Raw genomic sequence first — 115343 nt, forward strand, 5'->3', positions numbered from 1 at the left:
GTCCGCTTGGGCGACCGCGGGAAACGCCGAGGGTTTCCCAGGTCGCCGTCGGCCGCATCCAGCGGCCGATCGACTCATCCTGAGCGTGTTCGTTCCGCTGCGGACAAAGCCATCCATGGCCCTCGCCGGCCGCGGGACGGCCGGCTCAGCAAGTCCGCTTGGGCGACCGCGGGAAACGCCGAGGGTTTCCCAGGTCGCCGTCGGCCGCATCCAGCGGCCGATCGACTCATCCTGAGCGTGTTCGTTCCGCTGCGGACAAAGCCATCCATGGCCCTCGCCGGCCGCGGGACGGCCGGCTCAGCAAGTCCGCTTGGGCGACCGCGGCCCGCCTGCCGCTTCACGCCTGTTCGCGGAGCAGCGGTGGCGGATCCTCGATGTCGTCGAGCTCCGGGGGCAGCTTGATCTGGCGCATCGTCTCGTCGGTGCGCCGCATCCCCTCGGCGACCTCGTCGACCCGCTTCGCGAGGTCGCCGACGTCGCGTGGCGTGACCGACGACTCGGCGAGCGCGGCGATCTTCGACTCCAGCCGCTCGACCTCGGCGACGATCACGGCGAGCTTGCGCTGCGCCTCCTCGACGTTGCCGAGTCGCGCCTTGTTGGTCCGCAGGTCGTCCTCGAGGACGGCGCGGAGGTCGGTGGACGAGGCAGTGCCCGAGGGGAGCGCCGCCAGGCGCTGCTCGAGGCTCGCGATCCGGCGGCGCAGCGACAGCTCATCGGTGTGGCCGAGGAAGTCGGAGATCGACTGGGCCCCCCGGATCATCCGCAGGTGGCCCCACAGCAGACGGTCGAGTGCTTCCAGCGATGCCGAGTCGATGCCGCCACGGACGCTGCCGGCGAGGTCGACGAGGCGTTCGCAGTGGGTCTTGAGGTGGTCGAATCGCTCGCGCAGTTCCGGCGACAGCGACTTGCGGATCCGCTCGAACGACTGCTGCGACTCCGCTGATCGTTCCTGCCGCCGTGCCTTGGCATCGCGGGCATCGATCGCCGAACGGAAGCGGTCGCTGCCGATCATGCTGGCGATGTAGTAGATCTCTCCCGCGGCCAGCAGCGGAAGGACGACGCCGGGAAAACCACTGATGTACGCGGCCGCGATCCCCCCGCCGAGGAACAGCAGGTTCCACTTCGTGGAGAAGGCCGCGTTGAGATAGCTGCCGATGCGCCCGAACACGTCCGCTCGTCCCCCGTCGGCCAGACCGTGTCAGAAGGGTCTCGTCGCTTCGGCCTCGATCCGCCCGAGGCGATCCTGGAGATGGTGAACCTTCTCGTGGAACCAGGGCTGTGACTGCGTTTCCCGCGCCGGCGCCGACGCCGCCGGCATGTGGATCTCCTCGACGATCCGCCCCGGCGTCGTCGCCATCACGAACACCCGGTCTCCAAGATACACCGCCTCCTCGACCGAATGGGTCACGAACAGGATCGTCGCCTCGACCTCGCGCCACAGCCGCACCAGCAGGTCCTGCATGTCCAAGCGCGTCGCCGGATCGAGGGCCCCGAACGGCTCGTCCATGAGGATCACCCGCGGCCTGAGGATCAGCGTCCGGGCGATCGCCACCCGCTGCCGCATTCCCCCCGACAACTCGTGCGGGTACTTGCCGGCGTCGCGCGTCGGGTCGAGCCCGACCCGGGCGATCCACTCGAGCGCCTCCGCTTCCCGCGCCCGTCGGCCGACGCCCCTGCACTCCAGCCCGAAGGCGACGTTGGCCAGCACGGTCCGGTTGTCGAAGCTCGTGTAGTCCTGGAACACCATCCCCCGGTCCGCGCCGGGGCCGACGACCGGCCGGCCGAGCACGCGCACGCTGCCGCTGGTCGGCGGATGCTGGGGAGCGAGGCCGGCGACAAGCCTCAGCACGGTGCTCTTCCCGCAGCCGCTCGGGCCGAGAAACGACGAGATCTCTCCATGGTCGACGACGTCGGGAATCGTGAACGTTACCCCCTCGATCGCCACGACAGCCCGGCCATCGGCGCCGGCGTAGGTCTTGCCGACGGAGAGAAACTCGACCGCGGCGGGGCGTTCGGCGGCCGCGGGGCCCGGCGGCGGGGCCGCGGCTGGTTCTCCCCCCGTCTCCGCGCTCATGGCCCGGCCTCCCCTGACCTCGCGCCCCACCACGCCCCGACGACGTCGTGGACGAACCAGGTCCAGGCCCGTGGCAGCAGTCCCTGGCCACCGTACCGGTAGGGGAACAGGTCGCACTGCAGCCACCACAGACCACGGTCGATGAGGTACGCGACCAGCGGGATCGTGAACAGGACGATCAGGATCGGCTCGCGCTGGCCGCGCCGCTGCGAGACGTTGATCAGGTCGCCGAGGCCCCCCGCGTCGCCCCCGAGCTTCACCACCTCGGCGAGCATCACGTAGCCGAACGCGATCCCGAACAGCAGCCGGAGCGAATTGAAGATCGCCGGCGCCGCGAGGGGAAGCAGCACCTTGAGGATGATCTGGAGCCGCGACGCCCCGAGCGTCAGCGCGGTGTCGACGTAGCGCTGCGGGACCTCGCGGACCGCGGCGGTCGTGTCGCTGACGACGAACGCGACGCAGGCGATGAACAGGAACATCACCTTCTGCAGCTCGCCGATGCCGAAGAAGAAGAACGTCAGCGGGATCAGGGCCGCGACCGGGATGTTGCGGCCGAAGATCGTCAGCGGCGCGAGAAACGCCCGCAACTCCGCGAAGCAGGCCGCCAACACCCCGAGCGGCACGCCGACTGCGGCCGCCAGTCCGAAACCGAGCACCACGCGCTTGAGCGTCACGGCGGTGTTGGTGGGGAGCCGCCCCTCGCCAAACACGCGCGGCGCGGCGCTGACCGTCTCGGTCGGGCTGGGGAGCGTGGCCGGCCCGATGAACCGGCTCTCCGCCTCGCCGGCGGTGGCGAGGAACCACAGCGCGGCGACCAGCGCGAGGCTGGTCATCCCCCACAACGCCGCCATCGCCACCGTCGTCTCGCCGCGCATCGGCGCCGCGGGGGGCCGGGGCATGGCGTCACGGGCGACGGTGTCGCTCATTCCTTCTCCGCGGAGTACACCTTGATCTCCACGCGACGGTTGAGGGCATGGTCGTCGGGATGGTCGTCGTCGGCGGGCCGATCCCAGCCGAGGCCATCGACGGCGAAGCGGTTGTCGTCGAGGTCGAACTTCTCGACGATCGCCTCCTTCACCGCCCGGGCGCGCTGCAACGACAATTCCTTGACCATCGTCGCCGGTACGGCCCCCTTCATCGAACTGTCGGTGTGCCCCTCGATCACGATCCGGGCGTTGCCGAATTGCTTCGCCAGGGCTGCCACCTCGTCGAGCACGAGGTCGACGCGCGGATCGTAGGGCTGTTCGACGTCCTTCCCGTCGATCTTCTTGATCACCGTCTTCCGCAGTTCGGAGCTGTTCGGGAAGAACTTGATGACGATCGTGTTGGTGAGGATCTCGTCGTTCTCGGCACGGATCTGGCCGACCGACCGCGGCTGGACCACGGCGGTGTACTCGTCCTTGGTCTCGGCGTATTTCGGCTCGGTACCGAGTTTCTGCAGGACCGAGAAATCCATCACCTGATCGAACGGCACGGGATTGTTGGAGATCGCCCCGACCTTCCGATACAGGTAATAAGCCTGCTTCCAGATCCGCTCGAAGTTGGCGGGATTGTTGCGGTTGAGGAAGAACTGGTAATTCTCCGCCCAGTTGGTCGAGTGGGCATCGCCGAGCATCGACAGCGCGTCGGCGGCCGGGATCGTGTACCCGTCGGCCATCAGCTGGGCGACGCGGGCCCGGACGTCTTCGCGATTCAGCTCGCTCATCGCGTCGAAGATGCCGCGCACGAGGGCCTCGACCTTGTCGGGGTGATCCTTGGCGAAGTCCGCCCGGGCGAACCAGACGTCGGCGATCAGCCGGTTGGCGGTCTTGGTCGTGACCAGCATCCGGTTGCCCTTGGCTTCGGCGAGGTTGTAGATGTCCGGGGCCCACGACACACAACCCGCGATGCTCTTGTCGCGGTTGAACGCGGCGGCCGCCTCGAACGCCGTCGTGACGTAGATCATCTCCACGTCGGCCGGCTGCAGCCCGCCGGCGACGAGCATGTTGAGGGCGAAGAACTGGCTCGGTGAGTTCTGCGCCATCACGAGCTTCTTGCCGGCGAGATCCTTGACCGTCTTGATCGTGTCGCGGACGACGATCCCATCGCCACCATTGGAGAAGTCGACCTGCTGGTAGACGCGCGGCATGATCCGCGAATCCTTGGCGAAGCTGTCGACGAACAACGGCAGCATGTCGAGCGTCGCCCAGCCGATGTGCACCTCACCGGCCGCATAGGCATCCCGCATCTGGACGGGGTCGTCGATCAGCACCAGCTCGACCTTGAACGGACGCCCCCCCGGCGCCTGCCAGACCTTGCCCGGCTTGAAGCCGTCGTTGGCGAGGATGATCGGGCTCCAGCCGGCCCAGACGTTGAGGGCGAAGCGGACGGTGTCGTTTTCCAGCGGCTTGTAGGCGCTGACCCCCTTCACCGGCGGCAGGCGCTCGGCGGGCTTGAAGGTGTATTCCTTCACGGTCGTGGGCACGGCGACGTCGGGGGCCTCGGACATGGGACCCCCGGCACTGCTCCCGCCGCCCCCCCCCGGCGCCGGTCCGCCGCCGCCCGGGCCGGGCCCTCCGGCCATCGGGGCGGCGCGCGGCGCCGCCACGGGGCGGTCGCCGAACATCCCCGCCCGCCACGCGGCCAAGGCGACCAGTCCGAGGATCACCGCCCACACCGCCAGCCAGAACGGAGCCTTGGGTTCGTTCGCCATCGTGTCCCTCGTGAAAAACGGCCGACCGGATCGTGACCGCCGTCAGATCAACCCTGAAACCGGGTCCGCGGCCGCGCCCGGCCCGCCATGTGAAGCATGTTCATCAGATCGTAGGCCGTGACCTCGCACAGCAGCTTGGTCACCTTCTCGTGGGCCTCGGGGGAGAGGAGTGGCTCGACTTCCTTCATCAAGGCAACGAGACGCTTCTCCTGGTCCTCGACTTCCTTCGAATCGACACGCCCGTCGGCAACCGCATCGACGAACGAGTCGAGCTTCCGCGCGTACTCCTGCAGCAGCGGCGCCTCGGTGGTGGCGTCGAACCAGGGGGTGCTGGGGCTGGAACCACGGGCCATGGTGAACTCCTCGGAGGTTTCTGATCAGCCTATCGGGAAAACGGTCTGCGGTCGTGGACGCCGCCGCTCGGCGGCCGCGGCTCAGGTGCCGGCCATGTCGCGTAATTCGGCCATCCGCTCCTGCAGGTCGGCGCGCCCGCCGGGGCGGCTGACGGCCTCGCGCCAGCGCTCGGGCAGGAAGCGTTTCTCGGTGCATTCGAGGACGGCGGCGATCTCCTGGGCTTCCTTCTCCAACCCCTGCGCCGAGGGAAGGAAGTCGGTGAGTGCCTCCTGGAAATCGGCATCGCCGATCTCGTCGCCGCCGGGAGCCGGTCGCCCTTCCTCCGCGGCGGCGGCGGCGCGCTCGAGCCCCTTGCGCCGCGCCGCCAGGACGATGCTCTCGATGTCGGCCCCGGACAGGCCGAGCTCGAGATCCACCTGCCCTGGCAGGCCCGGCGCCAGCTTCACGCGGCATTTCCGCGCCATCGCCTGGAACATCGCCTCCATCTCGGCCTGATCGTGTGGGTAGAAGAGGGGAATGTGGACTTCCGCCCGCCCCTGTCGCTTGAGGTCGATGGGGAGGCGATCGGGGCGGCTGGTGAGGAGCATCCAGACGATCTTGCCGCGGTAGCGGGTGTCTCCCATCTGCCGGGCGATCATCGAGAACACCCTGGCGCTGGTTCCCGAGTCACCACCGGACTCACGGTTGCCGAGGGCCGCATCGGCCTCGTCGATGATCACCACCACCGGGCCGAGGCTGCGGAGGACGCCGAGGGCGTGCTCGAGATTGCCCTCGGTCTCGCCGACGTACTTGCTGCGGAAGTTCTTCAGCTCCACGCACGGGATCCCGACGCTGCCGGCATAGCACTCGGCGATGAAGCTCTTGCCGGTACCCACCGGCCCGCAGATCAGGTAGCCCATCGGCGCGGCATCGAGCTGGCCACGACGGATCGCCTTGGCATCGGCTTCGAGGCGTGCCTTCGCGGCCTCGTGACCGGCGACGTTGTCGAGCGTCAGGCGTGGCTGGATGAACTCGATCAGCCCCCGGCACGACCGCTCGATGAGATCTTTCTTCTTCGCGCCGAACTCAGCCCCGTCGGGCGCCGTGCCCTCCCGCGCCGACAGCGTGACGATCGCCCGGATACTCTCGAGCGTGAGGCCGGCCGAGAGCTTCGACATGCGCTCGACCGCGTCCATCTGTCCGACCGGCACGCCCACGGCGCGGGCGGTGGCCAGGGCGAAGCGGCGCCGCTCGTCGGCGTCTGGGAGCGGCACCTCGATCGCGGTCACCGCCGGATTGGTGACGAGACGCGGATGGACCTCGGCCATCGTCTCGGCGAGCAGCACGATCGCGACGTTGACACGGCGGAGCAGTGGATTGGTCGCCCAGCCGACGACCCGGACGAGCCGGCCGGCGGTACCACGCGAGGCGCTCGCGGCATCGCCGTCAGGCACGAGGTACTGGGCATGGTCGAGGAAGACGGCGATCTTCTTGCGCTGCTCGGGAGGATCGGTGAGATTCCGCTCGAGGATCGCGTCGATCGCGGCCAGGGCGGCATCGGGCTCGCGCGGCCAGGCCGAGGCGTTGCCGAGCCGCTCGGAAAGCCATTGCACCATCGTGCGCAACCGCGACGGATCGGAGCCGGCCAACGGCCGCAGCCCCTTGCCCACGTCGTAGGCCAGGACCACGTCCCAGCTGCCGAAGACCTCGCGGGCGAGAAAGTCACCGACGGTTCCGAAAGCCGCCGCCGGATCAGCCGCAGGTGTCGTCGTCGCCGACTCGGGGCCGAGCGGCACCAGATCGCGGACGTTGCCATGCGCCAGGAAGACGCAACTGGTGCCCGACAGGTAGGCGTCGCCGAGCCGCTCCGCCCACGACGGACACCAATCAGGCAGGGCACCGCCGGGACGGGTCCCGGTGCCCAGCCCGGTCCGCGGGCCATTGGCAGCCGGCGTGGCGCCCGTCTCGGCAGGGAGCCTGTCCCGGTGGGCCGGAGGGCCTCCGATCGCCGACGCCCTCGATGAATCGTCGTTCACGGCACCTTCCGTGCGCCCGGGCGCACGCCTCGTCTGGCCATGGGTCCCACTGACGCCGGACCGTCGGTCGCGGGGGGTACGGGACACGCCGCCCGTGGGACGGGGCGCGGCCACGGATGGGCTGCACGATCCGTCGCCAGGCTGGCCGCAACGGTCCCCACGGAAAAGTCGGGGGCGTCGCCGTTGTGAACGGAGCGCCTCAGCCTGAGATCTGTCGGAGCCGTTCTGACCCGAGCAGCTTCTCGTCGTCCGTGACCTTCGACGTCTCGGGAGTCACCATCCCCAACTCGCGCTCGAACTCACGGAGGGCCGCGTCGGCCATCTGCGACTCGACTCGCTGCTCGTCCTTGATCTTGTCGAGCCCGTCGCCGGACAGGTCGGCGGCGACGCGCACCTTCGCGCGGTTGAGCCCGATCTTGTCCTGGATCACGTCCTCGATCTGGCCGAAGTCGGTGGTGACGTCGAACTTGAAGGTCGAGGCGAGCTTCGCCAACTCGGCTTCGGCCCGCGACATCTTCAGGTCGGCGTCGTACTTCTGGATCTTGTGCTTGAGGTCGGCGAGCTTCTTGGTGGCATGCTTCACTTTGGTGACGTTGTTGCCGTACGCCGTCTCGTGGAGCTTGAGCTGGGCCTCGTTCTCCTCGAGGTCCTTGCGAGCACGCTGCAGTTCGAGCGCGAACTTCGCCGCCGTCTCGCGCTCGCCCGCCTGGAGGTAGGCCTTGACCTGCGCCTCGAGTTTGGCGACGTGCTGGCGGTCTCCCTCGGCCTGACGAGCGACCCGCTCGACGAGCGCCCGGTACTGCTCCAGCCCCTCGCGCCCCTCCTTCATCTGGTCGACGGCCTTGTCGTATTCGTACTGCAGCTGCGCGATCGGATCGGCGGTCCAGAAAAAGTTGGCGATCTTGTTGACCTGGGCGGCCATCGCCTTCCACAGCTTGCCGAGGATCATCGGATCATCTCCAGGGTGCGGGTCGGGATCGGGAGCGGATCCCCGGGACCGTCGGCGAATCGCCCGAGAACCAGCGGCCTCCGCGGGCGGTGCCGGGGCCGGGCCCGCTGGAACGGGCGGACAGGACCCTCCGTCCGCCTTTTCAGCGAGATTCCCCAGGGGTCATCGTCTTACCCCCCCGCGCCACGACCGTCAAACGTCCTGCAATACCGCTGCCCTTGGCAGGGTCGGCAGGCCCGGCACCAGCGTGGCCGGACGGAACACGTCACTTCGTGACGACGATCTCGGGACGGGCCGAGCGGAGAGCCGCGAGGGCGTCGTCGGCGACCGGTGCGAAGCTGAGGTCGAGGGCCCGCAGCGCCGGCAGCCGCCCGACGGCCGCCAGGCCCGGCCCGGAGACCTTGGTGCCGGCCAGGTCGAGCGCGGCGAGCTTCGTCGAACCGGTCAGCCGCCCGAGCCCCGCGTCGGTGACCCGGGTGTTCCGCAGCACCAGCTTGGTGAGGGCCGGCAGCCGACCGATCGTGGTCAGCCCCTCGTCGCCGACCTTCGTGTCCCACAGGTCGAGGTCGGCGAGCTTCTCGAGCCGGCCGAGGTGGGCGACACCGGCATCGCCGATCCCCGTCTCCGCCAGGTCGAGGAGGACGAGATTGGTGAGGCCGGCGACGTGGACGAGCGCGGCATCGTCGATCAGCGTGCCGCGCAGTTCGAGGCGCTTGAGCTTGCCGAGACCCTTGAGATGGGCGAGCCCGTCGCCGCCGATGAACGTCCGCATCACGTTGATCTCGTCGATGTCCCCCTTGGTGGCGAACGGCGCCAGTCCGGCGTCGGTGATCTGGCCGTCCTCGGCGGCGAACCCGCGGAGCTTCGGCAGCCGGGCGATCGCCGCCAGACCGCGGTCGGTGACCCCGGGGCAGCGGAGTTTGACCCGCTCCAGGCTCGCCATCCCGGCGACGTGCTCAAGGCCGGCGTCGCCGATCAGCGAGCAACCGCGCAGATCGAGCACGCGGAGCTTGGTCAGGGGCAGGAGGTGGGCCAGACCGGCGTCGGTGAAATTGTTGTAGAGCAGGACGAGTTGCTCGAGGCCCGTGAGCTTCCCCACGGTCTCGAGCGCCGCATCGGAAAGGTTCGAGCTGCGGCGAAGGTTGAGGATCTTGAGGTTCCGCAGTTTCGCCAACTCGCCGATGCCGGCATCGGTGACGTCGGTATTCTCGAGGACCAACTGCTGCAGCGATCCGATCGCCGCCAGCGCGGGCATGCCGGCGTCGCCGATCTCGGCGCCCCAGACCTCGAGCGATTGCAGCCCCGGGAGCGTGCCGAGGACACGGAGGTCGGCATCGGTGGCGGGCCGGTTGGCGAGGTTCACCTTCGTCACCCGGCCGTCGGTCCCGTGCTCGACGCTCCCGCCGCGCGACTTGACCAGCGCGACGGCGGCGGCCTCCGCAGGGATCGGCTCGAGGGCCAGGGCCGGGGCGCCGCCGGCCGCGAGGGCCAGCGCCACGATCAGCGTTGCCCCACGCCGCGTCACGAGCGCGGACCGCCGGCCAGTTGCACCGTCGCCTGTCACAGCCCCTCCTTCACTGATCGATCCCTGCGTCCGCCGGCGGGTCGGCTCAGGCCGACCAGCCATCGCGGGCGGTCGGCCGGATGATCGCCTCCACCTCGGGGGCGTTCTTGGCGACCAACTTCACCGGATCCCACTCGATCTTCTTCCCCTTGGTTTCGGCCGCGTCGGCGGCCCAGACCGCGAGGTTCCCCAGCAGGATCGTCTCGGTGAGCGGTCCGGCGTAGTCGGGGAAGTTCGACATCGGCTGCGGGCCGCCCTTGATCGCATTGACCCACTCGATGAAATGGCCCGGCGACGGCGTGAACTCGGCGTCGGCGGGTGCCTTGCCGCTCTTGAGCTTGAAGCCCTTCTCACAGTAGTCGCCGGGGGCGTAGAGCGTGTCCTTGTCGCCGATGCAGAGGATGCCACTCGAGGCGGTCTTGAACGGCAGCGTCTCCTCCTTTCCGTCGGCGTCCTTCTTGGTCTCACCGGGGAAGCCGGCGAACAACCCCTCCTCGGGGAGCTTGCCGCCGTCGTACCACACCACCTTCAACCCCGCCCGGGCTCCGATCGTCGGGAAATCGAAGTCGATGATCGACCACTTCGGATAGGTCTCCTTGTTGTGGCCGCTGGTCAGCGCCTGGACGCTCGACGGGTCGCGGAGGTTGAGCGCCATGAACGGCATGTTGAACGTGTGGCAGGCCATGTCGCCGAGCGCACCGGTGCCGAAATCCCAGAAGCCACGCCAGCTGAAGGGGTGGTAGCCGGTGCCGTAGGGCCGGACCGGCGCCGGGCCGAGCCACAGATTCCAGTCGAGGTTGGCGGGAACCGGCGCCTCCGCCGGGCGCCCCCCGCCCTGCGGCCAGACCGGCCGGTTGGTCCAGACGTGCAGTTCCTTGACCGTGCCCAACCCTCCCGACTTGATGAACGCGGCGGCCTTCCGCAGCGAGCTCTCGGCGGTGCCCTGGTTGCCCATCTGCGTGGCGAGCTTCTTGGCGCGGGCCAGTTCACCCATCAGCCGCGCCTCGGAGATCGCCCGGGTCAGCGGCTTCTGGCAGAAGCAGTGCTTCCCCATCCCCATCGCCATCATCGCCGCGGCGAAGTGGGTGTGGTCGGGCGTGCTGACGGTGACGGCATCGATCTCCTTGCCGACCTCGGCGAGCATCTTCCGGTAGTCCTGGAACGTCTTCGCTCCCTCGAAGGCCTTCTCGCCGCGCTTCAGTTGGTTGCTGTCGACGTCGGCGACCGCGACCACCTTTCCGTTGCGGGCTGCGTCGGCCGAATCGCTCTGCCCCTTGCCACCGATGCCGATGCAGGCGAAGCGGATCTCGGAGTTGGCGCTCGTCGCCGGCTTGTCGTCGGCGCGGACCTCGGGAGCGATCCACACGCCACCGGCGATGCCGGCCAGCGCTCCGGCACCGGTGGCACCGGTGGCGATGAAGTCACGACGGGAGGCGCTGGAACGGGAACGTCGCGTGGCCATCGGAACATCTCCTGTGAACGGGACCGCAGGCCCCGCCGGGATCGGGATCTGATTCAACACCGTGAATGGCTGATCGAACCGTGGAGCCGCGAAGACCGATCGGCGTGACACCGACGACAGCACGCATGGCGTCCGGAGGTGATGGCCCGCCCACCGGGCCGACGCGTCGCCTCAAGCAAGAGAATAGCCTCCGCGAAAGGGCCGTCGCAACGGTCGTCGGCCCTACGGAACGGACGACGACGCGAGATGCCACGCCGCGGCACGCCTCGCGGGGCGCCGCCGCCCCGAGGCACCGCGCCGGTCGCGGCAGGAAGGGTGGCTGACGGGATTCGAACCCGCGACCCCCAGAACCACAATCTGGTGCTCTAACCAACTGAGCTACAGCCACCATCGGCAATCGCGGGGAGAGTGTATCACGTCCGCGGCTCTCCGCCCGCCGCCCCCGGCCGACGGTGCCGGGACCGTCACTCCCGCCGCCGGGAGTCGAGTGGAATCGTGACCGGCCCGTCGTTGACCAGACGGACCGCCATCGCCGCCCCGAACCGGCCGCACTGCACCGGGCGACCGAGCTGCACGGCGAGCGTGTCGAGGAACGAGTCGTAGAGCGGGATCGCCTCCTCGGGGCGGGCCGCGGCCAGGAAACTCGGACGGTTCCCGCGGGCGGTGCTGGCGTGGAGGGTGAACTGGCTGACCACCAGCACCTCCCCCCCGACGTCGATGACGCTCCGGTCGAACAGCCCCGCCGCGTCCGGGAAGATGCGCAACCGGACGATTTTGCCCGCCAGCCAACCGGCGTCTGCGGCGGTGTCGCCGACCTCGACACCGACCAGCACCACCAGCCCGCGCCCGATCGAGCCCACGGCGGCGCCGTCGATCGTGACCTCGGCCTCGCTCACCCGCTGGACCACCGCGCGCATCCCCTTCCCCGGTGTCGCCGCCGGGCTCCTCACGGTGCTGCCGCGCCGCCGCCATCCCCGCCGGGGGGTTCGTCGCCCGCCGCTCCGAGCCGCCGACGGATCTCGGCCAAGCGCACCGCGATCCGCTGCTCCTCGCCGCGGTCGGTCGGCTCGTAGTAGCAGCGCGGCACCCCGAGGTAGTCCTGCGCGGCGATCGCGTCCGGGGCGTCGTGCGCGTAGCGGTAGCCGTCGCCGCGGCCGAGGGCCCGAGCCGATGCCGAGTGGCCGTCGCGGAGGTGTCGTGGCACCGGGATCACCGCCTGCTCGCGGACGTCACGCCGCGCGGCGGCGATGGCGCTTGTGCAGGCGTTGCTCTTGGGGGCGACGGCCAGGTAGGTGACCGCCTGGGCGAGCGTCAACTGGCACTCGGGCAGACCGACGAACTCGGTCGCCTGCATCGCCGCCACGGCGACGAGCAAGGCCCGCGGGTCGGCGTTGCCGACGTCCTCGCTGGCGAGGATCACCAGCCGCCGGGCCAGGAAGCGCACGTCCTCCCCCCCCTCGAGCATCCGCGCCAGCCAGTACAGGCCGGCGTCGGGGTCGCTGCCGCGGATGCTCTTGATCAGGGCGCTGGCGCAGTCGTAGTGGGTGTCGCCGTCGTCGTACACGACCCCCTTGCGCTGCACGCTCTCACGCGCCAGTTCGAGCGTGAGCTCCAGCGGCCGCGTGCCGCTCGACAGCACGCCGACCTCGAGGGCGCCCAGGGCGCGCCGCGCGTCGCCGTCGGCCGAGGCGGCGAGGAACTCGCGGGCCGCGGCCGTGAGCACCACCTGCTCGCGCCCCAGGCCGTGTTCGGCATCGGCCAGGGCGCGGTCGAGGATCGTGGCGATCTCGGCGGCGGTGAGCGGTTCGAGGGCGAACAGCCGGCTGCGGCTCACCAGCGCGCTGGTGAGCGAGAAATAGGGATTCTGCGTCGTCGCGCCGATCAGCGCGATCACGCCGGCCTCGACGTCGGGCAGAAGCACGTCCTGCTGCGCCTTGTTGAAGCGGTGGATCTCATCGACGAACAAGCAGGTGTGGCCGCCGTCGTCCTCGAGCCGGCGCCGCGCCGCGTCGAGAACCTCGCGAACCTCCTTCACTCCCGCCGCCGTCGCCGACAGCTCGACGAACCGGCGCTTCGTCTCGCGCGCGATGATCTCGGCGAGCGTCGTCTTCCCCACTCCCGGCGGACCATGGAGGATCACCGACCCCAGCCGGTCCGACTCGATCAGTCGACGGAGCAGCCGCCCGGGACCGACGACGTGGTCCTGCCCGACGTAGTCGGCGAGCCGGCGCGGCCGCATCCGCGCCGCCAGGGGCGCGGCACGGGCGACGTGGGCGGCCCGCGCGGCGGCGAACAGATCGGCCATCACGAGGTTCCGGGGCGGGGGCAGATCGGCAGCGTCTGCGATTGTCCCTCGCCCGCAGCCTGCGGCCACCCCCGCTTGCCAGGCCGCGGTGCCGGGCCCTCCCGCGGGCGACCGGAGCCGATCGAACGGCCGCGACGGCCGAGGCGCTGTGCGACGCGGCGGTCCGTCACCGCCGCGCGATGCTCGACCTCAACACCGCCGTCGGCCTGCGGATCCTCCCCTGAAGTCCGACCGTCAGCCCGGCGGCTGTCCCCTCCGCTCACGGAGCGACAGCCGGCCGAGCTGCAGGTCGGTGATCGCCGCGATCACGAATATCAGCAGGGCGACGATCGCCGCGAGGTGCCATTCCACGGCGGCCGGGCGGGCGAGGAGCACGGCGACGTAGCCGACGAGCGACACCGCGGCAGCGAGGCGGACCAGGCCCCCCTCGAGCCAGACCCCCGCCGCGGCGACGAGCACCGGATAGACAGCGACGAGCGGGCCGTTGGCGCCGTCCACCAGCCACAAGAGGAAGCTGACGAAGACGCCGTCGGTCAGCGTGAACAACCGCGCCACCGCGCCCACCGGCAGCGCGCGTACTCCGGCCCACTCCCAGGCCGCGGCCAGCGCTCCCCAGGCGCCCAGGCCGACGAGCACTGGCGCGTAGAAGCCGATCGTGTCGGGCGCGAGCAGGCACCGGACCACCACCACCGCCGCGGTGCCGACGATCCCGACGAGCCGAAACCCCACCGCCGGATGACGGCGCACGGCGCGGACGATCCGGTGGCCCAGGTTCCCGCCCACGGCCGGCCCGCGCTCGCCGCGGAGGAAGGCCTCGAGCTCGTCGGCCAATGCCGCGGCGGACGCCGGCCGGCGGTCGGGGGCCTTCTCCAGCGCCCGCAGGCAAATCGCCGCCAGCGCCCGCGGCACGCCCGGATTCCAGCGCCGCGGCGACACCGGCTCGCGCTCGAGGACCTGCAGCAGCGTCGCCAGGCGCGTCGGCGCCGAGAAGGCGGGGCGGCCGGCGAGGATCTCGTAGAGGATCGCGCCGAGCGAATAGACGTCGCCGCGCGCGTCGGCAGCGCGGCTCCCCGTGACCTGTTCCGGCGGCATGTAGGCCGGGGTGCCGAGGATCGTGCCGGTGGCGGTGGGATCGCCGTCGCCGGCCTCGTCGCGGGCGAGGCCGAAGTCGGTGACGATCGGCGCCCCGTCGCCGGCGAGGAGGATGTTGCGCGGTTTGAGATCGCGGTGGAGCACGCCCGCAGCGTGGAGGTGGGCGACCGAACGGGCGACGTCGGCCACGAGCCGGACCGCGGCGGCCAACGGCAGCGGGCCGCGGGCGAGCCGGGCCGCGAGATCCTCGCCGTCGATCAGGTCCATCGCGTAATACAACTGGCCATGGTCCGCGCCGGCGTCATGGATCACGACGATCCCCGGATGACGGATCCGGGCGGCGAGCCGGGCCTCGGCGAGGAACCGGCGGCGCTGCTCGTCGGAGGCCTGCATCCCGGCGGCGAGGACCTTGAGGGCCACGTCGCGGTCGAGGCCCGCCTGCCGCGCCCGGTACACGACCCCCATCCCGCCGCGGCCGATCTCGGCGACGATCCGGTACGCCCCGTAGCGCGTGCCGGCCGGGACCGCGGCCGATTCGGCTCCCGGTTCGAGGCCGGAGGCGAGAAGGTCGAGATCCTCGAGGCACTCGTCCCAGTCGGCGAGCCGGGGCTCGTCGCGGAGGAGGGCCCGCCGCGCCTCGTCGTCGCCGGCCTGCAGCGCGGCCAGGTAGCGGTCGAGGAGGTCGGCGGACACCGCAGCGCCGCCACCCGAGCCGGGGGCCCCGCTCACGGCCCCACCCCCGCGTCGGCAAGCTGCGCGCGGAGCTGCTCGAGGGCCCGCATCCACAGCATCCGGCAGGCCCCGGCGGAGCGGTCCATCCGCCGGGCCACTTCGTCGAACGGCAGGCGCTCGAGATGGCGCAGCTCGATCACCCGACGGTGGTCGTCGGCGAGCCGATCGACGGCGGCCGCGAGCTGCCACTCGCGCTCCCAGCGCAGCGCGCGCTGGCTGGGGGACGATCCCGGATCGGCCGCCGGCTCGAACCCCGCCACGCCGTCGAGGGAGCGCTCCCGACCGGCATCGCGGCGCGCGGCGACGCGATGGCCGCGCGCGGCATCGAGGGCGTTGTGGGTGGCGATCCCGCGCAGCCAGGCCAGCCACTGGCCAGGTGAATCCCCCGCGAACCGGTCGAATCCGCGGTGGGCCTCGAGCAGCGACTGCTGGACGACGTCCGAAGGATCGACCCGTGCCGCCAGCCCGCGTTGCAAGTGGCAGCGGGCCACGGTGGCCACGTAGCTGCGGCAGGCGGCAAACAGCTCGTCGCGGGCCGCGGCGTCGCCGCGCCGCGCGCGGTCGAGCCAGTCGGCGATCCGCCGCCCCTGCGACGATTCACCCTCTGCCATGGCAATCGCTTCCTCGCCGGCGGCGTCAGCCGCGCCACACGAACTCCACCGGCGACTCGATGCCCCCGCCGAGGCTCTCGTGGACCGGGCAGCCGAGCGCCGCGCGCTCGAGCAACTCGCGCTGCGGATGGTCGGCCGGCAGCGGGACGGTGATCCGCGTCCGCAGCGTGGCGATCCGCCGTGGCGGGCTGGTCGACATTTCCTTGGTCGTCTCGGCCGTCGTTCCGGCCAGATCGATCCCATGACGGTCCGCCACGATCCCCATGATCGTCATCATGCACGTCCCCAGCGCCGTCGCCACCAGGTCGGTCGGCGAGAAGCTCTCGCCGCGACCGTGGTTGTCGACGGGGGCATCGGTCAGCAGGGTCGCCCCCGACGGTCCGTGGACGGCCCGGCAGCGCAGCCCCCCCTGGTACGTGCTGGTGATCGTGACCATCGCCATCGTTCTCCCCGGAGCCGCACCACTCCGGCGGTCCGGAGCGGCGGCACGACTATAAATCCCCACCGGAGTGTACCGGCCCGTGGCGGTCGGCGCGACCACGTCACGGACCGCACCGATGGGATTCCGCTCGCTCCAGGATTGCGTCCGGTCGCTGGCGGCGGCGGGCGAAGTGGTGCGGATCGACCATCCGGTCGATCCCCGGCTCGAGATCGCGGAGATCCAGCGGCGGCTGTTCCGGGCGGGGGGCCCGGCGCTGCTGTTTTCCAGCCCGTGCGGCTCGTCGTTTCCGATCGTCGTCAATCTGTTCGGCACGCGGCGGCGCGTGGAGCGGATCTTCGCCGACACCCTCGAGCGCGTGCGGAGGCTCGTCGAACTGAAGATCGAGCCCCAGCGGGCCCTCGAGCGGCCGTGGCGCTACTGGCGGGCGCCGCTCGACGCCCTCTCGATGCTCCCGCGCCGGGTCCGCTCCGGCCCGATCATGGCCCACGCGATCGCGCTCGACCGGCTGCCGCACCTGGTCTCGTGGCCGGGCGACGGCGGGCCGTTCGTGACGCTGCCGTGCGTCTACTCCGAGGATCCCGCCGCACCGGGCACGCGGGCCTCGAACCTGGGCATGTACCGGGTCCAGCTGGCGGGCAACGACTACGATCCGCTCCACGAAGTCGGCCTGCACTACCAGATCCACCGCGGCATCGGTGTCCATCACGCGCGGGCGCTGGAGCGCGGCGTGCCGCTGCGCGTGGTGATCACCGTCGGCGGCGCGCCGGCGATGACCGTGGCGGCGATGATGCCGCTCCCCGAGGGGCTGTCGGAGCTGACCTTCGCCGGGGCGCTGGCCGGTCATCGGATCCCGATGGTGCGGCGCCCCGGCGGGCCGGCCGTCTACGCCGACGCCGACTTCGCCATTGAAGGGACGATTCTCCCCGGCACGAAGCCCGAGGGGCCGTTCGGCGACCACCTCGGCTACTACGCCCGGCAGCACGAGTTCCCGGTCCTCCGCGTCGACCAGGTCCGCCACCGTCCCGGGGCGATCTGGCCGGCGACGGTCGTCGGTCGCCCGCCGCAGGAGGACACGCTGTTCGGCTGGCTCGTCCACGAGCTCACCGGGCCGGTGATCCCGACCGTCCTGCCCGGGGTGTCGAGCGTTCACGCCGTCGATGCCGCCGGTGTCCATCCGCTGCTCCTGGCGGTCGGGAGCGAGCGCTATCTCCCGTGGCGGCGCAGCGACCGCCCCGCCGAGCTGCTCACCCAGGCCTCCGCGATCCTCGGCCAGGGGCAGCTGTCGCTGGCGAAATACCTGCTGATCGTCGACGGCCTGGGTGCGCCTGGCCTCGACGCCCACGACGTGCCGGCGTTCCTCGCGCATCTCCTCCAGCGCGTCGACTGGCAGCGCGACTGTCACTTCCACACCGAGACGACGATCGACACCCTCGACTACTCCGGCAGCGGTTTCAACGCCGGGAGCAAGCTGGTCGTGGCGGCCCGTGGCCCGGCCCGGCGGGTGCTGGGCACCGACATGCCCACGGACGTGCCCCTCCCATCGGGCTTCCATTCCCCGCGCGTCTGCCTGCCGGGGATCGTCGCGGTCGGCGGGCCGGCGATCGCGCCGCGGCCGGCGCTGGCGGCCCCCGACGAGCGGGCGATCTGGAGCCGCTGCGCCACCGCCGACTGGACCGCCGACACCGACCGGCTCACCGCCGCCATCGGGCCCGATCACGCGCTCGGCGCCTGGCCGCTGGTGGTGGTGGTCGACGATCCCGGCTTCGCCGCGGCCCGTCTCGAGAACTTCCTCTGGCTGACATTCACCCGCTCCAATCCCGCCACCGACGTCCACGGCGTCGGCGCCGGCATCCGCCACAAGCACTGGGGCTGCCGCGGTCCGCTGGTGATCGACGCCCGGCTCAAGCCGCACCATGCCCCGCCGGTCGAAGAGGATCCGCAGGTCTCGGCGCGCGTCGACGCCCTGTGTGCGCGCGGCGGACCGCTGCACGGCATCGTCGAGTGAGGAGGGGGCGTGGCTCGGCAGCGGCCCTTGCGCGGCCGGGGGATCACGCCACCACGATCAGGCCGAGATCGACGCGATCTTCACCCGCGTGACCAGGGCACGGTGTCCGGTGCGCCGGCGGTAGTTCTTCCGGCGGGCGAACTTCTGCACGAACAGCTTCTTGCCCTGTTCGGAGCCGAGCACCTCGGCCTTGACGGTCGCCCCCTTCACCAGCGGCGCACCGATCGTGAGCTTCCCGGCGTGGCTCACCGCCAGGACTTCGTCGAACACCAGTTCGCTGCCCGCCGGAAGGTGACGGAAGTCGATCGCCACCTCCTGCCCCTCCATGACGCGGTACTGGCGCCCGCCGTCGACGACGATCGCGTAATGATGGCCGGTGCCGGCCATGCCGGCGGCGGAGGAGTCGGTGGGGTTCTGCTTGGCCATGGCGGGTCGGAGGGTCGGAGGAACCGGCGTGGCATACTGCCGCCGGGAGAAATCCAGAGACTATCGCACCGCCGCCGGCGGGTCGAGTCCGGGTGGAAGACTCCGGAAAAACCCGCTCTCACCTCCCCCGCGACGTCTCAGGGAGGCGGTCCGGCGGCCGCGTCAGTCGTCGTCATCGTCGACGGTCGCCGCCGTGGCCCATTCAGGGTAGGGGGCGGCACTCCCTTTCACGGCATGCCAGAGGATCCGGTTGAGCAGGTCCTCGGGGGCCCGGTCGACCGCCGAGAAGTCGATCGCGGCGCTGGCGATCGCGTGGGCCTCGAGGAGCGGATCGCCGAGCGACTGCGGGGCCCCATTCATCAGGTCGAGGGGAACGGCGGCCGGCAGGGCGGCGAACGGCGTCAGGTCGGGCTGGTCGGTGAAGCAGTCGAACATCGGCGTCGCCGCCGCGTCGAACTGGTTGAGCGGCTGCATCCCGAGAATCTGGCCGATCGTGCGGAGGACGCTCGTGGTGTTGTAGTGGGTGCTGACCGTGACGCCGCGGCGCGCGAACGGGCTGGCGACGTAGGCGGTCGTGCGGAAGCCGCTGACGTGGTCCCAACCGGCCTGGGGATCGTCCTCGATCGCGAACAGCGCCATCCGCGGCCAAAACCGGCTCCGCGACAGCCCTTCGAGAATCCGCCCAAGGGCAAGGTCATTGTCGGCCACGCAGGCCTCGGGAGTCGGGCAGTCCTTCGTCGTGCCGCTGGTATGGTCCTGCGGCAGGCAGATGATCACGAGGTTGGGGTAGCTGCCGGCGGCCTCGCAGGCGGCGAGGTGGGCGAGCACGCGATCGGCGCGGAACTGATCAGGCACGCTCATGTTCCACCCCACGGTGTCGGTCGCCGACACGGCGCGGAGCGACTCGATCGCCGGCTCGCTGGCAAACGTGACGTCGCCGCCGCCGGCCTTCCAGGCGGCGTAACAGGCGCGGAAGTCGGGCTGCCCCTTCCGCCCCGGATCCTTCCACGCCACGCGCGGCATCATGAACTCGCCGAAGTTGCGCACGCTCCGGCCGTGCCGCAGGCAGGCGTCCCAGATGAACCCCGCCGACGACCAGGCCAGCGCGTCGGCGTCGGCATCCTCCATGCCGTCGGGGTAGCTGCGTGGGAAACCGGCGAAGCTCCGCTCGAGGTAGTCGTTGGCCAGCGCCGAGGTACTCCAGTTGTGGCCGTCGGCGGAGAGGATGCCGCAACAGTACGTGTTGTCGAGGAGCACGAAGCGCCTGGCGATGGCGTGCTGGTTGGGGGTGATCCGCTCGGGGAAGATGCACAGCTCCGGATCGCCGTTGCCCTGGGGCATGTCGCCGAGCACCTGGTCGAACGTCCGGTTTTCCTTGATGACGTAGACGACGTGCTCGATCAGGCTCGGCTCGCCGATCCGCGCGGGGATGGCACGCGGGGCGACGCCCTGGCGCGGCGGCAGCCGCGAGGCGGCGATCCGCCCGGCGCGGAGGTTTCGGGCGACGCGCTCCGAGCAGGCGGCGAGCAGGTCGCCGTCGGGAAGCGGCACCAGCCCGATGCTCCCGGCGTGCTGGTGCGAGTTGAACCCCTCCCCGCCCCCGTTCTGCTTCCGCCGCTCGGTCGGTAGCCCCTTCATGTTGGAGACGAGCAACTGCCCGCGGGCGGCGTCGACCACGACCCCCGACGGATGCCAGCCGACCGGGATCAGGCCGAGGAGCCGGGTAACGCCCCGTTCGGCGGGCTCCCAGTCGAAGACCGCGATCGCATTCTGGGCGGAGTTGGCGCAGTACAGCCGCTCGCCGTCCGGCGCGAACGCCAGTGCGGCCGGCATCGCCCCGTACAGCTCGGCCGGCGTCCGCTTCGTCCATACCGTCTCGATCACCCGCCCGGCGGCGACGTCGATCAGCGACAGCGTGTCCGATCCGGCGTTGGCGCAGACGACAATCGCTCCGCCAGGGGCGACGGCCAGCCCCGAGGGATGGAGCCCGACCGCGATCTCGTCGACCGTGCCGGTTTCGAGGTCGATCCGGCTGACGGTGCCCTCCGTGGCGACGTGCCGGACCGGGTCGACGCGGACGCGCGTCCCCTTCCCCGCCGGACCGGTGAGGTCGCCGGGGCGGGGGCGGCGCCCGCCGAGGTTCGTGACCAGCGCCCGGCCGCCGACGAGGACGACGTCGAACGGGGCCACGCCGACGTCGAACGTGCGGAGCACGGTGCCGGTGGCGGCCTCGAGTTCGAGGAGCCGGTTGGAGAGGTTGCCGCAGACGTACAGCCGCGTGCCGTCGGCCGACAGGGCGAGGCCGCAAGGCACCTCCGCGGCGCGCTCGGGAGCGCGGGCGGGGGGCAGCGGCAGGGGCCCGAGGGCGGTCAGTCGCCCATCGGAGACCGCGAACACCTGCACCGCTCCCTGCACGTCGCTCATGAACAGCCGCGTGCCGTCCGGCGAGAACACCAGGCCTGTCAGGCTCGCCAGCGCCTTCTTGTCGGGGGCGAGGTTCCGCTCGGCCGTCCGGTTGGCGGTGCCGGCGGCCGGCGCCGCGACCGGCGCGACTCGTTGCCGCACCGCACCGCCGTCGGGATCGACGACGACCACCTCCGGTGTCTTCCCCGCCGTGACGAGCAACCGGCCGTCGGGCGACAGGGCGACGGCCTGCGGGCGCAGGCCGGGGAGCGACACGAGCGTGCCCAGCGGCGTGAGCACCTGGTCGACCGGCGTGACCAGGGAATCGTCGGCCTGCCGGCCGACGGCCGCTTCGGCCGGTTCGGGGGGCTGCGCGCGTGCCGGCTGGGCCGCCAGTGCCGCCAGGACCGTCACCGCCGCCAAACCGCCGAGCCGCTGCCGCATCGGTCGTCCTCCCTGGGAGTTACCGTCGCCCCGACCATGCCTCCGGTCAGGGAAACCGCAGCGTGCGGCCCGACGAGTCCCAGGCCTCGAACACCAGATGCTCCGGCGACACGCTCTCCTTGCCGACGACGTGGAGCTGGACGTGGACCGAGTCCTCGAACTGCGCCACCTCGCGCCGCTTCCGGTTGTTGATCCAGGTCGCCACCTCCTCGTGCACCGTGACGTTGAGGCGGGTGATGTCGGTCCGCGTGGCCGCCAGCTGTAGCGTCCGCATCACCTCGATCGCCATGCTCTCGGCCGTCTTCACCATTCCGGTGCCGGTGCAGGTCGGGCAGTCGCGGAAGATGCTCTTCCGCAGCGACGGCCGGATCCGCTGCCGCGTCATCTCCACCAGGCCGAAGGGGCTGGTGCGGAGGATCTTGGTGCGCGCCCGGTCGCGCTTCATGGCGTCGTGGAGCGCCTTCTCGACGCCACGCCGGTACTTCTCCTTGCGCATGTCGATGAAGTCGTTGACGATCACGCCACCGAGGTCGCGGAGGCGGAGCTGCCTGGCGATCTCCTTGGCGGCGATCAGGTTCATCTGGTAGGCGTTCTCCTCGGCACTCTTCTCGGTGCGGAACGAGCCGGAGTTGACATCGATCGCCACCAGCGCCTCGGTCTGGTCGATGACGATCGACCCGCCTCCCTTGAGCGGCACCTTGCGCTGGTGGATCCGGGCGATCTCGTCCTCGAGGCCGTAGCGGTGGAACAGCGGTTCCTTGCCGTCGTAGAACTGCAGCCGTGGGGCGTATTTCGGCATCACCAGCTCGAGGAACTCGCGGGCCCGCTCGTAGGCGGCCGGCTCGTCGATCAGGATCCGCCCGACGTCCTCCGTGAACATGTCACGGATCGTGCGGATGATCATGTCGCTTTCCTGGTAGATGTCGATCGGCGCGGAATACTTCCGCATCCGCCGCACGATGCTCTTCCAGAGGCGGAGGAGGTAGGCCATGTCGCGGGCCATCTCCGACTTGGTCCGTTCCGTCCCGGCCGTGCGGACCACGAACCCGACCCCCTTCGGCGGCTTGAGGTCGAGCATGATGTCGCGCAGCTCGCGCCGGTCGCGTTCGTCGTCGATCTTCTTCGAGATCCCGACGCGTCCCAGCGGCGGCATGAGCACGAGGTACCGGCCGGGGATCGAAATGTAGGTCGACAGCGTCGGCCCCTTGGTGCCGAAACCCTCCTTGATGACCTGGACGAGGACTTCGTCGCCACGCCGGAGGATGTCCTGGATCGGCGGCTTGACCCGCGGACGGTCGCCGAGCCGCGGACGCCGCCGCGTGGCCGTCCGGGATCGCCCATCTCCCTCCTCGGCGCCCCCCTCGGCGGGGCGCGGTGCTTCGCTCCCCGCGCGCGCCGCGTCACCGAGGTCGAACGCCTTGTCGGGGTCGAGCCCTCCCTGGCGGTAGTACTGCGGTTCGACGTCGGAGATGTGGAGGAAGCCGTTGCGGCCCACGCCGAAGTCGACGAACGCCGCCTGGATCGAGGGCTCGATGTTGACGATCCGCCCCTTGTAGATGTTGCCGACGTGGTTGTCCTGGCTGGTGCGCTCGACGTACAGCTCCTCGAGGACGCCGTCCTCGAGGATCGCGATCCGGCACTCCTCCGGCTGCGAGACGTTGATCAGCATTTCCTGTTTCATGACGTTTCCGATTCTTTCCTTCCTCGGTTGCCGGGCGGCGCACCGCCCGGGGGCAGGCGCACGCTAGCGTGCGCCCGCGGCCGCCCCCCGACGACGCATCTGGTCGGTCAAGTAGGCCTTCACCTCGCGCGCCCCCTCCATCTGCAGGGCCCGCTCGGCGATCACGCGGCATTCGGCGACCGAAACACTTCGGCACGCCTGCTTCACCTCGGGGATGGCGCTGGCCGGCACGCTGAGCTGCCGCAGACCCAATCCCAGCAGAAGCTGCGTGTACATCACGCTGCCGCTCATCTGTCCACAGACATTGGCCGGCACGCCGGCCTCGCGGGCGATGTCGAACGACCGCTGCAGGAGGCGCAGCACGGCCGGGTCGCACGCGTTGTACAGTTCCGCAACCTCCTTGTTGCTCCGATCGACCGCCAGCGTGTACTGGATCAGGTCGTTCGTCCCGAGCGAGACGAAATCCACCTCCTTGATGAACACGTCGAGCATCATCACCGCCGCCGGCGTCTCGACCATGATCCCGACCGGCAGATCGCGGTTGAAGGGGATGCCGTGCTCGGCGAGATCCTCCATCACGTCGGCGAGTACCATCCGCGCCTGGCGCAGCTCGACGATCGTCGAGACCAGCGGGAACAGGACGCGCACGTCGCCGAGGGCACTGGCGCGGAGGATGGCGCGAAGCTGCGTGCGGAACATCGGCAGCTGCCGCAGCGAGAGGCGGATGCTCCGCAGGCCGAGGCAGGGATTGCGCTCCTCCTCCGGCGTCGACTCGGTGAGCATCTTGTCGGCGCCGAGATCGAGCGTGCGGATCACCACCGGCCGTCCGGCCATCACCCGGGCGACCTCGGCATAAGCCGCGTAGTGGTCCTCCTCGGTCGGCTCGCGGCGGGCGGTGAGGTAGAGGAACTCGGTGCGGTACAGCCCGATCCCGTCGCACCCACGTGCCAGGCAGTGCTCGGCCTCGTTGGGAAACTCGATGTTGCCCGTGATCTGCACGCGCACGCCGTCGAGGGTCTCGGCGGGAAGGTCGCGGAGACCGTGGAGCCGCGCCGCCACCGTCCGCGCCGCCTCGACTTCGAGACGGTAGCGGGCGATCGTCTCCTCGTCGGGCTGGAGGATCACCACGCCCTGGTTGCCGTCGAGGATCACCGGCTCGCCGCCGGAGACGTCGGCGAGAAACGGCCCGAGCCCGACGACCGCGGAGATCTCCAGCCCTTCGGCGACGATCGCGGTGTGGCTGCCGGGGCCACCGAGCTCGGTGGCGAACCCCTGGACGAAACGCCGGTCGAGGTTGGCGGTCTCGCTCGGGGTGAGGTTGTGGGCGAGGATGATCACCGGCTGGGAGATTGCCGCGAGCGTCTCGCGCTCCTGCCCGAGGAGGTGACGGAGCAGGCTCTTCTCGATGTCGTAGATGTCGTGGGCGCGCTGGGCGACATGGTCGTCGAGGCTCTGGAAAACCTTGGCGTAGCGGCGCAGGGTCCGGCTGACCGCGTACTCCGGCCAGAAGTTGCGGTCGCGGACGGCGCTGACGAGCTCCTCCTGCAGCCGCGGGTCGTGGAGCATCGCCTGGTGGGCGGAAAAGATCGCGGCGTACTGATCCCCCAACTCGCTGCGGATCGCGTCGCGGTTGCGCTCGATCTCGGCCGACGTCTCGGCGACGGCCCGCGAAAGTCGTTCGAGCTCGGTATCGACGGCGCTGCGTGCCACGAAGCGGCGCGGGATCCGGAAGCCCTCGGTATCGAGGACCAGCGCTTCACCGATCGTGACGCCGGGGGATACGGCGATACCCTGGAGTTTCAGCATGGGCGCATCGCGTCCGCCGGCTGCGTCATCGGCCGGGCCACCGGGAGCGGATCGGGGGAGACCAAGGCTCCCGCCGGCTCGCGCGGTTCGGCACCGGGCGACTCGCGCCAGGCGTTCGTTGCGGCTCCTCGTCTTGGTCGTGTGTGTATCGTGCCGATCGAATCGCTATGGGGCGTCGGGAGCCGACGGTTCACCGTCGGCCTCGTCGCCGCCCCCCGTCTCGTCGAAGTTTCTCGCGAACAACCCCCCGATCGCGTCGAGCGCCTCGCTGGCGTCGGGGCCGGTGACCTCGATCGCCACCCGACTGCCCGACTCGACCGCAAGGGTCATCACGTCGAGGATGCTCTTGCCGTCCACGCGCTGGCGGTTGGCGATCACCTCGACGCGGGATCGCCAGCGCCGCGCCTCGCGGGCGAGCATGTCGGCCGGGCGAAGGTGCAGTCCCTTCGCCAAACCGACGACGAATTCCCGGGTCACCGTCTGCTCGACCATCGCTCCCTTTCCGTCGCCCCTGCCGTCAGCCATCGTCCACCGTTGGTCCGCTGCTCCCGCCGTCCCACACCGAAACGCTGCTTCGTCCCGTGCCCCTGCTCCGCCGCGCGGTTCCGCCCCCGGGAGCCCCCATTGTCGTGCCCCGGCAAGCCACGGCGGCGGGGCCGCGACCCCGAAGCCCCCACCCCGTGCCGTGCGGTGGATTCGGGAGCCACCCACCGCCCGGCTCCGTCGGCGGCCGGGCGATTCGCCGCCGCCGGTGGCCCGGTGTCGCCCCGTGCCGTTCTCCCGCAACCCGCGTTCGCTCATGGCACGAGGCCATGGCTGTCGGCGGCCTCGAGCAACTGCTGGATCTCGCCCGGGGCCCGGGCCGCCTTCAACTCCCGACAGAACGCGTCGTCGCGCAGTTGGCGGGAGATGTTCTCGAGTGCCCGGAGGTGATCCCCGGGCCGGTCGGGAGGCGAAACCAGGAGGAAGAAGAGTTGCACGGGATCGCCGTCGAGGCTGTCGAAGTCGATCCCGTCGTGGCTGACGGCGACGGTGCCCACCAGCTTGCCGACCCCGGGGTGCTTGGTGTGGGGCACGGCGACTCCCCGACCGATCCCGGTGCTCCCCAGATCCTCGCGCTTCATGATCGCGCGGACGATCCCGTCGAGGTCGGCCGCCTTGATCCGTCCGGCGTCGACCAGAGCCGATGCCATCTCCCGGATCACGGCTTCCTTCGTGGTCGCCTCGACGTCGGAGCGGATGGCGTCGACGACGACGAAATCAGAGAACTTCATGCAAAACGCTTCCGGTCTTGTGGCTGCCGTCGCTCGTCTCCGGTGGCGAACCGCCGGCGATCGGGCCGGCGCCGCGGGCCCGCCTCCCTGGGGCGCCCCACGGCTCAGGGGTGCCGCGAGGACTGCACGTGCTTGTGATCGCGAACCTTTTCCTTGTGCTTGCGGAGCTGCTGCTCCATTTTCTGCGTCGCGCCGTCGATGCTGCGCCACAACTGGCCCGAGACCTCGTGGCTCACCAGATCGTGAAAATGCTCGGCCGAAGCCACGATCTCCACCGAGGGTTGGGCCGAGTGCTCGAGGTCGACGGTGACGTTGAGGGCGGTGAGGCGGTCAAAATACCGCTTCAATCGCGAGACCTTGGCCTCGATTTTCGACTGTGTGGCCGGGCTCAGGTGTCCATGACGGGCCGACACGTTGATCTGCATGAGTCCCTTCCTGTCGCCGACGGTCACCAAAGCATATCACCCCCCGCGCGGCGACGACAAACCGTCCCCGCCGACCGGCCGCGACGTGGCAAACGACGGCGGGAATCGCTGCCGGCAGGCTGCCGCCGTCACTCGCACGGTGCCGCACCGGCAGGCCGACGATCGACCTGGCGGCGCCACCACGCGGCGCCGTCGCGCCGCCGCTCGGGGGGTGAATCGGGCTGGTACCGGGCGCGGTCCGCGGCCGTCGGAACCGCCAGACGACACAGCTGAACGTACGCCGCGCGACGGACCACCAGCGTCTCGTCGTCGAGGAGATCGACGAGCGCCGCCAGCGCGGTCGCGCGGTCGGCCCCCGGGTCGGGCCCCGTGAACAGCCCCCAGAGCAGGTCGCCGCGGCCCGGGGGAGCGCGTGACTCCACGGCCTGGCGCAACGCCGCCGCCGCGTTGGCCCCCCGGGCCAGCGCCAACGGCACGGCGGCGGCGAACACCTCCTCCCATTGCCCGTCGCGGAGCCCACGGGGAGGCCCGTCGGCGACCAGCAGGTCGACCAGGTCGTCGTATCGTCCGAGCAGCGCGCCGGTGGTGGCGGCAAGCGCGCGCTGCTCGACACGCCGTGACCCGGCCAACGCCGTCAGCGCCGCGTCGAGATCGTCTCCGGCCGCCAGCCGCGTTGCCAACGCCGCCGCGGCGGAGCGCTCGAGGCGCTCCCGGGCCGCATCCTCCCGGACGATCGGCCGGGCGACCGTGACCACGGTGGCAGCCCCGGGATCGGCCCCGTCCCAGGCCAGCGTGCGGCCCGCCTCGAGCTGGATCCCCTCGCCTGCGGCCGCGACCGACAGCCGGATGCCGGCGCCCAGCGCGGTGAGTCGACCGCCAACCGTGGCTACGGTGGTCGCCGGATCGGCACCGGTCGGGAGGAGCCGTGATGCTTCCACGTCGACCCCGGCGGCGAGAGAACCGCCGACCGTGGCTTCCAGACCGGCCGCCGCGATGCGGAGCGTGGCATCGGGGCGATCAGCGGTGACGACGCATCCGCCGAACAAGACCTCCAAACGCGGACTGGCCGCGGCGTCGACGGTGATCACGCAGCGGCTCCCCGGCCGCGGCCGCACGGTGATCCCCAGGGCCGTCACGGCCGGTTCCGCACCGGGTGGCACGACCAGGTCCGCGGCGGCACCGATCTCGGCACCCGGCAGCACCGCAGTCCACTCGCCCCCTCGCCCTGCCGGTCGCCACACCAGCGCCCCCGTGCCGGTCACGCTGGCCAGCGCCGTTGCGGCTTCAGCCTGATCGCTCCCCGGCGGACGTTCGCCCGCGGCCGCCGCGCCGGCGGCCGCGGCCACCGGCACGCTCACCGCGACGGCCGTCGCCGCACCCTCCGCAGGAACGGGGGCGGTTTCGGGGATCGCGGGCGGCGGAGGCTCGGAGGCAGGCGGCACGGCCGTGCCCAGGGGCGGTGCCGCCGCGACCGGTGCGGCCGGTTCGGCGACGGCCCGACCGCCGGCGGCAGCCAGGGCGTCGGGCTGCCCGGGGCGCTGCCCGTCCCCGGCGCCCGGGCGGGCGCTGAGCGCGGTCACCAAGACGCCGACCAGCACCGCCACGGTCGCAAGTGCGAGCGCCGCGATTCCCCACGCCAACCAGGGCACACGGCCACGCATCGCCGGCGTGCGCGGCGTCGCCGTAGCGCCACGTTCCGCGCTCGCCACGACCACCGGGCCGCCGTCGACGGGCCGTGCCGCCGACGCCTGGGCCAGGGCCGCCAGGAGGCGGGCCCGGGTGATGGCGTCGAGCGGGGGAAGGGCCGCCGGGTCCCGCTCGAGGCCGGCGAGGATCCGATGGCACGAGGCGACTTCCGCGAGGTGCATGTCGGACTCGAGGCAGATCCGCTCGAACGGCTCGAGCTGTTCGTCCGGCAGCGTGTTGTCGAGGTACCGTGCGACCGACAGGGGATCGCCCCCCAGTCCGCGGGCATCGGTCCGCGCCGCGCCCACCTGCGGGCGGGCGACGACCTCGTCGATGCGCTCGAGGAGCGGAGCGGCCACCGGACTGGCGGTGACTTTTTCGCCCAGCGCACGCAGTTCTGCCTCCGGCAGCACGCCGTCCTTCCAGGCCAGCAGCGTTCGCAGCGTCAAGCGCATCGTCCCCCCCGTCGTTCCCATCCGCCACGGTGGCGGGCCCGCCCGACGCGGCCGCCTGGAAAGGAGTGGCGTCGACGGCGCGTTTTCGTGAAGGCGGCGGAAAAAACAGGCTGCGGCTCGACCCACGATCCCCGTGCCGGCGGGCTGCGTATAACTTTTTCGGGGCCCCCAGGCCCGTCGCGCCCCGCGTCCAAGGTGCCGCCATGGAAGACCTGCACACCCTCCGCGACGCCTTCTCGCTCAAGGAGGCAGCCGGGGCGATCGAACTGGCCGAGGGTCTTCTCCAGGGTGACACGCCCCCCGCGCCGGCGGTCCGCCGGCTCCTCGCCTCGGTGCTCGACCGCCTCGATCGGCTCGGCAGCGACACCCGCGACTCGGTGTTCGCCGCCCTGCTGCGCGGCGAGGCGCTCCGCGCCCTGGGGAGGCTGGAGGAGGCGATCGTGGCGTTCGACACGGTCGTCCACCGCGATCACGACGCGGTCGCCGCCTGGGTCGGTCTCGGCTGGTGCCACAAGCGGCTCGGGCGGCTCGACACGGCGATCGGGGCCCTCCGTCAGGCGCTCGAGGCATCACCCGACGAGCCCCTCCTCCACTACAATCTCGCCTGCTACCTGTCGCTGTCGGGGGATGCGAAGGGGGCGGTCGAGCACCTCGCCAGCGCGATCTCCCGCGAGAGCCATTACCGCACGCTCACCGCCCGGGAGCGTGATTTCGACCCGATCCGCGCCGATCCGCTGTTTCTCGAGGCGACCAAACAGGTCGTCTGAGGGCCTTTCGGGCCCGGCCGGCGGCGGTGCCCGTGGCGGTCCCCTTTCCGTCGCTGCGACGGCATGCTTTCATGGGGGGATCCGGAATCCTTGCCATGACCACCGCCGCCAGCACAGCCCTGCAGGATGTCGTCTCGCTGCTCGGCTGCCCGGCCGCCGGCAACCCCGCGCAGTATCTGTTCGAGCGCGCGTTCGCCGCGGCCGGTCTCGATTGGCGCTTCCTGTCGCTCGACGTCGCCCCCGAGCGCCTCGCCGAGGCCCTGGCCGGCGTCTCCGCACTCGGCTTCCGGGGCTGCATCCTCGACGGCCCGCTCCGCCACGCCGCGGTGCCGCTGGTCGGGCACCTGTCGCCGGCGGCGACGTTCGCCGGCGCGGTCAGTCTCGTCGCTGCTGAACCCGCCGGCGCACTCGTCGGCCACATGACCGACGGCCGCGCCATCCTGTCGGCGCTGCGAATGCACGCCGACGTCGGTGACGCGCACGTGCTCGTGGTCGGCGCCGGGGCGGTCGCCCGGGCCACGGCATTGGAATTGGCGCTCGCCGGAGCCCGCGAGATCCTCGTCACCAACCGCACCGCCGCGCGGGCCGAGGCGCTCGTCGGCGACGTCGCCGGGCTCGGCCGGGCCGCGGCCGACGTCGTGCCGTGGGGGCAGGTCCTCGAGATCCCGGACCGCACGAGGATCGTGGTCGCGGCGCTGCCCGAGAGCGGCGTGCGCAAGGGGCTCGACCTGCGGGCACTGCGTGGCGATCTGGTGGTCGTCGACACGGCGCTCGGTGCGACGCCGTCGGCGTTCGCCCAGGGTGCTGCCCGTGCCGGAGCGTGCCTGATCGACGGCCTCGAGGTCCACTGCCATCGGACGGCGATCGACTTCCAGGCCTGGACAGGCCGGGCGACCGACACCGACCTGCTCCGCGAGGCCCTCGACGAATTCCTCGACGCCTGAGCCGGCCGGTCAGCCGCGTCCGGAGGAGGGCGCCGTCCCGACCCGTCGCAGTTTTTGCACCACGGCCGCCGCAGCCGTGCGGACGTCGGCGATCGGATCGGACACCAGGGCGTCGACGAGCCGGATCACCTCGGCTGGCGGTTCTTCGGCCCCGGCATCGACGAGCAGGGCGGTGGCCCGCAGCGCGTTGACCACCACCAGCGCCCGCTTGTAGCGGGCCGACAGCGCCTCGGTGTTGCCGGCGGCAGCGGCGACGTCCGGGAGGGCGAGGAGCTCGGCGAGCGTCGGGTAGGCCTCGCTGCGCCCCAGACGGGCGAGCCCGACGGCCGCGTTGGCGCGGACGTCGTCGTCGGCATCCGTAACCAGGTCGAGGAGCCGCTCGGTGGCTCCCGAACCGCCGACGACGCCGAGCGTGAACGCGGCCGCCGACGTCAGGGCGCGGTCGGAGGATCGCGACGCGGCGATCACGGCCTCGGCCACGCGGCCCTCGTCCCACCGGGTGCCGGCGGCAGCGAGGTTGGCGGTGAGCACCGACAGCGCCTCGACAGCAGCGCGGGCCCGCTTCGGCGCGGCGATGTCGCGGGCCTGCGCGACGAGGGGATCGACGGCCTCGGGAATCGCGAACTCGCCGAGTGCCCGGCAGAGGTACAGCTCGAGCATCTCGGTCTGCTCGCCGGTCCGCCCGCTGGCGACCTCGTCTTCGAGGATCCGCCCCAGTTCGGTCGCCAGGGCCGCATCGCGCTTGAGGACGTCGCCGCGCGGCCCGCGGATGTCGTTGGCGAGGTTCAGCGCCGCCTGCCAGCGCCCCTCGTTGGGCCGGCGGAGCGTGCGGACGTACGCCTGGGGATCGTTGCCGAGGTGTGCCAACCAGTGGAACGCGAGCCAGACACAGACGATGATGGCGACGATCAAACCCGGCACGAGGAACAGCTGCACGAGGAACGCGGCGCTGGGAGGCTCGACGGGCGGAAGCAGGTCGTCGGCGGCCAGCGGGCGGGAGGGTTTGTCGCTCATACCCGCTAGTGTAGGCGGCGCGGCGCAAAAGTCCGCCCCAAACCGGTTTTTCCCCGTGCCCAGCCGGCAAGCCACCATGGCCGCGCCCTTTCCCTCCGCCGATCACGTCGCCGACTGGCTCCCCGGAGGCCCGGCGGAGGTCTCCGGCCAGCTGGCCCTTGACGACGCGCTGCTGGCCGAAGCCAACGACGGGCTCCTGCCGCGGCCGGTCGTGCGCTGCTGGGCGGCCGACCGGCCGACAGTGGTGGTCGGATCGTCGAGCCGGATCGACGACGAGGTCGATCGCCAGGCCTGCGCCACGGCAGGTGTCGCCATCCTCCGCCGCCCCAGCGGCGGGCTCACCGTCCTCCTCGGCCCAGGTTGTTTGGCCTGGAGCGTGGTGATGCCCTGCCCGGCCGGTGTGCCGCCGGTCGAAGCGCTGCACCGCGGCATCCTCACCCCGCTGGCGGCGATGCTGTCGGCGCTCGGACCCGATCGCCGGTCGGTCGAGTTGTCCGGGAGCTGTGATCTGTCGATCGCCGGGCCCGTCGGGCGCCGCAAGGTCGGCGGCAACGCCCTGCGGATCCGCAGGCAGGCGGTGCTCTACCACGGCACGCTGCTCCACGGGCTCGACCTCGATCTCCTCGCCCGCCTCCTGCGCCACCCGCCGCGCGAGCCGGGCTACCGTGCCGGGCGACCGCATGGCGAATTCGTCGCCTCCCTGCGCCAACCGCGCGAGGCGCTCGAGGACGCCGTCCGCGCCGCGTTCCACGCCCGGTCGCAACGCACGGACTGGCCGGTGGCTGCCGTCGACCGCCTCGTCGCCGAGCGGTACGAGACGGTCGCCTGGACGGAGCGGCAGTGAGTGCCGGTCGGGGCGGGTGGGCAAACGGGGCAGACCTGGCGTCTGGCGCCGGCTGCCCAGTCTCCGAAAAGACAACATCATCCGCTCGGGGTCGCGATGACGATTCTCTCCATGGCCGGAGGGCGGGCGGAACGGCCACCGGAAATCCACCTTCTGCCGAGGGCGGATTCCCGGTACGGTCCCCGCCCCCGATCGACAGGACGTCGTTCGAGAGACCGCGACAGGAGGTTGCGTCCATGCGCCTGCACATGCATGCCGCCGACGTGCGTCAGCTCGTCGTCAGGTACTTCCTCGACATGGGCATCGACGCCGTCGAAGCCGCCGAGGTCGAGGAAAACATCCGCATCGACCGCGGCCGCTGCGTGGCCCGCTGCTACCGGGCTTCGGAAATGTTCGCGATGTGGCTGATCGACGTCGGCGTCCTGCAGTTCTACGACGCGGGAGGAGAGATGCTGCAGACGGTGAACCTGTTCACCGAATTGCAGCCGCAGCGCGCCGCCGCCTGACGTGGCGTGGGCCGGGCGTCTGGCCCGGCGGAGGGGCTCGGGGGGGTTCCGGGATCGGGGGGCCTGGATGATGCCGCGCGCCTGCACGGGGCGCAGGCTGTCGATCGTCGTTCCGGTGACCGGCGACACCGCCGCACTGGAGGAGACGCTCGTCAGCGTGCTGGAAAACCGTCCTGCCGACACCGAGGTGATCGTCGGCCTGGGCTGCGACTATGCCGATCCCTGGCACATCGCGGAAGAGGTGACGTTCGTCGCCGCACCGCGGCGCGGGGGGCTCGTCGGCTGCGTGAACGGCGCCCTCGCCGCGGCGACCGGGACGGTGGTCCACGTCCTTGCCGCCGGGTGGCGTGCCACCCCGGGATGGACCGACGCCGCGGTGGAGCGGATCGTCGCCGGCGAGGCCGACGCGGTGATCCCGGTGACGGTGGCGGAGCAGGACCGCGCCCGGATCGTCGGTGCCGGCCTGCGTGTCACGGCGGGCGGCCGCCGCGTGGCGGTCGTGGCGCGGCGCGGCGCGGTCGAGGTGCCGGCGGTGCCGGTCCGGTCGCCGGTCGGTCCGGTCCTCGAGGCCGGTTTCTGGTCGCGGGACGTGCTGTCGCGCGGCGGCCCGGGCTTCGCGGCGACCTGCGCGACGCTGGCCGACGCCGATCTGGCCGTCGCGCTGTCACGCGCCGGCGCGACGACGGTCATCGAGCCTGCCAGCCAGGTCCTCGCGCCCGTCCTGCCGGCGGCCCGGGTGCCGGCGTTCGTCCAAGGCCTCCACGCCGAGCGGCTCTTTTGGCGCTCGCGGGTCGGGGGCGGGGGCATCACCGCCCACGCCGCCCATGCCTGGGAGGTCCTCCGGCACACGGTGACGACGGCTCCGCTGGGAACGGTGCCGATGCTCCTCGGCCGGCTGGTCGCGGCGGGCACGCCGTGGGGCTACCGTTCGCGCCACAGGCACCTGGAGTCCCTGGTCGCCGAAGCCCAGGCGACCGCCCTGGCGACGATCCCGATCGGGGGTCGGGCCGATGAAGCGCCTGTGACCGCGCAGCCGCTTCGCCGCTCGGCCTGACGGTCGCCGGCGGTGGGCCGCCGTCGCGGGGAGGTGGTGGGCCGATTTGCGGGCTGGTAGACTTTGCTGCCGCGTCCCCGTAGCTCAATTGGATAGAGCGTCAGCCTCCGGAGCTGAAGGTTGCAGGTTCGATCCCTGCCGGGGATACTGAAATCCCGCGTTTCCCGCTGTTTTCCGAGGAAAACGCGACTCTGTCTCCCGCCGTGACGGCTCCAGCAGGCCGCCGGCGGACGCCGACTGTGCCGGGGAGTGTGCCGGCTCGGCTGCCGGTCAGAGGTGTGAGAACGGCACGGCGACAATCGCTTCGTCGATCTGCCGCAGTTCGCTGTCGTTGGTGATCACCAGTCCGTACCGACAGCGCCGCTCGGCGACGCAGGGAAAACCGGCAAGATACTCGTCAAGAAGTGGCTTACAGGCTCTTGTCATGCCTTGCAAAAAAACTCTCGATTATGGAGTGCAAGATCCGGGCCGTCGCCTCAAGGTCGCCCCTTCACGGTGGAGGCGCTCACGCGGGTGGAGTGACCGGCCGTGTCACCTGGACCCTGGAGACCAATCGTCGCTCGAGCGGCTCTCCGACGACGCGATCGTCGCGACAACCTACGGTCACTGGACGGCAGGGGCCGCACCGTGGATCGTGTCGGTACGATTCACCGCCGTCGATCCAGACCGGCGGGCCGCGACGGCCACCCCGATCGCCTGTCCACCGCCGCACGATGCCGGCCGACAGTGATCACAAGCGCGGTCGTGTTCTGTCAGCGTTCCTTGCGACCACGGTCCCCGTGGCGTTCGGGAGTGCCGCCCGACGACGGCAGATCGTCGTCATCCATCTGCTGACGACGCGCATCGTACCGCGCGATGTCGCGGAGAATCGGCTCCGCCTCGTCGGCCGGTAGTTCTCGGCGCGCCGCCTCCACCAACCGCGGGGCGATCGCGAGCGCCGCCTCGACGTGGTTCGTGTCCCGATACAGCGAGAACAGGTTCATGCAGTTCATGAAGTCGGGGTGAAGGTCGGTGGCGATTGCGAAGTGTTCGATCGACTCGCCGATCGCGCCGTTTTCGGCGAGCAGGGTCGCCAAAGCGCTGTGGGCGTCCCAGGCATCGGGCTTGAGCCGGATGACCTCGCGATACGTGTCGATCGCCTCGAGAACCCGTCCGTTCTTTTCCAGGGCCACTGCCAGCGCTTGGACCGCCGCCGGCAGGCGGGGATGGTTACGGTGGTGCGTGCGGCATACCGAGAGCATCTGCGGATAGCGCTGCGTCCGATCGAGCACCGCGATCACGACATTCGCCAGGAACCGAGTTCCGGGGCTCATCCGCCACGCCCGCGTGACCTTGTCGATGCCCGCGTCGACGGCGCCATCCTCGTAGTCCTGCCAGCCGGCGAATGCAAGGGCCAGGGCGTTGTCGGGCTGGTGGGCGAGAACGTGGTCCCACAGCCCGGACCTCGTCGCCAAGCGTGGCACGGTCGCGACCACCACGCCCACCGACAACGCCGTCACGGCGACGGTCGGTAGCCACGATCCCGCTACCGCCAGCCGAACGCGACCGGCCGTCCGCGTTCCGAGGACGCGCGTTGCCAGCACCCGGGTCGCTTCCATGACCGAGATCGTCAGGAAAGGGAGGACGACCAGGGAGGCCACGTACATCCGCCTCTCGGCGATCTCCTCGTGGGGCAAGGGCACGATCAAGGTCGGTGACAGGACAAGAAAGAACGACGCCAGCGAGAACCCCAGCGGACGCCGATACCACACGGCAACGGCGGTGACCGCGACGTAGGCAGAAAGGCCGACTACGGCGGGCCAGGCCGCGCCGAGCGAATGCAGCGTCGGCACTTGGTAGTGCAGCAGAAGCGGCATCGGCCAGAACAGGAGCCGCCAGTAAACGAAAAACGACCCGCTCTGCGTCAGCCAGTAGTCGTGTGCGGAGATCGTGTTGTTGAATCCGGCGAGGGGAGTCCCCGCGCCACGCGCGTAGAGCACGCCGAGCGGGAGCAGGCTGGCGAGCACCCCGAGGTACAGCGGCCAGGAGCGGCGTAGGATCGCGAGCGGCGCACCGCCGAGGAATGTCCACTCGTACAGCGCCAAGACGGCCGGAACCGAGGCCATCATCTCCTTGGAGAGCATGCCAGTAACGCTCGTGACAGCCGCGACGGCCGCCAGCGCGAGCCGCGACTGCCATCCGCGGCAGCGCCAGTACGCGATTGCCGCCCAGAGCGTGAGGAGATAGGACAGCCCCATCTGCAGGTCGGTCCGCTGGGTCAGATAGACGATCGTTTCCTCGTGGACCGGGTGGGCCATCCACACCAGGGCGGCGGCGAATCCCGTCGCCCCCGCGCGCCCACTGAACCGGCCGGCGAACGGCGGAGAAGTCACCGTCGCTGCCACGATCACCCATGCAACCAGCGCCGCAATGGTATGGACTGCGAGGTTCACCAAGCGGTAGCCTCTGGGGTCCGTACCTCCGAAATGGTAGTTGAGGGCAAACGTCAAGTTGACGGCTGGTCGGACCTCGAGAGGAGTGCCTGGCGACGGCCGCAGGGGGCCGGGCAAAGCGGCCGTGCCGAACAGAGGGCTGAGCCGACGAATCGATTCGTTGGACTCGATCGACGGGCGATCGTCGAAGATCAACTCGTAATTCAGGGTCCTGCCGTACATGAACCAGCACACGGCCACGAGCAGGGCGATGCCGATAGCCGCGGTAGCCGAGGACGGGATCCGAAGGGGATGTGTGCTCGACATCGCGAACGGTTTACTTCCGGCGACGGCAGCTCCCCGCGGCCGCCGCGAGGTGGATACCGACAATCCCCGCGCGGAAATTACCTGACGCCGGCACGAGGAGTCTACGGATGATCCAGGGAGGAATCAGGACGGAGGCGAGCCCCGTTACCGAGCCGTCGGCCGGGGGCCGCTCCGCCGGTCGGATACCGCGCCGCGTCGCCGTGATCGGGAGCGGACCGGCCGGGCTCACCGTCGCGTGGCAGATGGCCCGCGCGGCCATCGCCGTCGATGTCTATGAGGCAGCCGCGCAGGTCGGGGGATTGTCGCGGTCGATCGATCTCTGGGGCAGACGCGTCGATTTGGGGCCACATCGCTTTTTCAGCGCCGATCCGCGGGTCAATCGTTTTTGGCGGACGGTCGTCGGCGACGACTGGCACGTCATCAATCGGCTCACCAGGATCCGCTTCGACGGCAAGCTGTTCGCCTATCCCCTGCGACCGCTGGACATCGTCCGCCACCTCGGCATCGGCGAATGCCTTCGCATGATCGTCAGCTACGCTGCAGCGCGTGTCGGCGGCCAAGCCCGCCGAGGCGCCGGGAATTCGTTCGAGGACTGGGTCGTGCGTCGGTTCGGGCGCCGATTGTTCGAAATGTTCTTCAAGACCTACAGCGAGAAACTGTGGGGGATTCCTTGCACGCGTCTGAGCCACGACTTCGCCGTGCAGCGCATCCGTCGGCTCTCGCTCGCCGACGTCGTCGCCAACGCCCTGTCCGGCGGTCGGTTGCGCCGCCACCGGACTCTCGCCGACTGCTTCGCCTACCCGAGCGGCGGCACCGGCATGGTGTACGAACGCCTCGCCGCAAGGATCGTCGCGGACGGAGGACGCGTGTTGTGCCGTGAGACCGTGACCGAGATCCTCACCACCTCCGGCGCGGTCACCGGATTGCGACTCGAACACGGCCGTGTCGAAAAGTACGATCGGGTCGTCTCGACGATGCCCCTGACGCACCTTGTCCATGGTCTCGCATCCACTCCTCCCGCGGTGGTCGCCGCCGCTCACCAACTCTCCTTCCGGAACACGATCCTGGTCTACCTGCGGGTGGGGACGCCGCATCTGTTTCCGGACCAGTGGGTGTACGTCCACGACCCCGCCGTCGGCGTCGGTCGGGTGACGAACTTCAACAATTGGGGCCCGCCCGGCGGTCAGTCCCCGTCCGACACCGTCGTGTGCTGCGAATACTGGTGTACTTCCACCGACCCCGTCTGGTCTGCCAGCGATGCCGACTTGCAGCGGTTGGCGGCCGCGGAGATGCGCACGGTCGGCCTGCTCCGCGACCACCCGGTCAGCGACGGGCACGTCGTCCACCTCCCCAGGTCATATCCGGTGTACGAAATCGGCTACCGCCGGCACGTGGAGACGATCGCTCACTTCCTCCGCGGGATCCACGGCCTGACGGTGATCGGACGCTACGGGTCGTTCAAGTACAACAATCAGGACCACAGCATCCTGATGGGACTGTTGGCCGCCGAGAACGTGCTTCTCGACCGGAACCACGACCTGTGGGCCGTCAACTCCGATAGCGACGGCTACCAGGAGTCGGCCACGTTCGACGAATCCGGTGTACTGGCCCACCGCGGCCGGCCAGCCGCCGGCGCGGCGGGCACGGTGGACGTCGAACGCCCCGCCGCCCTGTCGGCGGCTTGACCGGACACCCCGCGCAATCAGCTGGCCTGTGAGCCGGGTGCCGGCGGGTGGCCGGTGCGTTGGCGCCGACGAGGCACTCGGATGCTGCTCGACGACGAAGCCACCCGCCGGCACTACGACGGTATCGTCGGGCACCGCTCGCGACTGTACCGCGAGCGGTTCGACGACGATCTCCTCGAAAACCGGCCGATCGTCGCCCGGATGTTCGAGCGGGCCTTCGCGCGGTTGTATCCCCTGCGCGTCGGCTCGATGCTCGACGTCGGCTGCGGGACGGCCCTGTACTTCCCGATCCTCTGCCGCCACGCCGACCGGCTCGAGGGGATCGATGGCTCGGCGGCGATGATCCGCCGGGCCGAGGCGAACCTCGCCACGCGGGGGCTCGCCAACTGCCGGGTACATGTCGGCAGCGCCACCCGGCTCCCGTTCGCCGATCGATCGTTCGACGCCGTCAACTCGTGGGACTTCCTCCATCACGTCGGCAACCTCGAAGGGACCCTCGCCGAGATCCGCCGCGTGCTCAAGCCCGGGGGTCGGTACGTGGCCGTGGAACCGAACCTCCTCAATCCGTCGATTGCCTGGTACCACGCCCGCCGTCGTTCCGAATGGCGGTTGTTCGCGCGGAACCAATTCACGATCCCACGGCGGCTCGAGGCCGCGTTCGATACCCTGATCGGCTACGACAACACCGTGATCAGCTTCGTCGATGCGCGAACCGAATGGCTGTGGCGGGTCGCAGACGGGTTGACGTCGCTGCCGCCCCTCCGCTGGCTCGCGTTCAGGTATGTTGTCGAATGCCACCTACGCGACGGGCACGACGTCCAGGCGCCGTGACGGATCACGGGCGGGCGTTGAGCGCCCGTCGGCACGCCCTCCGGAGGATCGATGCCATGCCCGTCGACCTCGAGCGCATCGACGACCTGTTCCGCGTCCGCCCCGGGAGGAAGTTCGGCCTCGCCGACCACGATCCGGCCTGGGCCGGCGACCCGAAGGAGCCGGAGAAGAAGCGGCGCGAGAAGGCCGAACAGCTCCTCGCGGCCGACGTCGAGGAACTGGCACGGATGCAGGAGCTCCTCTGGGCGGCCGACACCTGGAGCGTGCTGGCGATCTTCCAGGCGATGGACGCCGCCGGGAAGGACGGCGTCATCAAGCACGTCATGTCCGGCATCAATCCGCAGGGGGTCGAGGTGACGAGCTTCAAGCACCCGTCGGCCGAGGAGCTCGACCACACCTTCCTGTGGCGCTGCATGAAGCGGCTGCCGGAACGGGGCCGGATCGGGATCTTCAACCGCTCCTACTACGAGGAGGTCCTGATCGTCCGAGTCCATCCCGGGTTGCTCGCCGCCCAGCGAATCCCCGGCGTCGAGGCGAAGAAGAAGACCTGGGAGGGGCGGTTCGACGACATCAACGCCTTCGAGCGCCATCTCACCCGCAACGGCACGGTGGTCCTGAAGTTTTTCCTCAACGTCTCGCGGGAGGAGCAGCGGAAGCGCTTCCTGGCGCGGATCGACGAGCCGGCCAAGCACTGGAAATTCTCGGCGTCCGACGTCGCCGAGCGCGGCCACTGGGACGACTACATGGCCGCCTACGAGGCGCTGCTCGCCGCGACGAGTACCGAGCACGCGCCGTGGTACGTCGTGCCCGCCGATCGCAAGTGGGTCAGCCGTGCGGTCGTGGCGGCGGTGCTCGCCGGCACCATCGGCCGGCTCGGCCTCGCCTGGCCGGAGGTCACGGCCGACAAGAAGCAGGCGATCGAGGAGGCACGACGGAAGCTGATGGCCGAGTGACGGGGTCGCGGGCACGCCGCTCGCTCAGGTCCGTGCCGCCGCTCCCCACGACCAGGTCTTGAGCGTCGACCAGTTGAAGTAGGCGGTGTCGGTGAAAGTGCTCACCCCGCCGAGGGCGACACGCCAGGTGCCGGTGTTGCGGTTGCGGGCGCTGATGTCGGCCCGGCCATCGCCGTTGAAGTCCCCGACGACGAAGAAGTCGTAGGGAATGCTCGCCCCCCAGGTGCCATACGCGCCGCTGACCGCGACGGCATTACTGATCCGCGACACCCGCCACGTGCCGGTCAGCGCATCGCGGCCGGCGATGTCGGTCCGGCCGTCGCCATTGAAGTCGCCGGTCATGACGTTGATCCAGGTCACCGCCGGTGACCAGTTCCACTGGTAGAGGTCGCTGAACCCGACGCCCGTGGACAGCGCCAGCCGCCAGTTGCCGGTGACGGGATTGCGGCCGGCGAAGTCGAGGCGCTTGTCGCCGTTGAAGTCGCCGGTGACGAAGTTCGACCAACTGACGGCGTTGGTCCAGGTGGCGACCGTGCTACTGACGTAGATCGAGCCGTTGAACCGCGACAGGCGCCACTGGCCGGTCAGCGGGTCGCGGCCGAGGAGATCGGTGCGGCCGTCGCCGGTGAAGTCGCCGGTCATGACGTTGGTCCAGGCGACGTTTGCCGGCCAGTTCCAGAAGGCGGCGTCGGAAAACGATCCGCCGGTGCTGACGCCGATCCGCCAGTTGCCGTTGGTCGGATTGCGGGCGGCGATGTCGGTGCGGCCGTCACCGTTGAAATCGCCCGCAACATAGTCGGTCCAGTTGATGCTCATCGGCCAGGTCGACCAGACCTGCGGCGTCGCCGTGCCGCTGGCCGGCGTGAGGATCACCTGCCACTGGCCGCTGCCGCTGCGCAGCGCCGTGTCGTCACGGCCGTCGGCGTTGAAGTCGCCGGTGAGCGTGGCGGTCACCGTGGCGCTGGCGAGCGTGGCGAGGAGGGTCGTCGTCGCGACGCCGTTGGTGCGCCGGCTGACCCACAGCTCGTTCCCGGACCGGCCGACGAGGCCGCCAGCCATCGCCGGTTGGCGGACGACCGTGAACTGGTCTTCCTTGAAGTCGGTCGGGTCGAGGGCCGATGCGGCGCGGACGGTGATCACCGCCGTGCCCGACTGACTCACGGCATGATCGAGCCGCAGGACGCCGTCGCCGATGCTCGCCGCCACCAGGGCCGGATTACTGCTCGAAACCGTGTACACCAGTTCGCCGACCCGGCTGACCGACGGGAACGACACGAACTGCGCCGGCTGGACCACGAGCGGATTGGGGATCGGGATGGGGACGTCGCGGATCGGTAGGTCGGTGAAGGCGCCATTTTCGCCGTTGGGATAGACGGCCGCACCGTAGGAGCCGTAGTAGCCGGAGGCGTTGTAGGTGGGGACGGCCGCCAGCGAGTCGACGGCCGCCATGCCGTTGCCGAGGACGCGGCCGAAGGCGGTGAAGCCGCCGTTTTGGTTGTCGAGGTTGGAGGAGTTGTCGGCGAGGTTGAAGAACCACTGGTTGGTGGCGCTGTCGGGATTGTTGCCCAGCTTGGCCATCGCGATCGTGCCGCGGATGTTGGTATTGCCCGGCTCGTTGACGACCGGCGGCTTCGTCGCGATCACCGTCGGCGCACCCCCCGGGCCGCCGTAGGGGGCCGTCGGGGCGCTGAATCCACCTCCCTGGGTGACGAACCCGGTCACACGCCGGTGGATGATCGTGTTGGCGTAGCGCCCCTCGTCGGCATAGGCGAGGAAGTTGGCGACCGTCTGCGGCGTGGTCCGCGTGCGCCCCGCCCCCGGTTGGTCGAACAGTTCGACGAAGATCCGGTCGTCAGGGGCGGGGGAATTGGTCGTGAACCGCACCAGCGTCCCGGTCACGGCCGTGTCGTCGAACCGGCCGGAGAGCGAAATCGTCTGCGACGTCGCGGCCGCGGGCACGGTGAGATCGGGCAGCGGACTGACGACCACGACGGCCAGGGCGAGCCGTGGCTCGAGCGTCTCGCCGGGGCCGAGCGGGCAGGGGCGACGCCGATCGCGGCGGCTGGGGCGTCTCATCGGTGCAGTCTCCGTGCGAATAGAACTTGCCTTGCGTGAGTATACGGCTCGATCCCGCCGATGGATCGGCTCGGGATTCCGGGCCGATTGGCGGGAGTGGTGCCAGGGCGATCGTGCGCGAGCCTCTGCTCGGGCTCTGCAGAGGGGGGCGCCCCTCGCGCCTTTGCCCTCGCATCGACCCGCACGACATGGCGACGGGCCGATGCGAGGGCGACGGCGGAGGGGCTACGCGGGTCCCGTGGACTGGGGGTAGTGGGGCCGCGGGTGCGCCGGTTTGTCGGCGACCGGTCCCATCGGGCCAGCCCCGATTGACCGGCTTCGGCGGTACGGCCGACAATCCCGGGTCCTGCGGCCGGGGGGGCCGCGACGCTGTTCAGTTCCGGGGGATTCGATGCACCGTGTACTCCATGTCCTGACCACTGTTCTGTGCCTCGTTACCCCCTTCACCGCCGGTGCCGCGCGGGGTGCCGACGTGCCGCGGCGGCCCAATATCGTCGTCATCGTCGCCGACGATCTCGGCTACGCCGACCTCGGCTTCCAAGGGGGGCGCGACGTCCCCACCCCGCACCTCGACGCCCTGGCTGCCACGGGTGTGCGCTGCACGTCGGGGTACGTCTCCGGCCCCTACTGCAGCCCGACGCGCGCCGGGCTACTCACCGGCCGCTATCAGCAGCGCTTCGGCCACGAATTCAATCCCGGCCCGCCTGGCCCCGACACGCTCGAGATCGGCCTGCCCCTCACCGAAACGACGCTCGCCGACCGGCTCGGCAAGGCGGGCTACGCCACCGGTCTGGTGGGCAAGTGGCATCTGGGCAACGGGCCGAACCATCAGCCGCAGTCGCGCGGGTTCGCCGAGTTCTTCGGGTTCCTCGGCGGCGCCCACGGCTACGGGCCGTTTCCCGACGGCGACAAGGGGCCCAACGCGATCCGCCGCGGCCGCGAGCCGGTGGCCGAGAACGAGTATCTCACCGACGCCTTCGCGCGCGAGGCGGTGGCGTTCATCGACCGCCATGCGGCAGCGCCGTTCTTCCTCATGCTCACGTTCAACGCGGTCCACACACCGATGGAGGCGCGCGCCGGCTCGGAAGCGCGCTTCGCCGGCGTCACGCCGCCGCGCCGGCGGACCTACGCGGCGATGCTCGCGGCGATGGACGACGCGGTCGGGAAGGTCACGGCGGCGCTCGCCGAGCGAAAGCTGACCGGCGACACGGTGGTGTTCTTCATCAGCGACAACGGCGGCCCGCCGGTCAACGCGTCGAGCAACGGCACCCTCCGCGGCCACAAGGCGACCACCTGGGAGGGGGGCGTGCGCGTGCCGTTCGTCGTCTCCTGGCCAGGCACCCTGCCGGCCGGGAAGACCTACGACGAGCCTGTGATCCAACTCGACATCGCCCCGACGGCACTGGCCGCCGCCGGCATCGCCCGCCCCGACGGGCTCGACGGCGTCGACCTGCGCCCGTTCCTCACCGGCGACCGCGGCGGCGCCCCGCACGACGCGCTGTACTGGCGCTTCGGACAGCAGCGCGCGATCCGGATGGGGAACTGGAAACTCGTCGACGCGACCGGCGGCACCGGGCCGATGCTCGTCGACCTGGCCGCCGACCTCGGCGAGCAGACCGACAAGAGCACCGCCGAGCCGCAGGCGCGGCAGCGCCTCGAGGAGGCCTGGAAAACGTGGAACGCGACCCTTCAGGAGCCGCGCTGGGGCCGCGGCAACCCCGCGCGCCAGCGGCAGCGCCAGCAGCAACGCCAGCGCCAGCCTCAAGGCGGTCGGCAGACGGTGCCTCCCGCGACGGCCAGCGACCGATGAGCCGCCCGGCGGCACGATCGGTTCGGGCCGCGGCGTTCGCCGGCGCCGCGCTGTGCAGCCTGGCGCTGGTCGCCGCCGAACCCGCGCCGTCGCTGACGACGTGGGACGGCCGCCACCCGATCGCGCGGATCGAGGCGACTGTCGTTCATTTCGTGCCCGCCGACCGAGAAGTGCTCCCCGACTGGCGGGAGCGCGCCGAGTGGTTCGCGCGGCGGATCGAGGCGTTCCACGCGCGCGAGTTCCAGGGGCGCTCCGAACTGGTGGCCCGCGTCGAGGAGGCGGCGCTGGTGTCGCGGCTCCCGACGGCGGCCCTGCGGGAAGGGGATGCCGACGCGATCTTCTTCCGGACCCTCCGCGAGGCCGACGAGCGGCTTTCGTTCGCGCGCGAGACGAGGGCGGCGTTTCCCGTCCTCGTCGTCCTCAGCGACATCAACTGGCGGCCGCTCGACGATTTCCACCGCCTCTCCCCGCGCGGAACAGGGTGGGAGTTCGAGGGGGCCCTGTACCCCGACGGGATCCACGTCCCCGGTGCGGCGTCGGGGGGAGCCCGAGCCACCTACCTCGCCGAGGCCGGCAACGGCTGGGGGCTGGTGAGTGCCGACGGCTGGCGCGTGCCCTACCGCGGGAGTGACTGCGTCGTCTACCACGAGGGGGTCGGCCACGCGATCGGCCTGCCCCATCCACAGCAGCCCACCGCCGACGTGATGAGCCAGGGGCAGTACCGCGTCACGCTCGGCCAATCGTGGGTCGACGACGCCCAGAAGCGCACCCTCGGCTGGCGCCAGGTGGCAGGCTTCGATGCCGCCGCCCACGCGCTGTTCTCCGGGTTCACAGCGGCTCCCGAGCCGGCCGTGCCCCGGCCCGGCCAGGCGGTGGCCCTCCGCCTCGGGTTTCCCGAAGGCGTCGCCGTGACGTTACCGGTGGTCGAGTTCCAGACGTCGCTGCGCGGACCGTGGACGAGCGTCGCGGTCCCCGCCACGGCGCTCTCCGACGGCCTGGTGCCCCTCGGGCGCTTCGACCGCCCCTGCCCCGTCGCCTGGCGGGCGCGCGTGCGCCGGGCGCAGCCGCAAGGCACGGCAGACGACGCCGCCGAACTATGGGGCTATTTCCAGGTCCGGAGCGAACCGGGCACCCCTCCCCTCCCGACCGACGTCGATCCGCGGTACTTGCCGCAGCGTGACATTGTCGCGGCCGCACCGCCCTGTCCCCGGGAAGGCAGTCCCCCCGCCATCGGAGAGCGCCGGATGATCGCCGTCAGCAACGTCTCGAAGAGCTTCGCCGGCCAGCGGGTGTTGGCACCGACGAACCTCGATGTGCCGCGCGGGCGGACGACCGTGCTGATCGGCCCGAGCGGCTGCGGCAAGAGCACGCTGCTACGGATCATCGTCGGCCTGATCACCCCCGACAGCGGCGGCGTCACGATCGACGGTGAGCCGATGACCGCGGCCACCGCCCTCGAGCTGCGGCGCCGGATCGGCTACGTGATCCAGGACGGCGGCCTGTTTCCCCACCTCAGCGGCCGCGACAATGTCACGCTGCTGGCGCGGCGCCGGGGGCGCGACCCCGACTGGATCCGGCGCCGCGTCGACGAGCTGGCCGATCTGGTGCGCCTGCCGCAGGCGGCTCTCGACCGCCCGCCGGGGGCGCTTTCCGGCGGCCAGCGGCAGCGCCTCGGGATCATGCGGGCCTTGGCGCTCGACCCGCCGGTGGTCCTCCTCGACGAGCCACTCGGGGCCCTCGACCCGCTGGTCCGGTACGACCTCCAGGAGGACCTGCGGCGGATCTTCCGCGAGCTCGCCAAGACCGTCGTCCTCGTCACCCACGACATGGGTGAGGCCGGCTTCTTCGGCGACGAGATCGTCCTCCTCGGCGGTGGCACGATCGTCCAGCGCGGCACGCTCGACGCCCTGATCCACTCCCCCGCCGACGAGTCGGTGCGCCGTTTCATCCTCGCCCACCGGCTCCCGGGCATGACCGCAGGAGATCACCGATGACGCGCCGGGCGACGATCTGGGGGCTGGTGGCCGCGGCCTGCCTGGCCGGTCGGGCCGGCGCGGCGGAGCGCGTCGTGATCGGGTCGAAGGGGTTCACCGAGGGGATCATCCTCGGGGAGATCCTCGCCGCCACCGTGCGCCACGCCGGCGGCGAACCGGTTCACCGTAAGGCGCTGGGGGGGACGCAGATCGTCTTTCAGGCGCTCGAGCGCGGCGAGATCGACTGCTACGTCGAATACACCGGGACGCTGTCCGCCGAGATCCTCCGCGACGCCGCGGCCGCGGCGCCCGAGCGGCTGGCGGAGGCGCTGGCCGCGCGCGGGATCGTCGCCGGCCCCGAACTGGGGTTCGACAACACCTACGGCCTGGCGATGAAGCGCGAGCTCGCCGAGCGGCTCGGGATCCGCACGATCGGCGATCTGGTGGCCCGTGCCGGCGAGCCGGCGATCGCGGCGCTCGAGTTCGCCTTCAGCGACGAGTTCGTCCGCCGCGCCGACGGCTGGCCCGCCGTCCGCGCCGCCTACGGCCTGCGGCAGACGCCGCGCGTCGTCGACCATGCCCTGGCCTACAAAGGCATCGACGCCGGATCGATCCAGGTCACCGACCTCTACGCCACCGATCCCGAACCGCGCCTCCACGACCTGGTGCTGCTCGAGGACGACCGCCGCGCCTTCCGTGAGTACCGGGCGCTGATCCTCACCCGGGCCGACCTGCACGAGCGGGCGCCGGCCGTGGCCGCGGCGCTGGCCGAGCTGGCCGGGACGATCGACGGCCCGACGATGGCGGGGATGAACACCGCCGTGCGCGTCGACAAGCAGGGGGAGGCGGAGGTGGCGACGGCGTTCCTCCGCGAGCGCGTCGGCTGGGACGTCGCGCCGGTCGCTGCCGACGGCTTCCGCCGGCTCGTCCACGACATCCTCCGCGCCACCGGCCAGCACCTCCTCCTGGTCTTCGTGTCGCTGGCGGCGGCGGTCGTCGTCGGCGTGCCGGCGGGAATCCTCGCCGATCGGCATCCTGCCGCGGGGCGCTGGATCCTCGGCGCGGCCGGCATCATCCAGACGATCCCCTCGATGGCGGTGCTGGTGTTCATGGTGCCGCTGCTCGGCCTCGGCTGGCGGCCGGCAGCGCTGGCGCTGTTCCTCTACAGCCTGCTGCCGATCATCCGCGGGACGGCGACCGGCCTGGCGTCGATCCCCGGCCATCTCCGCGAGGCGGCGCTGGCGCTGGGGCTGACGCCCGGCGAGCGCTTGCGCCTCGTCGAGCTGCCGATGGCGTCACGCTCGATCCTCGCCGGCATCAAGACCGCCGCGGTGATCAACGTCGGCACCGCCACGATCGGCGGCCTGATCGGCGCCGGCGGCTACGGCGAGGCGATCCTCTCGGGGATCCGGCTCGCCGACGCCGCCCGGCTGATGGAGGGAGCGATCCCGGCGGCGCTGGTGGCCCTCGGCCTCGAGCGCGGCTTCGACCGGCTCGAGCGCTGGCTGGTGCCGGCCGGCCTCCGCACGGCGGGCCGCTGAGGGGCTGATGAGGCCACGGCGAGTTTTTCCCGACCGGGTGAAGGGCCGCGCGCCCCGCAGTACAACGGGGAACCCAGAGGAGACACCCGGCATGCACCGCCCCTGCACGATTCTGGCGGCGACGATCATCGGTATCGGCTTGGCCGCGGCGCACCCGGCCAACGCCTGGCAGCCCAGCAGCACCGCCGCTCCCGAAACCGCCCCCCATCCGGGCCGGCGCACGCCAGGCCCGCAGCCCGACGGCTCGGTGATCCTCCCGAACCAGTGGTCGCTGCGGCCGGTCGGCCGGCAGACCGTGGTCGGCGACTTCCCGGTCAACATCGCCCTCCACCCCGACGGCCGCCACGCCGTCGTTCTCCACTGCGGCTACGGGCCCCACGAGCTGGCGGTCGGCGACATCGAGACGCGGCGGATCCTGTCACGGACGCGGCTCGACGACGCGTTCCAGGGGCTGGCGTTCGCCGACGGCGGGACGCGGCTATACGTCTCGGGAGGGTCGGCGGAGACGATCCTCGCCTTCCGCTTCGAGGCCGGCGTGCTCGTGCCGGCCGGAGCGGTGGCGGTGCGCGAGCCCACGGTCCGCGGCATCCCCTGCGGGATCGCCCTCGGCCCCGGCGGCCACCTCTACGCCGCCAACGTCTGGGGCCACACCGTCTCGGTCGTCTCGCCGGCGACGGCCGAGCATGCCGCCGTCGTCCATCCCGAGCTGCTCCTCGGCACCGTGGCGCCGGCGCCGGCGCCGATACCACGGCCGACGACCGACGACCCGTCGATCACCAAGCGCGCCGACGCGCTCCTCGAGCGGGTGATCGCCGACGCCCCCCATCCCTGGACCTGCGTCGTTGACAACGCGCGGCGGCGGCTCTACGTCTCGCTGTGGGCACAGGCCGCCGTCGCGGTCCTCGACATCTCCACACCCGACGCGCCGCATGTCGTCGGCCGGGTCGAGGTCGAGGAGCACCCCAACGAGATGCTCCTCACCCCCGACGGCGAGCGCCTGTTCGTCGCCAACGCCAACCGCAACAGTGTGTCGGTGATCGATCCCGACACGCTCGCGGTCACCGAGACGCTCGTCGCCACGCTGTCGCCCGACGCGCCGCCGGGCAACACCCCCAACTCCCTCGCCCTCTCCCCCGACGGTACGCGGCTCTACGTCTCCAACGCCACGATCAACGCCCTCTCGGTGTGGGACGTCGCCGAACCGGGGCGCTCGCGGAGCCTGGGGTTCATCCCCGTCGGCTGGTATCCGACCTGCGTCCGCGTCACCGCCGACGGCCGCACGCTGCTGGTCGCCAACGGCAAGGGGGTGATCTCCGACTCCAACCGCAACGGCCCGCGCCCCGGCTACGACCGCGACGCGCCGACCCCCGATTACATCGGCGGGCTGTTCGAGGGGACGGTGTCGTTCATCGACCTGCCCGCCGACGACGAGGCGGGCCGGGCCCGGCTCGCGGAGTGGACGCAGCGCGCCTTCGCCTGCCGGCCGCCGGCGGCACTCGACGCCTTCACCACCGAGGAGCTCGACGACCATCCGATCCCGCTCTCGGCCGGGGGGAAGAGCCCGATCACCCACGTGATCTACGTGGTGAAGGAGAACCGGACCTACGACCAGGTCCTCGGCGACATGCCCGAGGGGCACGGCGACCCGACGCTGTGCCTGTTTCCCGAGCGTGTCACCCCCAACCACCACGCCCTGGCCCGGGAGTTCGTCCTCCTCGACAACTTCTACGTCGAGAGTGAGGTCAGCGCCGACGGCCACGAATGGAGCATGGGGGCCTACGCCACCGATTTCGTCGAGCGCAACTGGCCGCTCTCCTACGGCCACAACCGCGCGAAGAAGTTCCCCTATCCCAGCGAGGGGAACTTCGCCGCGGCGCGGCCGGCGGGGGGCTACATCTGGGACCGGGCGATCGCCGCCGGGGTCTCGTTCCGCAGCTACGGCGAATGGGTCGCCAACGGCCCGACGCCCGACGCCCCCTGCACGGCCAAGGTGCCGGCGCTCGAGGGGCGCTTCGACCCGGGCTACCGCAGCTTCGACCAGGACTACTCCGATCTCAAGCGTGCCGACAGGTTCATCGCCGAACTGGCGCGCTTCGAGCGCGAGGGGGAGATGCCGCGGCTGCAGATCGTCCGCCTTCCCAACGACCACACCAGCGGGGCGAGCCCCGGCAAGCTCACGCCCACGGCGTTCATGGCGGAAAACGACCTCGCCTTCGGGCGGATCGTCGAGGCGGTGAGCCGGTCGCGCTATTGGCCGACGACGGCGATCTTCGTCGTCGAGGACGACGCCCAGAACGGCTCCGACCACGTCGACGCCCACCGCACGATCGCTTTCATGATCAGCCCGTGGGCCCGGCGCGGGGCGGTCGATTCGACGCTCTACTCGACCAGTTCGATGCTCCGCTCGATCGAGTTGATCCTCGGCCTCGAGCCGATGTCACAGTTCGACGCCGCGGCGCTGCCGATGGTCCGCTCGTTCGCCAAGACGGCTGACCCCACCCCCTATGTCTGCCGGCCGGCGGCCGTCGATCTCGACGAGCGCAACGTCGCCAGTGCCTGGGGGGCGGAGGCCTCGCTGGCGATGGATTTTTCGCGCGAAGACGCCGCCGACGACCTGCTCCTCAACGAGATCGTGTGGAAGAGCGTCCGCGGCGCCGATTCGCCGATGCCGCCGCCGCGCCGCGCGGCGTTCGTGTTCACGGCGCTCGAAGACGAAGACGACGATGACGGCGACGATGACGACAGCGACGAGGCCGGCGGGGAGCGCGACGGCGGCTGAGCGCCGGCTCCCGAGCTGCCGCCGACACCCGTCAGGCCCAACCGGCGGCGAGGAGCATCGTCGCGGCGTGGATGTCGACGATCTCGTCGACGTCGGGGCAGTAGCCGCCGCCGCAGACGATCGCCACGGGGAGCCCGGCGCCGCGGGTGGCCGCCAGGACCGCCCGGTCGCGGGCCAGAAGCCCGGCCTTCGACAGCGCCAGCCGCCCCAGCCGGTCGCCGGCGTAGGGATCGGCGCCGGCGATGTAGAGCGCCAGGTCGGCACGCGCCCGGGCGAGCGACTCGGCCAATGCCGGCTCGAGCGCCGCCAGGTAGCCGGCGTCGTCGCAGCCGTCGTCGAGCGGCACGTCGAGCGAGCCGGGATGCTTGCGGAGCGGGAAGTTGCGGGCACCGTGGATCGACATCGTGAACACCGTCGGGTCGGCGGCGAAGATCTGCGCCGTGCCGTTGCCCTGGTGGACGTCGCAGTCGAGGATCAGCACGCGCCCGACCGCGCCGCGGGCCTGCAACTCGCGGGCGGCGACGGCGGTGTCGTTGAACACGCAGTACCCCTCGCCGAAGTCGCTGCCGGCGTGGTGGGTGCCGCCGGCGAGGCTTGCGGCCACGCCATCCTCGAGCGCCGCCGCGGCGGCATCGACGGCGGCGCCGGTGCTGCGCAGCGAGCGCTCGACCAGCTCCCCGCTCCAGGGAAACCCGATCCGGCGCACCTCGGCGGCCGACAGGCTGCCCGACAGCACGCGCCCGACGTAGCCGCGCTCGTGGACGCGGAGCAGCTCGTCGGCCGTCGCCGCGTGGGGCTCGATGAACTCCAGCGCCGCCCCCGCCGCCGCGTGGGCCTCGAGCCGCTCGCGCAGCCGCCGGTACTTGACCAGCGGGAAGCGGTGCCCCTCGGGCAGCGGCAGCGGATAGCGGTCGCAGGGATAAAGCCGCATCGGGCGCTCCGGCTGCTGGTGGGACCGGCCCGCGTGAACGACAGGGGCCCCGCACGCCGCCGGGGGTCCGGAACCGATCGGCTCGGGCGGCGCTCAGGCCCGGCGCCGGCGGAGGAGCAGCCAGCCGGCGCCGATCCCGGCCAGCAAGAGCGCCGACGGCTCGGGGACGATCGCCATGATCTGCGGGCGGTAGAGCGCGAGGTCGGCGGAGAAGGTCTCATTGCCGAACACGGCGTTGGCACCGGCATCGGGTTGACCGGAGTAGCCGGCAACCGCGAGCATCAGCCCCGCCAGCTCCCAATCGGCACCGTTCTTCGTGAACACGCCGCCACCGGAATCGCCGTAGCTGGCCTGGGCCTCGGAGCTGCCCGGCACGAAGTCGAACGTCGTCACCACCGACCGCACATCACCGTAGCCGTAGGAGATCCACGCGCCGGTCCCGGAGAGCGTGTTGGTGCCCCAGCGCATCGAGCGGGCGGCCATGTTCGCCTTGTAGCCGGCGGCATCGCCTCCCGAGGCGACCTCGGTCCACGTCCACGGGGACGCCGACGTGTTCACGCTCCACTCCGTCAGCCCCGGCTGCCGGTCGCGACCGGCGCCGATCATCGTCACCGCCGTCCCCACTGCCGGCGGCGCCGCGGCGATCCGCGGGGCGACGATCCCGGACGGGATGACCGTGAGCCGGTACATCATCAGGTCGGTGTCCGCCGTCATCCCCGGCACGCCGGCATTGGTGAGCCGGACCTCGGAGCCGGGGACGGCGAAGTAGGTGCTGCCCGAGAGGGTGATCGGCCCCGACCAGACGTGGGCCGCGGTGAGGACCCAGCCGTTGCCCACGTAGACGCCGGTGCCGATCCCCCGGGCGCCGACGGCGGCCCAGCCCGGATCGTCGGGAGGGGCAGTGGTGTTGCCGCTGCCGGTGGTCGTCTGGATGATCACCGCAGGGGCGGTCGGGGCGACTAGCGACAGTCCCGCGACCACGAGCCACAGGAAGCCCGACGGCTCCGGGCCGCCGTTGCGTACGCGTGCCATCAGCCACCCTCCGCGGCCGCGCCCTCCCGGCCCACACCCAGTTCTACTCCGCGCGGCGCCGCCGGACCAGGCGCCGTCCGGCTCAGGCCCGCCGCAGCGTGGTGAACAGGGCGTGGGCACCGCCGGGGGAGAACTCCGCGCCGGCGATCCCCGGCACGACCTCGAACCGGGCCGGCTCGATCGACTCGACCGTGAAACCGTCGGCGAACGCCGTGCGGATCTCCCCCTCCGACACGCGCCGTGGTCCCTGCTCGCCCGGCTCGGCCGGTGACATCGAGAGGATGAAGACCCGCGCCCCCGGCTCCAGCAGCCGGCGCAACGCCGCCACGTAGCGGGCGCGGGCCGCGTCGTCGAACGAATGGAACAACCCTGAGTCGGTGACCGCGTCGAACCGCGCGGGGATCTCACCGACGGCCAACGCGTCCATCTCCAGGAAGGTCGCCTCGACACCGGCGCGGCGTGCCTTGTCGCGCGCGGCCGCGAGCGGCGCCGCGAGGAAGTCGACGCCGGTCACGGCGTGGCCGCGCTCCGCGAGCCAGATCGCCAGATCGCCGCTCCCGCAACCGCAGTCGAGGATGCGGCCGCCGATCCGGTCGCCGGCGGCGACGAAGGCGTGCTGCGGCCGGCCGATGTCCCACGGGGCGGTGGGGAGGGCGTAATAGTCGCTGAAGCGCTCGCGCGCCGTGTCGTTGCGGCTGGTCATGGTCGCCTGCTACCGCCGCCCCTTCGCCGGCATCTTCGCGGCCGGCTTCACCGCACCCTGGCCGTCGACGAGGACGTCGATCGTGCCGCTCTCCACCCGGTACAGCCAGCCGTGGATCCGCGGCAGGGTACCATGGCCCGCGCCGGCTCCGCCAATCGCCGACCGGGGTGATGGTTGCCCTTGCACCGCGGCCGCCCGGGACGGGAAAACCTCCGCATCGCCCCCGTGGCGGAATCGGCACACGTCGCCGACCCCCGGCCGCGAGCGGCACGCTTTCACCGACCAGCGGGCACACGACCGTGGATTGGCAAAGCCTCCTCACCGCGGTGGTCGTCGTCGTCACGCTGGTGCTGCTGTCGTCGGCGCAGCGCGCCCCCGACATGGCGATGATCGGCGGCGTGGTGGTGCTCCTCGCCGCCGGGGTCCTGACCCCCGACGAGGCCCTCAAGGGGATGGCCAACGAGGGAATGATCACCGTCGCGGCGCTGTTCGTGGTGGCCGCGGCGGTCGAGCGGACCGGCGCCCTGGCGCTGGTCGTCGACCGGGTGCTCGGCAGGCCGAAGTCGCTCGAAGCGGCGCAGTTCCGCACGATGGCCGGGCCGGCGCTGGTGTCGGCGTTGATGAACAACACCCCCGTCGTCGCCCTGATGGTGCCGGCGATCCGTACATGGGCCGCCAAGCACCGGCTCAGTGTGTCGAAGCTGCTGATGCCGATGAACGCCGCGGTCGTCCTCGGCGGCCTGTGCACGCTGATCGGCACGAGCACCAACGTCGTCGTCAGCGGCCTGCTCAAGGCCAAGACCGGGGAGCCGATGGGGATGTTCGACATCTCCTGGCTCGGCGTGCCGCTGCTGGCGGTGGGATTCGTCTACCTGCTCGTCGCCAGCCGGCACCTCCTCGTCGACCGGCGCCCGGCGATCAGCGAGACCGACGACCCGCGTCAGTATTCGGTCGAGATGGAGGTCGATCCCGCCAGCGCGCTGGTGGGGCGGACGATCGAGGAGGCGGGGCTCCGCGGCCTCGACGGGCTGTTCCTCATGGAGATCGACCGGGCCGGCCACGTGCTCGCCGCGGTCGCCCCGAGCGAACGCCTCGAGGCCGGCGACCGGCTGGTGTTCGTCGGCGTGATCGACAGCGTCGTCGAGTTGCAGAAGATCCGCGGCCTGCGCCCCGCCACCGACCAGGTGTTCCAGCTCGACGGGCCACGCAGCGAGCGCGTACTGGTGGAGGCGGTCGTCTCGCCGGCCTGCCCGGCAGTCGGCCTGTCGATCCGCGACGGCCGCTTCCGCACCGCCTACGACGCGGTGGTGATCGCCGTGGCCCGCAACGGCGAGCGCCTCCAGGGGAAGCTCGGCGACATCGTCCTCGAGCCGGGCGACACGCTCCTCCTCGAGGCGAGCCCCGGTTTCATCGAGCGCAACCGATCGCGCCGCCACTTCTACCTCGTCAGCGAGATCGCCGGTGCCCAGCCCCCACGGCACGACCGGGCCTGGATCGCCGGCGCGGTCCTGGTGGCGATGGTCGCCGCCGCCGCCAGCGATCGGGTGCCGATGGTCGCCGCGGCCCTCGTCGCCGCCGGCGTGGTGATCGCCACGCGCTGCATATCGGCCGGCGAGGCGCGGCGGGCGATCGAGTGGGAGTCGCTGCTGCTGATCGCCGCCAGCTTCGGCCTCGCCAGGGCGCTGGAGAAGACCGGCCTGGCCGGGATGCTGGCTCAGGCCACGATCTCGGCCGCCGGGTCGAACCCCTCCGCCGTGCTGGCGGCCGTCTACCTGGTGGCGATGCTGTTCACCGAACTGATGAGCAACAACGCCGCGGCGGTGCTCGTGTTCCCGATCGCCTGGCAGGCAGCGGCGGACCTCGGCGTCAATCCGCTGCCGTTCGTGATAGCGATCACGGTCGCCGCCAGCTGCGGCTTCGCGACGCCGATGGGCTACCAGACCAACCTCATGATCTACGGCCCGGGCGGCTACCGGTTTTCCGACTACCTGCGCTTCGGCGGCCCGCTCAACCTGCTGGTGATGGCCGTCACGGTGGCACTGGCACCGCTGATCTGGCCGTACGGTGCCCGGGCGACCGCACCCGCCGCCACCACGCCCCGGCCGGCGGCCGCGCTCGCTCCCGCTCCGCCCCCCGGCGAGCCGGGCGCTCAGCCGGCAGCGATCCCGGCGACGACGTCGGCGAGCCGGTCGATCTCGGCGACGGTGTTGTAGAACGCCAGCGACGGGCGCACGGTCGCCTCGAGACCGAAGTGCCGCAGCGACGGCTGGGCGCAGTGGTGGCCGGCCCGGACGGCGATGCCGGCGCGGTCGAGCCGCTGCCCGATCGCGACCGGGTCGTGGCCGGCGAGCACGAACGACAGCACGCCGACCTTGTCCCGCGCCGTCCCCACCAGGCGCAGTTTGTCGATCGCCTCGAGACGCCGGGTGGCATGGTGGAGCAGCGCGTAGTCGGTAACGTAGAACCGCGCGAGGGCGTCGATCACCGCCTGCGGCTTGTGCGTGGTGGCGGCGTTGTCGAACCAGGCGAGCGGGTGCCCGTGGATCCGCTCCTGGAGGATCGGGAAATCGAGACGCACGCGATCGACGTCGAAGCCCGCCGCCGCGGCGGTCGCCGGCACGCCCGCTGCCGACTGGAGCCCGGCGCCCTGCCACGCCGGTAGCGGGGCGGACTGCCGGTGGTCGAGGCCGCGGACCTGGCTCACGAACCGCCGCAGCCCCGTCCAGTCGGTGGTGCCCCGCTGCACGGAATGATGATGAGTCGCCGGCGCGGCCTCTCGCGGCTGTTGGGGGAGCCCATGGGGCTGGAGGAGCCCGCTGGGGAGGGTCATCCCGGTCGGCAGGGGGACGTCGACCTGCTGGCCTGCGGCCGAGGGAATCATCGGGGCAGGCACCGGCGCCGTGGGGGGGGCCGTCGGCGGCGCCATCCCCCCGACGGCGGCTGCCGCGATGGCGTCGCGCGCCAGCCGCGCGGCGGCGGCGCCGATCTCCTCGGCGGCGGTCCCCGACCTGTTGGTCCCGATCACGTCGGACATGCTCATGCTGTTGTTTCCGGTTCGCTGGTCCCGCCTCGGCCGTCAGATCCCCGACCCTTCGGCCTGCGCTCCGCGCGTGATCGCCCGGTCGTCGTGGTAATAGCCCACCTCGGCGTTCTCGAGCTTGTCGCAGGGTACCAGCGGCACGCCGCGCCACATGATCACCGGCGAGCCGTGGATCGTCGTCGTCACCGGCGGCACGCCGCGGCGCGTGCACTCGCGCTCGAAGGCGGCGATCGCCTTGGGGTGGGCGAGGAAGAAGGCGGGCTTCTTCCAGACCAGCGACAGCAACTCGTCGAGGTCGTCGGGGGTCGGGGCGCCGTAGCGCGTGCTGACGCGCATCGCCGGGTCGACCGAGTGGAGCAGCCCGAACTTCTGGTTGTTGATCAGTTCCCACTCCTGGCGCTCCTTGATCCCCTCGATGGTGAGGCGGATCTGCTCCTCGAGCTGGTCGTAGGGGCCGTTGTAGAGGTCGGAGACGCGCGTGTGGACGCGGACCACGGTCTGGATCGCGGCCAGGGCGTATTCGCGCGGATTGGCGGCGTAGTCGACGAAGGTCTCGGGAATCTCGACGTTCTCGGCGAAGCCCGAGACGAGGTCGATGTTGCGCTCGCCGTAGCGGTTGACGCTCGACCGCAGGGCGAGGTGCTCGTCGACCGCCTGCCGGAACGAGTCGCGCTGGGCGGGAAGATTGTCGAGCACCGCGTCGAGATCCTGGCGCGAGAGCGTGAGCAGCACGCAGGGGGTGATCGTCCGCACGGTGATCCCCGACGGCTTGTCGCTCACCAGATCGACCTCGCCGAAAAACTCCCCCTCGGCGAGCAGGGCGGCGCGGAGATCGCGGCCGTGGACCCCCTTGGAGAGGATCTCGACCTGCCCCTGGGCGATCACGAAGAACGTGCTGCGATCCTGCCCCTCGATGAGCAAGTCGCTGCCCAGCGGCACCTCTTCGGTGCGGAAGCGCTGCTGCATCTGTTCGAGCAGCGTCTCGGGAAACCGGGAAAACAGCGGGACGCTGCGCAATTCACCGGAATTGAAGGCGAGGCCGCCATCGGCCGGCACGATCTCGATCCGCTCCGCCTTGGAGAGCTCGACCTTCGTCCGGTTGACACGTACACGCCCCCTTCGACCTGCACCCAGGGGAGCAGGTGGAGCAGATGCCGCGGGGTGATCGACATCATCATCGGCCGCGTCTTGGTCGTAGTGGCCAAGTTGCGGGCGACGGCGGTGGTCACGCTGCGCTGGAGAAGGCTGTCGGACATGGCAGACGGGCTCCGAGGGGAATCGTGGGCGGGGTGGCGGGCTCAGGCTTCGTAGATGCCGGTCGAGAGGTAGCGTTCACCAGAATCGGGAAGGACGACGACGATCGTCTTGCCGGCCGACTCCGGCCGGGCCGCGACGCGCAGCGCCGCGTGCATCGCCGCACCGCAGGAGATGCCGCAGAGGATCCCTTCCTCCTTGGCGATCCGTCGGGCGAGCGCGACGGCCTCGTCGTTGGTCACCTGGAGGATCTCGTCGACGAGGCTGCGGTCGAGGACGTCGGGCACGAAGCCGGCGCCGATCCCCTGGATCTTGTGGGGGCCGGGGGAGCCGCCGGAGAGCACCGGGCTGGCAGCCGGTTCGACGGCGACGGTGTGGAGGCGCTGGCCCTGGGCCTGCTTGAAGAACCGGGACACGCCCGTGATCGTGCCGCCGGTGCCGACGCCCGCGACGAACACGTCGACCCGCCCCTCGGTGTCGTTCCAGATCTCGGGGCCGGTGGTACGGAAGTGGATCTCGGGGTTGGCGGGATTCTTGAACTGCTGCGGCATGAAATAGCGCGGGTCGCGGGCCATCTCCTCGGCCCGGGCCACGGCTCCGCGCATCCCCTCGCCGGCCGGCGTGAGGACGATCTCCGCTCCGAGCCCGCGGAGCAACTGGCGGCGCTCGACCGACATCGACTCGGGCATCAGGAGCGTGAGCGGGCAGCCCTTGGCGGCGCAGACGAACGCCAGGGCGATGCCGGTATTGCCACTGGTCGGTTCGACGACATGCTGGCCGGGCGCGAGCTTGCCGCTCCGCTCGGCGTCCTCGATCATCGCCGCGCCGATCCGGCACTTGACGCTGAAGGCTGGATTGCGCCTCTCGATCTTGGCCAGCAGCCGGACGTCGAGGCCGCTGGCAAGGCGATTGATCCGCACCAGCGGAGTCCGCCCGATCGTCTCGACGTTATCCGGGAAAACAGGCACGGGCACCTCCAGCGCCGCGGGGGAGCGGGTCGGGCGTGCCTCCAAGTCGACAGGTCAGCGACGCGGAAAACGGATTGTCGGCGGGCGATGGTGGCACCCGCAGGCGGGGCCGCCGGTTGACGAACACCCGCAAGGTCCGCGTACCTTAGCGAGGTTCCCAGGAATTGAGAAGTCTCCGCCGGAGGTCGATCATGCGCGTCGCGGCGTTGCTCGTGCTGTCGCTGGTGAGTTGTCTGTGGGTTTCCCGGCCGGGCAGCGCGGCACCGCCGAACGTGCTGGTGATCTACGCCGATGACCTCGGCTGGGGTGAGCTCGGCTGCCAGGGGAACCGCGAGATCCCCACGCCGCACATCGATTCGCTGGCCCGCGACGGCGTCCGCTGCACGCAGGGCTACGTCGCCGCCACCTACTGCAGCCCATCGCGCGCCGGCCTGCTCACGGGCCGCTACCCGACGCGCTTCGGCCACGAGTTCAACGCCGTGGCCCAGCAGACCGGCCTGCACCTCGACGAGACGACGCTCGCCACGCGTCTCAAGTCGCTCGGCTATGCCACGATGTGCATCGGCAAGTGGCACCTCGGCGGCAAACCGCCCTACCTACCGACGGCGCGGGGCTTCGACCAGTTCTACGGCACGCTGGGCAACACGCCGTTCTTCCATCCCAAGCAGTTCATCGATTCGCGCCGCTCGACGGAGGTCGTGCCGGTCGACGATCCCGCCTTCTACACGACCGAGGCCTACGCCCAGCGCGCCGTCGAATGGCTGAAGGACCGCACGGGGGAGCCGTGGTTCCTCTACCTCCCGTTCAACGCCCAGCACGCCCCCCTCGAGGCGCCGCAAAAGTATCTCGACCGGTTCGCCACGATCCCCGAGGGGAAGCGACGGACGTTCGCGGCGATGATGTTGGCGATGGACGACGCCGTCGGCAGCGTCCTGGAGACGGTGCGGGCCCTCGGCCAGGAGGAGAACACGCTGGTCTGGTTCATCGCCGACAACGGCGGCCCGACCGCCGGGACGACGTCGGGCAACGGCCCGCTCCGCGGCTTCAAGATGACGACGTTCGAAGGGGGCCCGCGCGTGCCGTTCCTCGTAAAGTGGAAGGGGACGCTGCCGGCGGGCAAGGCCTACGACCTGCCGGTGATGAACCTCGACGTCGTCCCCACCGTGCTCGCCGCCGCCGGCAAGCCCGTCGACGCGGCAGCGCATCTCGACGGCGTCGACATCCTCCCCTACCTCTCTGGCCGTCAGACCGGCCGCCCCCACGACTCGATGTACTGGCGCTGCGGCGAGCAGTGGGCCGTGCGCAAGGGCGACTGGAAGCTCGTGGTCTCGAAGGGGGGCAGCGGCAAGCCCGAGCTCTACGACCTGTCGAGCGACGTCGGCGAACAGCGCGATCGGGCGGCCGCCGAGCCGGCGCGGGTCGCCGAGCTCCAAAAGCTCTACGACGTCTGGAACGCCGAGCAGGCGCCGCCGTCGGCGCGCGACAAACCTGCCGATCAGAAAAAGAAGCGAGCGGCCGCGGCACCGGCAGCATGACGAGCGCCGCCGCCGGGATCGCACCGCCGGCCGGCGCGGCCGCAGTCAGTCCCGAAACCGCCCCGGCTCGACCCCCAGCTTCCGCATCCGCGCGCGGAGCGTGTGGGGATTGATCTGGAGCAGGGCCGCCGCGCCGCGCGGTCCCTCGATCCGCCCGCGCGTCGCTGTCAAAGCCCGCTCGACATGGCGGCGCATCGTCACGGCCAAGGGGACGATGTCGGCCAACGCCGGCGCCGGCTCGACGGCGGCCGCCAGCGGCGTACTTTCGGGCACGACCTCGAACAACGTCGGATCGGTGGCCGGCACCGGCGGCGGCGGACGCCGCCCCAGGCCGAGCGCCGCCGCCACGTCGAGCCCGCGCCCGCCGCCGAGGATCGCCGCCCGATCGATCACCGCCCCCAGTTCGCGGATGTTGCCCGGCCAGTCGTATTCGCCGAGCAGCAGGAGGTCGGCGCTGGTCGGCTCGACCTCGGGAAGGCCGAACCGCACCGCCGCCCGGTGGGCGAAATGACGGACCAGCGCCGGGATGTCCTCGCGGCGCTCGCGGAGGGTGGGAAGGAGGATCGGGAACACGTTCACGCGGTACCAGAGATCCTCGCGGAACGAGCGCTCGGTGACCATCGCGGCCAGGTCGCGGTGGGTGGCGGCGACGATCCGCACGTCGACCCGCACCGGTGCCTTGCCACCGACGCGCTCGATCTGGTGGTCCTGGAGCACGCGGAGGAGGCGGACCTGCGCCGGCAGGGGGAGCTCACCGATCTCGTCGAGAAACAGCGTGCCGCGGTCGGCGCGCTCGAACCATCCCTGGTGCTGGTCGGCGGCGCCGGTGAAGCTCCCCTTCTCGTGCCCGAAGAGCTGCGAATCGACGAGCTCCGGTGGGATCGCGCCGCAGTTGACGCGGATGAACGGCCCGTCGGCACGTTTCGAGCGGGTGTGGATCGCGCGGGCGACCACCTCCTTGCCGGTGCCGGTCTCGCCGAGGATCAGCACCGGCACGTCGGAGCGCGCGACCAGCTCGACCCGCTCCATCACGTGCCGCAGCCCGGTGCGGGCGCCGACGACATCCTCGGCGATCTCCTGCCGGCCGAGCCGCGACAGGAGCGAGCGCCGATCGGCCTCGGCCGCCTGCCGCAGCGACCGCAGCTCGTGGAGCCGGGCGTCGTTTTCGAGTGTCACCGCGAACGGCTCGAGGAGCCGGGCGACGAGCGCCCGGTCGGCGGCGGAAAATGCTTCGCCCGATGCCGGCTCGAACACGACGGCGCCGAGCGGGCCATCGACACCGCACAGCGCCCCTGCCAGGCCACCGCGCGGATGGCCGACCGCCGCCACGAGCGCGGCGACCGCGGCGTCGTCGGTCGTGGCCACCGCGCCGCTCCGTACCCAGGCGACGAGCCTCCGCCACTGCGCCGCAGCGAGCGGCGTGGCCGGGGAGGCCGGCTGGGGGGCACCCGACGGACCGGCGCTCGCCACGACCTCCACGCGCTGCCCATCGGCGACGATGCGCACCACGTGGATGCCCGCCACAGGAAACGCGGCCGAGAGCACATCGGCAATCGCGTCGACCGCGACAGCAATCTCGAGGTGCCGGCCGGTCTCGCGCCACACCGCGGCGAGGGGGTCGGTTTCGGTCATGGCGGCTGCGTGTCGGATCATGGGAACAAGTTTTCCGTCACATCCCAAGGTCGTCCGTGATATTTGGTCGGACGACAACCGTGACATGTTCAGGAAAACCGCCGCTCGGCCCCGACCACGATGGTTCCCCGTCACACTGGGAAAGACAAACCGGCACCCACGTCACGGAGGGGCGTGCCTGGCGTTCGGATCGGGTCCCGGCACGGCACTTGCCATACCAAAGGAGTCAGCAGTCCTTCCAATCGTGAGGAAGCCGCCATGCCGGACGGACCCGACTCCCCACGGCCGATCGAAACGCAGTCCTCCGCGCAGCCGGCGACTGACGCCGTCCTGAGACGGATCGGCGACGCCCTGCGCGGGCTCCGCTTCGGGTCGGTGTTGGCGATCGTGCAAGACCGCGTCGTCGTCCAGATCGAACGAACCGAGAAAACGCGCTTTCCTCGCTGATGTCGCCGCCGTGCCGCGACCGCCACCGGTCGGTGGCCCAGCCCACTTTCCCCCCACCCTGCCCCCGGCGTAGGCTGTCGTGTTGGCCAGCCGACGACGGCCGGCCGGCGGGGCAGCCGGGGGCGCATGAGCGACGTTCTCTTCCATTATTACCGCGTCAACCCGACGACCTGGTTTTACCTGTCGTCGCTGCTGACAGTCGCGCTGTTCTTCAAGTTCAGCCGCGTGTTCAGCATCCGCAACGTCGACCTGGCGGCCCTGATCCTCCTCGCTCCGGGCCTGCTCGCCCGCGAATACGGTGAATTCCGCGACAGCGACGCCACCCGCCAGCTCGGCTACGTCTGGATCTTCGCCGTGTCGGCGTTCCTGATGGTGCGGATGCTCCTCGACACCCTGATGGAGCGCCGGCCGCTGCTGGAGTCGAACCTCTCGCCCGGTGGCCTGGTGTTCCTCGGCGGGTCGCTGCTGGTGTTCCTCCTGGCCAACGTCGTCGTCACCCCACCGGCCCAGGAGGACCTCGCGGCCGCCGAGGCGGCGACCCGGATCGAGGCCCGTGAGCCGGGGCTCGACGCCGATCAGCTCACCCGGCTCGGGCCGGGCTACCCGCTGCTGTTCCTGCTCCCGCAGATCTCGACGCAGTCGCTGTTTTCGCCCGACGGGGCCGCGGCGGGTGCCCCGCCCGCGGCCCGGCAGGAAGTCCACGCCCTCACCGCGCGGATCATGGCGATCCTCTCGCAGGTGGCGATCGTCGTCGGGATGGTGGTCGTCGGCTGGCGCCACTTCGACAACGTCCGGCTCGGCGTCGCCGCGGCGGTGCTCTACCTGCTCCTCCCCTCGACCGCGCTGTTCACCGGCCGCGTCGATCACGCGCTGCCCGGGGCGCTGATCATCCTTGCCATCGCCGCCTACCGCTGGCCGATGCTCGCCGGGGCGCTGATCGGCCTGGCGATCGGCACGATCTATTACCCGCTGTTCCTCCTTCCGCTGTGGTGCAGCTTCTACTGGGAGCGCGGGATCGGGCGGTTCGTCGTCGGCGTGGCGGCGTCGCTGGCGGCGCTGGTCGCGGGGTTGTGGTTCACCGCCCCCGACGCGACGGTGTTCCTCGATCAGCTCCGGCAGATGTTCGGGTGGATCTTTCCCAATGCCGTGTCGCTCACCGGGTTCTGGGGCCTGCCCGGCAACGACGCCGTGTTCCGACTCCCGGTGCTGGCGGCGTTCGTGGCGATGATGGCGACGCTGGCGATCTGGCCGCCGCGCAAGAACTTGGGGACGCTCCTCAGCTGCACCGCCGCCGTTCTCCTCGGCAGCCAGTTCTGGAAGGCCCACGACGGCGGCCTGTTCATGGCGTGGTTCCTGCCGCCGCTGTTGCTCACCGTGTTTCGGCCGAACCTCGAAAACCGGGTCGCCCTCAACGTCCTCGAGGACGAATGGTTCCCGCGGATCCGTCGGGCAGCCGACCCGATCGCCGCCTGACACCCTTCAGTCGCGGCGCAGGTCGAGATCCGGCGGGGCGTCGCGGGTCGCCAGCCAGCCGCGCCAGGCGTCGACGTTCCACTCGAAGTTGACGCCGGTGATTTCGACGAGCGCTTCGAGGACTTTGTCGTTGCGGACGCGGACCTTGCCGCGCTTCGGCCCGCCGCCGAGCGACAGCCCGCCCCCCGACGGCGTGAACGTGGCGCTCGTCTGCCCCTCGCGGCCGCCGCCGCTGACGACGACGTGCTCGGTCTCGAGCACGCCGATCAGGGCGCCGACGGCGCCCGTGGCCCGTAGCCGGCCGAGGACCTCGGCAGCGCGGTTGATCCGGGCGTTGTCGGGCCCGGCCAGCGCCGCCACGAACAGCGGCACCACGGGGCGCGGCCCGAGGGCGGCGAGCCGCTCGACGGCGCCGATCCGCGTCTCGGGATCGGGGTGATCAAGCGCGATCGCCGCCAACGCCGCCAACACGTCCGGGCCCGGGAGCCGGGAGAGGGTTTCGATCTCGAGGAGGCGGACGCGGAGGACCGGCTCCTTGCCGATCGCCGCCACCAGCGCCGGCAGGGCGAGCGGATCGGCGATCCCACGGAGCTCCTCGGTGGCGCGTGGGGCGGTGGCGGGATCGTCGAGCTGGCCGCGGAGGCGCTCGAGCTTCCCCACCCACTGTCTCCGTGCCACGTCGTCGCGCTGCTCGCGCTCGATGAGGTCGATCTCCTGCCGCGTCCGCCACGCCCCGCGGTAGCGTGTCAGGCCGCGCTTGGTCATCGCCTCCTGCTGGGTGACGCGCTGCGGCTCGTCGTCGCCCGGGCTCGGCTCGTCGGCCGAAGCCAGGGCGGCAACGGCGGCGAGCGCCAGCGCCGAAAGCCACACGCTGTTGGCCACGCCCCGTCGCATCCCCCTGCCCTCCCCGTGCCCACCTGGCGATCCATCTTCCCCGTTCATCGGATCACGCCCTGGATGATCCGCACGTAACCCATGAAGAACCGGATCACGATCGCACCCACGACGACCGCCGTGGCGGCCCAGATCCCCCAAGCCACCCCCTGGGCGGCCGCCTCGAGCGCCCGCCGGGCCTCGTCGTCGAACTCACCCGCGTGGCGCTCGAGGACCTCGGGGACGCTGCCGGTCAGTTCGCCGACGCCGACGGCCGAGAGGATCCGCGGCGGGATCCGGCCGCTGGCCGCCAGGGCCTCGGCGAGCGTCGCACCCGACCGGAGCCGGTCCTCGAGGACATCGCCGGGGATCGCCAGGCCGGGGGCGACGGCGCCGGCGAGCTTCACGAGCCTGCCGGCGTCGAGCCCGGCCGCGCCCGCCAGCGCTGCCGCCCGGCACCAGGCTGCCGCCTCTGCCAGCCGGGCGGCCCGTCCAACCAGCGGCACGCGCTCGAGCACCGCGCGGACGATCCCGCGCCGCCGCCACGCCGCCACGAGCCACCACCATCCCAGGACCGCCGCCACCGCGACGCCGGCGAGGATCCCGAGGTACACCTGCAGTCCGTGGAAACCCTTGAGGCCGAGGCCGAGCAGGTCGCCGCCGAGGAAGATGAACCATCCCACGACGGCCGCCGCGAGGAGCAGCTGGAGGGCCGGGCGGATCAGCGCGCGGAAGAGCTCGCGGCGCGTGCGCTCGGCGTGGTCGAGGACATTGGCGACATCGCGGAGCGCCTCGGCCTCGTGGCCGGTGTGGTCGCCGACGGCGGCCATCCCGAGCACCAGCGGAGGAAAGGTCGCCCCCGCCCGGGCGAACGCTGCGGCGAGGCCGTCGCCGGCGTCGAGGCCCGCTTTCACCGCCTCGAGCGCTCCCCGCCACCGCACCGGTGCCCGCTGCGTCTCCCCCTCCCACGCTCGGCGGATACCGATCCCGGCCGCCAGCGCGATCGATACGCGCCGGAGGAGACCGGAAAGGATCCGCGTCGGCATCGGTCGGGTGAAGCGCATCGACCACCTCGCTGTCCACCGCTCCGACCCTAACACAGCCGTCCCGCTTCTGATACAACGCTCCCCTGTGCCGCTCTGGAAGGCACGTCCCTCCCGCCCCGTTCGCCCCGCACTGTCCGGCCCGAATTGCGAGCCATGAAGCCGCACTGGTCCTCCGTCGCGATCGTCGGCGTGGGACTGATCGGAGGATCGGTCGGCCAGGCCCTGCTCGGCCGCCGTCTGGCCGGGCGCGTGATCGGGATCGGGCGCGATCCGGCATCACTGGCGGAGGCCAAGCGCTGCGGGGCGGTGACCGAGACGACGACCGACCTGGCGGCCGTCGCCGGCGCAGATTTCGTGCTCGTCGCCACCGGGGTCGCGGCGATCCCGGCGCTGCTCGAGCGGATCGATGACGCCGTCCGACCCGGGACGGCGATCACCGATGCCGGCAGCACCAAGGGGCGGATCGTCGCCGGCTGGGAACGGCACCGGCGCCGGCGCCGGGGCCGGTTCGTCGGCGGCCATCCGCTGGCGGGAAGCCACCGGCGCGGGCCGACCGCCGCCGACGCCGATCTGTTCACGGGACGGGTCGCCGTGGTGACCCCCGCGCCGGCCACGCCGGCCGACGACGTCGAGGCGGTGGCGGGATTCTGGTCGGCGCTCGGCGCGACTGTATACGTGATGCCGCCGCGCGAACACGACCGGATCCTCGCCGCGACCAGCCACGCGCCGCATGCCGTCGCGGCGGCCGTGGCAGCGGCCACCCCGGCGGCGGCGCGACGGTTCACGGCCGGGGGATGGCGCGACACGACGCGGATCGCCGCCGGCGACCCGGCGCTGTGGGCCGACATCCTCCTCGACAACGCCGCCGAGGTGCAGCGTGCGCTCGCACGCGTGCTCCGCCGGGCGGCGCGGCTGCAGGAAGCGATCGAGCGCCGCGACCGCCGCGCCGTCGAGACCCTGCTCACCCGGGCAAAGGAGGCCCGCGATGCTGTGGGAAGTTGAGGTCGAGGGGGACGATCCCGCCGCCGACCGCGCCGCCCGGGCCCTGGTGGCCGCGGCAGACGGGCTGGGGATTCCCGGGATCGACGCGGCCCGGACCGCCACTGGCTGGCTCGTCGAGACCGACCTGCCCCGGGCCGACGTCGAACGGATCGCGCGGCAGCTGCTCACCGATCCGATCGTCGAGCGCTGCACCGTGCGTGCCGTCGACGGCAGCGAAGGCACGGCGCCCGCAGGCCTGCCGACGGTGGTCCGCGTCCTGCCGCGCTCAGGCGTCACCGACCCGGCCGGCGACAGCGCCCGGGCGGCGATCCTGCTGCTCGGCAGCCCGGTCACGGCGGTCCGCAGCACGCGTATCGTGCGGCTTCCGGCGATCGACGCCGCCGTGGCGCGGGGCCTGGCCTGGAAGACGATCGCCAGCGAGGCGATCCACGACGTCGTCGTCGGTCCACTGGCGCTCGAGACGCTCGCCGGTGGCCGGACGTGGCGGTTCGCCAGCGCCGAGATCATGCTCGAGGGACGCACGGAGGCCGACCTCGAGGCACTGTCTCGTGAGCGCTGCCTGGCGCTGTCGGTCGCCGAGTTGGCGGCGATCCGCGACCACTACCGGTCGCTCGGCCGCACGCCGCTCGAGATCGAGCTGGAGACGATCGCCCAGACCTGGAGCGAGCACTGCTGCCACAAAACGCTCACCGCCGGCTATGACCACTCCGGCCCCGACGGCGTGCGGCGCTACGACAACCTCCTCAAGGAGACGGTCTTCGCCGCGACGCGGCGGATCCGCGAGGCACTCGGCGCGCGCGACTGGTGCGTGAGCGTGTTCCGGGACAATTCCGGCGTCGTCCGCTTCGACGGCGACCACGACATCTGCGTCAAGGTCGAGACACACAACCACCCATCGGCGATCGAGCCCTACGGCGGCGCCGCCACCGGCCTCGGCGGCGTGATCCGCGACGTCCTCGGCACGGGCCTGGGAGCGCGGCCGATCGCCAACCTCGACGTGTTCTGCGTCGGGCCCCCCGACACACCGGCGGCCGACCTGCCCGCCGGCGTGATCCCGCCGCGCCGACTGCTCTCCGGCGTCGTCGCCGGCGTCCGCGACTACGGCAACCGGATGGGGATCCCGACGATCGCCGGCGCGGTCGCATTCGATCCCGGCTACCTCGGCAACCCGCTGGTGTTCTGCGGCACGATCGGGATCATGCCGCGCGGCACCGCGACGCAGGCGGCCGTCGAGGCCGGGGATCTGGTCGTGGTCGCCGGCGGCCGGACCGGCCGCGACGGCATCCACGGGGCGACGTTCTCGAGCGTCGAACTGTCGAGCACGAGCGAGAGCCAGTCGGGGGGCGCCGTGCAGATCGGCCACGCGATCAACGAGAAGATACTCGCCGACTTCGTCCTCGAGGCCGCGGCCGAGCGGCTGTTCCACGCGATCACCGATTGCGGTGCCGGCGGCCTGTCGAGCGCCGTCGGCGAGATGGGGGCGACGCTCGGTGCCGACGTCGATCTCGAGCGCGTGCCGCTGAAGTACGCCGGCCTGTCGGCCACCGAGGTGTGGATCTCCGAAGCCCAGGAGCGGATGGTCCTCGCCGTGCCCCCCGCCGCGTGGGAGCGCCTCGCCGCGGTCGCGGCCGACGAGGGGGTCGAGGCGACGGTGATCGGCCGGTTCACCGGCAGCGGCCGGCTCGTGCTCCGTTGGGAAGGGCAGGTCGCGGGCGAACTGGATTGCCACTTCCTCCACGAGGGACGGCCGCGGCTGCGGCTGGAGTCGCGGACCCGCGCCACGGCCGCCGCGCCGCTGGTCTGGTCGCCGGGCGCCGTCGACCTCGGGATCGGCGGCGGCCTGCCGCTGCTCCTGGCCGCACCGGACGTGGCCAGCAAGGAATCGATCATCCGCCAGTACGACCACGAGGTGCAGGGGGGGAGCGTCGTCAAGCCGCTCCTCGGCCCCGGGGAGGGGCCGGCCGACGGCACCGTGATCCGCGGCGTCCTCGGCCGTGAGCGCGGGATCGTGATCGGCATCGGGCTGCGCCACCGGCTCGGTGACCTCGATCCATACCGGATGGCCGCCGGGTCGATCGTCGAGGCGGTCGCCAACGCCGTCGCCGTCGGCGCCGACCCGGCGCGGCTGGCGCTGCTCGACAACTTCTGCTGGGGCGACTGCCGCCGGCCGGAGCCGCTCGGGGCGCTCGTCGAGGCGTGCCGCGCCTGCCACGACGTGGCGCTGGCGCTGGAGGCGCCGTTCGTGAGCGGCAAGGACAGTCTCAACAACGTCTTTGCCTGGACCTCCCCCGACGGCACCCGTCGTGAGCGCTCGATCCCCCACACGCTGCTGATCACGGCACTCGGACAGGTCGAGGACGTGCGCCGCGTGGTCACGCCCGACTTCAAGCACGCCGGAGACCGGATCGCGCTGGTCGGCACCTCGGGCGACGACCTCGCCGGGAGCCAGCTGGCGGCGGCGGGGCTGGTGGCCGGCGGCACGGCGCCCGCCGTCGACGCCCCGGCCTGCCGGCGCGTGTTCGAAGCTGTGGCCCGGGCGATCCGCGCGGGGCTCGTCGCCGCCTGCCACGACTGCGCCGACGGCGGCATGGCGGTGGCGGTCGCCGAGATGGCGATCGGTGGCGGGCTGGGGGCCGAGATCGACCTCGCCGCCGTGGACTGGAGCGGTGCGGCCGACCATGGCCCCGCGCTCGACCTGGCGGTGGCGTTCGCCGAGTCGCCGGGCCGGTTCGTCGTCGCCGTCCCCGCCAGCGCGGCGGACGCGTTCACCGCGGCGCTCGGCGCCATCGGGATGGCGTGGATCGGCACCGTGACGGCGGCGCCGGAGGTCACCTTCCGCTCCCGCACCGGCGCCCCCGCCGTGACGATCCCCCTCGACCACCTCGACCGCGCCTGGCGGACGAGATCGGAGTGAACTTCTCCCTGGATCCGGCAGCCACCATGCTCTCCCCCCGCGTCGTCGTCCTCCGCGCCCCCGGCACCAACTGCGACCGCGAGACGCTCCACGCCTTCGAGCGCGCAGGCGCCTTCGGCCGCCGTGTCCACGTCCGTGCCCTCGCCCGGCGCCCTGCCCTTCTCGACGACGTCCAGATCGTCTGCATCCCTGGGGGTTTCTCCTACGGCGACGACATCGCCAGCGGCCGGATCTTCGCCCTCGAGATCCGCGCCCGGCTCGGCGACGCCCTGCGCCGGTTCCGTGACCGCGGCGGGCTCGTGCTCGGGATCTGCAACGGCTTCCAGGTCCTCCTCCAGACGGGGCTGCTCCTCGCCGATCCCGACGGCCGTCCGCTGGCAACGCTCGCCCACAACGCGTCGGGGCGGTTCGTCGACCGCTGGGTGCGGCTGCGGCTCGATCCCGGCCCGTGCCGGTTCCTCCACGGCGTCGCGGCGGAGTTCGACCTGCCGGTGGCCCACGGCGAGGGGCGGTTCGTGACGCGGTCGCCGGCCGAGCTCGATAGGCTCGCGGCCGCCGGCCAGCTCGTCCTCCGTTACGCCGCCGACGACCACGGCGCGACGACCAACCCCAACGGCTCGGCGGCCGACGTCGCCGGGGTCTGCGACGAGACCGGGCGGGTATTCGGGATGATGCCCCACCCGGAGCGGTTCGTCGACGCCACGCAGCACCCCTCCTGGACCGGCCGGCTCGACCCGGCGGCGGCCGGCGCCGGGCTGGCACTCTTCGCCGCCGCCGTCCGCGCCGTCTCCGCGTGAGTCGAATCAGCCCGCGCCGTCGCGTTTCCGGGGCGGCCTCGGCGCGCGCGGAGTCGACTCTTCGCCACTGCGCCACCTGCCGCCGTCGGCGAGCGCACGGCGAAGGAGGAACTCGATCTGGCCGTTGAGGCTGCGGAGGTCGTCATCGGCCCAGCGGCGCAGGGCCGCCAGCACCGCCGGATCGATCCGCAGCAGGAACGCGTCGCGCTGGGCCACCACCACACTCCTCCCCGGTGCGCCGGCCGGGCCACCGGGCGCGCCCGGAACGACCGTCAGGAATAGATCGTGCCGGTGTTCACGACCGGCTGGGCGTGGCGGTCGCTGCAGAGGACGACCAGCAGGTTGCTCACCATCGCCGCCTTGCGCTCGTCGTCGAGCTGCACGACACCGTCGCGCTCGAGGTGCGTGAGGGCCATCTGCACCATCCCCACCGCCCCGTCGACGATCTTGGCACGGGCCGCCACGACCGCGGCCGCCTGCTGGCGCTGGAGCATCGCGGCCGCGATCTCCGGCGCGTAGGCGAGGTGGCTGATGCGGGCCTCGATCACCTCGACGCCGGCGCGCTCGAGACGCTCCTGGATGTCGGCGCGCAGCTGCCGGCAGATCTCGTCAGTGCTGCCGCGCAGGCTCGTCTCGTGGTCCTCGCTGTCGTAGGGATAGCGCGTCGCCAGCGAGCGCAGCGCCGCCTCGCTTTGGACGGCGACGAAGTCCTCGTAGTCCTGGACCTCGAAACTCGCTTCAGCGGTGTCCACGACACGCCAGACGACGACGGCCGAGATCTCGACCGGATTGCCGTTCCTGTCGTTGACCTTCGAGGGACGGCCGTGGGTCCGCCCCTGCTGCTCGACGACCTTGCCCGCCGCGTCCTTGACCTCGGGGGTCCGCGACGAGCCGGTCTCGAAGTTGCGGATCCGGAGGCTGATCGCCTTCTTGGTGTAGAAGGGATTGACCCACCAGAAGCCCGAACGCCGCGCCGTGCCCTTGTAGTCGCCGAACAACGAGAACACCCGGGCCTCGTTGGGGGCGATCGCGACGAGGCCGAACAGGCAGACGAAACTCACCACCGGCACGAGGATCGCAGCCGAGGCAGCAAGCAGCGGAATCATCCCGCCCCACGAGAACGGAGTCCCCGCCAAAGCACGGCCGAGGAGCGCCACCAACGGAATCGGCACGACGATCCCGGCCACCAGACCGACCAGCGCCGTCCAACCGGACCACGGCTGGAGAGGCCGCTCGACGAACGCGGGCCGCGGCGGGAATCCGGGCGGGGAAACGGCAGGAACGGACATCGTTGGGTCCTCCGCAAGACGACAGGCTCAACCGCCGAACGATACCGTAATGATATCACATCGAAATCTGCCGTCAACCGCCCGGGCCGCCACCGGCCGGCGTTGCCTCCCCAGCCGTCCGTCCCTACCCTGCCTCCCCTCCGTCTGTCGTTGACCGCCCCGCCCGAGCGCCGCCGATGCGTCGCCTCGCCATTCTCGGTCCGCTCGTCGCCGTCGCCGCCGGCTGCGCGCACCTCGCCGCGCCGGCGCCCACCGATCCGGTCGCCCCCGGTCCGCCGCGCGGCGGGGGCGCCCGGCCGCGGACGCTCGCCTGCGAGATGTTCTTGCTGCGCGCCGCGGAAGGGGACGACCTCCGTGGTGACGGGCTGTGGCAGTTCGTCGACGAGCAGGTGTTTCCCGAACCGCTGCGGCGGCGTCTGGCCAGCCACGGCCTCCGCGCCGGCGTGGTCTCCGATCCGCCACCGGAGTGCCTCGCCGGCCGTCTCGCCCCCGCGACCACCGAGCCGGCGCCCCCTGCCGATCCGTCGCGGGTCCACAGCGTGCTACGGCTGCTGCCGGGGCAGGAAAGCGAGTTGGTGGCCGTCGCCGGCCCGCGCCGGCTGGTGATCCTCGAGCACGATGACGACGGCATCGGCGGTGGCACCTACGAAGACGCCAGCGCCGTCGTCACGCTCGTCGCTCACCCCGGTGCCGACGGGAGAACCCGCCTGGTGCTCACCCCGACGGTCAAGCATGGCGCGATCGAACGCTCATGGGAGGGCACGGACGGGGCTTTCCGGCTCGCCACCGGACAGCGGCGCCGCGGGTTCGACGGCCTGCGGATGGAAATCGAACTCGCCGACCATGAAGCGCTCGTCGTCGCCGGCGCCGGAGCCCCCGCCGCGACGGTCGGCGACGCCTTTTTCCGCGACGAGAGCGGCGCCACCGCAGTTCACCGGCTGCTCGTGATCCGTCCGCTCGCCCGGGCGCTCGATCCGCGATTCGCCGCCGCCGGCACCGGCTCCGGGGACCTGGAGAGCCTGCGTCGCCGTTGACGGGGAGCCGTCCGGGGGACTGCGGGAACGGGGCAAGGCAAGGCCGGGGCCGGGAGCCGCTGCGACCTGACCCAGCCGGATGTGCCGATCACCACCGGCATATGGTGGCAACGAGCACTCCCGATACCGATGCTTCCCGCCGCGCGGCGCGGCGATCGCGGTCGCTGACCGTGTTCGCCGCCGCCCTCGTCGCCGGCGCGGCGGTGGCCCTCGGCGTGAACCGGCTCCTCGAACTGCATCTCGAGCGCCAGCGGCCGCAGGTGGAACGCGAGGCGATCTTCGTCGCCCTCCGCTCGCTTCCCGGCGGTTCAGCGGTGACCGTGTGGGACGTGGCGCTCAAGCCCTGGCCTCGGGCGATGGTGCCGGCGACGGCGATCCGGTCGATCGAGTCGTACGACGGCCTCACCACCCGCCAGCCGCTCCGCGAAGGACTTCCCCTCCTCGCCTCGCAGTTGTCGTTCGACCCCGAGGCGGCCAAGCGGACACCCGCTCCCACCGCGACCGTCACCGGCAACCACGGCTCCGCAGGGGGCGACCTCTGGCTCCCCGGAGAAACCTCGGCCGGTGCCGAGCCGGTGGCCCGCGTACCGCAGGCGCCGGCGCCGGTCGCCCCGGCCGCCACGATCCCCGAGCCGACACTTCCCGATCCTGTGCCGGTGATCGCGCGCCAGGTGCCTTCCCGTGAGGAGCCTGCGGCAGTGCCCGCGCGTCCTGGCGTGGAAGCCCGGCAACCGACGGCGGCCATTTCAGCCGATCCGGGTTTCGTGCCGGTCGCGGTCTCGGCCGACGTCGATCCACCGGTGGGTGCCGCGGTGCCCACCGCAGGCCCGGCGGCACCGACCGCATCGGTCGCCACCGTACCGACCACCGCCGACGGTGGCGAAGATCGCGTGGCCCGGCCGACCTCCTCCGCGGTGCTCACACCGCTGCTTCCGGCAAACTGGTCTCCCAGCCCGGCAGGCACGATCGTCGTCCCGCATCGACTGGCCCTCCGCGGTGGGGGCGACACCGCCGCCGCCGTGGCCGCTGCCGTGGGAGCCGCGGACCGCGCTCGAAGCGTGACCGATCTCGCTTCCCTGACGGCCGGTACGCCGGCAGAGAATCGGGTGGTCGACACGCCCGTCGTAGCCGAGCCCGGCGACGTCGATCCACCCGTGACGTCCATCGAGGAGCCCATCGCTCATCCAGTCCTCGATCCAGTCGTCGACGATCCGGTCTCCGCTCCGGCGGCTGTGGTGACGAGCGAATCCCCGGCGGCACCCCGGAAGCGCGTCGTCGCACGGCTCAAGCCATCGGCTCCGCTGTCACCCGCCCCGGTGACTGCTTCGGACGCGACGCCACCGACCAAAAAGGTGGTCGTCGCCCAGTTGAAGCCTTCAACACGCCGGCCGACGGCCGCCGGGACGACGCCCGAGGAAGCCGCAGCACTCCCGCGGCCTCTGCCCCCGACGACGACGCGGTCGCGCTCCCCGTCCGCCGCTCGCCCGAAGCCGCCGGCGGCGAGCCATGGATTCCGGCTGCCGTCGATCTTCGATTGGGGGCGGTGACCATGGCGCCGGCGCCCGCCGCGCCGGCCCGCGACCGCCCGTGAGCGTCACTCCGCCGCCTCCGGCAGCGCGAACGGATCGAGCGTCCGGTGTTCCCCCCCGGTGCGCTCGCAGAGCGCCGCGAGGCGGGGCGACGGCGGGGCACCGTCGGCGGCGAAGCGGATCACGAACAGCCGGGCGCCACCCGCGAGCCGCTCGAGTCGGCCGAGATCGGCAGCCGCGAGGTCGTCGCCGTCCTCCCCGTCGGTGAGCAGGAAGACGACGTCGGGGCGGAGGCGGAACGCGGCAGCCAACGGTTCGGCGTGGCGTGTGCCCCCGTCGGCGCGGACCGCACCGATGAAGCGCCGCGCCTCGGCACGGTTCGCCTCGGTGGCGAATACCGCCCGCCCCTCGCGCCCCGCGGGGGCGAAGACGTGGAGCCGATGGTTGTAAAAAATAACGTGGAACTGCTCCCCGTCGCCGAGCCGCGCGAGACTCGAGAGCAACTCCCTTTTGGCAGCCGCGAGCGGCCGGCCCGCCATGCTCGCCGACCGGTCGAAGACGTACACGAAGCGCCGGCCGCGCGCCGCCAGCCCGAACAGCGACGTCTCCGCCATCCCGGGGGAGTCCGGCGGCGCGGAAGTGCCGGCACCGCCGAGGGCCGCGACCGTCCCGGCCGCCGCGAGCCACCGACGCCTCGACCGACGCTGCGGGGGGCTCATGGTTCGATCACGATCTTTCCCGTGAGCACCCCCTGGCGCCCGATCGTCGCCGCCTCCTGCAGCGCGTGGGCTTCGGCGGTCGCCTCGAGGGGGAGAACGCGGTCGATCGGCGCGCGGAGCCGGCCGGCGGCGAGCCATCGCGCGATGTCGAGGCCGGCCGCGTACTGCACGGTGCTCGCGGCATTGAACATCGCGAAACCGACCGCGCGGCAGCCCTTGACGTAAAACGGCCCCAACGGAAACAGCGGGCGTGCCTCGCGCCCCGCCATCAACACCAGCCTCCCCCCGGGAGCGAGCAGATCGACGGCTCGCGCCAGATCGGGCTCACGCTGTGTTTCCCACCAGACATCGACGCCACCGGGGGCCGCGGCCCGGATCCGCGCGTCGGCATCGGCAGCTCGGTAGTCGACGACCTCGTCGGCACCGAGGCCGCGTACCAGGTCACGTTTGGCCAACGCACCTGCCGTGGCGATCACCCGCGCTCCGAGGATCTTCGCCACCTGGACCACCGTCGAACCGACGCCCCCCGACGCGCCGTTGACCAGCAGCGTCTCGCCGACACGCAGCGCCGCATGGGTGACCAGTCCGAGATGCGCGGTGATCCCGACGAGGGCCACGGCCGCGGCCTCCCGGTCGGGGACACCGTCGGGTGTGGGAACGAGCCAGCGTGCGTCGACCGCCGCCCATTCCGAGAAGGTGCCCTGCCGCCCGAGCAGCCCCTGGTTGGAGCCCCAGACCCGCATCCCCGGATGCAGGCCGGCGACGTCGTCGGCCACCGCCACCACCTCGCCTGCCAGATCGCAGCCGACGACGAACGGCGACGGCAGCGGCATCGCCACCGCGCCGCTGCGGACGTAGGTATCGATCGGGTTGACCGCGCAGGCGCGCACGCGGACCAGCGCCTGCCCCGGCCCGACGACCGGGTCGGGCAACGCCCCGCAGCGGATCACCTCCGGTGGACCGGTGCGTTCGATGAACGCGGCTCTCACCGTGCGGCCCCCGTCCTGCCTTCCGCCGCCCGACGGAGGACCACCGCCAACAGCCCCGTCAGCGCCAAGGCGAGCGCCGCCGCGGCGGCATAACGGAAGCGGCGGCGCCATGCCGCGTTGACCGCCTCGGCGTTGCGGTAGGCCAGCTCCTCAGGGGTCAGCGGCGGCGCGATCGGGCGATGGCGCAGTTCAATCGCCCAGTTGCCGTAGGCGTTGACGTACGACATGGCCTGCATCTGCCGCTCGATGTCGTGGACGTCGACGGTGGGAGGAGGTGTCTGCGCGCGGAACACCTGCGCCAGCAGGCCACTCGTGGCCGCCAGCAGCAGCCCCACGAGGATCGCCGTATGGCCGGCCGTCCAATGCGACGAACGCTTCGTCACGACCGGCACCGCGTCGCGCAGCTTGCCGAGATCACGCAGTTTCGGCACCGGGACGGAGCCCCCACAGCCAGGGCAGGGTGCTTCGCCTCCCGCATCGGCAGGGGTCACGGCGATCTCACGGCCACAACCGCAAGGCAGGAGGTAGGTCTTCATCGGCGCGTTTCCGGGCTCGGAAGGTGTCGGGACATCACCGTCGCCACGCAGCGCAGGGCCACCGGGCATGGTCGGGTCGAGGCCGCTGAACGAACCGTTCCCCGGAAGCCGTCCAACGCGACCGCGACGTTGGTCGCCGACGGGGCACGACAATCGCGGCGAGCGCTTTTTTTTACCACCGGCGGCCTCCGGATGACGAAAATCCGTGCTCCGCCGGGAAAAAAAGTTGGCTTTCCGATGGTGGCAGCGACATAATGTGGAGTCCGCCGCACATCCGCCCCAGAGCCACGAAGCATCATGCTGGCCGGGGCGCGCACGCGTGCGAAAGCGGTTCGCGGTTGCGATCCTCGTCGGGGGCGATGGTCACCAAGCCAGGCCTTCCGACCATGGCTGGAGACGAGCGGCGGATTCTGCGACGGCGCGGCTGCGGCAGTGGCTGTCGCGCCCATCGCCCGGATCGGCTCGGTCCTTCCCGCGTGGGCTACCGTCCGGACTCCATCGTTTCCTGTTCGGTTCATAAGGGGGGATCGGATCGCCGTGGTGAACGTGGCTTGGTGGACTGAACTGGTGGACTGGCCTGGTGGACTGGCCTGGTGGACTGGGCAAGACGAGCCGATCATCCGCTCCCGGCACGGTGCCGGCGGAAGGGTCGGAACGTGACTGGACTCACGGGCGCCTTGAATCACACTGTTCGCCATCCGAATCATGGTGCGACGTCCACAGCCGGGGCGGAGACGAGCGACCGCGATCGAGCATGAGGAGTGATCGAGGCAAGCGGCGCTGCCTTCGCGGGCGCGTCGTGGTGATCAAGTGATCGATTGGCAATGACCGGCCACGCCCGGGGGCACTCCGCGCTCCCGATGCTGGCCGCACCTGTGGAACCCCAGGAGCCCTCATCTTGTACGACTCGCTGCTGGACGAACTCGAGGACGACGTCGTCTCCAATCCGCAGGAGGTCGAGGACCTCACCGTGAAGGTCGTCGATGCCGAGGAGGCCGACGCCGACCTGCTCGCCGACGACGAGGCCCCGGTCCTCACCGACGGGGAGTTGGAGGCCGAGACGGAAAACGACGCCGACACCGACACCGTCGGGGACGGCGAGGAATTGCTCGTCGAGCAGGGGGAGAACTGGTCGGACGATCCGGTCCGCATGTACCTCACGCAGATGGGCGAGATTCCGCTGCTCACCCGGGCCCAGGAAATCCACCTCGCGCGGCAGATCGAGACGACCCGGGCGGCGTTCCGCGCCAAGCTGCTGGAGTGCGAGTATGTCTGCCGGCACGCCTACAAGGTGCTGGCGCGCGTCCACCGTGGCGAGCTGCCGTTCGACCGGACCGTCCAGGTCAGCGTCACCGACCGGCTGGAGAAGGATCAGATCCTCGGACGTCTGCCCCACAACCTCCGCACGCTCGAGGTGCTTCTGCGCCAGAACAAGGCCGACTACCGCATCGCCCTGTCGAAGAAGCGGCGGATGGCGGAACGGCGCGAGGCCTGGGCACGGCTCGGGCGGCGCCGGCGGCGCTGCGTGCGCCTCGTCGAAGAGCTCGGCCTGCGGACGCAGCGGATCGAGGCGATGATCCCGGCCCTCGAGGACTTCGTCCGTCAGCTACGCGACCTGCGCGGCAAGATCGAGGCCCACAAGCGGTCGAAGCAGCCGCCGACGGGCCGCGAGAAGCTCGTCGAGGAGTACCGAGCGATCCTCAAGGCCTGCCAGGAGACCCCGGCGAGCCTCAAGCGGCGCGTCGACGAGATCCGCGTCATCTACATGCGGTACCAGAAGGCAAAGCGCGGCCTGTCGGAGGGCAACCTCCGGCTCGTGGTGTCGATCGCGAAGAAGTACCGCAACCGCGGCCTGTCGTTCCTCGACCTCATCCAGGAGGGGAATGCCGGGCTGATGCGGGCGGTCGACAAGTTCGAGTACCGCCGCGGGTTCAAGTTCTGCACCTACGCGACGTGGTGGATCCGCCAGGCGATCACCCGGGCCGTCGCCGACCAGAGCCGGACGATCCGCATCCCGGTTCACATGGTCGAGACGATGTCGCGGGTGCGCAACGTTGCCCGGCAGCTGCTCCAGGAGTACGGCCGCGAGCCGACGATCGAGGAGATCGCGGCCCGCGCCGGAACGCCGCTGGAGGAAACCCGGCGGGTGACCGCGATGAGCCGCTACCCGATCAGCCTCGATCGCCCCGTCGGCAACAGCGAGGACAGCCATTTCGGCGATCTGCTCCCCGACAGCGGCGCCGAGAACCCGGCTGTCGGTGCCGCCCAGGAGATGCTCCGCAACCGGATCGCCAAGGTCCTCAAGAGCCTCTCCTACCGGGAGCGCGAGATCATCAAGCTCCGCTACGGCCTCGGCGACGGCTACAGCTACACGCTCGAGGAGGTGGGGCACATCTTCAAGGTGACGCGCGAGCGGATCCGGCAGATCGAGGCCAAGGCGGTCCGCAAGCTGCAAGCCCCGGCCCGCAGCGAGGAGCTCGCCGGGTTTCTCGACTGAGGCCCGGCCCACGGCCGCGCCGGCGGGCGGTTGACCGCGACGGGGCGGACGAAGATCATCCGGCGGGCCGCGGTTTCCGCGGCCCGCCGTTTTTCATCCCGCGTTGCCGTGAGGGCCCCCACCATGCGCCGCCTGTTCACCGCTCTCCTCATCGCCTCGCCGCTCATGCTCCCCGGCGCCCGGGCGGCGGATCAGGTCCCCTTCCCGTCGACGACGATCGACCTCGGCACCGTCGTCACCGATATCGAGAAGTCGGTCCGCTTCTACACCGAGGGGATCGGGTTCAGTGAACTGCCCGGTTTCGACGTTTCGGCCGACATCGCCGCCGCGGCCGGCCTCACCGACAACAAACCGCTATCGATCAGGGTGCTCGTGCTCGGCAGGGGGCCGCAGGCGACGAAGCTCAAGCTCATGCAGGTCGCCGGGACGCAGCCCGCCCGCAGCCCCAACGAATTCATCCACAGCCACACCGGCTTCCGGTATTTGACGATCCTCGTTCCCGACACGACGGCGGCGCTGTCACGCCTGGAGAAACTCGGCGTCAAGCCGATCGCCCGGTCACCCGTCGCCCTCCCGGCGACGCTCGTGCCCCCAGGGGACCAATTCCTGACCGTCGTCCGTGATCCGGACGGCAATCTTGTGGAGTTGATCGGGCCACGGAAGTGACTTTCGTGGCTGCGGATCCTGCCGCCCGGCCTGGCAGCGGACGATCCCGGTGGCGTCCAGACCGTGCGATTTGCACCGACCGCACCCCGAGGGTAATTCCGACCTGCGGGGGAGCGGCCGACCGGCCCGCTCGACGGGGGAGAGTGTGCGGTGGGAAGTCCCGCCGATTTCCCGCTGGCTCCGGGGGCCGCCAGTCGGCATATTCCCGCCCCCGGGTCCCGGGGCCGGGATGCGGAGGTGGGCGATGTCACGGCGCTTCATGGGCAACTCGCTGGGAATCGCGGCGATCGCCGTCCACGAACCTGACTGGATCCTGGACAACGGCTGGTTCGGCCCGGAGATGCCGCGGAAGTTCCGGCACCACACCGGCATCGAAGCCCGTGGGATCTCGCTCGACGACGAACTGACGATGGCGATCGCTGCCGTGCGCCGGCTCGTCCGCCAGACCGGCTGCGACCTGGCCGATTGCCGGGGCATCCTCCTGGTGTCGCCGTCGCTGATCCCGCCGAGCGTCGCGCAGCGCTATCTCGGCCCTGCCGCCGCCGCCTGCGAGCGGCCGGGGCATGCCGCCCGCGCGTTGGTGCGCCGGCTCGGCCTCGACCGCTGCCGGGCGATGGGCATCAACTGGTTCTGCAGCGGCTTCGCCCGGGCCCTCGCACTCCTTGACGACCGCTGGGCGCCCCGCGGCCTGTTCGGTGACGACGGGTTCGCGCTCGTCGTCGTCACCAACCGCATCAGCCGGATCACCGACTACGGCTGCCGGCAGACCGGCGGTCTGTTCGGCGACATGGCGACGGCGACGCTGGTCGCCCCGGTCACGTCGTCACGGTATCCGGTCCACTTCACGATCGAGCACGCCCACGCCAACAAGGTGGGTGTCGCCCGGCCTGCGTTCGACTTCCACGTCGCCGACGCCGTTCCCGTGCCGACCCCGGCGGGAGGGAGCCGCATCGACCGGCATCGGCTGGTCTACTCGCTCGACGGCATGGCGATCGCCGACGCGGCGCCCCGGGCGATGGCGGCCGCGGTCGCGGACGCCCTGGCGGCCACGGGGTTGTCGGGGGGCGACGTCGATCACGTCGTGCCCCACCAGGCCGGCGCGGGGATCGTGCGCTTCACAGGGATGCAGCTCGAGCCGCTCGGGATCCGCTGCCCGCCGCTCAATGGCATGACGGCCCGGACCGGCAACGTCAGCGCCTGCTCGATCCCCCACGCGCTGCACCATGCCTGGGACGATCTCCACGGCCTCGTCGCCTGTCCGACGACCGCCGTCGGCAGTCCGGGGCGGGCGGAAATCTCGCGCGGATGCATCCTCCTCCGCTCCACGGCCGATCACGACCGGCCCAACAGCGCCGCCGCCTGACGCCGAAGGCTCAGCAGACGGCCCGGGGAATCATCCCCAGATCGGCCAGCCGGTCGACGACCGCGCCGGCAAGCACGTCCGCCGGAACGGCCGCGGAGTCGAGGACGAGCTCGGCGGACAGTGGCTCCTCGTAGGGATCGTCGATCCCCGTGAACCCTTTGAGCAGGCCCGCCCGGGCCTTGCGGTACAGCCCCTTGGGATCGCGGGCCTCACAGACCTCCACGGACGCCTTGACGAACACCTCGACGAAATCCCCCGGGGCGAACAGCTCCCTCACCGCTTCCCGGTCGCGACGGTACGGACTGACGAAGGCCGTCAGCACGACGATGCCGGCCTCCACCAACAGCTCCGCCACTGCTCCGACGCGACGGACGTTCTCGGACCGGTCCTCGGGTCCGAAGCCGAGGCCGAAGCGTTCGGCGCCCGCCGCACCGAGACGGTCGCGCAGCAGCGCTGGCGAGGCACACAGGCCGTGACGGACATTGTCGCCGTCGAGCACGAAGCTGCGGATGCCGCGGGCGTGGAGCCGCTGGTCGACGAGGTTGGCGACGGTGCTCTTGCCGCACCCCGACAACCCGGTGAACCAGACCACGCCGCCGCGGTGTCCGGCGAGCCGTTCGCGCTCTTCGCGCGACACCGCCTGCGGGTGCCATCGAACGTCGACCGGTTCGTCCGCCATCTGTCTCCCCTGCTCCGGCCATTCCTGGCGGCGGACATCGGCGGCCCGGCGCGCGGCCCCTCAATCCCAGCCGTCGAGGACGACGCGCGTGGTGAACTTCTCGGCTCGGCCGCGGTCGACGCTGCGCTCGACCTCGAGGACGAGCGTCTCCCCGGGGCCGTGCTTTCCCACCTTCTCGGTGAGGGCCTCGAAGTTCGGCACCGGCTGCCCGTCGATCGCCAGCACGGTGTCGTTGATCTGCAGGCCGGCCCTGTCAGCCGCGGAACCGTCGACGACGTTGGTGATCTGGCAGGGTCCCACCGTCGGCCGGCCGCCGACACCGAGCTTGCCCCCTTTGCGGACGTCGATCCGCGCCTCGGGAAACCGGCTGCGGAGCAGATCGAGGGCACCGTCACCGATGCCCGTGCCGTAGAACTCGAATCGCTCCACGCCACGGACACGCCCCAGCGCCGCCGCCGCCGCATCGTCGAGACGGACCCCACGGACCGCGACCTGGACCACGTTGCGGACGCGCGGCACGAGGCGAAGATCGTCGGCTGTGCCGCGCCATTCGGCACCGATGGTGACCGACAGGCCACGAGTCCCGGTGATCGGGCTGAACTCGTCGGTGAACCGGGCACCGAGCTCCTCGAGATTCTCGAGCGACTCCTGCGACACGCCCCGATGGTGGAAATCGAGGGCGGCGATCGCGAATCCCGCCAGCGGCGCGTCGGCACGTTCGGCGACCCGACAGAGCACCTGCTCGGCGGCGGTCGCCAGTTCGAGCCGGGCCGCGGCGGCCTCGGCGTCGTCCGCTTCCTCGGCGGAGGTGCCGGTGAGGAAGCCACGGACGATCTCCGCCGCCCGGCTGGCGACCTCGAGATCGTCACCCTCCATCGCCGCCTCGAGCGGTCCGAGCGCCGCCACGCCGACCGCCGCCAGCCCCCGGCTGGCGGCCTCGCGCTGGGCGAACTCATCCGCCCCCAACTGCCGGATCAGCCCGGCGACACGCGGCGGGCCCTCGTCGGCGACCGTGATCCGCTCCAGCCAGCACCCCGCGAGCGGGCCGACGACGAGGATCGCCCGGAGCAGGACCGCACGGTGGCGACCGACTCGACTCATGGGGAACCGGTCCTCGGTATCCGTGCTGCGGGTCGCGCCGCCGCGACGACACGGGAGACGACTGCCGGGATCACCACGACGGTGAGGCACTGCCGGCGCGAAACGATTCTCTCCGCGCGTCCCGGTGCCGGCAACGCCGGTCCGCCGGTATCGCCGTAGCGTCTGGGCTACACTTGCCCGGAGGGCGGCTCCCGACCGGCTCGTGGCCGGGGAGTCGACTCGTGCATACGCCTGCCACGAGCACCCATGCCCCCAGCGACCCTTCCCGAATCCTCGCGACCGACGCCGGCGGCGGACCCGCTGCCGCTCGGTCTCGTCGCGGGGCGCTGTGCTGCCGCGCCACTGCCGACATCGCGGGCGGCGATGGAGGCCCGCGGCTGGGATGCCGTCGACGTCGTCCTCGTCACGGGAGACGCCTACGTCGATCACCCGGCGTTTGCCAACGGGCTCATCGCCCGACTCCTCGAGGCGGCGGGGTTCCGTGTCGGCGTCGTCGCCCAGCCGGAGTGGAACTCGTGCCTGCCGTGGCGCGAGTTCGGCCGTCCCAGGCTGTGCTTCGCCGTCTCGGCCGGCAACATGGATTCGATGATCAACCACTACACCGCCAACCGCAAGGTACGCAACGACGACGCCTACTCCCCCGACGGTGCCATCGGTCGGCGTCCTGATCGGGCGACGCTCGCCTACTGCCAACGGGCCCGCGAGGCGTTTCCGGGAGTGCCGGTCGTGGCGGGGGGCGTCGAGGCGAGCCTGCGGCGGATCGCCCACTACGACTACTGGAGTGACAAGGTCCGCCGCTCGATCCTCCTCGACGCCAAGGCCGACCTCGTCGGCTACGGCATGGGGGAGCGGACTGTCTTGGCGATCGTCCGCGGGTTCGACGCCGGCCGGACGATCCGTGATCTCCGTGACCTCCGTGGCGTCGCCTACCGCCTCGGCGCGAGCGAACCGATCCCCTCCGGCCCCGGCTCCGGGTGGCCCGGCACGCTCGAACTGCCTCCGTTCGACGCCGTGGCAACCGATCCGCTGGCGTTCTGCGAGATGACGCGCGTCGCCCATCTCGAGACCAATCCCCACAACGCCCGGCGTCTCGTCCAGCGGCACGGCCGCGAGGCCGTGGTCGTCAATCCTCCGGCGCTGCCGCTGGAGGAAGCGGAGATGGACGCGGTCTACGGTCTCCCGTTCACGCGCCTTCCCCATCCGGCCTATGGCACCGCCCGGATCCCGGCATTCGAAGTGGTGGAGACGAGCGTGCAGATCATGCGCGGGTGCTTCGGCGGCTGCACCTTCTGCTCGATCACCGCCCACGAAGGCCGGATCATCCAGAGCCGGAGCCGCGAATCGATCATCGCCGAGATCACGACGATCGCCGGCCGGCCCGGTTTCTCCGGCACGATCTCCGACATCGGCGGGCCGACCGCCAACATGTACACGATGCGCTGCTCGCGCCCCGACGTCGAGGCGAAGTGCCGGCGGCTGTCGTGCGTCCATCCGACGATCTGCAAGCTGCTCGACACCAACCACGCCCCGCTCCGCGCCGTGATGCGCGAGGCGCGGACCGTTCCCGGCGTGAAGCGCGTCCTCGTGGCCAGCGGCGTGCGGATGGACCTCGCGCGGCGCGATCCGGAATACCTCGCCGAGCTCGCGGCCCACCACGTCGGTGGCCACCTCAAGGTCGCCCCCGAGCACACCGATCCGGAGGTCCTCCGGCTGATGAAAAAGCCGGCGGCCGACGACTACGTCGAGTTCGATCGTGCGTTCCAGGCCGCCAGCAGCCGCGTCGGCAAGAAGCAGTACACGGTGCCCTACTTCATCGCCGCCCACCCCGGCAGTGGGCTGGAGGAGATGATCGAACTGGCGGTGTTCCTCAAACGGAACGGATACAAGCCCGACCAGGTCCAGGATTTCATCCCCAGTCCGTTCGACATCGCCGCCTGCATGTACCACACCGGGCGCGACCCGATGACCGGCCAGCCGGTGAAGATCGCCCGCGGGCTGCGCGACCGGCGCCAACAGCGGGCCCTGCTCCAGTTCTTCAAGCCGGAGAACTGGTTCGAGGTGAAACGGGCCCTCGAGGAGGCAGGGCGCCGCGACCTGATCGGCGGCGGCTGCGACTGCCTGATCCCCGCCGCCCCGCCGCGAGAGGCCCTTGACCGGCGCCGCCGCGAGGCGACGCGAGCGCTCCGCGAGGCAGTCTCCGGGGACCACATCCGCGGCGGCCCGGAGCGGACGGACACGCCACGGTCTGGGCCGGCCGACGTTCCCGCGCCGCCGGCAGCGGAGCCATCGCCCCGGCCTCCGGGCCGCCGGCACCGCCAGCGGCGGTCGGGCCGCTCGGTCGGCTATCGACCGGGGCGAACCGGCGGCACAGGCTCAGGCAACCCCTGACAGACCGCCGACCGGCGACGGGCTTGGCGAAACGACTCGTCGGCGCGTTCGAGCAAGCCCGCCGCAGCGGCGGGGTCGGCCCCGTCGGCGAGGTGCAGCAAGACTTGCCCCTCGAGGAGCGGGAGCGTGGGATTGCCCGGATCGAGGCGGCGGGCGGCGGCGCCGGCCACGAGCGCCGCCTCGAGCGTCTCCCGCGGAAGCGGCTCCGGGGGTTTGGCCTGGGCCGCCCGCCGCACGGCTACCAGGGCCTCGCGGAGTTGCCGTGCGGAGCGTTGCGAACCGACGTCACGGGACACGAGCCCCACGCCGGTCACCGTCGCCAGGCAGAGGAGCCCGGCGAGGATCGTGGCGGATCGCCCACCGGCAGTGGCCTCGCGGCCCTCGCCGTTTCGAGCCGCCACGGCGGGAACCGCCGACAGCGCCGAGCCGACGAGGACGGCGGCGAGGAAGGCGTTTGCGGGAAGGTGGAGGTTCCAATCGAAGAACGAGTGCACGGCCAATCCCGCCAGGGCCGCGAACACCCCGGCCGTCACACCCCAGTCCTCGGCAGCGACCCGTTTCCGCCACCGCCACCACGCCATGCCGATCGCGACGCACAGCCCGATCTCGGCGGCAAGGCCGACCAGCCCGGTCTCGGCGAGCCACTGGTCGACGTCGTCGTGGGCGAAGGCGAAATGAACTCTCGAGTCGCGGACAAGTTGCACGAACAATCCCCGATAGCTGCCCAGGCCGGTGCCCAGCAGCGGGGCCGCACGGAACATCCGGTTGGCGACGCGCGCCGCCTCGACACGGCCGTCGGAGAGCAGTTTGGCGATCGTCGGTTCGAAGCGATCGGGAACGGCGCGCTCGAGCCCGCGCAGCGGACCGTGCAGGACCAGCAGCGCCGTCAGCAACAGTACCGCCGCACCGGCGACCAGCCCTCCTGCCGCCCACCGCAGCCACTTCACCCGCACCGCGCCCGCCACGAGCACCAGCAGCGCGAATGCCAGGGCCGCCGTCCCGGCCCGGGACCCGGCCATCCGGCCCGTCACCCAGACGCCGCCGAGCAGCGCCGCGACGGCGACGCCGAACCGCACCGCCGCCCCGACCGCCCCCGGTAACCAGCGCACCGACGCCGCGAGCCACACTCCGCACGCCACGGGAAGCGTGAGATAGACGCCGCCGGCGAACTTGTTGGTGTCGACGTACGAGCCGAAGCCGTCGCCGGTGACCCATTCGTCGACCTCGTAACGCCGCCCGGCGGCGGTGATCTGCAGCGGATAGGCGATCGCGGCGCTGGCCACCGGCTCGACCACCGGGCTGCGCCAGAAATCGAGCGGCCCGGACAGCGGATAGATGCCCAGGAGCCTGGCCACTCCCTGCTGTTTCTTCACCGGAAAGGCGAGTCCCGTCGCCAGGATCACGACCGCCGCCACTGCCAGCGCCCCCGCTATCCAGCGCCGCCACCGCGGCACGCGCCCAAGATCGGCGACGACCGCGACGAGCCCCAGCCCGAAGAACAACTGCCGCAGCGACAGCGCGGCGGCATGCGGATCGACCGCGATCCGACCACTCACCCCGGGGATCCCGTCGAGCGCGACCTTCCAGCGCCCCGCCGACACCGGGGCGATTCCGAGGAGCAGGCCGTCGGGAAGGGGGACGAGCTGGAGGAAGCCGATCGCCAACGCCACCATGGGCAGGGCGAGCAGCCATGGCGACCGCCGTGCCGAGAGGGCCCAGGCGAGCGTCGCGAGGGCGACGAGGGCATCGAGCGCGAGGCGTGCCCACCCCGGTGCCCCGCCGATGGCGAGCGGCCCGGCGACACACGCCACCACCACGGCAGCGACCGCGATTCCCTCCATGATCACGCGGGGGGAGCGGTTAACCGTGACGGTCATGGACGACCTCGTGCCCAAGAGGTGGACGGAAGCGTCGCGGCATCGTACCCGCGGCGCCATGCGATCGCGAACGCGACCCGTTCCCGAGGCGTGACGACGCGCCCGTGGAGCGTGGCCCGACGGCGGACGTTGGCCTATGCTTCCAGCACTCGAAACCACCAGGCACGAGGCACATCGTGACAATGTCCACTCGGCCGTCGGCGTCGCCGCACGTCACCGCCGCTCCCCGCTCGCGTGCCGGGTGGCGGTGGCGGCAGCTGGTCGCCATGGCCTTCGTCGCCCTGTCGCCGACCGTGGCCGCGGCGCGCGAGCCCAACATCCTTCTCATCTTCTGCGACGACCTCACCTGCCAGGCGCTGTCCTGCTACGGCGACAGCCGCCGCCTGCTCGACACGCCCTCCATCGACCGCCTCGCGAAGGACGGGATGCGGTTCGACCGCTGCCTGGTGACCAACTCGATCTGCGGCCCGAGCCGGGCGACGATCCTCACCGGCAAGTACTCGCACGCCAACGGCTTCTACAACAACAGCAACTGCCGGTTCGACGGCGCGCAGACGACGTTTCCCAAGCTCCTCCAGAATGCCGGCTACCAGACGGCGCTGATCGGCAAATGGCATCTGGTCAGCGAACCGACCGGCTTCGACCATTGGGAGATCCTCCTGGGACAGGGGATCTACTACAACCCGCCGATGCTCACCGCGGCAGGCAAGACCCAGCACCGCGGGTACGTCACCGACGTGATCACCGACCTGTCGATCGCCTGGCTCGCCAACCGCGACCGGACGAAGCCCTTCCTCCTCATGAGCCAGCACAAGGCGCCGCACCGGGAATGGTCGCCGCCGCTGCGCCATCTGGGCTGGGACGGCGACCGCGTCCACCCCGAGCCGGCGACGCTGTTCGACGACTACGCCGGCCGGAGCCGGGCGGTGAGCGATCACGACATGGGGCTCGACCGGACATTCACCGAGCTCGACGCCAAGCTCCGCCCGCCGCCGGGAATCACGCCCGGGGAACTGGTGACCTGGAACGCCTACTACGCCCCGCGCAACGACGCCTTCCGGGCGGCACGGCCCTCCGGCCGCGACCTCGTCCGCTGGCGCTACCAGCGCTACATGCACGACTACCTGGCCTGCGTGAAGGCCGTCGACGATGCGGTCGGCCGGATGCTCGACGCGCTGGAGGCCGAGGGAATCGCCGACGAGACGGTCGTGATCCTGTCGAGCGACCAGGGCTTTTTCCTCGGCGAGCACGGCTGGTTCGACAAGCGCTGGATCTTCGAGGAGTCGCTGCGCACACCGCTGATCGTCCGCTGGCCGGGGCTGACCGAGCCGGGGAGCAGCTGCGCGCGGATCGTGTCGCTGGTCGATTTTGCCCCCACGTTCCTCGCGCTGGCGCGGGTGCCGGTGCCGGATGGGCTGCAGGGTCGCGCCCTGCAGCCGCTGCTGGCGGGCTACTCACCCGACGACTGGCGGACGAGCCTCTATTACCACTATTACGAGTACCCGGTGCCACACCGGGTGCGGCCGCACCGGGGCGTCGTCACCGACCGCTACAAGCTCGTCCACTACTACGGGCCGGACGTCGACGACTGGGAGCTCCTCGACCGCGAGGCCGACCCGCTCGAGACGCGGAGCTTCCACGACGACCCGGCCTACGCCGACCGGCTCCGCGATCTGCGGGCCGAACTCGACCGGCTCCGCCACGACCTCGGCGACACCGCCGATCCGCCGCGCGCGGCGTTCGGCGACAAGCCGTTCACCGACCGCTGACGGGGTCCCCCCTCCTCGTCGCGGCGCGAGGGCTCAGGCCTGCGGCGGATCGTCTTGGTAGATCCGGTACTTCTTCGTCACGAGGGCGCCCCCGCGTTCCAGCGACCGCTTCGAGAGGTGGTTGCTCTCGAGCACCCACGAGAACTCCACCTCTTCGATCCCCCACTGCCGCACCTGGGGAACGAGCGCCGCCAGGAGCACCAACCCGACACCCCACGCCTGGTACTCGGGGATCACGTTGGTGCTGATCGCGCGCATCCGCTTGATGGCGCGCTTGTTCCACAGCAGCCGGAGGAAGCCGAACGGCAACAGCCGGCCGTTGATCGCCTTGATCCGCGGGTTGTAGTCGAGCAGGCAGAAGACCGCCCCGATCGGCTTGCCGTCGACCTCGGCGACGAGCGCCAACTCCGGCACGATCAGGTGCTCGAGGCTCGCCGCCATGTGGCGGACCTCGCCGTCGGTCAACGGCACGAATCCCCAGGTGCCGCCGAGGCTGGAGTTGTAGATGTCGAGGAACATCCGCACTTCGGCCGCAAACCGCCGCCGGTCGAGCGGCCGGACGGAGACGCCGAACCGCTCCTTCACTCCCTGCACCATCACGCCGAGCTTGGAGTCGAGCGTGTCGAGCATCGAGGTCGCGCCCCAGAAGGCGTACAGGTCCTCGACCTTGCCGAAGCCGTTCGCCTCGACGAGCGCCCCGTACCAGGGGCGGGCATGGGTCATCATGAAGAACGGCGGCGTGTCGAACCCCTCGATCAACAAGCCGCATTCGTAATTGAGCGACGGATTGGTCGGCCCGCGGATGGCGGTCATCCCCTCGCCGTGGAGCCAGTCGCGCGCCGCACCGAACAGGGCCCGGGCGGCGGCGGGGTCGTCGTCACATTCGAAGAACCCGAAAAACCCTCGCTGTTCGCCATACCGTTCGACGTGTCCGGCGTTGACCAACGCCGTGATTCTCCCCACGTCCCTCCCGCCACGGACGGCCAGAAACGAACGTGTCCGTGACCGCTCGTAGAAAGGGTGGGGCCGGAAATTGAGCAGCTCCTCCTGCGAGTGGACCAGGGGGGGGATCCAGCACGGGTCGTCGGCGTAGATCCGCCACGGGAGCCGGATGAACCGCCGCCGCTGCGACCACGACTCCACCGGCTCGACTCTGACGTCGGCACCGCTCACCAGGCCCTCCTTGTCCCCAGCCTCGTTCCCATGGGTGCCCCGGCCTCGAAGCCGCCCCCGGCACCCGGCCGCAGGGGGCCGGGAAGGCGCAAATGCCGCCGCTGCGGCGGTTTCCAACCCCACAAACGGCATCTTCCGCGGCGTCCGCCGAACCCGTCAATCGCGTCCCCGACCCAGGGGAGCGAAAGTACGGGGCACTGGCCGCCCGAACTACACTTGAGGGCGGTGCCGATCGATGGATCGCGTCGGCCCAGCTTGGTCTTCGACAGGCTCGAGGGCGATCCACCATGCCACCCGTCCCCACCGTTACGTCCTCCCGGTCCGCCCCCCTTACCACGCCGGACATGGAGCCGGTCCCGCGCTCGTCGCCCGTGGCGGCCGTCACCGGGGCGACGGGGCTGCTCGGCAACAACCTCGTCCGCCTGCTGGTCGACCGCGGCTGGAGGGTGCGGGCCGTCGTCCGCTCCGCCACGGCGGCCTCGCGCACGCTCGCCGGCCTGCCGGTCGAAGCGGTCGTGGCCGACCTCGCCGACGGCGCTGCCCTGGGAGCGGCGCTCGACGGTTGCCGGGCGGTGTTCCACTCCGCCGCACACGTCCACTGCGGCTGGCGGCACTTCGACGCGATGCACGCGACCAACGTCGGCGGCACCGCCCGGGTGGCCCGCGCCGCCCGGGACGCCGGCGCCCGGCTGGTCCACGTGTCGAGCGTCGACGCCATCGGTCTCCGCTCCGACGGCGATGCGGCCGACGAGGACACGCCCCCCGGGCTGATGCCCGAGTGCCCCTACGTGATCACGAAGCGCGAGGCCGAGGCGGCGGTGGTCGCCGAGGTGGAGCGCGGACTCGACGCCGTGATCGTCAACCCGACCTACATGCTCGGGCCCTGGGACTGGAAACCGTCCAGCGGTCGGATGCTCCTCGAGGTCGGCCAGGGGCGCGGCGTGCTGGCACCGCCGGGCGGGAACGATTTCGTCGACGTCCGCGACGTCGCCGCGGGGGCCCTCGCGGCGGCCGAGCGGGGCTGCCGTGGACGCCGCTACATCCTCGGTGGCCACGGACTGTCATACCTCGAGGCATGGCGGACGTTCGCCCGGATCGCCGGACGGATGCAGCCGCTCGGCACCGCTCCCCAGACGCTGCTCCGGGCCGCCGGATGGTGCGGCGACCTGGCGAGCCTGTTCACGCGTCACGAGCTCCCGGTGAACTCTGCGGCGACGGCGATGGCTGCCCTCCCCCACCATTTTTCGTCGGCCCGGGCCCGCAGCGAACTGGGATACTCGTTCCGACCGTTCGAGGCCACGGTGACCGACGCCTGGCTGTGGTTCGTCGACCACGGCTTCGCGCGCGTGCCCCGCGGCCGGCCGGCGCTGGCGCGCTGATCGGGCGGCATGGCCGAACGCCGTGAGCGGTGCACCCGCCGTGTCCCTTCCCATGTCCACATCGCTGCCGCACATCCTCGTCGTCGAGGACGAGGAGCACCTCGCGATCGGGATCAAGTTCAACCTCGAGGCGGAAGGCCTGCGGGTCACGGCCGTCGGCGACGGGCAGACGGCGCTGGAGACGGTCGGCCGGGAGGATCCGCCGGTCGATCTGGTGGTCCTCGACCTGATGCTGCCGGGAATGAGCGGCTACGCGGTCTGTGAAGCGCTCCGCGAGCGTGGGCATGCCTTGCCGGTCGTGATGCTCACGGCGCGGACGCTCGTCGAGGATCGGATCCGCGGCTTCGACGCCGGAGCCGACGTGTACCTGCAGAAGCCGTTCGACCTCGACGAATTGCTGTCGATCGTCCGCAGCCTGCTGGCCCGCCGCGGGCGCGTGGTGAGGGCGGCGGCGGTCGGCGAGCCGGGCGGTCGCGGCAGCCGCTACCGGTTCGGCGACGCCGAGGTGAACTTCGACACGTTCGAGGCCCGGCTCCGTGATCAGCCGGTCCGGCTGACGAACCTGGAGATGAAACTTCTCCGCTACTTCGTCGAACACGAGGGCTCGGTCGTGTCGCGCGAGGAGCTGCTGACGAAGGTCTGGGGGCTCGCCCGTCCCCCGGCGACCCGGACGGTCGACACGTTCGTGTTCAACCTCCGCCAGGCGTTCGAGGCCGATCCGTCGAAGCCGGTCCATTTTCTCTCCGTCCGCGGCACCGGCTACCGCTTCGTCGGCGATCGTTCACCGGAGCGGGCGGGCACCGCAGCGGGTGCCGAGCCCTGCTGAGGCCGGCGGCAGCCATTGCCCATGCCTCGGGCAGCGGCTCCCGCGCGAGGCCGGTGACCCGACCATTTCCCGGCCTTGTGGACAGCGCCACGAGACGGGTCACGGTCCGGCACGGAAGCTGCTGAACCGAGAGGCGTCATTCCTGAGGAGCAGCGCCATGAATCGTGTCCTGTTTCTGCTCGGCCGACCGGCGACGGCGAAGCGCGGGACGATCGCTGCCGGTGCGAAGGCGGGCGGCGCGGCGTGAGCGGCACCGCCGTGGCGGCTCAGCCGTGGCTGGCGGCCGCCACCAGCCGCGCCGCGGCGGCCCCCGGGTCGGGGCTGGCCAGCAGCGACTCGCCGACGAGCATCGCGTCGATTCCTTCCGCGGCGAGACGGGCGACGTCGGCCGGGGTCCGGATTCCGCTCTCCGCGACCAGGGCGCATGCCTCGGGCACCCGGTGCCGGAGGCGGAGGACGTGGTCGAGATCGGTGGTCATCGTGCGCAAATCGCGGTTGTTGACACCGATCAGCGTCGCGCCGGTGTCGACCACGCGCGGCAGGTTGGCCGCGTCGTGCAGCTCCACCAGCGGCGTCATTCCCAGGTCGAGGATCAGGCGGTACAGGCTCCGCAGCCGGCAGTCGTCGAGACACTCGGCGATCAGCAGGACCGCGTCGGCGCCGGCGGCACGAGCCTCGACGACCTGATACGCGTCGATCACGAACTCCTTGCGGAGCAGCGGAAGCGGGACCGCTTCCCGGGCAACGGCCAGGTCGGCGAGGTCGCCACCGAAGCCGGGTCCGTCGGTGAGGATCGAGAGGGCGGCGGCCCCGGCCGCGGCGTAGGCGCTGACGACCCTCGCCACCTCGGCGCCGGGGCGGATCGGCCCGGCCGACGGGCTGCGGCGTTTGAACTCGGCGATCAACCGAACCGCACCCGGCGCGGTCACGGCGGCGAAGAAATCGCGCGGCGGCGATGCACTGGCGGCGGCCCGTTCGAGGTCGACGAGGGACACGCGCTGCCGTGCCGCGCGGACCTCGTCCTGCTTCCGGGCGACGATCGCGTCGAGGATCGACGGCATGGCTCCGGTCGCGCTTTCGTCAGTGCCGGAAATGGCGGTGCGAAGAGAAGACCATCGGGATTCCGGCCGCCTCGGCCGCGGCGATCACCTCGGGGTCCCGTTTCGACCCACCGGGCTGGATGATCGCCGCGATCCCCGCTGCGGCGATCGGCTCGATCGAGTCGGCGAACGGGAAGAAGGCGTCGGAGGCGAGCACCGCGCCGCGGGCCCGGGGGCCCGCCTTGGCCAGCGCCAACCGCACCGCATCGACGCGTGCCGTCTGCCCGACACCGGCCCCGATGAGCGTGGCGCCGGCGGCCGGCGAGCCGGCCACTCCGCGGCAGACGGCGATCGCGTTGCTCGAAAGCCGCCGCACGATCGTGAATGCGAAGTCGAGGAGCGGCGTCAGGGCCGCCGGCGGGGCGGAACGCGTCGCCACCCGCCAGGCCGCCGGGTCGTCGCAGCGGTCGTCGGGGCGCTGGGCGAGAAGGCCACCGGCGATGGAACGCAGCTCCAGCCCCGCCGTCGCCTCCCAGGGATCGCCCGAGGGGACCTCGACGAGCCGCACCGACGCCTTCCAGCTCGGCACGGTGGAGAGGAGCGTGAGGGCCCCGGGGGAGAACGCCGGGGCGGCGATCGCCTCGACGAACAGTCCCGGTTTGGTGAGCACACGGGCCGCCTCGTCGTCGAACGGCCGGTTGACCGCGAGGATCGAGCCGTAGGCGCTGACCGGATCGGCGGCCAGCGCCTCCTCCAACGCCCCGGCCACCGTCGCCGCGGTGGCGGCCCCGCAGGGATTGGTGTGCTTGATGATCACCGCCGCCGCCGCCGGCAAAAGCCCGGCCAGCCGCGTCGCGGCGTCGAGATCGAGGAGGTTGTTGTACGACAGCTCCTTGCCGTGGAGTTGGCGGAGGCCGGCCAACCCGGCCCTGGTGCCGACGGGGGCGAACAGCGTCGCCGCCTGGTGGGGGTTCTCGCCGTAGCGCAGCGGCAGACGACGCTCCAGCTCCAGCGACAGCCGCGCCGGCAGCGGTGCTTCGTCGTCGGGCACGGCCGTCGCCGCGGCCGGCGTGGCGGGAGTGACCAGACCGGCGTGAGTCGCCATCCACGAGGCGATCTGCGTGTCGTAGGCGGCGGTCCGCTCGAAGGCGCGGGCCGCCCACAGCCGCCGCTGGACGAGCGTCGTGCTTCCCGCCGCCAGCGCCGCGAGCAGATCGTCGTACTGTTCCGGATCGGTGATCACCGCCGTGAACGCATGGTTCTTCGCCGCGGCGCGGACGAGGCTCGGACCGCCGATGTCGATCAATTCGATCGCTTCCTCGGCCCGGCAATCGGGACGCGAGGCGACCGACGAGAACGGGTAGAGATTCACGACGACGGCATCGATCGTGCCGATGCCGTGCTCGGCGAGCGTCGACAGGTCGTCGGCGCGATCGGCACGGCAGAGGAGCCCGGCGAAGATCCGCGGGTGGAGGGTCTTCACCCGGCCGTCGAGGATCTCCGGAAAACCGGTGAACGCCGAGACGTCGCGCACCGCGAGCCCCTGCGCGGCCAGCGCCCGGGCGGTGCCCCCGGTGCTCAGCACCTCGACCCCGGCGCCGGCCAGCCCCCGGCCGAGGCGATCGATGCCCGTCTTGTCGAAGACACTGACCAGCACGCGTCGCAGCGGCACGTGATCCGGCGGTGGACCGGACGGAGGAGATGGAGCGGCCATGGAGAGCACGAATACGGCACCGGCGCCGGCGCCGCAAGGATCGTGATCGGCGCCGCGAAAAGACGGCCGTGCGGTGAGGGGCCGATCAGCGGCGGACACCGGGGAGCCGGACCTCGATCACCGTGCCGGTCGCCGGCGCCCGGTCGCGCACCGTGACACGGCCGCGGAGGTGGCGGACGATCGACTGCACCAGCGACAGCCCCAGCCCCGTGCCCGGCGTCGATCGCTCGAGCTCGCTCCCCAGCCGGACGAAGCGCCGGAAGACGTTGCGCCGCTCCGGGGCGGGGATGCCGGGACCGCTGTCGAGGACGCGGACCACGACGCCTCCCCCGGTCGCGGCCCCCGCCTCGACGCGCACGTCGGGTGTCGGCAACGAGTATTTCACGGCATTGTCGATGAGGTTGCGGAACAGGATCTCGAGATCGGCCGGCCGCCCCCGGACGCGCAGCGCGTCGGCAAGCACGCCCCCGGTGTCGAGCGCCCCGATCGGGATCGTGTCGGTCCCGATCGAATAGCGTTTGGCGACGGCGTCGCGCGCCTGCACGAGCACCGGTTCGAGCGCGGTCGTCTCCCCGCCACGAGGTCCGCGCCGCTGGAGCGTCTTGGCCGCGTCGAGGAGGTGGTCGATGAGGGTGTCGAGGCGTTCGACGTCCTCGAGCATGAAGCGGTGGAAGTCGGCCTGCTGCTCGGCCGACACCGGCCGCCGGGTGAGGGTTTGGAGATAGAGTTTGAGGGAGGCCAGCGGGCTTTTCAGTTCGTGCGTGACGCTGTCGATGAAATTGCTCTGCCGCTGCGACAGCGCGATCGCCTTGACGGTCAGGAAGGCGTAGACGATCACACCCACCAGGACGAGCACCAGCAGCGCCACGCCGACGCCGAGGATCGCCCAGTAGAAGGCGGCGTTCTTCGAGCCGAGCGCGGCGGCGATGCTCACCAGCACCCAGCCGACACCCAGCGCGATGATCGACCCGACGAGCACGACCCCGAGCAAGATCGGCCAGCCGAGAGAGCGGCGCGGTTCCATCGTCCGGTCCATGGTCGGGGTGCGTGCGGCGGAACCGGTCCGTTGTCCCGTGCCCGGGATGACGCCGCGCTGCCGAACGCCCCCCGACTGTAGCCTGGCGGCGTGGGATCCCGGCACCCGCGCCCCGGAGCGGTCGCCCGACACGGGGCCCCCGGCCGTGCGGTGCCTTCGCCGCGCTGGCTGTCCGTGGACACAGCCATCCCTGGCCTTTGTCCACTCCGGCGACCGCGGGAAACGCCAAGGGTTTTCCGGGTCGCCGGCGGCCGCATCCGGCGGCCGATCACGTTTTCCACGGGCTGCCAGCGGGAGGCGCGCGCGATGAGCGACGGCACAGCGGCGGGTTCACCCGGGGATCGTTCACGACGCGGAGGGGCGCGCGGGTCGATCGTGATCCATGCCGCCGGCGCCAGCGCGACGTTCACACGCGCCGGTGACCGCTGGGCCCACCGGGTGTCCATCGACGGCGATCCCGGCGACTGGCAGTCGCTGGAGGGAGACCAGGGCCCGGCCGGAAGCGTCCCCCCCGTGATCACCGACGTGATGCTCGTCGGCGACGGGGGGAAACCGCCGGCGCTGGTCGGCGTCGGCCACGCCGGAAGCGGACACTGCTCCCTGGCGGTCACCGTCGACCCAGCCGACCGGGCAACGCTGTGCTTCGAGGTCGCCTGCCGGCTCTCGCGCCCCTGGCCTGGCCTCGGGTCGGCCTACGCCCGCGTCGCACGGGACCGTGGTCCCGGGTTCGAGCGCGGTGCTGGCGGTCAGCCGCCACGGCCTGCCCATCCGACCGCCGGCCTGGTGCTCGTCGCTGCGGCCGCCGAAGACGTGCCGGAGCCCCCCTGCACGGTCATCTGGCGCTACCGGATCGGTCCGGGTGGAATCGCGATCGTCTCCGGTGCCGTCCTGGGCAGTTGGCCCGCCGCGCCCGCTTGCACGGCCCTGGGGATTGAGGCACATTCATGACGATTTTCCTGCCTCCTCCCGATTTCAGGCTGCCCCATGTTCGCCCGGATCGAGCGGCTGAAGTCCGAGTGGACCGATCGCTACGTCGTCGTCGACGGCAGCGTGCCGGAACTGGCCCGGTTCGCGGCAGCGACGGGACTGGTGAAGACCGTGAACATGAACGGTCGCTGCCTGGTCGAGTTCGACCAGTTCAACAACGTCGCCTGGTACGACATCGACCCGTCGTGCCTGCGGATCGTGCCCAAGCCGGAGCCGAAGCCGGCGGTTGAGAAAGCCGCCAAGCCTGCCGCCCCCCGCGCGGCAGCCCCGAAGGCGGCAGCCCCCGCGGAGAAGGCAGCGAAGCCGGCCGTGGCGAAGCCGGCCGGCAACCGCCCGTCGACCGCCGACATCCTCGCCGCCGCGCGGGCGAAGGGTACGGGGCCCGCGCCTGCATCGCCATCGACCGGGAAACCGGTCCCGGCCTCCGCAGCGAAGGAAAAACTCTCGACCGCGGAGATCCTCGCCAAGGCGCGTGGCGGCAAGGCGTCGGCAGCTCCCACGGCGCCGGCCGCGGACGATGTCCCGCAGACGGTAGCGCGTGAAGACGCCGGCGACGATGCGGCGCCACCAGAACCGCCGGCTCCCGCGCCGAAAACGGCACGCCCCGCTGCCGCATCCGGACCGAAGCCGACGACGACGGCGGAAAAGATCGCCTGGTGCCGTGAACACGACGCTCGTTGACTGCGTCGATCCGACCATGTCGATCAGCGCGACGTCGCATCCCCGATGTGCCGCGCACGGCGAAAACAGTTCGCGCGCGGATTATTTGACTCCGCCACGAACGCTTCCATAATACGGCGGAGACGATGGTGAACCTCGCCGCGTCGATCCCTCCGGATCGCGTCTGTGGCGAACGGTTTTGCAGTGTCTGCGCCGCAAGCGGTGGTCGCACCGCCCGTCGCGTATCTGCGTCTGCACCGGTTGCCGTGGCGTTCAGGATCCGTCCGGGATCCAAGCGTCGTCAGGCCGGTGTCGGCCGCTCGCAGGAGCCGTGGCGACGCCGGTGCGCGAAGTCGCCAACCCACACAACCAGCATGGAGTCGCTTTCTTCGATGGCCCGGATCCGCAACGTGTTTGAGATCATCGAGCTCTACGGACACGACGAGAACTTCGAGCCTCAGCCGACGGCCGAGTTCACCCCCACCCGGGCGCCAGCGGGGTCGAAGCAAAAGCTCGACATCCTCGCCGACCGGATCCAGCGCGGTATGCCGCTGTGGCATCCTGAGGATTCCACCGAGTTCGCCGGCGTGGCGTTGATCGGCCAAACCGACTGACGCCGTCACCCCCCGGTCCGGCGGCATTCCCGCCTGATCCGGAAAGCCGGCGCGACTGTCGGGTTCGGCACGTCCCGACAGCGGGTGTCATCCCCTCCGGTCGCGCCGCAGGGCCGCATCGATGTCGCGTTTGGCGGTCGCCGCCTTGAGCTTCTCGCGTTTGTCGTGGAGCTTCCGCCCGCGGCCGATCCCCATCAGCACCTTCACGCGACCGTCCTTGAAGTACATCTTCAAGGGCACGAGCGTCAGCCCCTTCTCGAGTGCCTGGCCGGCGAAGCGGACGATCTCCCGCCGGTGGAGCAGCAGTTTCCGCGGTCGCTTCGGAACGTGGTTGAGCCGATTGGCCTTCTCGTATTCCGGGATGTCGCAGCCGAGCAACCAAACCTCGCGGCCGTCGACGCGGCCGTAGGCCTCGTCGAGTGACATCCGCCCCGCACGCAGGCTCTTGACTTCGCTTCCGACAAGCGCGATGCCGCATTCGAGCGTGTCGATGACCTCGTATTCGTGACGCGCCTTGCGGTTTTCCGCGACGACCCGCTCCGCCGGCTTCGGGTCGGCCGGGGGCGTCTTGCGGCCCTGGTTCGGCCGGGTGGGTTTGGGGTTGGCCACGGGTGCGGACTCGTCGCGCGGAGGTGGGCAGGGGGTTTTCCCGCAGGGTACACTGCGAGTTCCGTCCACCAAACCCATTGCCCACCTCATGCATCGGTTTTCCCCCGCCGTTGATCTCCGCCGCTGCCCGGCCTGTCGCCGGGCGGCATGGCTGGCCCTGCCATACCTCGTGCTCCTCGCCACCGGCCCGGCCGGGGTCGCAGCCGATCCGGTCACTCCCGGATTCGTCGCCGGCGACGAGAAACCGTCTGGCGACGACGCGGCCGTGCGCGTGCCCGGGGGGTGGATGGTGGCCTACGACGAGACGATCCCGGGCACCGGCGTGACCTTCCGGATGCTGCCGGTCGCCGGAGGCACGTTCCGCAGGGGAAGCCCGGCCGACGAGGAGGGACACGGCCCCGAAGAAGGTCCGATCCACGAGATCCGCGTCGAACCGTACTGGATGGGGCGGTGCGAGGTCACCTGGGCTGAATACAAGGCGTACATGGCCGCCTGCGATCTCTTCAAGGCGATGGAGTCGGCGCGGATCAATCCGGTGACCGCCGCCAACGAAGCCGACGCGGTCACCGCCCCGAGCAACCTGTACGACCCGACCACGACGTTCACCCATGGCGAAGAGCCGCTCCTCCCCGCCGCGACGATGACCCAATTCGCCGCGCGGCAGTACACGAAGTGGCTCAGCGGACTGACGGGACGGTTCCACCGGTTGCCCACCGAGGCGGAGTGGGAATACGCGTGCCGGGCCGGAACGGCGACGCCGTTTTCCGCCCCGGCCGAGGAGTTCGACGCGATCGCCTGGCACGCGGGCAACGCCGACGACACGACCCACGAGGTGGGGGCCAAGAAACCCAACGCCTGGGGATTCCACGACATGCACGGCAACGTCGGCGAATGGGTGATCGACGAGCTCCTGCCCGACGGCTACGCACGACAGGCCGCACTGCCGCAGCCGGTGGTGGCGATGGCGGCCATCGTGTGGCCGACGCACCTCTCACCGCGCGTCGTTCGCGGCGGTTCCTACTACGACGAGCCGCAGCGCTGCCGCAGCGCTGCACGGCGCGGTAGCGAGGACACGGCCTGGAAGGAAGTCGATCCCAATCTCCCCAAAAGCCCCTGGTGGTACACCGAGGAACCGGCGCTGGGGGTGGGGATGCGGATCGTGAGGCCATTCACGGTCCCCGACGCTGCGGAGCGCCGGCGCTGGTGGGAAGCCGATATCGAGAGCATCCGGGCCGACACGGCCGACCGGCTGCTCCAAGGACGCGGCGCACGGGGGATCGTCAGCCCGACCTTGCAGGACCAACTGAAGGCGGCCGGTCTGGTGAAGTGAGCCGGTCCTCACCCGACCCCGGAACGAGCGGAGGGTCCGATGGCGTGTTCGACGGCGCGGCACAGTGGTGCCGTGATCCTGGCCTGTGCGATGGCCGTGACTGCCGGGGCGTTCCCCCGCGCGGGGGCCGATCAGTGGCCTGACTGGCGCGGTCCGGCAGCCGACCGGCACGCTCCGGGAACCGGCTACGTCGACTCGTTCGACCTCGAGAACGGGACGAACGTCCTCTGGTCGACCCCCGAGGGGGGCGGCATCTCGACCCCCGTGATCCTCGACGGCCGGCTGTACACGCTCGTCCGCCACCGCCCCGGAACCGCCGAGGAGGCGGAGAAGGTGCTGTGCCTCGACGCCATGACGGGGAAGAAACTCTGGGAGAACGTCTTCAACGTCTACCTCTCCGACGTGCCCAGCGAGCGCGTCGGCTGGTCGGCCGTGGTCGCCGATCCGAAGTCGAAGACGATCTTCGCCCACGGCGTCTGCGGTGCCTTCTCGGCGATCGACGCCGAAACCGGGAAGACCATATGGCGCCGGTCGCTCCACGAGGAGTTCGGGTTCCTCTCGACGTACGGCGGCCGGACCAACATCCCCGTCGTCTTCGAGGACCTCGTGATCGCCAGTGCCGTCGTCACCGGCTGGGGCGACACGGCCCGTCCGGCACATCGTTTCCTCGGGCTCGACGCCGCCACCGGCACGGTCCGCTGGATGAACGGCACCAAGGAGCTCCCCGAAGACACGACCTACTCCACGCCGCAGATCGCCGAGTTCGGCGGCCAGGCCGCCCTCGTCTTCGGATCGAGCGACGGCAGCGTCTGGAATTTCCAGCCGCGCACCGGCCGGGCCGTGTGGAACCTGCGGCTGTCGCGGCGCGGGCTCAACGTCCCGCCGCTCGTCGACGGCACGACGATCTACATGGCGCAGGCCGAGGAGAACCTCGACAACACGACGATGGGGTCGGTGACGGCGTTCGATGGCGGCGCCGTGCCGCCACCGGCGGCGCCTTCGGCCGCCGCGCCCGCCGCGGGCGCCGGTCCCCCCGCCCCGAACACCGACATCACCACAGTGGCCGTGAAGTGGCAGAAGAAGGGGGTGATGGACGGCCGGGCGATGCCCGTGATCCTCGGGAACCGCGTCTACTTCATCGACGACGGGGCCAAGGTCTATGCCTTCGACAAAGCGACCGAAGAGCCGGTCGGCAAACCGCAGAAACTCCTCGGGACGATCGTCCGCGGCAGCCCACTGGTCGCCGACGGCAAGCTGTATGTCTGCTCCACGGGGGGCTGGCACGTGCTCGAGCCGACCGCCGAGGGGATCAAGTTCGTCAACCGGATGCGCCTCCCGGAATCCGACGAGGTCACCGCCTCGCCGATCGCCTGGAACGGCCGGATCTACCTGACGACCGGCGAGCGGCTGGTGTGCCTCGGCCGTGCCGACGCGCCGGCACCGTCCACCAGCGCCGTGGAGACGATGGCGGAGCGCGTCGCCCGTGCGACCTCGAGCGGCGCGGGGGAGCCGGCCTGGGTCCAGGTCGTGCCCGCCGAAGCGCAGATCGCCGCCGGTGAGAAACTGAATCTCGAAGCCCGCCTGTTCGACGCGGCCGGACGGTTCGTCCGCACCACACCGGCGGAGTTCGCGACCACCTCCGGCACGGTCGCCGCCGACGGCACGTTCACCGCTCCGCCAGGTCGGCATTCGGCCGCCATCGTCACCGCCACCGTCGGCAAGCTGACGGGTCGGTCGCGGATCCGGTCGATGCCGCCGCTCCCGTGGCGTTTCGACTTCGACGACGTCGCGCTCGCCGCTCCCCCCACGGGTGGACCGCCGCGCGGCGAGCCCCCGCTCCCCTGGATCGGGATGCGCTACCGCCACGTCGTCCGCGAGGTGGACGGCTCGAAGTGCCTCGTCAAGATCACGACGATTCCCAAGGGCACGCGCAGCCAGGGCTGGATCGGGCCGATCACGCTCCACGACTACCGGATCCGCGCCGATCTCCGGGCGGCGGAGAGCGGCGTCGGCAAACCCGGCGACCCCGCCACGCCGGTGGCCGCGACGAGCGATGCCGACGCCTTCGCCAAGGCGTTCGGGAACCCTGCCGCCCTCGAGAAGGCGCGGATGCCCGACATGGGCCTGATCGCGCAGCGTTACACGCTCGACCTGATGGGGGCCAGCCAGCAACTCCAGATCCGCACGTGGCCGCCGCAGGTCGCGACGCACTTCGCCAAGACGATTCCCTTCGCCTGGGAGGCCGGCCGCTGGTATTCGGTGATCTTCGAGGCGCGGACGGAAGGCAGCGCGGCACGCCTCCGCGGCAAGGTCTGGCCACGGGGCGAGCCGGAGCCGGCGGCGTGGACGATCGAGGCTGTCCACGAGGCGGGCAACCTCCAGGGGAGCCCGGGATTCTTCGGCAATTCGAAGGATTCCGAGATCTTCATCGACAATGTCGTCGTCGAGAGCCTGGCGGGAACTGCGGCTGCGGCGGCAGGGGGAGAATGACGGGCGGAGGATCGGCGACTTCCGATGCCCACCGCCGAGCGCGGCCCGTTCGTGGCGATCGGGCGGCGAACGGAAACGAATCGAGCGCACGGGACCCGGTTGGGTCCGTGCCGGGACAGCGAGGAGACGAAGCGATGAGCGATCACACCCGGCGGACGACGGGCAGGGGCGCAGGACGGTCGCCGTGGGTTCGGGCCGGGTGGCTGGCGAGCCTGCTGGCAGCGGCGCTCGGCGCGTCGGCGTGGGGCGCCGACGGCGGCAAGGCGCGGCCAGACTGGAACCAGTGGGGCGGGTCGCCTGCCCGCAACAACGTCGCCGCCGCGAAGGGCCTGCCGATCGAGTGGGATCCGGGTCAATTCGACGCCGACACCGGCGCGTGGAAGCCCGCGACGAGCCGCAACGTCGCCTGGGTCGCGCAGCTCGGCAGCCAAACCTACGGCAACCCGGTCGTCGCCGGCGGGAAGGTGTACGTCGGCACCAACAACGGCAAGGGCTGGGTGCAGCGCTACCCGGCGAGCGTCGACCTCGGCTGCCTGCTCTGCTTCGACGACCGTGACGGCTCGTTCCTCTGGCAGGACTCGAGCGAGAAGCTCCCCACCGGGCGCGTCCACGACTGGCCGCTGCAGGGGATCTGCTGCTCGCCGCTGGTCGAGGGGGACCGGGCGTGGTACGTCACCAGCCGCGGCGAGGTGAAGTGCCTCGACACCGAAGGGTTCCGCGACGGCGAGAACGACGGCCCGTTCACCGCCGAGAAGGTCCAGGCCTCCGAGGAGGCCGACGTCGTCTGGGTGCTCGACATGATGAAGGAGCTCGGCGTCTCGCAGCACAACATGTGCTCGTGCAGCGTGACGGCCGTCGGCGATCTGCTGTTCGTCACCACCTCCAACGGCGTCGACGAAGGGCACATCAACCTCCCCAACGCCGCCGCGCCGAGCTTCCTCTGCCTCGACAAGCGCGACGGCAAGCTCCTCTGGGCCGACGGCACCCCCGGCGCCAACGTCCTCCACGGCCAGTGGTCGAGCCCGTCGTACGGCGAGCTCGGCGGCGTGCCGCAGGTGATCTTCGGCGGCGGCGACGGCTGGGTGTATGGATTCGACGCCCGCGGCAACGGCGGCAAGGCGAAGCTGCTGTGGAAGTTCGACTGCAACCCCAAGGAGTCGAAGTACGTGCTCGGCGGCCGCGCCGACCGCAACCACATCATCGGCACGCCGGTGGTCCACGACGGCCTCGTCTACGTCGCCGTCGGCGAGGATCCCGAACACGGCGAGGGCGTCGGTCACCTGTGGTGCATCGATCCGACGAAGCGCGGCGACACCAGCCCCGAACTGGCCGTCAGCCTCAAGGACCCCAACACTCCCCTGCCCCACCGCCGCAACCAGGCGATCATCAAGGAAGAGGGGGAGGTGGCCCGCCCCAATCCCAACTCGGCCGCGGTCTGGCACTACCCCGGCTTCGACGCCGACGGCAACGGCAAGCTCGGCTTCGAGGAGACGATGCACCGCACCTGCGGCACGGTGGCGATCGCCGACGGGATGCTGTTCGTCGCCGACTTCAGCGGCCTGTTCCACTGCCTCGACCTGAAGACCGGCAAGCCGCTGTGGACCCACGACATGCTCGCGGCCAGTTGGGGCTCGCCGCTGATCGCCGACGGCAAGGTCTACATCGGCGACGAGGACGGCGACATCTCGGTGTTCGAGTTGACCCGCGAGAAGAACCTGCTGTCCGAGGTCAACATGGGAAACAGCGTCTACTCGACGCCGATCGCGATCGGCGACACGCTGTACATCGCCAACAAGAGCCATCTGTTCGCGATCCGCGAGGGGGCGAAGCCGGAAGGCCGCTGACTCTCCTCCGCCAGCCACCGCCGGATCGACCGCCGGCGTTCGACGGGCCGGCAACCCCCGAGGGTTTTCCGATGCCGCGCTGCGACCGCGTTCCCTCCTTGCCGGGGCGGGTGCTGTCTTCGCTCGTGGTGGCAGCCGCCATGGCCGCGGTGGCTCCACCGCTCCCGGCCGCCGACCCCGCCCCGCCGACGGCCGCGCGCGAGGCGCTGGAGGGGGCGCGGCGGATCTGCGTGCTCGGCGACAGCATCACGTTCGACGGCGGCTGGGTCGCCGGCCTGGCGGCGTGGCTCGAGGCGCGCGGATCGACGGCGACGGTCGTCAACTGCGGCCTGCCGAGCGAGACCTGCAGCGGCCTCTCCGAGGATGGCCACGCCGGCGGCAAGTTCCCCCGTCCCGACGTCCACGAGCGCCTCGACCGCGTGCTGCGACTGGTGCGCCCCGACCTGGTGATCGCCTGCTACGGGATGAACTGCGGCATCTACGAGCCACTCGACGAGGCCAGGTTCGCCGCCTTCCGCGCCGGGATCGAGAAACTCCACGCCGCCGTCGAGGCCGCCGGGGCGCGGATCATCCACCTCACGCCGCCGGTCTACGACGGCCGTCCCGGCCAGCGCCATCCGGCCGGCGACGTCGACTACGACGCCGTGCTCGCCGCCTATTCCGAGTGGCTGCTGGGCAGGCGGGCCGACGGCTGGGCGGTGATCGACGTCCACGGGCCGATGCGGACGTGGCTCGCCGAGCGCCGTACGAAAGACCCTGCGTTCACGTTCCAGCCCGACGCGGTCCATCCCGACGAGGCAGGCCAGTGGACGATCTGCCGGGCAGTCCTCGTCGGGATCGGCGACGAGCGGACGGCGGCGGAGGCCGAGCCGGTGTCGCTGCGACCGTTCATGCCCGACTGCCTCGCGCGGATGCGCCTCCTGCGGCAGGCCTACGTCGGGGCCGCCGGGCACCTGCGCCCCGGGATCCAGGCCGGGCTGCCGGTGGCCGAGGCCGAGGCGCAGGCCGCGAAGATCACCGACTCGCTCCGCCGGCGGCGTCCGCTCCTGATCGGCGAGAAGAAGGCCAGCGGGGAGTGGAAGACCGCGGTGGAGTGGCCGCGCCCGCCGGTCGTCGATCCTGGCCCGGCACCGGAGAAACCGGCCCCGATCCCGGCCGACGCGGTCGTCCTGTTCGACGGCCGTGACCTGACCGCCTTCGAGGGCCCACCGTCATGGACCGTGGCCGACGGGATCGCCACGGTGAAGGGGGGCTCGATCACGACGAGCGGTTCGTTCGGCGACTGCCATCTGCACGTCGAGTTCCGCACCCCCTCCCCGGCGACGGGCTCGGGGCAGGGGCGCGGCAATTCGGGCGTCTACCTGATGGGGCGCTACGAGATCCAGATCCTCGATTCGTTCGCCGACGGCACCGAGGCTCCCCTCACCTACCCGGACGGCCAGTGCGGCGCCCTCTACAAGCAGCAGCCGCCGGCGGTCAACGCCAGCCGCCGCCCGGGCGAGTGGCAGTCGTTCGACATTCTCTTCACACGGCCGCGGTTCACCGCCGACGGCGCTCTCGAAACGCCAGGGCGGGTGAGCGTGATCCACAACGGCGTTGCGATCCACGCCGACACCGTGATCCTCGGCACCACCGGCTGGGCCGATCCGCCCATGTACTTGGCCCACCCCGACGCTCTGCCACTGTCGATCCAGGATCACGGCAACCCGGTGCAGTTCCGCTCGATTTGGATCCGCCCGTATGAGCCGGCCGTCGGGACCGTGCCCGTGGCCCAGCCCTGACACGGGCGCGCGAACCGTGATGGCCGCTCGTCAGCCACCGCTGGTCGTCGCGAAGACGCGGGGATCCGTCACCGCCGCGGCCGGGAAGACGATCTCGCCGGGAGCCGACTCCACGGGCAGCCCCTCGTGGATCACGCGCTCCTCGATGATCGTCCCGGGGACCATCGTCGGCGCCGAGCGGCTCACCGGATCGACCCGCCGCCAACCGGCCACGACCCAGCCGTCACGACGGCTGGCGAGCTGATTCATCGGCAACGGGCCGGACGCGGCCAGCTCCCCCTGGAGCGGCAGGTCGGGGATCTCGATCTCCGACTTGAACAGCTTGTCGAACCGCTTTTGGAGAATCCGCCGGAGGGCCGTCTCCTTGTTGGTCAGTTTCTCGGCCCCCCCCGGCTTGAACCCGGGCGGATAGATCTGCACGTCGCCGTCGCGCACCAGCCGCTGGCCCCACGGAGTCGACTCGATCCGGTAGGTGGCCCAGATGTCCATCGCGTCGAACGAGCGATCGCCGGCGACGAATTTGTCGCCGCGGACGGTGAGCTTCACCCGGCCGTCGTCGGCGGTCACGGCTACCGGCCGCTGCTTGGCGAACGTGATCGCCCAGGCCTTGTCGTCGGCCTCGTTCTCCAAAGAGTCGGGCATCTTCGCGTCGTTCTCACGGGCGATCCGCTCGACGTCGGCCCGGGTGAAGACCCGGCCGCCGAGCTTCTCCTCGAGGATGTTGTTGACGGCCGATTCGTGGACGCGGGCGGTGATCACGTTGCCCGCCTGGGCGGCAGGTGCGGACGTGTGGGCCGCGAGCTGCCGGGGGAGGGCCTTGCGGGCCACGACCCGCAGGGCTTCATCGGTGGTATGAAGATGGACCATCTCGGGATACAGACCACGGGCCTGGAGCGGACCGCGAAGCCGGTCGCGGAGCTGCTGCCGGATCTGCTGCACGGCCGGTTCGGTCTGCTCGGCGAATTGCTCGCTGACCCGAGCCCGCGCCTTGCTTTCCGCCACGGCCTCGGCCTGCGGGCGGCTCTCGGCGACCTTGCGATTGGCGATCCGCTGAATGATCCGCCGGCCGAACCGCGCCGAAATCGCCATCCCGGTGGTCTGCGAGTCGGTGGACGCGGTCGCCTGCACGGGAGATGCCGCGACGTTCTCGCCGTCGAGCGTGATCCGGCGCCGGGCACAGAGTTGCGTCACGCCGCGGCTGTGGACCGTGACCGGCCCCTGCGTGCCGCGCGTGGTCGAAATGTTGGTCGCGTCGAACACGAGGTCGAACACCGCCCGGTCGGGCGCGGGGACGAAGTCGAGCCGGACCGCGCCGGTGGTGCGGCCGCTGCCGCGGATCCGCGTGCCGAGGACGACGTCATCGACCGGTGCGACCTGGTCGATCGGGCGGTTCACCATCGGAGCCACGAGCCTCTCGTGGATCTCCAATTCGATGTTGGGCCGCGCCAGCGCCCCGCGGACCCCGGCCACGAGCCCGCCGGCCTGCCCCGATTCGGAGAGGCGCTCGAGGATCGTCGGCACCTCGGCCAGCGCCTCTCCGCGCCCCGTCGCCGAGGCCGACAGCAGCGCCGAGGCGAGGTCGTCGAGACGGCGCGAGAAGCGATTGAATCCGCCGCTGCCCCGGGCGGCGTCGGCGGCCTCCGCGTAGCGTGTGACGGCCCGGCGGACGGCGACGAACTGGGGCATGTCGAGCCCGGTCTCGGTGGCATCGAGGAGCTTCTGGAGGCGACGGAGCACCTTCGGATCGGCGGCCACGCCGCCCGACGCCTGCTCGGTGAGCGCCGGCCAGTCGAGGTAGCGGCGCCAGTCGGCACCGCTCTTGCTCCGCGCCAGGAGACGGTCGAGCGGGACCAGGGCCGTGCGCAGGCTCGCGGCGGCCGAGTCGAGGGCGGCGTCCGACGGTGGCCGGAAACTGCCCCCGGCGAAGGCCGCATCGCGAGCGAGCCGCTCGAACGTCGGATCGGTCTGCTCGATCGACTGTGCGTGGGACGCCGCAGCCAGCACCAGCGCGGCGATCACGACCAGACTGGGAGTTTTTGCCGATGGCATGGGATGTTCCGCCGGGGCAACGTGGGAAGCGTGCGGCAAGTGTAGCGGCCGCCGCTGGTTCCCCGAAGACCAGGATCCACCCCGTGCCGGCTCTCGCCGCCGAGCCTCATCCTTCGGCCGAGCGATCGAGCGCCGGGAGCACGAAGATCTTTCCGTCCCCCATCCGTCCGGTCCGGGCGGCAGTCGCGATCCGCTCCACCACTTCCTCGACCCGGGCGTCGTCGACCCACACCTGGATCTCGACCTTGGGGAGGAACGCCCGGGCGTAGTCGCTGTCGCCGTAGCGGTCGAGATAGCTCTTTTGCCGGCCGTACCCCTTGACCTCGCGCACGCTGAAGGCCTCGAGCGGCGCCAACCGCAGGGCCTCGAGGACCCGCTCGGCGACGATCGGCCGGACGATCGCGATCACCTCCCGCACGGCGGCATCTCCGTTCGGGATCGAATCCCACGGTCGGGCCGAGGCCACGGCACGCCCGCACCCCACCGGCTTCAACTGAAGAAGTTGTCGCCGAACAGGTTGAAAGGTGGGCAGGTGACCACGGTCACGTCCCCGTGGACCCGGGTCTGGCATGCCAGACGCATCGTCGACTCGTTGCCGACGTAGGCCAGCGAGACCGCCAGCCGGGCCGATTCGAGGATCCCCTTCGGACTCGTGTTTTCCATCCCCTTGGTGATCAGCACCCGGCAGCTGCCGCAGCTCCCCAGTCCGTGGCAATTGGCCACCTGGTGGATGCCGGGATAGAGCTGGACCCCGGCTCGGAGGGCCTCCTGCCGCAGGTTCGCGCCGTCGGCGACCTGGATCTCCCGCTTGTCGGCCGCCTTTTCGCTGGCAAAGGTGATCGTCGGCATGGAAAACTCTCGAATGGGGACCGGGTGGTCAGACGATACTGTAGCCGCCGCGCCACCGAGCAACCAGCCGCACTTTACCGGGACCGCCATGGCCGACCTGACCCGCTACCAACAGTCGATCGTCCGCAATTACTACGCCAATCTCGACACCGCCCTGCTCCAGCGGATCGGCGAGCAGGTCACCGACCTGTACCTCGCCGAGGGGAAGAAGCGGCAGAAGCTGTGGGCCTCGATCGGCACGGCCCTCGATAAGCTCGGCGTGCCGCGGGCCCGGATCGACCACATCACCGCTGCCGACGACGCCCGGCTGCTCGCCACGCTGCTGGAGGAGCTGCTGGCCCGCGAACCCGGGACTCCGCCCGCGGCACGCGGGTCCCAGCCTGACTGCGGCGGCAAGGCCCCCGCGCCGCGCCAAGCCAAGCGAGCCTGACACCCGCTCCCGGAATCGGCCGTGAACGAACCGCAGTCCCCGCCCTCCCCGCAGGCCGACCGCATCGCCGCGCTCCGCTGGCGGAAGTTCCCCGTCCTCGACGACGGCTTCGTGGCGCTCGTCGACTGCATGGGTGACGACGCCGCCGTCGTCCAGGCGGCACGCGTCAGCTACGGCGAGGGCACGCGCCGGGTCAGCGACGACCGCCAGCTGATCCGCTACCTGCTCCGCCACGCGCACACGACGCCGTTCGAGATGGCGGAGGTGAAGCTCCTCGTCCGCGTGCCGATGGATTGCTGGCGGCAGTGGATCCGCCACCGGACCGCCAACGTCAACGAGTACTCGACCCGCTACTCATTGGCGATCGACTCCGCCCAGGCGACGGCCTCCGACCAGTGGCGGCTCCAGGCCACCGGCAACCGGCAGGGCTCCGGCGATCCCACGACGCCCGACGTCGGCGCCCGGCTGTCGCGGGCCGAGGAGGAATTGCAGGCCGCCGCGCGGCGCGTCTACCAGGAACGGCTCGACGCCGGCATCGCCCGCGAACAGGCGCGCAAGGACCTTCCGCTCTCGACCTACACCGAGGCCTACTGGAAGATCGACCTCCACAACCTCCTCCACTTCCTCGCCCTGCGGATGGATCCGCACGCCCAGCTGGAGATCCGCCGCTACGCCGAGACGATCGGCCGCGAGATCGTGGCACCGCTGTTTCCCCTCTGCTGGGAGGCGTTTTGCGACTACCGCCTCGAGGCCCTGCGGCTCACGCGGCTCGACCAGGAGGTCATCCGCCGCCTCGCCGGACGGCTGCCGGCGAGCCATGCTGACTTCCTCGCCGCGCAGGATCCCTCGTGGGCGTCCCTCGAGCGCTGCCGGGAGCGTGACGAGTGCCTCGCCAAGCTCGTCGCCCTCGGGCTCGTCGTCGGCTGATCCGCCCCTGTCCCCGGAGAGATCCCCGATGCCCGAAGCCGCCGCCGAATTGCTCGACCTCTCCCGCCGGCTCCTCGCCGCGATCACGTCCGGCGACTGGCAGGCCTACCGGGCACTCGTCGCCGACGACGTCACCTGCTTCGAGCCGGAGGCCCGCGGCCATCTCGTCGAGGGACTGCCGTTCCACGAGCACTATTTCAAGCTCGGCGCCGGACGCCCCACCGCCGCGGCGTTGACGACGACGCTCGCCGCGCCGCACGTTCGCTTCCTGTCCGCCGACGCCGCGGTGGTCAGTTACGTCCGCCTCACGCAGAAGCTCGACGACGCCGGCCGCCCCGTGACCACGGCCGTTGAGGAAACGCGGGTCTGGCAGCGGGGCGCGAACGGCTGGAAGCACGTCCACTTCCACCGCAGCCTCCCCGGTTGAAGCCCCGATCGCCCCCGGCACGCGGCGCGTGCGTGGGGCGACGGGCCGCTCAGCGCGGGCCCGCGCCGAGCGCCTCCAGCCGCGCCGTCGCCGCCGCCTCGGCCTCGGCGAGCACGTCGGCGATCCGCACGGCGCGCCCTTCGGCGGCGCTGCGTTCGGCGGCGGCCATGAAGGCGTAGAGCTCGAGCGTCTCGGCCGGGTCGACCGGAGGCACGCCGCTGGCGAAGAACTCCATGATCGCCACCAGCAGCGGACGGTAGCCGTCGAACGCCCCGACCGGTGTGCTGCCTTTCATTCCGAAGGCGGTGCCGCCATAGCCGGCCGAGCCGCGGCGGATGCCACGGAACGTGCCGATCCGGCCGTCGTCCCACAGCCCCGTCGCCGCATCGTGGTCGGCCGAGTGCACGCCGACGACGGTCTGGCATCCGCGCCCCATCACGGTGAACAGCGACTCGCAGCCGTGGATGCCGTACCAGAAGAGCCGGGGATGGGTCGCCTCGAGGCTACAGGGGGAGAAGGTGTCGCACCCGGTCACCGCACCGATCAAACCGCCGCGCACCGCCTGGCTGGCCGTGCCGAAGCGCAGCGCCGAGGCACTGAACACCGGCACTCCGGCGCGGCCCGCCGCCCGGTAGATGGCGACGGCGTCGGCCAGCGACCCGGCCACCGGCTTGTCGATGAACAGCCGCTTGCCCGCGCGGATCACCGGAAGGGCCTGCTCGAGGTGCGGGCGGCCGTCGTTGGTCTCGAGGAGGACGGCGTCGCAGCGCTCGACGACGGCCGCGACGTCGTCGATGATCTCGACACCCAGCCCGCGGACGGTGGCGGTGTATTCCGGGATCCGCTTCACGCTCGACCCGATGTCGGCGCTGCCGCGCGGGCAGGCGACGACGACGCGCCCCCCGGGGACGTGCTGCGGATCGTCGGGGGTGTTGAGCAGCTTGGTGAACGCGGTTGCGTGCGACGTATCGAGCCCGATGATCCCGACGCGCATCCCCTTCTCCTCCGCGGCCGCCACCGCCCCGATCGCCGACCAGGCCAGGATCGCCCGGCCGACCGCCGCCCACCGACCAGTGTCCCGTCGTCGCATCGCCCTGCCTCCGCTGGCCACGCCGGTCTCCCGGCATCGTTCACCCACCGTCCCCCGTTCGGATCACCACCTCGACCTCGGTCCCTGCCGGGAGCGTGCCACTCCCCGCGGGCAGGACCATGAGCCCCTCCGCCACCGCCAGTCCCACCAGGTCCGATGAACCGCTCCAGGCGAGCGGTTCGACGGCATACCCGGTGCCCGAGGCATGAAGTCGGCAGGGGGCGTAGACGGGCCGGTCGCCCGCCCCGCGCGCCGCCGCCGACAGGACGCCGCGGACGCGCGGCAGGTGCCACTGCCGCGGGGCGAGCCCGCGGAGGATCGCCAACGCCGGTCGCACGAACAGCTCGAAGCACACCAGGCTGCTGGCGGGATTGCCGGGCAAGCCGAAGACGAGCGTCTGTCCGTCGCCACGCGGGCGCCTGCCGAACCAGACCGGCTTCCCCGGTTTCATCCGCACCTTGTGGAACACCTCCGCGACGCCGCAGGCGGCGAACGCCACCGGCACGAGGTCGAGGTCGCCGGCCGAGACGCCGCCGGAGAGCACGAGGATGTCGGCCGCCAGCCCCATGGTGACCGCCGCGCGGAGAGCCTCAGGGCGATCGCCGACGCTTCCCAGCGCCACCGCCTCGCCCCCTGCGGCACGGACCACCGCCGCGATCATCGGACCGTTGGAATTGCGCGTCTGGCCGTGGGCCGGGATCGAGTCGGGGGGGACCAGCTCGCTCCCCGTGGCCAGGATCGCCACGCGCGGCGGTGCGGCGACGACGACATGCGTCGCCCCGGCCTCGACCGCCAGCCCGATCGCCGCCGGAGTCAACACCGTGCCCTCCGGCAGCACGACCGCGCCGCGGCGGAACGCCGTCCCACGCCGCGCCACATGCTGACCGGCGCGGTAGCGCCCGTCGCGGAGCCGGACCCGGCCGCCAGCGTGGGTGCCGGCGGTGCCGTCGAGGGCACACTCGACGGGGACCACGGCGTCGGCACCGGCGGGGAGCGGCGCGCCGGTCATGATCCGCGCACAGCATCCCGGGGGGATCGGCAGCGCCGTGACGTCGCCGGCGGCGAGATCGACCACGACGTCGAGCTCGGTCACTCCGTCAGGAACGATGTCGCCGTCGCGGACCGCGAACCCGTCCATCATCGCCCTGTCCCACGGCGGCGAATCACCGTCGGCGGCGATCGCCGCGGCGAGGCGGAGGCCGTCGGCGGATGCCAGCGCCACGCGGCGCGGCCCCAGCGGCCGCGCCGCCGCCTCGACCAGCCCGATCGCCTCCGCCAGATCGATCACGGGCCTCTCCACTCGGGTCAGGCCGGCGTTACGCCCGGCACGGCACCCGCGGTGGCGAGAAACCCGCGGAGGATGTCGTGGCCGGAGGGCGTGAGGAAGCTCTCGGGGTGGAACTGGACGCCGTACACCGGCAGCGAACGGTGGCGGATCGCCATGATCTCCCGCGCGCCGTCGGGCGCCGTCGACCAGGCGTCGACCTCGAAGTCGCGGGGGAGCGACGGAGGATCGATCACCAGGCTGTGGTAACGCGTCGCCTCGATCGGGCTGGCGAGACCGGCGAACAGCCCGCGGCCGGCGTGCTCGATGCGATCGACCTTGCCGTGCATCAGCCGGCCGGCGCGGACGATCCGCCCACCGAACACCTGCCCGATCGCCTGGTGACCGAGGCAGACGCCGAGGATCGGCATCCTCCCTGCGAACCGGCGGACCGCGTCGCAGGAGATTCCCGCCTCGTCGGGCGTGCACGGCCCCGGCGAGATCACCAGATGGCTCGGGGCGAGCCGGGCGATCATCGCGCAGTCGATCCGATCGTTGCGGTGGACCTCGACCGGCAGCGCCGGGGCAACCTCACCGAGCCGCTGGACGAGGTTCCAGGTGAACGAGTCGTAGTTGTCGATGAGCAGGATCACGGCGACGGTTCCGGCTGGCGGCGGCGGTCAGTCGAGGAGCGTCGACGGATGGCCGTCGCGGTCGACCAGCGGCATGATCCGGGGCTTGTAGATCGTCGTGTAGGCTTTCCCACAGCGGTGGGCGTCGAGGGCGGCGTCCGATTCCCAGTGCTCGACGAGCGTGAACCGGCGCGGCTCCGTCTCCGACTGGTAGACGTCGAACCGCAGGCACCCCGGCTCGGTGCGGCTTGCCCGCAGTGCCTCGCCGAGCAGCGTGCGGACCTGGGGCTCGTCGGCGGCGTCGCGGACGGTGAGCACGACGGTGAGGCAGCGCACGGCGGGGCTCCGGGGGAGTGGTCACGGCAGTGTAGCGGCGCGCCTCGGCCCGCTCACGCGACGACGATACCGCCGGCGGATCCGCCACGGCGGGCGAGGATGCGGAGGTAGGGGGGCAGATAGCCCGCCCGGTGGCCGAACGCGCCCGGCGGTGCCGCGGCATCGGCATGGGCGGGCTCGTGGACATCTTCGATGACGAACCCGGCCCGGCAGATGCCGCCGAGCAGGGCGTCGAGGGAATGGGCGAACTCGAGCGTCCCCGGTTCGCGGAGACGCGACGGCTCGGCGGCGGGCAGTGCGGCGGGCGAATCGAGCGGCTGGGTAAGCTCGTAAAGCCCGCCGCTGCCGGGGCGCAGCCCCGCCTGCAGGCTCGCCGGGGACTTGTGCTGGCTGACGTAGCGCCCCCCCGGGCGCGTCACCCTGGCAATCGCCGTGAACAGCCGCGTCACGTCGGGGAGATAGCAGGTGCTCACCGGGTGGACCACCAGATCGAAGCGCCCGGCGCGGAACATGCCCAGGTCGTCCATCGACGTCGCCACCAGATCGAGCGCGACGCGCCGCTCCCGCGCGACCTGGCGGTCGAGTTCGAGCATCGCCGGCGACAGATCGACGACCGTCACCCGGGCGCCGGCCGCCGCGTACAGCGGACCGTGTTTGCCCCCTCCCGCCGCCAGGCAGAGGACCTCGAGACCGGCGAGCGATTCCGGCAGCCAGCGGCGACCGCCGGCGCCGCTGGCCAGCCACGCCGCCGGGTCGGCGAACGCCTCGTCGACCGCGGGCCTGGCCAAGGCCGCGCCGCCGATCGCGAGCCGATCCCAGGCCCGCGCGTTGTGGTCGAGGACGGTCTCGCGCGAGGGGGCGTGGCTCGTCATCCTCGTTTCCGCCGCCGGGCGGCTACGGCCCAGGCGGCGATGGCACCACCGCCGGCCAAGGCGATCGCCGACGGCTCAGGGACGGGGGACACCGGCTGCGACAGGCTCAGCGTGGCGGCGCTGCCGTCGGCCTGGACGAAGGCGTACCAGCCCCCCGGAATCAGCAACGTGGTGGAGATGCCCGCCGCCGACAGGTCGAATGGTGCCGTTGTCCAGACGCCACCCGAGTCGTCGCGCTGGTACTGCGCCGGGTACTCGCCGGTGTCGGGATCGTAGGGACCGATGGTCCGCACGCCGGGCGACCATCCGGTCCCGAGGCCGGTCTGGTCGTAGGCGATCTCGTTGACGAAGTAACCCAACTCGGCGCCGAAGTAGCTGACGTCGATCGCCAGCCGTGGGTCGGAACCTGCCACGGCGGCCGGCCCGCCGACGATGTGGCCGGCGAGAGCGAACAAAAGCGACTCGAACGTCGCGACACCGTCCCAACGG

Annotated in this window: 96 protein-coding genes, 2 tRNA genes and 2 pseudogenes (1 of these 100 running past the window's edge); 42 read left to right on the plus strand and 58 right to left on the minus strand. The window is 71.4% G+C overall.

Annotation, left to right across the window (positions count from 1 at the left end; all coding sequences use genetic code 11):
* Nucleotides 1-337: 337 nt before the first annotated feature.
* The 12 genes from FJ309_01490 to FJ309_01545 all read right to left on the minus strand — a co-directional run bounded on the left by FJ309_01490 (nt 338) and on the right by FJ309_01545 (nt 13415).
* Complete coding sequence (locus FJ309_01490; GenBank protein ID MBM3953292.1) at nt 338-1168, minus strand: hypothetical protein; 831 nt, start codon at nt 1166-1168, stop codon at nt 338-340.
* 30 nt (nt 1169-1198) lie between these two features.
* Complete coding sequence (locus tag FJ309_01495; protein ID MBM3953293.1) at nt 1199-2074, minus strand: ABC transporter ATP-binding protein; 876 nt, start codon at nt 2072-2074, stop codon at nt 1199-1201.
* Nucleotides 2071-3000 carry an ABC transporter permease subunit gene (locus FJ309_01500; GenBank protein MBM3953294.1) on the minus strand — a complete coding sequence of 310 codons (930 nt, stop codon included), beginning with the start codon at nt 2998-3000 and terminating at the stop codon, nt 2071-2073. Before FJ309_01500 ends, FJ309_01495 begins: the two co-directional genes overlap by 4 nt.
* Nucleotides 2997-4766, minus strand: a complete 1770-nt coding sequence (locus FJ309_01505) for a hypothetical protein (GenBank protein ID MBM3953295.1) — start codon at nt 4764-4766, stop codon at nt 2997-2999. Before FJ309_01505 ends, FJ309_01500 begins: the two co-directional genes overlap by 4 nt.
* 47 nt (nt 4767-4813) lie before the next feature.
* A complete protein-coding gene (locus FJ309_01510) occupies nt 4814-5119 on the minus strand; it encodes a hypothetical protein (protein ID MBM3953296.1) in 306 nt (101 codons plus the stop codon).
* A gap of 81 nt (nt 5120-5200) precedes the next feature.
* Nucleotides 5201-7135 carry an ATP-binding protein gene (locus FJ309_01515; GenBank protein ID MBM3953297.1) on the minus strand — a complete coding sequence of 645 codons (1935 nt, stop codon included), beginning with the start codon at nt 7133-7135 and terminating at the stop codon, nt 5201-5203.
* 199 nt (nt 7136-7334) lie between these two features.
* On the minus strand, nt 7335-8084 hold the full coding sequence (locus FJ309_01520; GenBank protein MBM3953298.1) for a hypothetical protein: 750 nt from the start codon (nt 8082-8084) through the stop codon (nt 7335-7337).
* 265 nt (nt 8085-8349) lie between these two features.
* Entirely contained in the window at nt 8350-9711 is a 1362-nt protein-coding gene (locus FJ309_01525; GenBank protein ID MBM3953299.1) for a hypothetical protein, read from the minus strand.
* Nucleotides 9695-11110 carry a Gfo/Idh/MocA family oxidoreductase gene (locus FJ309_01530; GenBank protein ID MBM3953300.1) on the minus strand — a complete coding sequence of 472 codons (1416 nt, stop codon included), beginning with the start codon at nt 11108-11110 and terminating at the stop codon, nt 9695-9697. Before FJ309_01530 ends, FJ309_01525 begins: the two co-directional genes overlap by 17 nt.
* A 314-nt stretch (nt 11111-11424) precedes the next feature.
* Nucleotides 11425-11498 (minus strand) — tRNA-His (locus FJ309_01535).
* A gap of 76 nt (nt 11499-11574) precedes the next feature.
* Nucleotides 11575-12027, minus strand: coding sequence for a D-tyrosyl-tRNA(Tyr) deacylase (locus FJ309_01540; GenBank protein ID MBM3953301.1), 453 nt, complete (start codon nt 12025-12027; stop codon nt 11575-11577).
* A 29-nt stretch (nt 12028-12056) separates the two neighbouring features.
* Entirely contained in the window at nt 12057-13415 is a 1359-nt protein-coding gene (locus FJ309_01545; GenBank protein MBM3953302.1) for a replication-associated recombination protein A, read from the minus strand.
* A 41-nt stretch (nt 13416-13456) separates the two neighbouring features.
* Between FJ309_01545 and FJ309_01550 the strand changes: the two genes are divergently transcribed.
* Nucleotides 13457-13639, plus strand: coding sequence for a hypothetical protein (locus FJ309_01550; protein ID MBM3953303.1), 183 nt, complete (start codon nt 13457-13459; stop codon nt 13637-13639).
* A gap of 10 nt (nt 13640-13649) precedes the next feature.
* Here the strand turns inward: FJ309_01550 and FJ309_01555 are convergent, their stop codons facing one another.
* The 3 genes from FJ309_01555 to FJ309_01565 are packed head-to-tail and all read right to left on the minus strand — an operon-like array spanning nt 13650 to nt 16286.
* Nucleotides 13650-15236: a serine/threonine protein kinase gene (locus FJ309_01555; GenBank protein ID MBM3953304.1), complete on the minus strand. Its 1587-nt coding sequence runs from the start codon at nt 15234-15236 to the stop codon at nt 13650-13652.
* The gene (locus tag FJ309_01560) at nt 15233-15850 is read right to left on the minus strand and encodes a sigma-70 family RNA polymerase sigma factor (GenBank protein ID MBM3953305.1); all 618 of its coding nucleotides are present in this window, start codon (nt 15848-15850) and stop codon (nt 15233-15235) included. Before FJ309_01560 ends, FJ309_01555 begins: the two co-directional genes overlap by 4 nt.
* Before the next feature lie 25 nt (nt 15851-15875).
* Complete coding sequence (locus FJ309_01565; GenBank protein ID MBM3953306.1) at nt 15876-16286, minus strand: OsmC family protein; 411 nt, start codon at nt 16284-16286, stop codon at nt 15876-15878.
* Nucleotides 16287-16407: 121 nt separating this feature from the next.
* Between FJ309_01565 and FJ309_01570 the strand changes: the two genes are divergently transcribed.
* The gene (locus FJ309_01570; protein ID MBM3953307.1) at nt 16408-18297 is read left to right on the plus strand and encodes a UbiD family decarboxylase; all 1890 of its coding nucleotides are present in this window, start codon (nt 16408-16410) and stop codon (nt 18295-18297) included.
* Nucleotides 18298-18354: 57 nt separating this feature from the next.
* Here FJ309_01570 and rplU read toward each other — a convergent pair whose 3' ends face one another.
* The 8 genes from rplU to FJ309_01610 all read right to left on the minus strand — a co-directional run bounded on the left by rplU (nt 18355) and on the right by FJ309_01610 (nt 28891).
* Nucleotides 18355-18684, minus strand: a complete 330-nt coding sequence (gene rplU, locus FJ309_01575) for a 50S ribosomal protein L21 (protein ID MBM3953308.1) — start codon at nt 18682-18684, stop codon at nt 18355-18357.
* Between the two features lie 201 nt (nt 18685-18885).
* The gene (locus FJ309_01580) at nt 18886-21570 is read right to left on the minus strand and encodes a phosphoesterase (protein MBM3953309.1); all 2685 of its coding nucleotides are present in this window, start codon (nt 21568-21570) and stop codon (nt 18886-18888) included.
* A gap of 46 nt (nt 21571-21616) precedes the next feature.
* Complete coding sequence (locus FJ309_01585; protein ID MBM3953310.1) at nt 21617-23251, minus strand: Rne/Rng family ribonuclease; 1635 nt, start codon at nt 23249-23251, stop codon at nt 21617-21619.
* Nucleotides 23252-23314: 63 nt separating this feature from the next.
* Entirely contained in the window at nt 23315-25057 is a 1743-nt protein-coding gene (ptsP, locus tag FJ309_01590; GenBank protein ID MBM3953311.1) for a phosphoenolpyruvate--protein phosphotransferase, read from the minus strand.
* A 165-nt stretch (nt 25058-25222) separates the two neighbouring features.
* Entirely contained in the window at nt 25223-25858 is a 636-nt protein-coding gene (locus tag FJ309_01595; GenBank protein ID MBM3953312.1) for an HPr family phosphocarrier protein, read from the minus strand.
* The gene (locus FJ309_01600; GenBank protein ID MBM3953313.1) at nt 25855-26331 is read right to left on the minus strand and encodes a PTS sugar transporter subunit IIA; all 477 of its coding nucleotides are present in this window, start codon (nt 26329-26331) and stop codon (nt 25855-25857) included. Before FJ309_01600 ends, FJ309_01595 begins: the two co-directional genes overlap by 4 nt.
* Before the next feature lie 104 nt (nt 26332-26435).
* Nucleotides 26436-26756 carry a ribosome-associated translation inhibitor RaiA gene (gene raiA / locus FJ309_01605; protein MBM3953314.1) on the minus strand — a complete coding sequence of 107 codons (321 nt, stop codon included), beginning with the start codon at nt 26754-26756 and terminating at the stop codon, nt 26436-26438.
* Between the two features lie 128 nt (nt 26757-26884).
* The gene (locus FJ309_01610) at nt 26885-28891 is read right to left on the minus strand and encodes a hypothetical protein (protein MBM3953315.1); all 2007 of its coding nucleotides are present in this window, start codon (nt 28889-28891) and stop codon (nt 26885-26887) included.
* A 209-nt stretch (nt 28892-29100) separates the two neighbouring features.
* On the opposite strand from FJ309_01610, the gene FJ309_01615 reads away from it, so the two are divergent.
* Together FJ309_01615 and FJ309_01620 are read left to right on the plus strand one after the other, a co-directional pair.
* Nucleotides 29101-29664 (plus strand): tetratricopeptide repeat protein, encoded by a 564-nt coding sequence (locus FJ309_01615; GenBank protein ID MBM3953316.1) that lies wholly within the window; start codon nt 29101-29103, stop codon nt 29662-29664.
* A gap of 71 nt (nt 29665-29735) precedes the next feature.
* Nucleotides 29736-30608, plus strand: a complete 873-nt coding sequence (locus FJ309_01620) for a hypothetical protein (protein ID MBM3953317.1) — start codon at nt 29736-29738, stop codon at nt 30606-30608.
* A gap of 9 nt (nt 30609-30617) precedes the next feature.
* On the opposite strand, the gene FJ309_01625 is transcribed toward FJ309_01620, so the two are convergent.
* Entirely contained in the window at nt 30618-31622 is a 1005-nt protein-coding gene (locus FJ309_01625) for a HEAT repeat domain-containing protein (protein ID MBM3953318.1), read from the minus strand.
* Between the two features lie 76 nt (nt 31623-31698).
* Between FJ309_01625 and FJ309_01630 the strand changes: the two genes are divergently transcribed.
* From FJ309_01630 to FJ309_01645, 4 genes are all read left to right on the plus strand, one after another.
* Nucleotides 31699-32466, plus strand: coding sequence for a hypothetical protein (locus FJ309_01630; protein ID MBM3953319.1), 768 nt, complete (start codon nt 31699-31701; stop codon nt 32464-32466).
* Nucleotides 32467-32702: 236 nt separating this feature from the next.
* Complete coding sequence (locus FJ309_01635) at nt 32703-32972, plus strand: hypothetical protein (GenBank protein ID MBM3953320.1); 270 nt, start codon at nt 32703-32705, stop codon at nt 32970-32972.
* Nucleotides 32973-33039: 67 nt separating this feature from the next.
* Entirely contained in the window at nt 33040-34026 is a 987-nt protein-coding gene (locus FJ309_01640) for a glycosyltransferase family 2 protein (protein MBM3953321.1), read from the plus strand.
* A gap of 73 nt (nt 34027-34099) precedes the next feature.
* Nucleotides 34100-34173: transfer RNA gene (locus tag FJ309_01645), tRNA-Arg, on the plus strand.
* A gap of 605 nt (nt 34174-34778) precedes the next feature.
* Here FJ309_01645 and FJ309_01650 read toward each other — a convergent pair.
* Nucleotides 34779-36458 carry a hypothetical protein gene (locus FJ309_01650; GenBank protein ID MBM3953322.1) on the minus strand — a complete coding sequence of 560 codons (1680 nt, stop codon included), beginning with the start codon at nt 36456-36458 and terminating at the stop codon, nt 34779-34781.
* 413 nt (nt 36459-36871) lie between these two features.
* Here FJ309_01650 and FJ309_01655 point away from each other — a divergent pair, with 413 nt between their 5' ends.
* From FJ309_01655 to FJ309_01665, 3 genes are all read left to right on the plus strand, one after another.
* A complete protein-coding gene (locus tag FJ309_01655; protein ID MBM3953323.1) occupies nt 36872-38449 on the plus strand; it encodes a UDP-galactopyranose mutase in 1578 nt (525 codons plus the stop codon).
* Nucleotides 38450-38530: 81 nt separating this feature from the next.
* Nucleotides 38531-39280 carry a class I SAM-dependent methyltransferase gene (locus FJ309_01660; protein MBM3953324.1) on the plus strand — a complete coding sequence of 250 codons (750 nt, stop codon included), beginning with the start codon at nt 38531-38533 and terminating at the stop codon, nt 39278-39280.
* Nucleotides 39281-39336: 56 nt separating this feature from the next.
* Complete coding sequence (locus FJ309_01665) at nt 39337-40233, plus strand: polyphosphate kinase 2 family protein (protein ID MBM3953325.1); 897 nt, start codon at nt 39337-39339, stop codon at nt 40231-40233.
* A gap of 24 nt (nt 40234-40257) precedes the next feature.
* On the opposite strand, the gene FJ309_01670 is transcribed toward FJ309_01665, so the two are convergent.
* A complete protein-coding gene (locus tag FJ309_01670) occupies nt 40258-42309 on the minus strand; it encodes a hypothetical protein (protein MBM3953326.1) in 2052 nt (683 codons plus the stop codon).
* Between the two features lie 391 nt (nt 42310-42700).
* Between FJ309_01670 and FJ309_01675 the strand changes: the two genes are divergently transcribed.
* The 4 genes from FJ309_01675 to FJ309_01690 all read left to right on the plus strand — a co-directional run bounded on the left by FJ309_01675 (nt 42701) and on the right by FJ309_01690 (nt 50412).
* Nucleotides 42701-44119, plus strand: coding sequence for a sulfatase (locus FJ309_01675; protein MBM3953327.1), 1419 nt, complete (start codon nt 42701-42703; stop codon nt 44117-44119).
* 1244 nt (nt 44120-45363) lie between these two features.
* On the plus strand, nt 45364-46113 hold the full coding sequence (locus tag FJ309_01680) for an ATP-binding cassette domain-containing protein (protein MBM3953328.1): 750 nt from the start codon (nt 45364-45366) through the stop codon (nt 46111-46113).
* Nucleotides 46110-47633: an ABC transporter permease subunit gene (locus FJ309_01685; GenBank protein ID MBM3953329.1), complete on the plus strand. Its 1524-nt coding sequence runs from the start codon at nt 46110-46112 to the stop codon at nt 47631-47633. Before FJ309_01680 ends, FJ309_01685 begins: the two co-directional genes overlap by 4 nt.
* Nucleotides 47634-47724: 91 nt before the next feature.
* A complete protein-coding gene (locus FJ309_01690; GenBank protein ID MBM3953330.1) occupies nt 47725-50412 on the plus strand; it encodes a YncE family protein in 2688 nt (895 codons plus the stop codon).
* Between the two features lie 31 nt (nt 50413-50443).
* Here the strand turns inward: FJ309_01690 and FJ309_01695 are convergent, their stop codons facing one another.
* From FJ309_01695 to FJ309_01705, 3 genes are all read right to left on the minus strand, one after another.
* Entirely contained in the window at nt 50444-51343 is a 900-nt protein-coding gene (locus FJ309_01695) for a histone deacetylase (GenBank protein MBM3953331.1), read from the minus strand.
* 93 nt (nt 51344-51436) lie between these two features.
* Nucleotides 51437-52375 (minus strand): PEP-CTERM sorting domain-containing protein, encoded by a 939-nt coding sequence (locus tag FJ309_01700; GenBank protein ID MBM3953332.1) that lies wholly within the window; start codon nt 52373-52375, stop codon nt 51437-51439.
* 82 nt (nt 52376-52457) lie between these two features.
* The gene (locus FJ309_01705) at nt 52458-53078 is read right to left on the minus strand and encodes a methyltransferase domain-containing protein (GenBank protein ID MBM3953333.1); all 621 of its coding nucleotides are present in this window, start codon (nt 53076-53078) and stop codon (nt 52458-52460) included.
* A 299-nt stretch (nt 53079-53377) separates the two neighbouring features.
* Here FJ309_01705 and FJ309_01710 point away from each other — a divergent pair, with 299 nt between their 5' ends.
* Nucleotides 53378-55291, plus strand: coding sequence for an SLC13 family permease (locus FJ309_01710; GenBank protein ID MBM3953334.1), 1914 nt, complete (start codon nt 53378-53380; stop codon nt 55289-55291).
* Here the strand turns inward: FJ309_01710 and FJ309_01715 are convergent.
* The 3 genes and pseudogenes from FJ309_01715 to cysK all read right to left on the minus strand — a co-directional run bounded on the left by FJ309_01715 (nt 55228) and on the right by cysK (nt 58340).
* On the minus strand, nt 55228-56118 hold the full coding sequence (locus tag FJ309_01715; GenBank protein ID MBM3953335.1) for an aminotransferase class V-fold PLP-dependent enzyme: 891 nt from the start codon (nt 56116-56118) through the stop codon (nt 55228-55230). The two genes, FJ309_01710 and FJ309_01715, sit on opposite strands and share 64 nt — an antisense overlap.
* A gap of 36 nt (nt 56119-56154) precedes the next feature.
* Nucleotides 56155-57374, minus strand: a pseudogene (locus tag FJ309_01720) (cyclic nucleotide-binding domain-containing protein).
* A gap of 42 nt (nt 57375-57416) precedes the next feature.
* On the minus strand, nt 57417-58340 hold the full coding sequence (gene cysK / locus FJ309_01725) for a cysteine synthase A (GenBank protein ID MBM3953336.1): 924 nt from the start codon (nt 58338-58340) through the stop codon (nt 57417-57419).
* 191 nt (nt 58341-58531) lie between these two features.
* Here cysK and FJ309_01730 point away from each other — a divergent pair, with 191 nt between their 5' ends.
* Nucleotides 58532-59875 carry a sulfatase gene (locus tag FJ309_01730; protein MBM3953337.1) on the plus strand — a complete coding sequence of 448 codons (1344 nt, stop codon included), beginning with the start codon at nt 58532-58534 and terminating at the stop codon, nt 59873-59875.
* A gap of 45 nt (nt 59876-59920) precedes the next feature.
* Here FJ309_01730 and FJ309_01735 read toward each other — a convergent pair whose 3' ends face one another.
* The gene (locus tag FJ309_01735; GenBank protein MBM3953338.1) at nt 59921-61507 is read right to left on the minus strand and encodes a sigma-54-dependent Fis family transcriptional regulator; all 1587 of its coding nucleotides are present in this window, start codon (nt 61505-61507) and stop codon (nt 59921-59923) included.
* Between the two features lie 258 nt (nt 61508-61765).
* Between FJ309_01735 and FJ309_01740 the strand changes: the two genes are divergently transcribed.
* Together FJ309_01740 and FJ309_01745 are read left to right on the plus strand one after the other, a co-directional pair.
* Nucleotides 61766-61954 (plus strand): DUF2292 domain-containing protein, encoded by a 189-nt coding sequence (locus tag FJ309_01740; GenBank protein ID MBM3953339.1) that lies wholly within the window; start codon nt 61766-61768, stop codon nt 61952-61954.
* A gap of 126 nt (nt 61955-62080) precedes the next feature.
* Complete coding sequence (locus FJ309_01745; protein MBM3953340.1) at nt 62081-63427, plus strand: hypothetical protein; 1347 nt, start codon at nt 62081-62083, stop codon at nt 63425-63427.
* A 6-nt stretch (nt 63428-63433) separates the two neighbouring features.
* On the opposite strand, the gene FJ309_01750 is transcribed toward FJ309_01745, so the two are convergent.
* On the minus strand, nt 63434-64369 hold the full coding sequence (locus FJ309_01750; protein ID MBM3953341.1) for a hypothetical protein: 936 nt from the start codon (nt 64367-64369) through the stop codon (nt 63434-63436).
* Nucleotides 64366-65364, minus strand: a complete 999-nt coding sequence (locus tag FJ309_01755) for a hypothetical protein (protein ID MBM3953342.1) — start codon at nt 65362-65364, stop codon at nt 64366-64368. Before FJ309_01755 ends, FJ309_01750 begins: the two co-directional genes overlap by 4 nt.
* A 135-nt stretch (nt 65365-65499) precedes the next feature.
* Here FJ309_01755 and FJ309_01760 point away from each other — a divergent pair, with 135 nt between their 5' ends.
* The 3 genes from FJ309_01760 to purQ are packed head-to-tail and all read left to right on the plus strand — an operon-like array spanning nt 65500 to nt 70059.
* Nucleotides 65500-66348, plus strand: a complete 849-nt coding sequence (locus FJ309_01760; protein ID MBM3953343.1) for a prephenate dehydrogenase — start codon at nt 65500-65502, stop codon at nt 66346-66348.
* Nucleotides 66332-69262, plus strand: coding sequence for a phosphoribosylformylglycinamidine synthase subunit PurL (gene purL, locus FJ309_01765; protein MBM3953344.1), 2931 nt, complete (start codon nt 66332-66334; stop codon nt 69260-69262). The genes FJ309_01760 and purL overlap by 17 nt, the downstream gene beginning before the upstream one ends.
* Nucleotides 69263-69288: 26 nt before the next feature.
* On the plus strand, nt 69289-70059 hold the full coding sequence (gene purQ, locus FJ309_01770; protein ID MBM3953345.1) for a phosphoribosylformylglycinamidine synthase I: 771 nt from the start codon (nt 69289-69291) through the stop codon (nt 70057-70059).
* Nucleotides 70060-70065: 6 nt separating this feature from the next.
* Here purQ and FJ309_01775 read toward each other — a convergent pair whose 3' ends face one another.
* Nucleotides 70066-70275: a hypothetical protein gene (locus FJ309_01775; protein MBM3953346.1), complete on the minus strand. Its 210-nt coding sequence runs from the start codon at nt 70273-70275 to the stop codon at nt 70066-70068.
* A 56-nt stretch (nt 70276-70331) separates the two neighbouring features.
* Nucleotides 70332-71348: an SPFH domain-containing protein gene (locus FJ309_01780; protein MBM3953347.1), complete on the minus strand. Its 1017-nt coding sequence runs from the start codon at nt 71346-71348 to the stop codon at nt 70332-70334.
* 176 nt (nt 71349-71524) lie between these two features.
* Here FJ309_01780 and FJ309_01785 point away from each other — a divergent pair, with 176 nt between their 5' ends.
* Complete coding sequence (locus FJ309_01785) at nt 71525-72382, plus strand: hypothetical protein (protein ID MBM3953348.1); 858 nt, start codon at nt 71525-71527, stop codon at nt 72380-72382.
* 170 nt (nt 72383-72552) lie between these two features.
* Nucleotides 72553-73929, plus strand: coding sequence for a hypothetical protein (locus FJ309_01790; GenBank protein MBM3953349.1), 1377 nt, complete (start codon nt 72553-72555; stop codon nt 73927-73929).
* A gap of 47 nt (nt 73930-73976) precedes the next feature.
* On the opposite strand, the gene FJ309_01795 is transcribed toward FJ309_01790, so the two are convergent.
* From FJ309_01795 to FJ309_01805, 3 genes are all read right to left on the minus strand, one after another.
* A complete protein-coding gene (locus FJ309_01795) occupies nt 73977-74525 on the minus strand; it encodes a VWA domain-containing protein (protein MBM3953350.1) in 549 nt (182 codons plus the stop codon).
* Between the two features lie 101 nt (nt 74526-74626).
* The gene (locus FJ309_01800) at nt 74627-75619 is read right to left on the minus strand and encodes an NADPH:quinone reductase (protein ID MBM3953351.1); all 993 of its coding nucleotides are present in this window, start codon (nt 75617-75619) and stop codon (nt 74627-74629) included.
* Nucleotides 75616-76050, minus strand: coding sequence for a hypothetical protein (locus FJ309_01805; protein ID MBM3953352.1), 435 nt, complete (start codon nt 76048-76050; stop codon nt 75616-75618). The genes FJ309_01800 and FJ309_01805 overlap by 4 nt, the downstream gene beginning before the upstream one ends.
* A 1255-nt stretch (nt 76051-77305) precedes the next feature.
* On the opposite strand from FJ309_01805, the gene FJ309_01810 reads away from it, so the two are divergent.
* The 3 genes from FJ309_01810 (at nt 77306) to FJ309_01820 (ending at nt 80681) form a co-directional block, all read left to right on the plus strand.
* A complete protein-coding gene (locus tag FJ309_01810) occupies nt 77306-78652 on the plus strand; it encodes a sigma-70 family RNA polymerase sigma factor (GenBank protein MBM3953353.1) in 1347 nt (448 codons plus the stop codon).
* 165 nt (nt 78653-78817) lie between these two features.
* A complete protein-coding gene (locus FJ309_01815) occupies nt 78818-79318 on the plus strand; it encodes a bleomycin resistance protein (protein MBM3953354.1) in 501 nt (166 codons plus the stop codon).
* 229 nt (nt 79319-79547) lie between these two features.
* Nucleotides 79548-80681 carry a hypothetical protein gene (locus FJ309_01820; GenBank protein ID MBM3953355.1) on the plus strand — a complete coding sequence of 378 codons (1134 nt, stop codon included), beginning with the start codon at nt 79548-79550 and terminating at the stop codon, nt 80679-80681.
* Nucleotides 80682-80691: 10 nt separating this feature from the next.
* Here the strand turns inward: FJ309_01820 and cysC are convergent, their stop codons facing one another.
* Both cysC and FJ309_01830 read right to left on the minus strand, forming a co-directional pair.
* Nucleotides 80692-81360, minus strand: coding sequence for an adenylyl-sulfate kinase (cysC, locus tag FJ309_01825; protein MBM3953356.1), 669 nt, complete (start codon nt 81358-81360; stop codon nt 80692-80694).
* Nucleotides 81361-81420: 60 nt separating this feature from the next.
* Nucleotides 81421-82461, minus strand: coding sequence for a PDZ domain-containing protein (locus FJ309_01830; protein MBM3953357.1), 1041 nt, complete (start codon nt 82459-82461; stop codon nt 81421-81423).
* A gap of 246 nt (nt 82462-82707) precedes the next feature.
* Here FJ309_01830 and FJ309_01835 point away from each other — a divergent pair, with 246 nt between their 5' ends.
* The gene (locus tag FJ309_01835; GenBank protein ID MBM3953358.1) at nt 82708-84849 is read left to right on the plus strand and encodes a YgiQ family radical SAM protein; all 2142 of its coding nucleotides are present in this window, start codon (nt 82708-82710) and stop codon (nt 84847-84849) included.
* On the opposite strand, the gene FJ309_01840 is transcribed toward FJ309_01835, so the two are convergent.
* On the minus strand, nt 84804-86786 hold the full coding sequence (locus FJ309_01840) for an O-antigen ligase family protein (GenBank protein ID MBM3953359.1): 1983 nt from the start codon (nt 86784-86786) through the stop codon (nt 84804-84806). The two genes, FJ309_01835 and FJ309_01840, sit on opposite strands and share 46 nt — an antisense overlap.
* Nucleotides 86787-86992: 206 nt before the next feature.
* Between FJ309_01840 and FJ309_01845 the strand changes: the two genes are divergently transcribed.
* Nucleotides 86993-88495, plus strand: a complete 1503-nt coding sequence (locus tag FJ309_01845) for a sulfatase (GenBank protein MBM3953360.1) — start codon at nt 86993-86995, stop codon at nt 88493-88495.
* Nucleotides 88496-88528: 33 nt separating this feature from the next.
* Here the strand turns inward: FJ309_01845 and FJ309_01850 are convergent, their stop codons facing one another.
* Nucleotides 88529-89800 carry a GNAT family N-acetyltransferase gene (locus FJ309_01850; GenBank protein ID MBM3953361.1) on the minus strand — a complete coding sequence of 424 codons (1272 nt, stop codon included), beginning with the start codon at nt 89798-89800 and terminating at the stop codon, nt 88529-88531.
* Here FJ309_01850 and FJ309_01855 point away from each other — a divergent pair.
* Together FJ309_01855 and FJ309_01860 are read left to right on the plus strand one after the other, a co-directional pair.
* A complete protein-coding gene (locus FJ309_01855; GenBank protein ID MBM3953362.1) occupies nt 89761-91047 on the plus strand; it encodes an NAD-dependent epimerase/dehydratase family protein in 1287 nt (428 codons plus the stop codon). The two genes, FJ309_01850 and FJ309_01855, sit on opposite strands and share 40 nt — an antisense overlap.
* A gap of 52 nt (nt 91048-91099) precedes the next feature.
* Nucleotides 91100-91873: a response regulator transcription factor gene (locus tag FJ309_01860; protein ID MBM3953363.1), complete on the plus strand. Its 774-nt coding sequence runs from the start codon at nt 91100-91102 to the stop codon at nt 91871-91873.
* A 266-nt stretch (nt 91874-92139) separates the two neighbouring features.
* Here FJ309_01860 and trpC read toward each other — a convergent pair whose 3' ends face one another.
* The 3 genes from trpC to FJ309_01875 all read right to left on the minus strand — a co-directional run bounded on the left by trpC (nt 92140) and on the right by FJ309_01875 (nt 95651).
* On the minus strand, nt 92140-92934 hold the full coding sequence (gene trpC, locus FJ309_01865) for an indole-3-glycerol phosphate synthase TrpC (protein ID MBM3953364.1): 795 nt from the start codon (nt 92932-92934) through the stop codon (nt 92140-92142).
* Between the two features lie 19 nt (nt 92935-92953).
* A complete protein-coding gene (gene purH, locus FJ309_01870) occupies nt 92954-94627 on the minus strand; it encodes a bifunctional phosphoribosylaminoimidazolecarboxamide formyltransferase/IMP cyclohydrolase (protein ID MBM3953365.1) in 1674 nt (557 codons plus the stop codon).
* Between the two features lie 85 nt (nt 94628-94712).
* Nucleotides 94713-95651, minus strand: a complete 939-nt coding sequence (locus FJ309_01875) for a HAMP domain-containing histidine kinase (GenBank protein ID MBM3953366.1) — start codon at nt 95649-95651, stop codon at nt 94713-94715.
* Nucleotides 95652-95969: 318 nt separating this feature from the next.
* Here FJ309_01875 and FJ309_01880 point away from each other — a divergent pair, with 318 nt between their 5' ends.
* The 3 genes from FJ309_01880 (at nt 95970) to FJ309_01890 (ending at nt 97924) form a co-directional block, all read left to right on the plus strand.
* Nucleotides 95970-96611, plus strand: coding sequence for a hypothetical protein (locus FJ309_01880; GenBank protein ID MBM3953367.1), 642 nt, complete (start codon nt 95970-95972; stop codon nt 96609-96611).
* 36 nt (nt 96612-96647) lie between these two features.
* A complete protein-coding gene (locus FJ309_01885) occupies nt 96648-97331 on the plus strand; it encodes a hypothetical protein (GenBank protein MBM3953368.1) in 684 nt (227 codons plus the stop codon).
* 371 nt (nt 97332-97702) lie between these two features.
* A complete protein-coding gene (locus FJ309_01890; GenBank protein MBM3953369.1) occupies nt 97703-97924 on the plus strand; it encodes a hypothetical protein in 222 nt (73 codons plus the stop codon).
* An 87-nt stretch (nt 97925-98011) separates the two neighbouring features.
* Here the strand turns inward: FJ309_01890 and smpB are convergent, their stop codons facing one another.
* A complete protein-coding gene (gene smpB, locus FJ309_01895) occupies nt 98012-98611 on the minus strand; it encodes an SsrA-binding protein SmpB (protein MBM3953370.1) in 600 nt (199 codons plus the stop codon).
* A gap of 10 nt (nt 98612-98621) precedes the next feature.
* Between smpB and FJ309_01900 the strand changes: the two genes are divergently transcribed.
* The 4 genes from FJ309_01900 (at nt 98622) to FJ309_01915 (ending at nt 105978) form a co-directional block, all read left to right on the plus strand.
* On the plus strand, nt 98622-99863 hold the full coding sequence (locus tag FJ309_01900) for a formylglycine-generating enzyme family protein (protein MBM3953371.1): 1242 nt from the start codon (nt 98622-98624) through the stop codon (nt 99861-99863).
* A 39-nt stretch (nt 99864-99902) separates the two neighbouring features.
* Nucleotides 99903-102353, plus strand: a complete 2451-nt coding sequence (locus FJ309_01905; GenBank protein ID MBM3953372.1) for a serine/threonine protein kinase — start codon at nt 99903-99905, stop codon at nt 102351-102353.
* A 134-nt stretch (nt 102354-102487) separates the two neighbouring features.
* Nucleotides 102488-104197, plus strand: coding sequence for a serine/threonine protein kinase (locus FJ309_01910; GenBank protein MBM3953373.1), 1710 nt, complete (start codon nt 102488-102490; stop codon nt 104195-104197).
* Nucleotides 104198-105108: 911 nt separating this feature from the next.
* Nucleotides 105109-105978, plus strand: coding sequence for a DUF1080 domain-containing protein (locus FJ309_01915; protein ID MBM3953374.1), 870 nt, complete (start codon nt 105109-105111; stop codon nt 105976-105978).
* A gap of 30 nt (nt 105979-106008) precedes the next feature.
* Here the strand turns inward: FJ309_01915 and FJ309_01920 are convergent, their stop codons facing one another.
* The 3 genes from FJ309_01920 to FJ309_01930 form a co-directional block, all read right to left on the minus strand.
* The gene (locus tag FJ309_01920) at nt 106009-108027 is read right to left on the minus strand and encodes a hypothetical protein (protein ID MBM3953375.1); all 2019 of its coding nucleotides are present in this window, start codon (nt 108025-108027) and stop codon (nt 106009-106011) included.
* Between the two features lie 106 nt (nt 108028-108133).
* Nucleotides 108134-108445 carry a P-II family nitrogen regulator gene (locus tag FJ309_01925; GenBank protein ID MBM3953376.1) on the minus strand — a complete coding sequence of 104 codons (312 nt, stop codon included), beginning with the start codon at nt 108443-108445 and terminating at the stop codon, nt 108134-108136.
* A gap of 71 nt (nt 108446-108516) precedes the next feature.
* Entirely contained in the window at nt 108517-108876 is a 360-nt protein-coding gene (locus FJ309_01930) for a (2Fe-2S)-binding protein (GenBank protein ID MBM3953377.1), read from the minus strand.
* An 88-nt stretch (nt 108877-108964) separates the two neighbouring features.
* Here FJ309_01930 and FJ309_01935 point away from each other — a divergent pair, with 88 nt between their 5' ends.
* The 3 genes from FJ309_01935 to FJ309_01945 all read left to right on the plus strand — a co-directional run bounded on the left by FJ309_01935 (nt 108965) and on the right by FJ309_01945 (nt 110660).
* Nucleotides 108965-109306 (plus strand): hypothetical protein, encoded by a 342-nt coding sequence (locus tag FJ309_01935; GenBank protein ID MBM3953378.1) that lies wholly within the window; start codon nt 108965-108967, stop codon nt 109304-109306.
* Nucleotides 109307-109435: 129 nt separating this feature from the next.
* Nucleotides 109436-110233 (plus strand): FAD-dependent thymidylate synthase, encoded by a 798-nt coding sequence (gene thyX, locus FJ309_01940; GenBank protein ID MBM3953379.1) that lies wholly within the window; start codon nt 109436-109438, stop codon nt 110231-110233.
* Nucleotides 110234-110261: 28 nt separating this feature from the next.
* A complete protein-coding gene (locus FJ309_01945) occupies nt 110262-110660 on the plus strand; it encodes a DUF4440 domain-containing protein (GenBank protein MBM3953380.1) in 399 nt (132 codons plus the stop codon).
* A gap of 49 nt (nt 110661-110709) precedes the next feature.
* On the opposite strand, the gene FJ309_01950 is transcribed toward FJ309_01945, so the two are convergent.
* On the minus strand, nt 110710-111750 hold the full coding sequence (locus FJ309_01950) for a gfo/Idh/MocA family oxidoreductase (GenBank protein ID MBM3953381.1): 1041 nt from the start codon (nt 111748-111750) through the stop codon (nt 110710-110712).
* A gap of 40 nt (nt 111751-111790) precedes the next feature.
* Nucleotides 111791-112132, minus strand: a complete 342-nt coding sequence (locus FJ309_01955) for a hypothetical protein (GenBank protein MBM3953382.1) — start codon at nt 112130-112132, stop codon at nt 111791-111793.
* Between the two features lie 166 nt (nt 112133-112298).
* Here FJ309_01955 and FJ309_01960 point away from each other — a divergent pair, with 166 nt between their 5' ends.
* On the plus strand, nt 112299-112634 hold the full coding sequence (locus tag FJ309_01960) for a hypothetical protein (GenBank protein ID MBM3953383.1): 336 nt from the start codon (nt 112299-112301) through the stop codon (nt 112632-112634).
* Here the strand turns inward: FJ309_01960 and FJ309_01965 are convergent.
* From FJ309_01965 to FJ309_01985, 5 genes and pseudogenes are all read right to left on the minus strand, one after another.
* Nucleotides 112529-113059 (minus strand): annotated as a pseudogene (locus FJ309_01965) (molybdopterin molybdenumtransferase MoeA). The gene FJ309_01960 and the pseudogene FJ309_01965 sit on opposite strands and share 106 nt — an antisense overlap.
* Nucleotides 113056-113667, minus strand: a complete 612-nt coding sequence (locus tag FJ309_01970) for an aminodeoxychorismate/anthranilate synthase component II (GenBank protein MBM3953384.1) — start codon at nt 113665-113667, stop codon at nt 113056-113058. Before FJ309_01970 ends, FJ309_01965 begins: the two are co-directional and overlap by 4 nt.
* Nucleotides 113668-113694: 27 nt before the next feature.
* Nucleotides 113695-113982, minus strand: coding sequence for an antibiotic biosynthesis monooxygenase (locus FJ309_01975; GenBank protein ID MBM3953385.1), 288 nt, complete (start codon nt 113980-113982; stop codon nt 113695-113697).
* 53 nt (nt 113983-114035) lie between these two features.
* Nucleotides 114036-114854, minus strand: a complete 819-nt coding sequence (locus FJ309_01980; protein ID MBM3953386.1) for a class I SAM-dependent methyltransferase — start codon at nt 114852-114854, stop codon at nt 114036-114038.
* Nucleotides 114851-115343, minus strand: the 3' portion of a protein-coding gene (locus FJ309_01985; protein ID MBM3953387.1) for a PEP-CTERM sorting domain-containing protein. Its footprint extends 239 nt past the window's final position; the window shows 493 of its 732 coding nt (coding positions 240-732); the start codon falls outside the window, past its right edge; its stop codon occupies nt 114851-114853. Before FJ309_01985 ends, FJ309_01980 begins: the two co-directional genes overlap by 4 nt.

It is taken from the genome of Planctomycetota bacterium (genome assembly GCA_016872555.1).
Lineage (GTDB): Bacteria > Planctomycetota > Planctomycetia > Pirellulales > UBA1268 > F1-20-MAGs016.

What these genes read in the sequence shown, in the direction of transcription:
- FJ309_01495 (MBM3953293.1), bottom strand. Translation starts at nt 2,074, where the DNA reads ATGAGCGCGGAGACGGGGGGAGAACCAGCCGCGGCCCCGCCGCCGGGC.
- FJ309_01500 (MBM3953294.1), bottom strand. Translation starts at nt 3,000, where the DNA reads ATGAGCGACACCGTCGCCCGTGACGCCATGCCCCGGCCCCCCGCGGCG.
- FJ309_01505 (MBM3953295.1), bottom strand. Translation starts at nt 4,766, where the DNA reads ATGGCGAACGAACCCAAGGCTCCGTTCTGGCTGGCGGTGTGGGCGGTG.
- FJ309_01510 (MBM3953296.1), bottom strand. Translation starts at nt 5,119, where the DNA reads ATGGCCCGTGGTTCCAGCCCCAGCACCCCCTGGTTCGACGCCACCACC.
- FJ309_01520 (MBM3953298.1), bottom strand. Translation starts at nt 8,084, where the DNA reads ATGATCCTCGGCAAGCTGTGGAAGGCGATGGCCGCCCAGGTCAACAAG.
- FJ309_01525 (MBM3953299.1), bottom strand. Translation starts at nt 9,711, where the DNA reads ATGGCTGGTCGGCCTGAGCCGACCCGCCGGCGGACGCAGGGATCGATC.
- FJ309_01530 (MBM3953300.1), bottom strand. Translation starts at nt 11,110, where the DNA reads ATGGCCACGCGACGTTCCCGTTCCAGCGCCTCCCGTCGTGACTTCATC.
- FJ309_01540 (MBM3953301.1), bottom strand. Translation starts at nt 12,027, where the DNA reads ATGCGCGCGGTGGTCCAGCGGGTGAGCGAGGCCGAGGTCACGATCGAC.
- FJ309_01545 (MBM3953302.1), bottom strand. Translation starts at nt 13,415, where the DNA reads ATGGCCGATCTGTTCGCCGCCGCGCGGGCCGCCCACGTCGCCCGTGCC.
- FJ309_01560 (MBM3953305.1), bottom strand. Translation starts at nt 15,850, where the DNA reads ATGGCAGAGGGTGAATCGTCGCAGGGGCGGCGGATCGCCGACTGGCTC.
- FJ309_01565 (MBM3953306.1), bottom strand. Translation starts at nt 16,286, where the DNA reads ATGGTCACGATCACCAGCACGTACCAGGGGGGGCTGCGCTGCCGGGCC.
- FJ309_01570 (MBM3953307.1), top strand. Translation starts at nt 16,408, where the DNA reads ATGGGATTCCGCTCGCTCCAGGATTGCGTCCGGTCGCTGGCGGCGGCG.
- rplU (MBM3953308.1), bottom strand. Translation starts at nt 18,684, where the DNA reads ATGGCCGGCACCGGCCATCATTACGCGATCGTCGTCGACGGCGGGCGC.
- FJ309_01580 (MBM3953309.1), bottom strand. Translation starts at nt 21,570, where the DNA reads ATGCGGCAGCGGCTCGGCGGTTTGGCGGCGGTGACGGTCCTGGCGGCA.
- FJ309_01585 (MBM3953310.1), bottom strand. Translation starts at nt 23,251, where the DNA reads ATGAAACAGGAAATGCTGATCAACGTCTCGCAGCCGGAGGAGTGCCGG.
- ptsP (MBM3953311.1), bottom strand. Translation starts at nt 25,057, where the DNA reads ATGCTGAAACTCCAGGGTATCGCCGTATCCCCCGGCGTCACGATCGGT.
- FJ309_01595 (MBM3953312.1), bottom strand. Translation starts at nt 25,858, where the DNA reads ATGAGCGAACGCGGGTTGCGGGAGAACGGCACGGGGCGACACCGGGCC.
- FJ309_01600 (MBM3953313.1), bottom strand. Translation starts at nt 26,331, where the DNA reads ATGAAGTTCTCTGATTTCGTCGTCGTCGACGCCATCCGCTCCGACGTC.
- raiA (MBM3953314.1), bottom strand. Translation starts at nt 26,756, where the DNA reads ATGCAGATCAACGTGTCGGCCCGTCATGGACACCTGAGCCCGGCCACA.
- FJ309_01615 (MBM3953316.1), top strand. Translation starts at nt 29,101, where the DNA reads ATGGAAGACCTGCACACCCTCCGCGACGCCTTCTCGCTCAAGGAGGCA.
- FJ309_01620 (MBM3953317.1), top strand. Translation starts at nt 29,736, where the DNA reads ATGGGGGGATCCGGAATCCTTGCCATGACCACCGCCGCCAGCACAGCC.
- FJ309_01625 (MBM3953318.1), bottom strand. Translation starts at nt 31,622, where the DNA reads ATGAGCGACAAACCCTCCCGCCCGCTGGCCGCCGACGACCTGCTTCCG.
- FJ309_01630 (MBM3953319.1), top strand. Translation starts at nt 31,699, where the DNA reads ATGGCCGCGCCCTTTCCCTCCGCCGATCACGTCGCCGACTGGCTCCCC.
- FJ309_01635 (MBM3953320.1), top strand. Translation starts at nt 32,703, where the DNA reads ATGCGCCTGCACATGCATGCCGCCGACGTGCGTCAGCTCGTCGTCAGG.
- FJ309_01640 (MBM3953321.1), top strand. Translation starts at nt 33,040, where the DNA reads ATGATGCCGCGCGCCTGCACGGGGCGCAGGCTGTCGATCGTCGTTCCG.
- FJ309_01655 (MBM3953323.1), top strand. Translation starts at nt 36,872, where the DNA reads ATGATCCAGGGAGGAATCAGGACGGAGGCGAGCCCCGTTACCGAGCCG.
- FJ309_01660 (MBM3953324.1), top strand. Translation starts at nt 38,531, where the DNA reads ATGCTGCTCGACGACGAAGCCACCCGCCGGCACTACGACGGTATCGTC.
- FJ309_01665 (MBM3953325.1), top strand. Translation starts at nt 39,337, where the DNA reads ATGCCCGTCGACCTCGAGCGCATCGACGACCTGTTCCGCGTCCGCCCC.
- FJ309_01670 (MBM3953326.1), bottom strand. Translation starts at nt 42,309, where the DNA reads ATGAGACGCCCCAGCCGCCGCGATCGGCGTCGCCCCTGCCCGCTCGGC.
- FJ309_01675 (MBM3953327.1), top strand. Translation starts at nt 42,701, where the DNA reads ATGCACCGTGTACTCCATGTCCTGACCACTGTTCTGTGCCTCGTTACC.
- FJ309_01680 (MBM3953328.1), top strand. Translation starts at nt 45,364, where the DNA reads ATGATCGCCGTCAGCAACGTCTCGAAGAGCTTCGCCGGCCAGCGGGTG.
- FJ309_01685 (MBM3953329.1), top strand. Translation starts at nt 46,110, where the DNA reads ATGACGCGCCGGGCGACGATCTGGGGGCTGGTGGCCGCGGCCTGCCTG.
- FJ309_01690 (MBM3953330.1), top strand. Translation starts at nt 47,725, where the DNA reads ATGCACCGCCCCTGCACGATTCTGGCGGCGACGATCATCGGTATCGGC.
- FJ309_01695 (MBM3953331.1), bottom strand. Translation starts at nt 51,343, where the DNA reads ATGCGGCTTTATCCCTGCGACCGCTATCCGCTGCCGCTGCCCGAGGGG.
- FJ309_01700 (MBM3953332.1), bottom strand. Translation starts at nt 52,375, where the DNA reads ATGGCACGCGTACGCAACGGCGGCCCGGAGCCGTCGGGCTTCCTGTGG.
- FJ309_01705 (MBM3953333.1), bottom strand. Translation starts at nt 53,078, where the DNA reads ATGACCAGCCGCAACGACACGGCGCGCGAGCGCTTCAGCGACTATTAC.
- FJ309_01715 (MBM3953335.1), bottom strand. Translation starts at nt 56,118, where the DNA reads ATGAGCATGTCCGACGTGATCGGGACCAACAGGTCGGGGACCGCCGCC.
- FJ309_01730 (MBM3953337.1), top strand. Translation starts at nt 58,532, where the DNA reads ATGCGCGTCGCGGCGTTGCTCGTGCTGTCGCTGGTGAGTTGTCTGTGG.
- FJ309_01735 (MBM3953338.1), bottom strand. Translation starts at nt 61,507, where the DNA reads ATGACCGAAACCGACCCCCTCGCCGCGGTGTGGCGCGAGACCGGCCGG.
- FJ309_01740 (MBM3953339.1), top strand. Translation starts at nt 61,766, where the DNA reads ATGCCGGACGGACCCGACTCCCCACGGCCGATCGAAACGCAGTCCTCC.
- FJ309_01745 (MBM3953340.1), top strand. Translation starts at nt 62,081, where the DNA reads ATGAGCGACGTTCTCTTCCATTATTACCGCGTCAACCCGACGACCTGG.
- FJ309_01750 (MBM3953341.1), bottom strand. Translation starts at nt 64,369, where the DNA reads ATGAACGGGGAAGATGGATCGCCAGGTGGGCACGGGGAGGGCAGGGGG.
- FJ309_01755 (MBM3953342.1), bottom strand. Translation starts at nt 65,364, where the DNA reads ATGCGCTTCACCCGACCGATGCCGACGCGGATCCTTTCCGGTCTCCTC.
- FJ309_01760 (MBM3953343.1), top strand. Translation starts at nt 65,500, where the DNA reads ATGAAGCCGCACTGGTCCTCCGTCGCGATCGTCGGCGTGGGACTGATC.
- purL (MBM3953344.1), top strand. Translation starts at nt 66,332, where the DNA reads ATGCTGTGGGAAGTTGAGGTCGAGGGGGACGATCCCGCCGCCGACCGC.
- purQ (MBM3953345.1), top strand. Translation starts at nt 69,289, where the DNA reads ATGCTCTCCCCCCGCGTCGTCGTCCTCCGCGCCCCCGGCACCAACTGC.
- FJ309_01780 (MBM3953347.1), bottom strand. Translation starts at nt 71,348, where the DNA reads ATGTCCGTTCCTGCCGTTTCCCCGCCCGGATTCCCGCCGCGGCCCGCG.
- FJ309_01785 (MBM3953348.1), top strand. Translation starts at nt 71,525, where the DNA reads ATGCGTCGCCTCGCCATTCTCGGTCCGCTCGTCGCCGTCGCCGCCGGC.
- FJ309_01795 (MBM3953350.1), bottom strand. Translation starts at nt 74,525, where the DNA reads ATGGCGGAGACGTCGCTGTTCGGGCTGGCGGCGCGCGGCCGGCGCTTC.
- FJ309_01810 (MBM3953353.1), top strand. Translation starts at nt 77,306, where the DNA reads ATGTACCTCACGCAGATGGGCGAGATTCCGCTGCTCACCCGGGCCCAG.
- FJ309_01815 (MBM3953354.1), top strand. Translation starts at nt 78,818, where the DNA reads ATGCTCCCCGGCGCCCGGGCGGCGGATCAGGTCCCCTTCCCGTCGACG.
- FJ309_01820 (MBM3953355.1), top strand. Translation starts at nt 79,548, where the DNA reads ATGCGGAGGTGGGCGATGTCACGGCGCTTCATGGGCAACTCGCTGGGA.
- cysC (MBM3953356.1), bottom strand. Translation starts at nt 81,360, where the DNA reads ATGGCGGACGAACCGGTCGACGTTCGATGGCACCCGCAGGCGGTGTCG.
- FJ309_01830 (MBM3953357.1), bottom strand. Translation starts at nt 82,461, where the DNA reads ATGAGTCGAGTCGGTCGCCACCGTGCGGTCCTGCTCCGGGCGATCCTC.
- FJ309_01835 (MBM3953358.1), top strand. Translation starts at nt 82,708, where the DNA reads ATGCCCCCAGCGACCCTTCCCGAATCCTCGCGACCGACGCCGGCGGCG.
- FJ309_01840 (MBM3953359.1), bottom strand. Translation starts at nt 86,786, where the DNA reads ATGGCGCCGCGGGTACGATGCCGCGACGCTTCCGTCCACCTCTTGGGC.
- FJ309_01845 (MBM3953360.1), top strand. Translation starts at nt 86,993, where the DNA reads ATGGCCTTCGTCGCCCTGTCGCCGACCGTGGCCGCGGCGCGCGAGCCC.
- FJ309_01855 (MBM3953362.1), top strand. Translation starts at nt 89,761, where the DNA reads ATGCCGCCGCTGCGGCGGTTTCCAACCCCACAAACGGCATCTTCCGCG.
- FJ309_01850 (MBM3953361.1), bottom strand. Translation starts at nt 89,800, where the DNA reads ATGCCGTTTGTGGGGTTGGAAACCGCCGCAGCGGCGGCATTTGCGCCT.
- FJ309_01860 (MBM3953363.1), top strand. Translation starts at nt 91,100, where the DNA reads ATGTCCACATCGCTGCCGCACATCCTCGTCGTCGAGGACGAGGAGCAC.
- trpC (MBM3953364.1), bottom strand. Translation starts at nt 92,934, where the DNA reads ATGCCGTCGATCCTCGACGCGATCGTCGCCCGGAAGCAGGACGAGGTC.
- purH (MBM3953365.1), bottom strand. Translation starts at nt 94,627, where the DNA reads ATGGCCGCTCCATCTCCTCCGTCCGGTCCACCGCCGGATCACGTGCCG.
- FJ309_01875 (MBM3953366.1), bottom strand. Translation starts at nt 95,651, where the DNA reads ATGGAACCGCGCCGCTCTCTCGGCTGGCCGATCTTGCTCGGGGTCGTG.
- FJ309_01880 (MBM3953367.1), top strand. Translation starts at nt 95,970, where the DNA reads ATGAGCGACGGCACAGCGGCGGGTTCACCCGGGGATCGTTCACGACGC.
- FJ309_01885 (MBM3953368.1), top strand. Translation starts at nt 96,648, where the DNA reads ATGTTCGCCCGGATCGAGCGGCTGAAGTCCGAGTGGACCGATCGCTAC.
- FJ309_01890 (MBM3953369.1), top strand. Translation starts at nt 97,703, where the DNA reads ATGGCCCGGATCCGCAACGTGTTTGAGATCATCGAGCTCTACGGACAC.
- smpB (MBM3953370.1), bottom strand. Translation starts at nt 98,611, where the DNA reads ATGGGTTTGGTGGACGGAACTCGCAGTGTACCCTGCGGGAAAACCCCC.
- FJ309_01900 (MBM3953371.1), top strand. Translation starts at nt 98,622, where the DNA reads ATGCATCGGTTTTCCCCCGCCGTTGATCTCCGCCGCTGCCCGGCCTGT.
- FJ309_01905 (MBM3953372.1), top strand. Translation starts at nt 99,903, where the DNA reads ATGGCGTGTTCGACGGCGCGGCACAGTGGTGCCGTGATCCTGGCCTGT.
- FJ309_01910 (MBM3953373.1), top strand. Translation starts at nt 102,488, where the DNA reads ATGAGCGATCACACCCGGCGGACGACGGGCAGGGGCGCAGGACGGTCG.
- FJ309_01915 (MBM3953374.1), top strand. Translation starts at nt 105,109, where the DNA reads ATGCGCCTCCTGCGGCAGGCCTACGTCGGGGCCGCCGGGCACCTGCGC.
- FJ309_01920 (MBM3953375.1), bottom strand. Translation starts at nt 108,027, where the DNA reads ATGCCATCGGCAAAAACTCCCAGTCTGGTCGTGATCGCCGCGCTGGTG.
- FJ309_01930 (MBM3953377.1), bottom strand. Translation starts at nt 108,876, where the DNA reads ATGCCGACGATCACCTTTGCCAGCGAAAAGGCGGCCGACAAGCGGGAG.
- FJ309_01935 (MBM3953378.1), top strand. Translation starts at nt 108,965, where the DNA reads ATGGCCGACCTGACCCGCTACCAACAGTCGATCGTCCGCAATTACTAC.
- thyX (MBM3953379.1), top strand. Translation starts at nt 109,436, where the DNA reads ATGGGTGACGACGCCGCCGTCGTCCAGGCGGCACGCGTCAGCTACGGC.
- FJ309_01945 (MBM3953380.1), top strand. Translation starts at nt 110,262, where the DNA reads ATGCCCGAAGCCGCCGCCGAATTGCTCGACCTCTCCCGCCGGCTCCTC.
- FJ309_01950 (MBM3953381.1), bottom strand. Translation starts at nt 111,750, where the DNA reads ATGCGACGACGGGACACTGGTCGGTGGGCGGCGGTCGGCCGGGCGATC.
- FJ309_01960 (MBM3953383.1), top strand. Translation starts at nt 112,299, where the DNA reads ATGTCGGCCGCCAGCCCCATGGTGACCGCCGCGCGGAGAGCCTCAGGG.
- FJ309_01980 (MBM3953386.1), bottom strand. Translation starts at nt 114,854, where the DNA reads ATGACGAGCCACGCCCCCTCGCGCGAGACCGTCCTCGACCACAACGCG.